Origin of the sequence: Streptomyces albireticuli, assembly GCF_021228125.1 — a bacterium.
GTDB classification, from domain to species: Bacteria; Actinomycetota; Actinomycetes; order Streptomycetales; family Streptomycetaceae; genus Streptomyces; species Streptomyces albireticuli.
The window spans coordinates 57,672-165,380 of record NZ_JAJQQS010000022.1 but is presented as its reverse complement, the minus strand read 5'-3'; the positions used below and the strand labels follow the sequence as shown (position 1 = coordinate 165,380).

At 73.1% G+C, this 107,709-nt stretch carries 87 protein-coding genes, 4 pseudogenes and 1 riboswitch; of the genes and pseudogenes, 28 read left to right on the top strand and 63 right to left on the bottom strand.

Features of this window, described 5'->3' with window-relative positions; genetic code table 11:
• On the bottom strand, positions 1-493 hold a 493-nt coding region (locus LUZ64_RS31750; RefSeq protein ID WP_232390459.1), incomplete at its 3' end, for an FAD/NAD(P)-binding protein.
• Between the two features lie 508 nt (positions 494-1,001).
• Between LUZ64_RS31750 and LUZ64_RS31745 the strand changes: the two genes are divergently transcribed.
• On the top strand, positions 1,002-1,787 hold the full coding sequence (locus LUZ64_RS31745) for a hypothetical protein (protein ID WP_095585040.1): 786 nt from the start codon (positions 1,002-1,004) through the stop codon (positions 1,785-1,787).
• Between the two features lie 107 nt (positions 1,788-1,894).
• Here LUZ64_RS31745 and LUZ64_RS31740 read toward each other — a convergent pair whose 3' ends face one another.
• On the bottom strand, positions 1,895-2,467 hold the full coding sequence (locus tag LUZ64_RS31740) for a flavodoxin family protein (RefSeq protein WP_095585041.1): 573 nt from the start codon (positions 2,465-2,467) through the stop codon (positions 1,895-1,897).
• A 657-nt stretch (positions 2,468-3,124) separates the two neighbouring features.
• On the opposite strand from LUZ64_RS31740, the gene LUZ64_RS31735 reads away from it, so the two are divergent.
• The 3 genes from LUZ64_RS31735 to LUZ64_RS31725 are packed head-to-tail and all read left to right on the top strand — an operon-like array spanning position 3,125 to position 6,212.
• Entirely contained in the window at positions 3,125-3,784 is a 660-nt protein-coding gene (locus tag LUZ64_RS31735) for an NADPH-dependent FMN reductase (RefSeq protein WP_170116963.1), read from the top strand.
• Entirely contained in the window at positions 3,781-4,533 is a 753-nt protein-coding gene (locus LUZ64_RS31730; protein ID WP_095585043.1) for a GTP cyclohydrolase II, read from the top strand. The genes LUZ64_RS31735 and LUZ64_RS31730 overlap by 4 nt, the downstream gene beginning before the upstream one ends.
• Positions 4,530-6,212, top strand: coding sequence for a WD40 repeat domain-containing protein (locus LUZ64_RS31725; RefSeq protein WP_095585044.1), 1,683 nt, complete (start codon positions 4,530-4,532; stop codon positions 6,210-6,212). Before LUZ64_RS31730 ends, LUZ64_RS31725 begins: the two co-directional genes overlap by 4 nt.
• Before the next feature lie 87 nt (positions 6,213-6,299).
• On the opposite strand, the gene LUZ64_RS31720 is transcribed toward LUZ64_RS31725, so the two are convergent.
• The 6 genes from LUZ64_RS31720 to LUZ64_RS31695 form a co-directional block, all read right to left on the bottom strand.
• The gene (locus tag LUZ64_RS31720) at positions 6,300-7,280 is read right to left on the bottom strand and encodes a formylglycine-generating enzyme family protein (protein ID WP_232390458.1); all 981 of its coding nucleotides are present in this window, start codon (positions 7,278-7,280) and stop codon (positions 6,300-6,302) included.
• Positions 7,281-7,335: 55 nt separating this feature from the next.
• Positions 7,336-8,625 (bottom strand): 3-phosphoshikimate 1-carboxyvinyltransferase, encoded by a 1,290-nt coding sequence (gene aroA / locus LUZ64_RS31715; protein WP_095585045.1) that lies wholly within the window; start codon positions 8,623-8,625, stop codon positions 7,336-7,338.
• Positions 8,626-9,079: 454 nt separating this feature from the next.
• Positions 9,080-9,565, bottom strand: coding sequence for a transketolase-like TK C-terminal-containing protein (locus LUZ64_RS31710; RefSeq protein ID WP_095579319.1), 486 nt, complete (start codon positions 9,563-9,565; stop codon positions 9,080-9,082).
• Positions 9,562-11,445 (bottom strand): anthranilate synthase family protein, encoded by a 1,884-nt coding sequence (locus LUZ64_RS31705; protein ID WP_095579320.1) that lies wholly within the window; start codon positions 11,443-11,445, stop codon positions 9,562-9,564. Before LUZ64_RS31705 ends, LUZ64_RS31710 begins: the two co-directional genes overlap by 4 nt.
• Positions 11,442-12,119: an isochorismatase family protein gene (locus tag LUZ64_RS31700; protein WP_095579321.1), complete on the bottom strand. Its 678-nt coding sequence runs from the start codon at positions 12,117-12,119 to the stop codon at positions 11,442-11,444. Before LUZ64_RS31700 ends, LUZ64_RS31705 begins: the two co-directional genes overlap by 4 nt.
• A gap of 83 nt (positions 12,120-12,202) precedes the next feature.
• Positions 12,203-13,375 (bottom strand): 3-deoxy-7-phosphoheptulonate synthase, encoded by a 1,173-nt coding sequence (locus LUZ64_RS31695; protein ID WP_095579322.1) that lies wholly within the window; start codon positions 13,373-13,375, stop codon positions 12,203-12,205.
• A gap of 330 nt (positions 13,376-13,705) precedes the next feature.
• On the opposite strand from LUZ64_RS31695, the gene LUZ64_RS31690 reads away from it, so the two are divergent.
• Complete coding sequence (locus LUZ64_RS31690; RefSeq protein ID WP_170116669.1) at positions 13,706-14,821, top strand: transaldolase family protein; 1,116 nt, start codon at positions 13,706-13,708, stop codon at positions 14,819-14,821.
• A gap of 133 nt (positions 14,822-14,954) precedes the next feature.
• Here the strand turns inward: LUZ64_RS31690 and pabB are convergent, their stop codons facing one another.
• Together pabB and LUZ64_RS31680 are read right to left on the bottom strand one after the other, a co-directional pair.
• Positions 14,955-17,057, bottom strand: coding sequence for an aminodeoxychorismate synthase component I (pabB, locus tag LUZ64_RS31685; RefSeq protein ID WP_095579324.1), 2,103 nt, complete (start codon positions 17,055-17,057; stop codon positions 14,955-14,957).
• A gap of 29 nt (positions 17,058-17,086) precedes the next feature.
• Positions 17,087-17,827: a methyltransferase domain-containing protein gene (locus LUZ64_RS31680; protein ID WP_170116670.1), complete on the bottom strand. Its 741-nt coding sequence runs from the start codon at positions 17,825-17,827 to the stop codon at positions 17,087-17,089.
• 283 nt (positions 17,828-18,110) lie between these two features.
• On the opposite strand from LUZ64_RS31680, the gene LUZ64_RS31675 reads away from it, so the two are divergent.
• Positions 18,111-20,114 carry a helix-turn-helix domain-containing protein gene (locus tag LUZ64_RS31675; RefSeq protein ID WP_308251449.1) on the top strand — a complete coding sequence of 668 codons (2,004 nt, stop codon included), beginning with the start codon at positions 18,111-18,113 and terminating at the stop codon, positions 20,112-20,114.
• Positions 20,115-20,260: 146 nt separating this feature from the next.
• On the opposite strand, the gene LUZ64_RS31670 is transcribed toward LUZ64_RS31675, so the two are convergent.
• A complete protein-coding gene (locus tag LUZ64_RS31670; protein ID WP_232390457.1) occupies positions 20,261-21,487 on the bottom strand; it encodes an IS701 family transposase in 1,227 nt (408 codons plus the stop codon).
• A 513-nt stretch (positions 21,488-22,000) separates the two neighbouring features.
• On the opposite strand from LUZ64_RS31670, the gene LUZ64_RS31665 reads away from it, so the two are divergent.
• Positions 22,001-22,669 (top strand): potassium channel family protein, encoded by a 669-nt coding sequence (locus LUZ64_RS31665; RefSeq protein WP_095579326.1) that lies wholly within the window; start codon positions 22,001-22,003, stop codon positions 22,667-22,669.
• Complete coding sequence (locus LUZ64_RS31660) at positions 22,666-23,343, top strand: potassium channel family protein (protein WP_095579327.1); 678 nt, start codon at positions 22,666-22,668, stop codon at positions 23,341-23,343. The genes LUZ64_RS31665 and LUZ64_RS31660 overlap by 4 nt, the downstream gene beginning before the upstream one ends.
• 91 nt (positions 23,344-23,434) lie before the next feature.
• Here the strand turns inward: LUZ64_RS31660 and LUZ64_RS31655 are convergent, their stop codons facing one another.
• The 4 genes from LUZ64_RS31655 to LUZ64_RS31640 form a co-directional block, all read right to left on the bottom strand.
• Entirely contained in the window at positions 23,435-24,247 is an 813-nt protein-coding gene (locus LUZ64_RS31655; RefSeq protein ID WP_095579328.1) for a DUF3159 domain-containing protein, read from the bottom strand.
• A 3-nt stretch (positions 24,248-24,250) separates the two neighbouring features.
• Positions 24,251-24,649: an OB-fold nucleic acid binding domain-containing protein gene (locus LUZ64_RS31650; RefSeq protein ID WP_095579329.1), complete on the bottom strand. Its 399-nt coding sequence runs from the start codon at positions 24,647-24,649 to the stop codon at positions 24,251-24,253.
• Between the two features lie 146 nt (positions 24,650-24,795).
• A complete protein-coding gene (locus LUZ64_RS31645; RefSeq protein WP_095579330.1) occupies positions 24,796-25,485 on the bottom strand; it encodes a response regulator in 690 nt (229 codons plus the stop codon).
• 88 nt (positions 25,486-25,573) lie between these two features.
• Positions 25,574-28,126: a DUF4118 domain-containing protein gene (locus LUZ64_RS31640; protein ID WP_095579331.1), complete on the bottom strand. Its 2,553-nt coding sequence runs from the start codon at positions 28,124-28,126 to the stop codon at positions 25,574-25,576.
• A 234-nt stretch (positions 28,127-28,360) separates the two neighbouring features.
• On the opposite strand from LUZ64_RS31640, the gene LUZ64_RS31635 reads away from it, so the two are divergent.
• Positions 28,361-28,906 carry a GNAT family N-acetyltransferase gene (locus tag LUZ64_RS31635; protein WP_372472055.1) on the top strand — a complete coding sequence of 182 codons (546 nt, stop codon included), beginning with the start codon at positions 28,361-28,363 and terminating at the stop codon, positions 28,904-28,906.
• A 21-nt stretch (positions 28,907-28,927) separates the two neighbouring features.
• Here LUZ64_RS31635 and LUZ64_RS31630 read toward each other — a convergent pair whose 3' ends face one another.
• The 9 genes from LUZ64_RS31630 to LUZ64_RS31590 form a co-directional block, all read right to left on the bottom strand.
• Complete coding sequence (locus tag LUZ64_RS31630) at positions 28,928-29,455, bottom strand: RICIN domain-containing protein (protein ID WP_170116671.1); 528 nt, start codon at positions 29,453-29,455, stop codon at positions 28,928-28,930.
• Between the two features lie 117 nt (positions 29,456-29,572).
• Entirely contained in the window at positions 29,573-31,426 is a 1,854-nt protein-coding gene (locus tag LUZ64_RS31625; protein WP_095579334.1) for an NAD-binding protein, read from the bottom strand.
• Between the two features lie 185 nt (positions 31,427-31,611).
• The gene (gene kdpC, locus LUZ64_RS31620) at positions 31,612-32,259 is read right to left on the bottom strand and encodes a potassium-transporting ATPase subunit KdpC (RefSeq protein WP_095579335.1); all 648 of its coding nucleotides are present in this window, start codon (positions 32,257-32,259) and stop codon (positions 31,612-31,614) included.
• Between the two features lie 7 nt (positions 32,260-32,266).
• Positions 32,267-34,381, bottom strand: a complete 2,115-nt coding sequence (gene kdpB / locus LUZ64_RS31615) for a potassium-transporting ATPase subunit KdpB (protein WP_095579336.1) — start codon at positions 34,379-34,381, stop codon at positions 32,267-32,269.
• Positions 34,378-36,069, bottom strand: coding sequence for a potassium-transporting ATPase subunit KdpA (gene kdpA / locus LUZ64_RS31610; RefSeq protein ID WP_095579337.1), 1,692 nt, complete (start codon positions 36,067-36,069; stop codon positions 34,378-34,380). Before kdpA ends, kdpB begins: the two co-directional genes overlap by 4 nt.
• A gap of 8 nt (positions 36,070-36,077) precedes the next feature.
• Positions 36,078-36,167, bottom strand: a complete 90-nt coding sequence (kdpF, locus tag LUZ64_RS31605) for a K(+)-transporting ATPase subunit F (RefSeq protein ID WP_087925864.1) — start codon at positions 36,165-36,167, stop codon at positions 36,078-36,080.
• A 302-nt stretch (positions 36,168-36,469) separates the two neighbouring features.
• Complete coding sequence (locus LUZ64_RS31600) at positions 36,470-37,246, bottom strand: DUF3710 domain-containing protein (RefSeq protein ID WP_095579338.1); 777 nt, start codon at positions 37,244-37,246, stop codon at positions 36,470-36,472.
• 1 nt (position 37,247) lies between these two features.
• Positions 37,248-37,760, bottom strand: coding sequence for a dUTP diphosphatase (dut, locus tag LUZ64_RS31595; RefSeq protein WP_095579339.1), 513 nt, complete (start codon positions 37,758-37,760; stop codon positions 37,248-37,250).
• Positions 37,757-38,341, bottom strand: a complete 585-nt coding sequence (locus LUZ64_RS31590) for a PaaI family thioesterase (RefSeq protein ID WP_095579340.1) — start codon at positions 38,339-38,341, stop codon at positions 37,757-37,759. The genes dut and LUZ64_RS31590 overlap by 4 nt, the downstream gene beginning before the upstream one ends.
• A 59-nt stretch (positions 38,342-38,400) precedes the next feature.
• Here LUZ64_RS31590 and LUZ64_RS31585 point away from each other — a divergent pair, with 59 nt between their 5' ends.
• Positions 38,401-38,844: a DUF3093 domain-containing protein gene (locus LUZ64_RS31585; RefSeq protein WP_095579341.1), complete on the top strand. Its 444-nt coding sequence runs from the start codon at positions 38,401-38,403 to the stop codon at positions 38,842-38,844.
• 19 nt (positions 38,845-38,863) lie between these two features.
• Here LUZ64_RS31585 and LUZ64_RS31580 read toward each other — a convergent pair whose 3' ends face one another.
• The 4 genes from LUZ64_RS31580 to LUZ64_RS31565 form a co-directional block, all read right to left on the bottom strand.
• A complete protein-coding gene (locus tag LUZ64_RS31580) occupies positions 38,864-39,652 on the bottom strand; it encodes a hypothetical protein (protein ID WP_095579342.1) in 789 nt (262 codons plus the stop codon).
• Between the two features lie 13 nt (positions 39,653-39,665).
• Positions 39,666-39,962 (bottom strand): DUF4193 domain-containing protein, encoded by a 297-nt coding sequence (locus LUZ64_RS31575; protein WP_087925870.1) that lies wholly within the window; start codon positions 39,960-39,962, stop codon positions 39,666-39,668.
• 398 nt (positions 39,963-40,360) lie between these two features.
• Positions 40,361-41,629, bottom strand: coding sequence for a sensor histidine kinase (locus tag LUZ64_RS31570; RefSeq protein ID WP_232390456.1), 1,269 nt, complete (start codon positions 41,627-41,629; stop codon positions 40,361-40,363).
• Positions 41,630-41,635: 6 nt separating this feature from the next.
• The gene (locus LUZ64_RS31565) at positions 41,636-42,289 is read right to left on the bottom strand and encodes a response regulator transcription factor (RefSeq protein WP_087925872.1); all 654 of its coding nucleotides are present in this window, start codon (positions 42,287-42,289) and stop codon (positions 41,636-41,638) included.
• Positions 42,290-42,609: 320 nt separating this feature from the next.
• Here LUZ64_RS31565 and LUZ64_RS31560 point away from each other — a divergent pair, with 320 nt between their 5' ends.
• Positions 42,610-42,777, top strand: a complete 168-nt coding sequence (locus LUZ64_RS31560) for a hypothetical protein (protein ID WP_170116915.1) — start codon at positions 42,610-42,612, stop codon at positions 42,775-42,777.
• 125 nt (positions 42,778-42,902) lie between these two features.
• On the opposite strand, the gene LUZ64_RS31555 is transcribed toward LUZ64_RS31560, so the two are convergent.
• Both LUZ64_RS31555 and LUZ64_RS31550 read right to left on the bottom strand, forming a co-directional pair.
• Complete coding sequence (locus tag LUZ64_RS31555; protein WP_095584216.1) at positions 42,903-43,700, bottom strand: inositol monophosphatase family protein; 798 nt, start codon at positions 43,698-43,700, stop codon at positions 42,903-42,905.
• A 15-nt stretch (positions 43,701-43,715) separates the two neighbouring features.
• Positions 43,716-44,879 carry a ferrochelatase gene (locus LUZ64_RS31550; RefSeq protein ID WP_232390455.1) on the bottom strand — a complete coding sequence of 388 codons (1,164 nt, stop codon included), beginning with the start codon at positions 44,877-44,879 and terminating at the stop codon, positions 43,716-43,718.
• A gap of 210 nt (positions 44,880-45,089) precedes the next feature.
• Here LUZ64_RS31550 and LUZ64_RS31545 point away from each other — a divergent pair, with 210 nt between their 5' ends.
• A complete protein-coding gene (locus LUZ64_RS31545) occupies positions 45,090-46,373 on the top strand; it encodes an MFS transporter (RefSeq protein WP_095580956.1) in 1,284 nt (427 codons plus the stop codon).
• Positions 46,321-47,652 (top strand): D-arabinono-1,4-lactone oxidase, encoded by a 1,332-nt coding sequence (locus LUZ64_RS31540; protein ID WP_232390454.1) that lies wholly within the window; start codon positions 46,321-46,323, stop codon positions 47,650-47,652. The genes LUZ64_RS31545 and LUZ64_RS31540 overlap by 53 nt, the downstream gene beginning before the upstream one ends.
• 282 nt (positions 47,653-47,934) lie before the next feature.
• Here the strand turns inward: LUZ64_RS31540 and LUZ64_RS31535 are convergent, their stop codons facing one another.
• On the bottom strand, positions 47,935-49,050 hold the full coding sequence (locus LUZ64_RS31535) for a hypothetical protein (RefSeq protein ID WP_095581234.1): 1,116 nt from the start codon (positions 49,048-49,050) through the stop codon (positions 47,935-47,937).
• Positions 49,051-49,396: 346 nt separating this feature from the next.
• On the opposite strand from LUZ64_RS31535, the gene sepH reads away from it, so the two are divergent.
• Positions 49,397-50,476: a septation protein SepH gene (gene sepH / locus LUZ64_RS31530; protein ID WP_095581233.1), complete on the top strand. Its 1,080-nt coding sequence runs from the start codon at positions 49,397-49,399 to the stop codon at positions 50,474-50,476.
• A gap of 450 nt (positions 50,477-50,926) precedes the next feature.
• On the opposite strand, the gene LUZ64_RS31525 is transcribed toward sepH, so the two are convergent.
• A complete protein-coding gene (locus LUZ64_RS31525; protein WP_095581232.1) occupies positions 50,927-51,772 on the bottom strand; it encodes a sulfurtransferase in 846 nt (281 codons plus the stop codon).
• Positions 51,773-52,038: 266 nt separating this feature from the next.
• On the opposite strand from LUZ64_RS31525, the gene LUZ64_RS31520 reads away from it, so the two are divergent.
• Positions 52,039-52,848: a VOC family protein gene (locus LUZ64_RS31520; protein WP_170116737.1), complete on the top strand. Its 810-nt coding sequence runs from the start codon at positions 52,039-52,041 to the stop codon at positions 52,846-52,848.
• Here the strand turns inward: LUZ64_RS31520 and LUZ64_RS31515 are convergent.
• The 4 genes from LUZ64_RS31515 to LUZ64_RS31500 form a co-directional block, all read right to left on the bottom strand.
• Positions 52,823-53,494 (bottom strand): thymidine kinase, encoded by a 672-nt coding sequence (locus tag LUZ64_RS31515; RefSeq protein WP_095581230.1) that lies wholly within the window; start codon positions 53,492-53,494, stop codon positions 52,823-52,825. The two genes, LUZ64_RS31520 and LUZ64_RS31515, sit on opposite strands and share 26 nt — an antisense overlap.
• A 63-nt stretch (positions 53,495-53,557) precedes the next feature.
• The gene (locus LUZ64_RS31510) at positions 53,558-54,772 is read right to left on the bottom strand and encodes an alkaline phosphatase family protein (RefSeq protein ID WP_232390453.1); all 1,215 of its coding nucleotides are present in this window, start codon (positions 54,770-54,772) and stop codon (positions 53,558-53,560) included.
• Complete coding sequence (locus LUZ64_RS31505) at positions 54,772-55,359, bottom strand: DUF5998 family protein (protein ID WP_095582241.1); 588 nt, start codon at positions 55,357-55,359, stop codon at positions 54,772-54,774. Before LUZ64_RS31505 ends, LUZ64_RS31510 begins: the two co-directional genes overlap by 1 nt.
• An 86-nt stretch (positions 55,360-55,445) precedes the next feature.
• Complete coding sequence (locus LUZ64_RS31500; protein WP_095582240.1) at positions 55,446-58,394, bottom strand: bifunctional acetate--CoA ligase family protein/GNAT family N-acetyltransferase; 2,949 nt, start codon at positions 58,392-58,394, stop codon at positions 55,446-55,448.
• Positions 58,395-58,515: 121 nt separating this feature from the next.
• Here LUZ64_RS31500 and LUZ64_RS31495 point away from each other — a divergent pair, with 121 nt between their 5' ends.
• Positions 58,516-58,797 carry an HPr family phosphocarrier protein gene (locus tag LUZ64_RS31495; RefSeq protein WP_095582239.1) on the top strand — a complete coding sequence of 94 codons (282 nt, stop codon included), beginning with the start codon at positions 58,516-58,518 and terminating at the stop codon, positions 58,795-58,797.
• Positions 58,798-58,952: 155 nt separating this feature from the next.
• On the opposite strand, the gene LUZ64_RS31490 is transcribed toward LUZ64_RS31495, so the two are convergent.
• From LUZ64_RS31490 to LUZ64_RS31475, 4 genes are all read right to left on the bottom strand, one after another.
• Entirely contained in the window at positions 58,953-59,768 is an 816-nt protein-coding gene (locus LUZ64_RS31490) for a GntR family transcriptional regulator (RefSeq protein WP_232390452.1), read from the bottom strand.
• A gap of 193 nt (positions 59,769-59,961) precedes the next feature.
• Complete coding sequence (locus LUZ64_RS31485; RefSeq protein ID WP_095582237.1) at positions 59,962-60,768, bottom strand: M23 family metallopeptidase; 807 nt, start codon at positions 60,766-60,768, stop codon at positions 59,962-59,964.
• Between the two features lie 13 nt (positions 60,769-60,781).
• Positions 60,782-60,937, bottom strand: a riboswitch (cyclic di-AMP (ydaO/yuaA leader).
• A gap of 195 nt (positions 60,938-61,132) precedes the next feature.
• Complete coding sequence (locus tag LUZ64_RS31480) at positions 61,133-62,521, bottom strand: M16 family metallopeptidase (RefSeq protein ID WP_232390451.1); 1,389 nt, start codon at positions 62,519-62,521, stop codon at positions 61,133-61,135.
• Positions 62,518-63,867 carry a M16 family metallopeptidase gene (locus LUZ64_RS31475; RefSeq protein ID WP_095582236.1) on the bottom strand — a complete coding sequence of 450 codons (1,350 nt, stop codon included), beginning with the start codon at positions 63,865-63,867 and terminating at the stop codon, positions 62,518-62,520. The genes LUZ64_RS31480 and LUZ64_RS31475 overlap by 4 nt, the downstream gene beginning before the upstream one ends.
• Positions 63,868-64,091: 224 nt before the next feature.
• Between LUZ64_RS31475 and LUZ64_RS31470 the strand changes: the two genes are divergently transcribed.
• Entirely contained in the window at positions 64,092-66,548 is a 2,457-nt protein-coding gene (locus tag LUZ64_RS31470) for a DNA gyrase/topoisomerase IV subunit A (protein WP_095582235.1), read from the top strand.
• 169 nt (positions 66,549-66,717) lie between these two features.
• On the opposite strand, the gene LUZ64_RS31465 is transcribed toward LUZ64_RS31470, so the two are convergent.
• Positions 66,718-67,821 carry a CobW family GTP-binding protein gene (locus tag LUZ64_RS31465; protein WP_095582234.1) on the bottom strand — a complete coding sequence of 368 codons (1,104 nt, stop codon included), beginning with the start codon at positions 67,819-67,821 and terminating at the stop codon, positions 66,718-66,720.
• 125 nt (positions 67,822-67,946) lie between these two features.
• Between LUZ64_RS31465 and LUZ64_RS31460 the strand changes: the two are divergent.
• Together LUZ64_RS31460 and LUZ64_RS31455 are read left to right on the top strand one after the other, a co-directional pair.
• Positions 67,947-68,092, top strand: a pseudogene (locus LUZ64_RS31460) (citrate synthase); the annotation flags it as partial.
• A gap of 165 nt (positions 68,093-68,257) precedes the next feature.
• Positions 68,258-69,175, top strand: coding sequence for a ferredoxin family protein (locus tag LUZ64_RS31455; RefSeq protein ID WP_095582233.1), 918 nt, complete (start codon positions 68,258-68,260; stop codon positions 69,173-69,175).
• A 15-nt stretch (positions 69,176-69,190) separates the two neighbouring features.
• Here the strand turns inward: LUZ64_RS31455 and LUZ64_RS31450 are convergent, their stop codons facing one another.
• The 3 genes from LUZ64_RS31450 to LUZ64_RS31440 form a co-directional block, all read right to left on the bottom strand.
• Positions 69,191-70,264, bottom strand: a complete 1,074-nt coding sequence (locus LUZ64_RS31450; RefSeq protein WP_095582232.1) for an ABC transporter substrate-binding protein — start codon at positions 70,262-70,264, stop codon at positions 69,191-69,193.
• Positions 70,265-70,348: 84 nt separating this feature from the next.
• Positions 70,349-71,218: an ABC transporter permease gene (locus LUZ64_RS31445; protein ID WP_095582231.1), complete on the bottom strand. Its 870-nt coding sequence runs from the start codon at positions 71,216-71,218 to the stop codon at positions 70,349-70,351.
• On the bottom strand, positions 71,208-72,065 hold the full coding sequence (locus LUZ64_RS31440; RefSeq protein ID WP_095582230.1) for an ABC transporter ATP-binding protein: 858 nt from the start codon (positions 72,063-72,065) through the stop codon (positions 71,208-71,210). Before LUZ64_RS31440 ends, LUZ64_RS31445 begins: the two co-directional genes overlap by 11 nt.
• 338 nt (positions 72,066-72,403) lie before the next feature.
• Between LUZ64_RS31440 and LUZ64_RS31435 the strand changes: the two genes are divergently transcribed.
• Positions 72,404-74,059, top strand: a complete 1,656-nt coding sequence (locus LUZ64_RS31435) for a sensor histidine kinase (protein ID WP_095582229.1) — start codon at positions 72,404-72,406, stop codon at positions 74,057-74,059.
• Complete coding sequence (locus LUZ64_RS31430) at positions 74,056-74,736, top strand: response regulator (protein WP_095582228.1); 681 nt, start codon at positions 74,056-74,058, stop codon at positions 74,734-74,736. The genes LUZ64_RS31435 and LUZ64_RS31430 overlap by 4 nt, the downstream gene beginning before the upstream one ends.
• A gap of 45 nt (positions 74,737-74,781) precedes the next feature.
• On the opposite strand, the gene LUZ64_RS31425 is transcribed toward LUZ64_RS31430, so the two are convergent.
• The gene (locus LUZ64_RS31425; RefSeq protein ID WP_095582227.1) at positions 74,782-76,902 is read right to left on the bottom strand and encodes a DNA gyrase/topoisomerase IV subunit B; all 2,121 of its coding nucleotides are present in this window, start codon (positions 76,900-76,902) and stop codon (positions 74,782-74,784) included.
• A 433-nt stretch (positions 76,903-77,335) separates the two neighbouring features.
• Between LUZ64_RS31425 and LUZ64_RS31420 the strand changes: the two genes are divergently transcribed.
• Entirely contained in the window at positions 77,336-77,566 is a 231-nt protein-coding gene (locus tag LUZ64_RS31420; protein ID WP_095582226.1) for a DUF7455 domain-containing protein, read from the top strand.
• A gap of 844 nt (positions 77,567-78,410) precedes the next feature.
• On the opposite strand, the pseudogene LUZ64_RS31415 reads toward LUZ64_RS31420, so the two are convergent.
• The 7 genes and pseudogenes from LUZ64_RS31415 to LUZ64_RS31385 form a co-directional block, all read right to left on the bottom strand.
• A pseudogene (locus LUZ64_RS31415) lies at positions 78,411-79,208 on the bottom strand (serine protease); the annotation flags it as partial.
• A gap of 144 nt (positions 79,209-79,352) precedes the next feature.
• A complete protein-coding gene (locus LUZ64_RS31410; RefSeq protein ID WP_199843827.1) occupies positions 79,353-80,900 on the bottom strand; it encodes an RNA polymerase sigma factor in 1,548 nt (515 codons plus the stop codon).
• Between the two features lie 466 nt (positions 80,901-81,366).
• Positions 81,367-82,305, bottom strand: coding sequence for a FadR/GntR family transcriptional regulator (locus LUZ64_RS31405; RefSeq protein ID WP_095582224.1), 939 nt, complete (start codon positions 82,303-82,305; stop codon positions 81,367-81,369).
• A 148-nt stretch (positions 82,306-82,453) separates the two neighbouring features.
• Complete coding sequence (locus tag LUZ64_RS31400) at positions 82,454-84,433, bottom strand: ABC transporter ATP-binding protein (RefSeq protein WP_095582223.1); 1,980 nt, start codon at positions 84,431-84,433, stop codon at positions 82,454-82,456.
• A gap of 323 nt (positions 84,434-84,756) precedes the next feature.
• Complete coding sequence (locus LUZ64_RS31395) at positions 84,757-85,518, bottom strand: NUDIX hydrolase (RefSeq protein ID WP_095582736.1); 762 nt, start codon at positions 85,516-85,518, stop codon at positions 84,757-84,759.
• 78 nt (positions 85,519-85,596) lie between these two features.
• Positions 85,597-87,561, bottom strand: a complete 1,965-nt coding sequence (locus LUZ64_RS31390; RefSeq protein ID WP_372478757.1) for a glycogen debranching N-terminal domain-containing protein — start codon at positions 87,559-87,561, stop codon at positions 85,597-85,599.
• Positions 87,562-87,791: 230 nt separating this feature from the next.
• Entirely contained in the window at positions 87,792-89,171 is a 1,380-nt protein-coding gene (locus LUZ64_RS31385) for a DUF4192 domain-containing protein (protein ID WP_232390449.1), read from the bottom strand.
• 192 nt (positions 89,172-89,363) lie between these two features.
• On the opposite strand from LUZ64_RS31385, the gene LUZ64_RS31380 reads away from it, so the two are divergent.
• Positions 89,364-91,529 (top strand): RecQ family ATP-dependent DNA helicase, encoded by a 2,166-nt coding sequence (locus LUZ64_RS31380; protein WP_095579904.1) that lies wholly within the window; start codon positions 89,364-89,366, stop codon positions 91,527-91,529.
• Positions 91,530-91,765: 236 nt separating this feature from the next.
• Positions 91,766-92,353 carry a hypothetical protein gene (locus tag LUZ64_RS31375; protein WP_095579902.1) on the top strand — a complete coding sequence of 196 codons (588 nt, stop codon included), beginning with the start codon at positions 91,766-91,768 and terminating at the stop codon, positions 92,351-92,353.
• Positions 92,354-92,438: 85 nt separating this feature from the next.
• Here LUZ64_RS31375 and LUZ64_RS31370 read toward each other — a convergent pair whose 3' ends face one another.
• The 5 genes and pseudogenes from LUZ64_RS31370 to LUZ64_RS38105 all read right to left on the bottom strand — a co-directional run.
• Entirely contained in the window at positions 92,439-93,038 is a 600-nt protein-coding gene (locus LUZ64_RS31370) for a hypothetical protein (RefSeq protein ID WP_095579900.1), read from the bottom strand.
• 59 nt (positions 93,039-93,097) lie between these two features.
• Positions 93,098-93,799 (bottom strand): ribonuclease HII, encoded by a 702-nt coding sequence (rnhB, locus tag LUZ64_RS31365; RefSeq protein WP_095579898.1) that lies wholly within the window; start codon positions 93,797-93,799, stop codon positions 93,098-93,100.
• Positions 93,800-93,865: 66 nt separating this feature from the next.
• Positions 93,866-94,759, bottom strand: coding sequence for an ADP-ribosylglycohydrolase family protein (locus LUZ64_RS31360; RefSeq protein WP_095579896.1), 894 nt, complete (start codon positions 94,757-94,759; stop codon positions 93,866-93,868).
• An 11-nt stretch (positions 94,760-94,770) separates the two neighbouring features.
• Positions 94,771-95,430: a histidine phosphatase family protein gene (locus LUZ64_RS31355; RefSeq protein WP_095579894.1), complete on the bottom strand. Its 660-nt coding sequence runs from the start codon at positions 95,428-95,430 to the stop codon at positions 94,771-94,773.
• Between the two features lie 39 nt (positions 95,431-95,469).
• A pseudogene (locus LUZ64_RS38105) lies at positions 95,470-96,706 on the bottom strand (ATP-binding cassette domain-containing protein); the annotation flags it as partial.
• Between the two features lie 8 nt (positions 96,707-96,714).
• Between LUZ64_RS38105 and LUZ64_RS37620 the strand changes: the two are divergent.
• Positions 96,715-97,139, top strand: a pseudogene (locus LUZ64_RS37620) (TetR/AcrR family transcriptional regulator); the annotation flags it as partial.
• Positions 97,140-97,284: 145 nt separating this feature from the next.
• On the opposite strand, the gene LUZ64_RS31340 reads toward LUZ64_RS37620, so the two are convergent.
• The 3 genes from LUZ64_RS31340 to LUZ64_RS31330 are packed head-to-tail and all read right to left on the bottom strand — an operon-like array spanning position 97,285 to position 99,374.
• Entirely contained in the window at positions 97,285-97,890 is a 606-nt protein-coding gene (locus tag LUZ64_RS31340; RefSeq protein ID WP_095579942.1) for a YdbC family protein, read from the bottom strand.
• Positions 97,891-97,923: 33 nt separating this feature from the next.
• The gene (locus LUZ64_RS31335; RefSeq protein WP_095579940.1) at positions 97,924-98,754 is read right to left on the bottom strand and encodes an arylamine N-acetyltransferase family protein; all 831 of its coding nucleotides are present in this window, start codon (positions 98,752-98,754) and stop codon (positions 97,924-97,926) included.
• Positions 98,751-99,374, bottom strand: coding sequence for a TetR/AcrR family transcriptional regulator (locus LUZ64_RS31330; RefSeq protein WP_095579938.1), 624 nt, complete (start codon positions 99,372-99,374; stop codon positions 98,751-98,753). Before LUZ64_RS31330 ends, LUZ64_RS31335 begins: the two co-directional genes overlap by 4 nt.
• Positions 99,375-99,480: 106 nt before the next feature.
• On the opposite strand from LUZ64_RS31330, the gene LUZ64_RS31325 reads away from it, so the two are divergent.
• Entirely contained in the window at positions 99,481-99,933 is a 453-nt protein-coding gene (locus LUZ64_RS31325) for a nuclear transport factor 2 family protein (protein WP_095579937.1), read from the top strand.
• Between the two features lie 77 nt (positions 99,934-100,010).
• Positions 100,011-100,544: a TerD family protein gene (locus LUZ64_RS31320; RefSeq protein WP_095579935.1), complete on the top strand. Its 534-nt coding sequence runs from the start codon at positions 100,011-100,013 to the stop codon at positions 100,542-100,544.
• 141 nt (positions 100,545-100,685) lie between these two features.
• Here LUZ64_RS31320 and LUZ64_RS31315 read toward each other — a convergent pair whose 3' ends face one another.
• Together LUZ64_RS31315 and nrdR are read right to left on the bottom strand one after the other, a co-directional pair.
• The gene (locus tag LUZ64_RS31315; protein ID WP_095579933.1) at positions 100,686-103,559 is read right to left on the bottom strand and encodes a vitamin B12-dependent ribonucleotide reductase; all 2,874 of its coding nucleotides are present in this window, start codon (positions 103,557-103,559) and stop codon (positions 100,686-100,688) included.
• Between the two features lie 117 nt (positions 103,560-103,676).
• Positions 103,677-104,192, bottom strand: a complete 516-nt coding sequence (gene nrdR, locus LUZ64_RS31310; protein WP_095579932.1) for a transcriptional regulator NrdR — start codon at positions 104,190-104,192, stop codon at positions 103,677-103,679.
• A 570-nt stretch (positions 104,193-104,762) separates the two neighbouring features.
• On the opposite strand from nrdR, the gene lexA reads away from it, so the two are divergent.
• Positions 104,763-105,548 (top strand): transcriptional repressor LexA, encoded by a 786-nt coding sequence (lexA, locus tag LUZ64_RS31305; RefSeq protein ID WP_095579930.1) that lies wholly within the window; start codon positions 104,763-104,765, stop codon positions 105,546-105,548.
• A 140-nt stretch (positions 105,549-105,688) separates the two neighbouring features.
• Here lexA and LUZ64_RS31300 read toward each other — a convergent pair whose 3' ends face one another.
• Positions 105,689-107,668 (bottom strand): ATP-dependent DNA helicase, encoded by a 1,980-nt coding sequence (locus LUZ64_RS31300; protein WP_095579928.1) that lies wholly within the window; start codon positions 107,666-107,668, stop codon positions 105,689-105,691.
• Positions 107,669-107,709: the final 41 nt, after the last annotated feature.

The window sequence follows — 107,709 nt, the reverse complement described above, 5'->3', positions numbered from 1 at the left end:
TCACCCCCTCGGTGTCGGCCATGGCGACGGCGCGGGAGCGGTGCACGAGCACCGTGACGTGTTCCGGGGCGCGGGCCACGACCTGGAGGAAGCTGTCGTGGAGGTAGCGGCCGTAGAACGCCCGGGTGGGATACGAGTCCGGGCCCAGCCGGCGGGCCTCGGCGAGGGTCTCCTCGTCCTGTCCGCGGGCTGCCCCGGATGCCAGGGCCCGCGCCCAGTCGTACAGGCTCGGGCCCGGCTCGACCGGGCCCTCGATCCGGGCGCTGTCGTCGGTGTAGACCGTGATCTGCGACGACACCGTGTTCATCAGCAGCTCACGCGACTGGTCACCGCGCCACACGGCCCCGGCGCCCGGGGCGGAGGGGTCGACGACGTGCACCGTCAGGGTGGAGTGCGTGGGCGCGGCCCGCTCGTTGGCGCACAGCCGCTCCAGGACCGACAGGCCACGCGGGCCGACACCGACGACGCAGACCTCGACATGGCTGTCACTCATGCGGGTGCTCCTCAGCTCGAAGGAACGGCGGCTCGGGAGTAACTGGCGCCGGGGAGGACGCGGCCCCCGGGTCGCCCCCCGCGCGAACCGTCCGGAAGGCGCCGCCGTCGGCGGCGGACCCGGCGTCCCCACGCGTTTCAATCTGGAGGGTTCCGTTTTCAGGGGTCAACGACTGCCGGGCGGGTCCGTCAGGTCCTCCCCGGCCCCGGACCCGGCCCCGGAGCAGCCCCTCCCGGCCCCTCCCCGGCCCCTCCTCCGCCCCGCCTTACCGACCTGACGCACCCACCGGAGCCGCCTTGTCCGCCGGGAACGCCGCCGCGCACGCTCTCCCCATGGACCGTGCCCGCCCGCGTGCCGGGGGCACCTCGCCGAAGGGCTCACCGAGGTCTTCGGGCGACGGACCCGGCACGGTGGGCGGGGCCGCCTCCCCCTCGGTCGCCCCGGCCCCCGCCCCCGCCCCGACGACCCTGATCGCCCCTACCGCCCTACCGGCGGGAGATGAGGAGTGATGACGACGCGAACGGCACCCTCCCGTCCGTGGACCGAGACCTGGGATCCGGAGGACGAGGACTTCTGGGAGCGCGGTGCGCGGCACATCGCGCGGCGCAATCTGTCGGTGGCCGTCCTCTGCGGACACCTCGCCCTCTGCGTGTGGGGCATGTGGTCGGCGCTGGTGCTGTTCCGGTCCCCCGGAACCGGCCCGGCACGCGTCCCGGCGCACGGCCTCGCGTACGGGCCGGGCGGGACGTTCCTGCTGGTGGCCTCGCCGGTGGCGGCCTGGGCGGCGCTACGGTGGGCCGGCTCGCGCGCGTCCGGCCGCGCGGACCGGCCGGACGGCCGGGAGCGGGTCGTGCTCGGCACGGCCGCGCTGCTGCCAGCCGCGCGGGGCACGTCCGTGGGGTTCGCGGGCGGCTTCACGGCGCTGTGCGTGTGCGGCGGCGCGGGGGCGGGCGCTCTGGACCGGCTGGTCCGTGGCGGGGACGGCCGTGCGGGAGGGCTCCCCCGGGGGCGCGCCCGCCGTTCCGCGGAGGACGGCCCGCGCGCCGTCAGGGGCGGCGGTCCCGGCGTGGCCGAGGCGCTCGGCGGCGTCGCCGTGCTGCTCGTCTTCGCCGCCTGCCACGCGGTCTCCGACGGTTCGGCGGCGCCGGCGCTCCGGGTACTCGCCGTAGTCCACGGGGTGTGCGCGGTGGCCGCTCGGGCGGTCGTACGGCGCCGGGGGCGGGTGGCGGCCGTCGCCCCGTACCGTCCTGGGGCGCCGCCTGCCGTGCCCGTCCGGATGTCGTCCCGAGGGTGACCCGGAAAGCGGGCGGCCCGCCCCACCGGGGCGGGCCGATCCGTACGCCCGATCCGTACGCCCGATCCGTACGCCCGATCCGTACGCCCGATCCGTACGCCCGCTCCTCAGCCGTACATCCGGCGCGCCGTCTCGGTCACGCGCCTGCCGAGCAGGTAGGCCGTCTCGGCGTCCGCCTTGGTGACGGCCTCCGGGCCCTCGTCGGCGTTCGCCTGGGCGCCGACGCCCAGGTGGAAGCCGAGCCGGTTGAGGTCGTGCTCGGAGCCCGTGGAGACGTTCCAGCCGGGCAGCAGGTCGGGGCTGACCCAGTGCATGGCGTGCTGGGCGGCGAAGACCGCCAGGTATTGCAGGGTGTTGAGCTTGTCGCCGCTCTTCGAGCCGGAGACGGTGAAGCCCGCGGCCAGTTTGTCGCGCCAGGAGCGGCGCGCCCAGCGCGCGGAGGTCGCCTCGGCGAAGGCGTGGAAGGCGGCGGAGGCGCCGCCCATGTAGGTGGGGGCGCCGAAGACGATGGCGTGCGCGGCGTCGAGCCGCGCCCACTGCTCCTCGGTGACGGCGTCGACGGCGACCAGCGCGCAGGCCGCGCCCGCGTCGGCGGCTCCGCGGGCCACCGCGCGGGCGAGCACGGCGTTGTGGCCGCGGCCGGAGTGATAGGCGACGGCCACCTCCGGGGTGCTGTTCATCGGTGCCTCCTCACGCGTGGGTCACGGTCGTGCGCGATCGCCGGGCCGCGCACCCGCGCCGCCGGATTTCCTCATCCTGTGCGGGACCGGTAATGCGGCCAATGCCGGCCGGGTCAGTACGTCAGAAATCCGGGCGGTACGTCAGGTCGAATTCCCCGGAATACCGTCGACCTGACAAAAGGTCACCTCGGGTCGGGAGTTCGCACGTTTCCGGAAGTACGCTCGGTCCACCGGATCTCCGAAACGTCGGGACATACGTATGCGGGCGATACCAGATCAGCGGGGTGCGCGCTCCGGCGTTCCGGGTTCCCTGGAACGCCGGTACACCGGTGCGCCGGTGAACGGGCGCGGGGTCCGGAGACGCCCGGCGCGCGGGCTGCCGCGGCCACCGTGCCGCCGCCGGGCCCGGGCCGGGATCCGGTGCGGACGTGCGCGGGCGTTCCGCGTCGCCGGACGGGTTCTCCCGGGTGCCGGGGGAGCGCCCCCGTAATGCCTTTCCGGATCCGGAAAGGAAAAGCGGGCGCGGCACCGGAGAGACACGACTCCGGTACCGGCGACGAGGATTCCGTTGCACAGGACATCCGTTGTCGGCGACGGGGATTCCGTTGCCGTCGTACCGGCCGCGCCGGGTCGGCGACCGGAAGAGCGGAGGCCGGAATGACCAGGGTGGTTCTGATCTCGGGAAGCCTGCGCCGCGGGTCCGTGAATTCGGCGGCGCTGCGCGCCGTGCGCCGCATAGTGGAGAGCGCCCCGGGCGCCCCGGAGGCGGTCTCGCTGCCCATCGGCAGGCTGCCGTTCTACGACGGGGACGTGGAGCGCGCCGGGGCGTCCCCGGCGGTACGGGCCGCGCGCGTCCTGGTCGCGGACGCCGACGCCCTCGTCGTCAGCACCCCTTCCTACAACGGCGCGGTGCCGGGGGTGCTCAAGAACGCGCTGGACTGGCTGTCCCGCCCGGACGGCGCGAGTCCGCTCACCGGCAGGGTCGTGGCCGTGCTGAGCGCCTCGCCGAGCGGCCGGGGGGCGATCGACGCCCAGCCCGCGCTGATGGACCTGCTCGACGCCTGTGAGGCGGTCGTCGTCGAGCACCCGCCCGTGGCCATCCGCCGGGCGGACCGCCGCCTGGACGAGGCGGGCGAGATGAGCGACCCGGAGGTGCTGGCCGCCCTGCGCGGGCTGGTCGACGCCACCTTCGAAGCGGTGGCGATCCTGGCGGACCAGAGGTGCTCGGCGTCCGCCCGGCGAGGCCGGCCCGCCCCGGCGCAGTTGCGACGCGCGGTCTCCGGCGCGGAGACCCGGACATCGGAGGTTGCCCTATGAAGTCCCCCCTCAATGGCCTCAATGAGATCAATGGCCTCACCGGCCTCACCCCTTCGCCCGCCCGCCAGGCACCGGCCCGCGGTGCGCCCGCGCCCCGGGCCCGTACCGCCGAGGGGGCCCGGATCCGCAACGAGGTCCGGATCCCGCTGCACCTCGGCGGCGGTCCGGCGCTGGACGCGACCGTGGCCACCTTCGACGGGCTGCCCGACGGCCTGGAACACCTGGCGGTCCGCTTCCCCGCCGCGCCCCCGCCGCGGGCTTCGCGGTCCGGCGCGGCCCCGCCCCTGGTGCGGCTGCACTCGGAGTGCATGACCGGGGACGTCTTCGGGTCGGCCCGGTGCGACTGCGGGCCGCAGCTGCACGAGGCGCTGCGGCAGGTCGCGACGGCCGGCGGCTGCCTGCTGTACCTGCGCCAGGAGGGCCGGGGCATCGGCCTGTACAACAAGCTGGACGCCTACCGGCTCCAGGACGGCGGCCTGGACACCTACGCCGCCAACCGGGCCCTCGGGCTCGCCGACGACCTGCGCGACTACACCGGCGCGGCGTGGATGCTGCGCGCGCTGGGCCACGAGGAGATCGATCTACTCACCAACAACCCGGACAAACCGGCCCAGTTGTCGGCTCATGGCATCAGGGTCCGCCGGGTGGTTCCCACGGGCGTCTTCGCCAACCGGCACAACCTCCGCTATCTGACGGCGAAGGTCACCCGCACCGCGCACACCATCGACCTGGAAGGTGCCTCACGATGATCCGCCACCACGGACCGATCAGCGGGATCGCCGCGTTCGGCGGCGCGCGCGTCGCCACGGCGGGCTACGACAACCAGCTGATCCTCTGGGACGCGGCCGCCCGGCTGCCCCTAGCCCGCGCCTCGCACGACCACCTGGCCAACCAGGTGACGTTCAGCCCGGACGGCCGGTACGTCCTCAGCTCCTCCAGCGACCACACGGCACGGCTGTGGTCCGTGCCGGACCTGAAGCTCACCGCGGTCTTCGCCGACCAGGCCGACGACGTGGAGATGTCGGTGTTCCACCCGACGCGGGACCTGGTCGCCACCGCCTCCCGGGACGCGCTGGTGCGGGTCTACGACTTCACGGGCGCCCTGCGCGCCCGGTTCGCCGGGCACGGCGCGGACGTCATCTCGGTGGAGTGGCTGGGCGACTCCGGCGAACTGCTGTCGTCCAGCGACGACGGCACCGTCAAGCGCTGGTCGCTGGCGACCGGCGGCCTGGTGTCGACCATCGACCTGGCGGGGGTGGAGACCGACACCATCGCGATCACCCGGGAGGGCGTGGTCTACGCCGGGAACGACGACGGCGAGATCATCCGCATCGACGGCGACGCCGTACGGAACTTCCCCGCGCACGCGGCGGGCGTCAAGAGGCTGGTGTACCACGCCGGTTCGGGCGCTCTGGTGAGCCTGAGCTACGACCGCACGGTGCGGATCTGGGACACCGCGGGCGAGCTTTCCCTGACGTCGGCCTCGGAGTTCCCGGCGGAGATCTGGGCGCGGTCGTGCGCCTTCCTGGACGAACGGACGCTGGTCTTCGCGACGTTCGGGTCGACGTACGCGACGTACGACATCGCGGGTGACGTCTGGGACCTGTCGGGCGTGGAGGGCACCGACTGTGTGAACGCGGTGACGACGGCCGGGGGCCGGCGGTACACCATCGGGGACGCCGGGGTGCTGAAGGCGGACGGTGCGCCGGTGGCCGAGGTGGGCAGCCTGTGCAACTTCCTGGTGGACGCCGGGGGGCTGCTGCTGACGGGCGGCCAGCTGGGCCGGGTCTTCGACGCCACCACGGGCGAGGTCCTCCACCAGCACCGCTCGCCGCTGAACTGCGCCGCCGCGTTCACCAGGGACGGGGTGCCGCACGTGGTGATCGGCGCCTACACCGGCGAGGGGCTGGTCTTCGCCGTCGGCCCGGACCGCGCGCTCACGCTCGTGACCACCCTGCCGCTGGCGGAGAACGCGGTGAAGGGCGTCGCCGTCTCGGAGGGCCGGATCTTCGCGGTCTGCGCGGGCGCCTCGGCCTCCTGGTTCGCGGTCGGCACGTTCGACCTGATCTCCCGGATCGACACCGCCCACGACAAGATCGCCAACGGTTGCGCGGCGCTGCCCGGCGGAGCGTTCGCGAGCGTCAGCCGGGACCTCAAGCTGCGCCTGTGGGACGCCTCCGGGCGGCCGTGGACCCTGGACACGCCGCACGACCACTCGGTGAAGTGCGTCGCCGCCTCGCCGGACGGCCGGTGGGTGGCCACCGGCTCGTACACGGGCCGGGTCGCGGTCTACGACACCCGCGCCCACACCTGGGCGCCCGCGGTCCGCCCGACCACCGCCGGGGTGTCGAGCCTGCACCACGACGCGGAGCACGGCCGCTTCCTGGCCGGGTCCTACGACGGCCGGGTGTACGAGATACCGCTCTGAGCGTCCGGGCCGGGACGCCGGAAGGGGCCGGAAGCCCGTCGGGCTTCCGGCCCCCTCGCGTGTACGGGCCGCGGTGGCGCGGTGCGCTCAGGGCCGTACGCCCGTCGCGACGCGCAGCCCCACCGGGTACAGCGGGCCGGGGAAGGCGCCGTGCCGGCGGCGGGTGCGGGTGAGATCGCCGAAGCGGGAGAAGCTGCCGCCGCGCGCCACGCGGTACTCCTCCCCCAGCGTCTGGACGAGGTGGTCGGCGACATAGGGGCCGCCCGGGTAGGGCACGTACGGGTCGGCCACGTACTCCTCGACGTTGCCGCCCATGTCGTAGGCGCCGCACGGTGCCCGGCCGGCCGGGAACGCGCCGACCGGCGTCGTCTGGTGCACCCCGGACTCACGGGTGTTGGCGGCCCCCGGGTCGAAGTCCTCGCCCCAGGGGAACTCCGAGCCGCTCGCGCCCTTGGCCGCGTGCTCCCACTCGGCCTCCGTGGGCAGCCGCCAGGGGTGGCCGGTGGTCTCGGTGAGCCAGTCCGCGAACGCGTCGGCGTCCTCCGGGCGCACGCCCGCGACGGGGTGGTTGCCGCGGTCGTAGGGGAAGGCGCCCAGGTACCAGGTGCTGGGGCGTTCGGCGCGGCCCGTGAAGTCGAGGAAGGTGCGGTACTCCCAGTTGGTCACCGGGTAGGTGCCGATCCAGAAGTCGGCCAGGCGGACGGTGCGCTGCGGCGTCTCCTTCTCGATCCAGGGCTTCTCCACGCCCACGTGCTCCCAGTCCCGCACGACCGGGTCGACCTCCTCCGTCCGGAGTCCGATCTCGACGGTGCCGCCGGCGACGAAGCTGGTGGCGGGGGTGCGGCCGATGCGCGGATCGCCGATGAGGGCGAGCACGCCGCCCGCGGCGAGCCGCTCGGCGACGGTCGCCTCCGGGTCCTCCACGATGGCGGCGAGCTGTCCGGGGTCGGCGCGGCGCAGCGCGGCGACGGCGTTCTCGCTGGGCCGCAGGGTGCGGGGGCACACCAGGGGCGCGTGCTCCTGGAAGTGCGGCGAATGTGCGAGGTCCTGGAGCCTCAGACCACTCATGTCCTCTCCTGGGTGAAGGGCGGTGTGCGGGTGAAGGGGAGGTGCGTACGGGCGTTCAACGGGGGCCGCCCGGCGGGAGCGTGTGCTCCGGGAAGAGCCGGTGCAGCTCGGCGTGGAAGCCGGGGAAGGTCTTGGCGACGCAGTGGGGGTCGTCGAGGGTGAGCGTGCCGGGCGCGGCCAGGCCGAGCACGGAGAAGGCCATGGCGATCCGGTGGTCGCGGCGGCAGGCGATACGGGCGGGCCGCGGGGTGCCGGGGTGGACGGTGAGCCGGTCGGGGCCCTCCTCGCAGGTGATGCCGCAGGCGCGGAGGTTCTCGGCGACGGCGGCGACCCGGTCGGACTCCTTGAGCCGAGCGTGGGCGACGCCGCGCACGGTGATCGGCGCGTCGGCGAGCGGGGCGATGGCCGCGAGCGTCATGAATGTGTCCGAGATGTCGCCCATGTCGATGTCGAAGCCGCCGCGCAGCGGTCCGGCCCCGGCGACCGTGGTGGCGCCGTCGCCCACCTCCACCCGGGCTCCGGCCCGGCGCAGTACCTCGACGAAGCGCAGGTCGCCCTGGACGCTGTGGGTGCCGAGGCCGGGCACGGTGACGGCGCGCCCGGTGACGGCGGCCGCGGCGAAGACGTAGGAGGCGGTGGAGGCGTCCGGTTCGACGACCAGGTCGGCGGGGGCGCAGCCGCCGGGCCGTACGGTGATCCGGCCGTGCGGGCCCTCGGTGACGTCGGCGCCGAAGTGCCGCATGAGGGCCAGGGTCATGTCGAGGTAGGGGCGGCTGACGAGGCGGGGGGCGTCGACGGTGAGCGGTGCGCGCATCAGGGGCGCGGCCATCAGCAGGCCGCTGAGGTACTGGCTGCTCAGGGAGGAGTCGAGGACGAGCCTGCCGCCGTCGAGGCCGGTGGCGTCGAGGTGCAGCGGCGGGCCGTCCTCCGGGGCGGGGCGGACGGAGGCACCGAGGCGTACGAGCGCGTCGGCGAGGGGACGCTGCGGCCGGGCGCGCAGCTGGGCGGAGCCGTCGAAGACGAACTCGCCGTGCCCGGTGGCGGCGAACGGCGGCAGGAAGCGGGCGGCGGTGCCCGCGTCGGCGCACCAGACGCGGGCGGGCCCGGTGGGGCCGCGGCCGGTGCCGGTGACCTCCCAGCAGCGGTCGCCGGGCGCGCCGCGCACGGTCACGCCGAGGGCGGTGAGGGCGGTGCGGAAGGCGACGGTGTCGTCGCTGACGAGGGGCGCCCACACCCCTGTGGTGCCACGGGCGACGGCGGCCAGCAGCAGGGCGCGGTTGGTGATGCTCTTGGAGCCGGGGATCCGCGCGGTCAGCGCGGTGGCGGACGGCTGCCAGGTCGTCATGACGTCTCCTGGTCGGGGAGGGTGGGGAGGGCAGGGAGGGTGGGCAGGAGCGGGGGCGGCGGCTTCGGCCGACCGGGTCGCGCGGGACGGCCCGGCATGACCGCCCGGACGGGGAACGCCGGGGCGGAGACGAGGCCGGAGACCCGCCGACGGCGGATCAGCGCGGCCGACGGGCCGTCGGCCGCCCTTCCGGCTCGCCGAGCTCCTGGCCCGGGACCGGGCCCTGCCGCGGCGCGGCGCAAGCGCGGTCGACGGGCCGTCGGCAGGACGAGGGGCGTCCCCGGTCACCGGCGGTTACCGTCCGGTCCGCGGGTCGGTCCCGCGGACGGCCGCCGAGACCCGGCGGATCAGCGCGACCCGGCGGATCAGCGCGGCCGACGAACCATCGGCGAACCGGTACCGGGACCGCGCCGGGACGCCTACCGCGGCCGGTCACCCGGCACCGCCCCCCCCGTCACCGGCGGCTCCCGCCCGGCCCGCGGGCGAGTCCCGCGCGGGCGGCCGCCGCGACCCGCTGGGCGGTCAGCCCGCCCTGCTCGTACAGAGCGCGGTACGAGGCGAAGGCCCCGGCGCCGTCCAGGCCGACGGTCTCGCGTGCCGGGCGGAGGAGCTGGTACCAGCCGAGTGCGGTGCCCGTGCCTACGGAGACGGTGGCGCGGGCACCGGGCGGCAGGACGGCCTCGCGGTAGCCGGGGTCCTGCTCGTGGAACCACCTGGCGCAGGGCATGGCCACCACACGGGTGGCGATGCCCTCGCGCTGGAGGATCCGGCGGGCGTCCAGGGCGACGGGCACCTCGGTCCCGCCCGCGACCAGCACGACGTCGGGGTCGCGGGTCCGGCCGGCCGCCTCGGCCTCGGCCAGGACGTAGCCGCCCCGGGCGACCCGGTCGGCGGCGGTGAGCGGCGGGGGCTCCGGCGGCCGTGTGACGGTGGGGCTCATGCGACGGGCACCTTTCCGACGAGGCCGGCGAGCAGGTTCCCCACGATGCGCGGCCCGTCCTGGGTGAGCACGGACTCGGCGTGGAACTGCACCGACGCGAAGTGGGGGCCGCGCAGGGCGTGCACCTCGCCGGTGGCGGGGTCGCGGCTGATCTCCACGGTGCCGGTGGTGCCGTACGGGACCGTGTCCGTGGTGCTGCGGGCGGTGAACGTGTTGTAGAAGCCGACGCGTTCGGGGCTGCCGAAGAGGTCGATCCCGCGCTGGACGCCCTGGTTCGGGACCTCGCGGCGGTGCAGCTCCAGGCCCAGGCGCAGGCTGAGGACCTGGTGGCTGAGGCAGACGGCGAGGAAGGGGCGGCCCTCGTCGAGGAGGGTGGCGATCGCCGCGTCCAGGTGGGCGATCTTGGGGTGGGTGGCGGCGCGGGGGTCGCCGGGGCCGGGGCCCATGACGATCAGGTCGTGCCCGTCGAAGGAGTGCGGCTCGTCGAAGCGCCGTACGGTCACCTCCAGTCCCAGTGACCGCAGTTGGTGGTCGATCATCGAGGTGAAGGTGTCCTCGGCGTCGACGACCAGGACGCGCCGGCCTTCGAGCACGGGCCGGGTGCGGGCGCGGGCGTCGGGTCCGGCGAGCCAGAAGTCGGCGATCGCGCTGTTGCGCTCCTCCAGTGCCGCGCGGACGCGGGGGTGGCGGCCGAAGCGGCCGCCACCGTCGTCCTTGAGCGCGGAGATCAGCCCGGCGGCCTTGGCCCGGGTCTCCAGGACCTCGGAGTCCGGGTCGGAGTGGCGTACGAGCGTGGCGCCGACCCCGATCCGCACCCGGCCGTCCCGGTCGATGTCCGCGGTGCGGATGAGGATCGCCGAGTCCAGTTCGCGGGTGCCCGCGCGGCCCTGGCCGATAAGGGCGACGAGGCCGCTGTAGTAGCCGCGGCCGAGGGGTTCGTAGCGGTCGATGACCCGGGCCGCGGACTCCAGGGGGCTGCCGGTGACGGTCGGCGCGAAAAGGGTCTCGCGGAGGATCTCCCGGGGGTCGCGGCCGGTGCGGCCCTCGATGAAGTACTCGGTGTGGGCCAGCCGGGCCATCTCCTTGAGGTACGGGCCGACGACCCGGCCGCCGCCGGCGCAGATCCGGGCCATCATCTTCAGTTCCTCGTCGACGACCATGTACAGCTCGTCGGCCTCCTTGCGGTCGGCGAGGAAGTCCATGACCTCCGGCAGGTTCGGCCCCGCCGCCGGGTAGCGGTAGGTGCCGCTGATCGGGTTCATCACGGCGACCCCGTCCCGGACGCTGATGTGCCGCTCCGGGGTGGCGCCCACGAAGGTGCGGTCACCGGTGTGGACGAGGAACGTCCAGTACGCGCCCGACTCGCGCTCCATGAGCCGCCGGAAGAACGTCAGGGCGTGCTCGGGCCCGTAGCCGGTGATCTCCGCGGTGAAGGACCGCTTGATGACGAAGTTGGCGCCCTCGCCGGTGCCGATCTCCTCCGCGATCACCCGGCGCACGATGTCCGCGTACGCCTCGTCCGGCACGTCGAAGGTCCCTCCGGAGAGGGGGATCCGGGTCTCCGGGATGCGGCCCAGCACCTCCGCCACCGGCAGGACGGCCTGGTCGGTGATGTTCACGGCGAGCAGCGGGGCGCCGTCGTCGGCGCACGCGTAGCCCCGTTCGGCGATCTGCCGGTACGGGACCACCACCAGCGCCTCGTGCCCCGCGCCGCCCGGCGCGGGCAGCCGGACGTCGGCCAGGGACGCCGGCGCCGACACCTCGCCCGCCAGGACGTCCATGGCCCCCGGCCCGGTGGCCTCCGGGCGGTGGACCAGCGCGTACGCCGGTACGTCACCGCCCAGGATCCGGCCGAGGAGGTCTCCCGTGCCCGTGCTCATGCCGTCGCTCCTTCCAGGTCGGCCGCCGTGGCCCCCGGGGCCGCGGCCAGGTCGGTCACCAGGTCCTCGGCCGTGGTGACCACCGCGCATCGCTCCGCCGCGTATGTGAGGGCCTGGTGGTGGTAGCGGGCGGAGAAGTCCGCCACCGCGTCGCCCACCAGGAACGTCTCGATGTCGTTGGTGAAGGCCTCCACGGCCGTCATCAGCACGCCCACGTGCGCGTAGACCCCGCACACCACCAGCTGGTCCCGGCCGGTCGCGCGCATCCGGGCCAGCAGCCCGGAGCGGAAGAAGGCGCTGTAGCGCCACTTGGTGAACACCCAGTCGCCCGTCCGCGGGGTCACCTCGTCCACGACCAGCCGGTCGGCGGGGTCCACCCGCATCCCCGGCCCCCAGAAGTCCTTCAGCAAGCCCCGCTGCTCCTCGCTCATCCCGCCCGGCTGCGCCGTGTACGCCACCGGCACGCCGGCCGCCGCGCAGCTCTCCCGGAGGAGGGCGGTGCGGCGCACCAGGTCGTCGCGGACGCCGCCGGGCAGGGGGGCCAGGAAGTAGCGCTGCATGTCGTGGAGGAGCAGGACCGCGCGGGCCGGGTCCACCGTCCAACGGGCGGTGTTCTCCGGCAGGTCGCCCGCCGTGGGCATCGGGTACGGCTCTATCGGGGGGATGCCAGCCATGGAAGTTCCTCTCCTTCGCTCTCGGTCGTCCGGTGGTCCCCGGGGCCCGGCGGCCGGGGGCGGCCGGCCGGGTCCCCCGCGCGTCAGCCCTGCCAGGCCGAGACGACCTCGATGGCCTGGGCGGGGTTGAGCCGGGGGTCGCAGAAGCTCGTGTACTTGTCGCCGACGTGCGCGAGCCCGGACTCGTCCCGTACGCACTCGGTGACGTCCTCGGGGGTGGTCTCCAGGTGCAGGCCACCGGCGACGCCGCCCGCGGTCCTGACCGAGCACTGGAAGCCGCGGACCTCGCGGACCACCGTGTCGAGCAGCCGGGTCTTGAGCCCGTCGGGCGCGGTGACGGTGTTGCCGTGCATGGGGTCGGTGAGCCAGATGACCGGGTGGCCCTCGGCGCGTACGGCCTCGACGAGCGCGGGGAGCCGCTCGGAGACGGCGTCGGCGCCCATGCGGGCGATCAGGGTGAGCCGGCCGTGCTCCCGCGCCGGGTCGAGGAGCTCGCACAGCGTGAGGAGTTCGGCGGGGTCCATGGTGGGGCCGACCTTGCAGGCGACCGGGTTGGCGACCTCGGCGAGGAGGGCGACGTGGGCGCCGTCGACCTGCCGGGTGCGCTCGCCGATCCACGGCCAGTGGGTGGAGGTGAGGAGGGCGCGTCCGGTCTCGTCGGCGCGGACCATGGGCAGTTCGTAGTCGAGGAGCAGGGCCTCGTGGCTCGTCCACACCGGCGGGCAGACGCCCGAGCGGCGGGCGGGGGCGAGCCAGCCGAGGTGGCTCATCGCCTCGCCCGCGGCGAGGTAGCCGGAGAGGAGGCGCTGCGGGTCCGGGCGGCGGCGCTCGGGATGCGGCTCGGGGCTGTTCACCATGTGGCCGCGGTAGACCGGCAGTTCGGCGCCGCCGACGACCTCGGTGGGGCGGGACCGGGGCTTGGCGAACTGGCCCGCCATCCGGCCCGCCCGCACCACGGGCTTGTGCGTGATCATCTTCATCACACCCGCGAGGACGTCGAGAAGGCCCGCTTTCCGGGCCACGTAGCCCGAGGTGCACTCCGCCGGGTCCTCCGCGCAGTCGCCCGCCTGCACCACCTGCGACTCGCCACGGGCGACCTGGGCGAGGTGGGCGCGCAGGGTCCGTACGTCGGCGGAGCGTACGAGCGCGGGGCGGGAGGATAGTTCGTCGCGGACTCGCCGGATCTGAGGGGCATCACTCCAATCGGGCTGCTGCAGCGCGGGCTTGAGACGGGTGGCGAGCAGAGCGTCGTTCACGGATGACTCCAAAAGCGTTTCGTTAATGGACCGCTCTCAAACAGGGGTGGAACCAAGGAGGTGGCAGGGTTCGGAACTCCCTTCGCTACGGGGTGCGGGGGTTCCCGATCGTCCGGCGGGGCCTCGCGTTCCGCCAATGGCGGCACGCTCACTTCGTCAGTTGAGCGGGACTCCATCAGATCGCTGTCAAGTCCGCGATCACGCCAATGTGACGGAGTAAGCGCGGACTGTTCGGCGGGGTCGCGTATCCGCTTTACTGTCGTGCCCTCCGCCCTATCCATTTCCGCGACCGGCCCGGAGAGGGGGCAACGCCTCATGGGAGAGCGCACGGTGATTTCAGACGGTGAGGTACTACGCGAACTGCTCGCGGAAGGCGTCTCACCGTGGCTCGACGGACTGTGCCGGTCACTGCTCGCCCCGGAAAGGCTCACGGCCCTCGTGCGGGAGGCCGGGGTGCGCGGGGCGACGTCGAATCCCCGGGCGCTGGCGGCCGACATGGCGCGGGGCACGGCCTACCGGCAGCAGCTGTCCCACCTGGCCTGCCGTTCGGTGCCGCTGGACACGTCCGTACAGGCGCTGTGCGCCTACGATCTGCGGTCCGCCTGCGACGAGTTGCGGCCGGTCTTCGACTCCACACGGGGCCGTGACGGGCATGTGTCGATGGACCTGGACCCCCACCTGGCGCACGACGCGCGGGCCACGGTGGTGGCCGCCGTGGCCCTGAACCGGGCGGCCTGCCGGCCGAACGCGCTGGTCAGGATCCCGGCGACGGACGAGGGCATCACGGCGGTCGGGGACTGTCTGGCGCGGGGCATCGGGGTGCACGTCACGGAGATCTTCTCGGTGCGCCGCTACGAGCAGGTCGTCGACGCCTACTTCGACGGGCTGGAGCGGGCCCTGGCCGCGGGCCGTGATCCGGCGGCGATCTCCTCACTGGCGTCGCTGCCCGTGGCCCGCCTCGACGCCGAGATCGACGCACGGCTGCGCGCGCTCGGCCCGGGGGCGGTGCCGGCCGCGCCGGGCACGGCCGCGGTGGCCGTCGCCCGGCTGGTGTACCGGCTGTACGAGGAGCGGCTCGGCAGTGAGCGCTGGCGGATCCTGGCGGCGGCGCATGCGCACCCGCAGCGCCTGATGTGGGAGGTGAGCACACCGGCCGACCCGGCGCCGGGCGTGCCGTACGTGGCGGGACTGGTCGCCTGGGGCACGGTCAGCGCGATGTCGGAGGCCACGCTGGAGGCGGTGGCCCGGGGGTGCCGGCTCCAGGGCGACACGCTCACGGGCCAGGCGGAGGCGGCCCGCGCCGTGGTGGCGGGGCTGGAGCGGCGCGGGGTGTCGCTGGAGGAGGTCGCGAAGAAGCTGGAGGCGGACGGCGTGGACCGGCTCGTCTCCTCCTGGCGGGCGCTGCGCGGCGCGGTCGAGGACCGGCTGCGCCGCCCGCGGGGGTGATCCGGTGCCCGGCCGGCCGCCGGCCCGGACGGGTCCCGGCCCGTCCGGGCGGGGTGCCCGTGGCGCCCGGAGCGGCGGTACGGGGCCGGGTGCGGGCCCGGCCCCGTACCCGGCCGCTCGTCCGGGCGCGCGCTCAGACCCGTACGGAGCCGTACCGCCGCTCGGGGAAGTCCGTGCCGGCCAGCGCGGTCATGGGCGCCGCCTTCACGGCCGTCTCCTCGTACTCCTCCTCGGGGTCGGAGAGGGCGATGATCGCGCCGCCGACGCCGTAGCGGACCCGCCCCGGTGTGATCACCGCGGTGCGGATGACCACGCTGAGGTCGGCGGCCCCGGTCAGGGAGAAGTAGCCGATGGCGCCGGAGTAGACGCCGCGCGGGCCGGCTTCCAGCCGGTCGATGACCCGCATGGTGCGGATCTTGGGCGCGCCGGTCATCGAGCCGGGCGGGAAGGCCGCGCGGACGCACTCGACGGTGCTCGCGTCCGGGCGCAGCCGGGCGCGGACGGTGCTGACCAGCTGGTGGGCCTTGGCGTAGCTCTCGACCTGGAAGATCTCCTTCGCCTCGACCGTGCCGACCCGCGCGCAGCGGCCGAGGTCGTTGCGGACGAGATCGACGATCATCAGGTTCTCGGCGCGGTCCTTCTCGCTGGTGCGGAGGTCGGCGGCGAGCGCGGCGTCCTCCTCGGGGGTGGCGCCGCGGGGGCGGGTGCCCTTGATGGGGCGGGATTCGGCGAGGCCCTCGCGGTCGACGCGGAGGAAGCGCTCGGGCGAGGTGCTGAGCACCGACAGGTCGCCGAAGCGGAGCAGGGCGCCGAAGGGCGCGGGGCTGGTGCGGCGCAGGAAGCGGTAGCCGCTCCAGGGGTCCACCCGGCCCGCCGCCTCCGCCATGTTGGTGAGGCAGACCTCGTAGGTCTCGCCGGCGGCGATCTCCCGCCGGCACTCGTCGATCAGGCCGAGGTAGGCGGTGCGGTCGTGGCGCAGACGCAGGGCGCCGAGGGGCGCGGGGGGCTCGGTGGGTCGGGGCGGCGCCCCGGCGAGCGCGGTGAGCCTGCGGGCGGTGGCGTCCATCCAGGAGCGGGCGGCGCGTTCGTCGCCGTCCTCGGCGAGGGCGAGCAGGTGGGTGGTGGCGGTGGTGTGGTCGAAGACGAGCGCCCGGTCGGCGAAGACCATGGTGGCGTCGGGTTCCTCGGCGAGGTGGGCGAGGTCGCCGCCGCACTCGGCCTTGAGTCCGTAGCCGAGGTAGCCCACCCAGCCCAGGGCGAAGCCGAAGGGCAGGTCGGGGGCGGCGGTGCGGGTGGCCCGCAGGTCGCGGTCGAGCCAGTCGAGGAAGGCGCCGGTGACGACCTCGGTGGTGTGCCGGGAGCGGACGGTGACGGTGCTGCTCTCGACGTCGGCGGAGGCGACGCGGGACAGCGGCCCGGAGGCGTCGCCCATGATCGAGAACCGGCCCTGGCCGTCGTCGCGGCGGCTGCTGTCGAGCCAGTAGCTGTGCGGGCCCCGGCGGAAGAGGTGGTCGTAGACGGTCTCGTCCTCCCACCGGGTGGGCAGGGCGGCGGCGAGGACCCGCAGCCGGCGGGGCGCCGGCGGGACGGCCGGTGGCGGCGGGGCCACCGCGGCGGGGATGACGGCCGGTGGCGCGAGGCGGCGCACGCCGCCTCGGCCGCGTTCCTCGGTCAGCCGGCGGAAGTTGCGCAGGAGCTGGTGCCCGTAGGCGCTGGTGACGGATTCCGGGTGGAACTGCACTCCCCACAAGGGGAGTTCACGGTGGCGCAGGCCCATGACGACGCCGTCGGCGGTCCAGGCGGTCTCCTCCAGCCCGGGTGGCAGGGCGTGGACGGCGAGGGAGTGGTAGCGCACGACCCGAAAGGGGGACGGCAGTCCCCGGAACAGGTCGGTTCCATGGTGCAGGACGGGCGAGACGCGTCCGTGGTAGGGCTCGGGGGCGCGCCCCACTTCGCCACCGAACACGCTTGCGATGCCCTGGTGGCCGAGGCAGACGCCGAGGGTCGGCAGCCCGCCGGTCGCGACGATCTCCCGGCAGATCCCGAAGTCCGCGGCCCGTTCCGGATTCCCCGGGCCGGGCGAGAGGACGACGTTGTCGAACGCGGTGAGGCGTTCCGTCCGCCAGGCCGGATCGTCATTGACGACGACCTCGGGTTCCCGGCCGTTGACCTCGGCGAGATAATGGAAAAGGTTATAGGTGAACGAGTCGTAATTGTCGACGAGCAAGGTGCGCACAAGCTTCCCCCCTCTTATCGGACGACCGCTTATCGGACGAACACCGCCGGACGGACCGGCACTTCCGCCGGTGTCACCTCTATCAGCAGGTGTTCGACCTCGTGCTCGCCCTCATGCCGCACGGCGCTCTTGAGCACCCGCAGCCGGCGGTTCTCCTCACCGGCGATACGCAGCAGGGCCGCGACGTCGCCCCGGGTGCTGAAGTGCAGCAACACCGAACCGCCGGGGGTCAGCCGGTCGGTCGCCTCGGCCAGGAAGCGCCGGTGCGCGGCATAGCCGGGATCCACATAGGCGATTTCGTGCAGGGTGCGCGGGCGGTAGTCCGCCGGGGCCAGCACGAAATTCGAGTGCCAGAATATGGTGTCGAAGCGTTCGTTCCCGTCGATTCCGTCGAACAGGTCGCTGCGCACACCGCGGACGCGGTCGAGCACCCCGTGCCGGGCCGCGTTCACCGAGGCGTTCAACGCGGCGGCGGGGTGGATGTCGGCGGCGACCACCCGGTCACAGCCGGCCAGCGCGCTCGTCACCGCGATGATTCCGGTACCGCAGCCCATCTCCAGCATCGATCCCGTACGCGGAACTCCCACCCATTCGTCGAGACCCAGGAACTCCAGGGCAATCCTCGTCGCCGGCGAGTAAATCGGAGCAAACACCTCCGGTAATAGCTCCCACTCACGCCCGCACATCGGGAAAGTCGACGGCCGGTCCTTCCTTGTCAGCGCCGCACGGCTACGCTCGAGCGAGAGCCTGTAGTCCCGCGTCTCCAGCATCCTGATCCCCCCGGAATCGGCGACAACTCCCGGCAAGGCGCCGGGTGTTCATCAACCTTCACCTATAAAGGGCGTTTACAGGAAGGTGATCCAGTAACACACCAGCGGCAGACGGCGGTGGTCCGGACACCATCGGTCCGACGCGACCCGGCTTGCGGCCCACGGATGCCTCGCATAGCTTGATCGGTCGTGGTTGACGCACCACTGCCGGGGTGCATAGCTTCCCGGCATACCGTGCCGTGGCTCATCCGTGCGGCAGCGCGCTGGACCCCGGGGGGGCATCGTGTCACATGGCAGGGCCGAGGACGGCATATTCGCCATGCTGGAGCTTTTGGCCGGCGAGGCCCCGGCACATGAATACGAGGCGCTGACCGAGGCCCGGCGACGCACCGGAGCCGGCCCCGACGAGCTGGCGAAACTCGAACGGGCCAAGCAACTCGGCCTCAGCATACGGACTTTGACGGAACGGCACCATCAGCGGGAAGCCGGCCTCTCCGCCCTCGTCGACACCGCGCGCGACCTCGCGACCCCGCACGACGTCGGCACCCTGCTCCAGGTGATCCTCCGGCGCGCCCGGCTGCTCCTCGCCGTGGACATGGCGTACATCGGCATGTACGAGGACGACCAGCGCCATTTCAGCGTCCGCGCCTCCGACGGGCACACCACGGCGCTCAACATCGGACTGCGGCTGCCGAGCGGCACGGGTCTCGGCCATGTCGTCATGACCAAGCCGTCGCCGTTCTGGAGCCCGGACTACCTCGCGGACGAGCGCATCCACCACAGCGGCGAGGTCGACCACGTCGTCCGGGCCGAGGGACTGCACGCCATCCTCGCGGTGCCGCTCAGCAGAGGGGCCCGGCCGTTCGGCACGCTCTACGTGGCGGAGCGGAAGGTCCGCCACTTCACCACCGACGAGATCGCCCTGCTGAGCTCGCTGGGCGACCTCGCCGGGGTGGCCATCGAGAAGGCCGAGCTGCTGGACCGCAGCACGGCCCTGGTCGGCGAGCTGGAGCGGTACGCCGGCCAGGTCGAGGCCGGGCTGCGCGGTGCCCAGGAGCTCGGCGACACCCAGCACCGGCTGATGCAGCTGGTCCTCGGCGACTGCGACCTGGACACGCTGGCCCGCGCGGCCGGCAAGGAGCTGGGCGCCGCCGTGCAGGTCTGCGCGGCCAACGGCACCATCCTCACCACCGCGGGCGACATGACCGGCGCCACCGGCCGGCCGGGAGCCCCGGACGGCCCCGCGGACCCCGCCGAGTCCGCGCTGGTGCTGGCCACCATGGACGCCCACGCCGCCCGCGAGCCCGTCGCCCTCCACGGCGGCGGCCTGTGGGCGGTGCCGATCTCCGCCGGCACCGGGAACCTCGGCACCCTGCTGCTGCGCCCCGACCGGCCGGACGCGGTGCAGGACGAGCGGCTGCTGCGCCTCGTCGCCCAGGTCGTGGCCGTCCAGCTGCTGGTGGAGAGCCGGCGCACGGCGATCGCCGAGGGGCAGGTGCGCGACGACTTCCTGGGCGATCTGCTGGCCAGCCCGCAGCGCCCGCCGCACCAGCTGGAGCAGCACGCCCGCCGGCTCGGCATCGACCTGAGCAAGCCGCACGTGCTGGTGGTGGCCCGGCCCGAGGGCGACGCGCGCGGCAAGATGGCGATCTGGGCGGCCTCGTACGCGCACCGGCTGAGCGGGCTCAAGAGCATGCACAACGGCTGCGCGGTGCTGCTGCTGCCCGGCACCGACGCGGGCGGCGCGGCCCGCGCGGTCTCCGCGGAGCTGTCGCCGCTGCTCGGCCACCCGGTGACGGTCGGCTCGGCGGGCCCGATGACGGGGACGGTCCCCGTCCACCACGGCTTCCAGGAGGCGCTGCGCTGCCTGGACGCCATGACCTCGCTCGGGGTCACCGGCCGCTCGGCCTCGGTGCGGGAACTGGGCTTCCTCGGAGTGCTGCTTTCGGACAACCATGACGTCGAGGGGTTCGTCGACTCGGCCATCGGCCCGGTCATCGACTACGACCAGCAGCGGTTCACGGATCTGACGCGCACGCTGGAGACGTACTTCGACGCGGGCGGCAGCCCGACGAACGCGGCCAAGAAGCTTCATGTGCACCCCAATACGGTGGCCCGTCGCCTGGAACGGATCAGCGAGCTGCTGGGCCCGGAGTGGCAGCAGCCCGACCGGGCGCTGGAGGTCCAGCTGGCGCTGCGGGTCTTCCGGGTCCGGCACAGCCTGCGCCGGCCGGACCGGGCCGCGGCCGAGGAGGGCGCGGGTCCGGCCGAGGGCCGGGAGACCTGAGACCGGAAGACCAGGGGACGCGGGACCCGGGACCGGCGCGCTCGTCCTCTCCGCCCTCCCGGCGGTCCCCTCGGGCGCCGGACGGGCCGGACGTCGGCCGGCTAGGGCCGGGGGGCGCGGCACCGGCGCGCGGGCGGACACGGCGGTCAGGAGACGTGCTCCAGCCGCAGGCCGGACTCGAAGCGGCCGGTCAGCGCGGCGACCGCGTGGGCCGCGGAGGCCAGCGTCACATGCCGGTGCCAGCCGCTGAACGAGCGGCCCGCGAAGTCCCGGATGCCGACCTCGTCGGCGATCTCGGTGAAGTCCCGGTCGACCCGGTCGATGAGCTTGCCCAGCCGGACGAGCGCCGCGGGCGGCACGTTCGGCATGTCCGTCACCCACAGTTCGGCGGGCCACTGCCGGCCGTTCTCGCCGACGCCCAGCAGGAGCAGGTCCCGGCGGCGCACGGGCTGCCCGGGGGCGGCGCGGTGCACGGGCAGGCCCACCCGTACGGCGGCGGTCAGCGCCGTGCGCACGGTCCGCGCCGGGCCGTGGTCGCGCCACATGACCGGGCGGCGCATATCGCGGGCGGCCCCCATGATCTGGTGCGCGGGCAGGGCCTCGGGGCTCCGGCCGGGCACGGCCGGGTCCGCCACCACCAGCCGCAGCGAGCTGCTGACCCGGGCCAGCACCGGCACCCCGCAGGCGCGCAGCCGCTGGAGGGCGGCCGGCGCGTCCGCCTCCCGGGCGTCCAGCACCAGCGGGCGCAGCGGCAGCCCCCAGTCCCGCATCATCCCGAGGTACGCCTCGACCGTGCACTCCCCCAGCGTCTCCGGCCGCACCGAGTCCGGGATCGACGCCTGGTTCCGGCGCGGCCCGTCCGCCAGCCAGGCGTCCGACAGGTGCAGCCGCCAGTTGACGGGTGTGGCGCGCTCGGCGGACGCGGCCCACACGCCCACCGCCTGCTGGGCGTTGAGCACCTGCCCGACGGCGGGGCAGAAGCGCCGGTCCACGCCGACGGAGTTGTCGCCGGCCTTCGGGATGACCATGGGACGGACCACCCATGCCTGTGGGGGCGAGACCCGGGTGAGGTGGTGCGCGAGGGCGCGGCGCACCGGCGCCCACTCCCAGGTGGAGCTGGAGATGAAGTGGTGCAGGCTCTGTTCGGCCGCCTGGCCGCCGGTCAGCGCCGCGATGTTGCGGATGGACTTGCGCCCCCGCGCGCCCAGTAAGCCGCGTACGTACGCCTCGCCGCGGCGCCGCTGGTCGCTGCGGGGCAGCGAGGCGAAGAGCGCGGCGCACAGCTCGGCGAGCACCATGTCCCGGGTCTCGGCGTAGGCCGGTACGGGCCGTACCCGCTGACCGGTCCGTGTGGAGAGAGCAACACCACTCATCGGAATCCCCCATCTCGGCTTCGTGGACGCGCTGCTGGGTGGCTCTTCCACGGTGCGTGCGGGCACCCCCTCGCGCACAGGTGCGCAGCGCACCCGCGTGCGGTCTCCCGTGGTGCTCCCACCACCACTCCGGCGCTCCGGGGCCCGGCCGGAGGGCCTCGCGGGGGCCCTCGGGTGTGCCCGCACCACCATGGGCGCCGCCCCGGGATCCGGCCGGGCCCGTACCGGCCCGGCGGGTACGGGCGCCGCCCGGCGGGTACGAGCCCGGTGCGGGGCCCCGGTGGGAGGGGGTACGGGGCCAGTCGGCGGACGGGGGTCTCAGCGTGGCGCTGCGCAGCGGATACGGTGGTCCTGTGCGCCGAAGCGGTTTCGTACCGCGGCAGGCGCATCGCGTCGTTACGCGAGCGGAAAGCTCTCGCGGGCCCGTGAGTGGAACCCGAGAACAACAAGGGAAGATGTGAGCAGGTTGTTGGTGCAGGTCAGCGCGGTCGTCCGGAGCACGGGGTAATCGACATGCACATCGTGATCATGGGCTGCGGGCGAGTGGGCTCGGCCCTGGCGCAGACCCTTGAGCAGCAGGGGCACACGGTCGCCGTGATCGACCAGGACCCGACGGCCTTCCGCCGCCTGGGCTCCGGGTTCGGCGGCCGCCGGGTGACCGGCGTCGGCTTCGACCAGGACACCCTGCGCGAGGCGGGCATCGAGGAGGCCGGCGCCTTCGCGGCGGTCAGCAGCGGCGACAACTCCAACATCATCGCGGCCCGGGTGGCCCGGGAGATGTTCGGCGTCGAGAACGTCGCGGCCCGTATCTACGACCCGCGGCGCGCCGAGGTCTACCAGCGGCTCGGCATCCCGACGGTGGCCACCGTCCGCTGGACGGCCGACCAGATGCTGCGGCGGCTGCTGCCGTCCGGCGCGGAGCCGCTGTGGCGCGATCCGAGCGGTGGTGTGCAGCTCGCGGAGGTGCCCGCCTCGGACGCCTGGGTGGGTCACAAGGTCAGCCGGCTCCAGGACGAGACCGGTGTGCGGGTGGCGTTCCTCACCCGGCTGGGCGAGGCGATGCTGCCGACGTCCATGACGGTGCTGCAGGAGGGCGACCTGGTGCACGTGATGATGCGCACCGACGAGGTCGAGAAGGTCGAGGCCGCGTTCGCGCAGGGGCCCGAGGAGGGACACCGATGAGGGTCGCTATTGCGGGCGCGGGCGCGGTGGGCCGTTCCATCGCGGGCGAGCTGCTGGAGAACGGGCACGAGGTCCTGCTCATCGACAAGGCCCCGACGGCCATCTCGGTGGAGCGGGTGCCGCTCGCGGAGTGGCTGCTGGCCGACGCGTGCGAGATCACCTCGCTGGACGAGGCGGCGCTCCAGCGCTGCAACGTGGTGATCGCCGCCACCGGTGACGACAAGGTCAACCTGGTGGTGTCGCTGCTCGCCAAGACGGAGTACGGCGTGCCCCGGGTCGTGGCCCGGGTGAACAACCCGAAGAACGAGTGGCTCTTCAACGAGTCCTGGGGTGTGGACGTGGCCGTGTCCACGCCGCGCCTGATGTCGGCGCTGGTCGAGGAGGCCGTGAGCGTCGGCGATCTGGTGCGTCTGATGCGCTTCAGCCAGGGCGACGCCAACCTGGTGGAGCTGACGCTGCCGCCGGAGTCCGCCCTGGCGGGCACCCGGGTCGGCGACGTGGACTGGCCGGACGACACCTCGCTGGTCACGATCATCCGTGGCAACCGGGTGCTGACCCCCAGCAAGGAGGACGCGCTGGAGGCCGGTGACGAGCTGCTCTTCGTCGCCGCCCCCGCGCGCGAGGAGCAGCTGGAGGACCTGCTGTCGGTCCGCCGTGAGGACGTCTCCGACTGAGGCTCCGTACCGGACGCGCGTAAGCCGGGAGGCCCGGGAACCCTTGAGGGTTCCCGGGCCTCCCGGCTTCGTGTGGCGCGGTGGCGTCCGGTCAGTGGCGCGGCGGCGCCGCGTGGTCGGCCGCCTCGCCCTGGGCCTCGCCCACGAGCAGCGGCTCGCCGGCCTTCTCCGTGCCCGCCTTTTCCGCCTCCGCCTTCTCGCGCTCGGCGGCCTCCGCCGCCTCCATCTCCGCGAAGACGTCGATGGGCGGCGGCGCCTTGGCCAGGAAGATCCAGGTCAGATAGACCGAGAGCAGCATCGGCGGGATGCCGAGGGCCACCTTGACCCAGCCCAGCTGGGTGACGTCGCCCCACCAGTAGAGCGGGAAGAGGATCGCCGACTTGGCGAGCAGGATCAGCCCCCAGGCCCAGCTGGCCTTGGTGTACGCGGCCTTGCGGCCGGGGTTGCGGGTGCGCCAGGAGAGGTTCTCCTTGAACACCGGGCCGAGGATCAGGCCGAGCAGCGGATAGCCGAAGAGCGAGGTGACGATGTACGCCACCGCCAGTCCGAGGCTGTAGAGCATGCCCGGCAGGTAGAAGTTCTTGGCGTCACCGGACATCATCGCGAAGACGGCGCCGAAGGCCACCCCGAAGACGCCGCTGAAGGCGTGCTTGAGGGTGTCCTTGCCCAGCAGCCGGGCGATGCCGAGCAGCAGGGAAAGGCCGAGCGCGGCGATGGCCGCGATGTGGATGTCGCGCTTGACGGTGTAGATCGCGACGAAGACGAGGCCGGGGACGGTCGTCTCGACCATGCCCCGCACCCCGCCGAACGCCTCGAACAGGGCGGCCTCCGTGGCCGATCGCGCATCGGCGCCACCGCCGGTGCCCTGCCCTCGCTGGTCGGTCGGCTTGTCGGGAGACGTCACCCGCTACTCCTGTCCGAGCGGTCGGAGTTCGTACTTGGGATTGAACAGCACTCTGCGGCCGCGGCTCATGGAGATCCGGCCGGAGGCGATCAGCTTACGGCCGGGTTCTATCCCGACGATGGAACGGCGCCCCAGCCACACCACGTCGAGCGCGGCCGAACCGTCGAACAGCTCGGCTTCCAGGGCGGGCACCCCGGCCCGGGGACGGAGCGTGACCGTCCGCAGCGTACCGGTGACCTTCACTATCTGACGGTCGTCGCAGTCACGTATCTTCGTGCAGCCCACGGCCTCGGCGTCCTGCTGAAGCTCGGCGGAGTGGAGGTCCTCCTGCGAGGTGGACAGCCGGTCGAGCATCCGGCGGAAACGGCCGGTCGGCTTCTCGGGACGGGGTACGGCGCTCATGCCTCCAGCGTACCGGTGGCCCCCCGGACGGGCGTACGCCCGGAGGGGCGCCGCTCACGCCTCGAACCGGTACCCCATCCCCGGCTCCGTAATGCCGCACCCCTCGGGGGCAACCCCCGAACCCCCGGCCGCACCCACGCCGCGCCTCACACCTCGAACCGGTATCCCATCCCCGGCTCAGTAATGAAGTGCTTCGGGTGCGAGGGGTCCTGCTCCAGCTTCCGCCGCAGCTGTGCCATGTACACCCGCAGGTAGTTCGTCTCCGTGCCGTAGGACGGCCCCCAGACCTCCTGGAGCAGCTGCTTCTGGCTGACGAGACGGCCCGTATTGCGGACCAGGACCTCCAGCAGGTGCCACTCGGTCGGCGTCAGGCGGACGTCCCGCCCCTCGCGGTTGACCTTCTTGGCCGCGAGGTCGACCGTGAAGACCTCGGTCTCGACGATCGCGTCGTCCCCGGCCGCGGCCGCCCCCGTAGGCTCGGCGCGCCGCACCGCCGCGCGGAGCCGGGCGAGCAGCTCGTCCATGCCGAAGGGCTTGGTCACGTAGTCGTCGGCGCCGGCGTCGAGCGCCTCGACCTTCTCGTCGGAGGTCTGGCGGGCCGAGAGGACCAGGATCGGCACCCGGGTCCAGCCGCGCAGGCCCTTGATCACCTCGACGCCGTCCATGTCGGGCAGGCCGAGGTCGAGGATGACCACGTCGGGGTGGCGGGCGGCGGCGAGCTGGAGGGCGGTGGCACCGTCGGGAGCCGCGTCGACCTCGTACTTCCGCGCCTTGAGGTTGATCACGAGAGCGCGGACGATCTGCGGCTCGTCATCCACCACGAGCACCCGGTTCATCGGTAACCACCTCTGCTGTTCGTCCGGGCCCATCCGCTGGGCCCGGTGTCCGGTTCTGTGGGTCTGTCCGTACGGTGCGGCGCCGGGGTCATGAGGTGGCCTGGGCGGGCAGGTCCGGGCGTACGGGCGGGCGGCCGGCGGCGACCCGCAGGGTGAGGACCATGGTCATCCCGCCGCCGGGGGTGTCCTCGGCGGCGAGCGTGCCGCCCATGGCCTCGGCGAAGCCGCGGGCGACGGCCAGGCCGAGGCCGACCCCGGCGCCGCGCGGGGCGTCGCCGTAGCGCTGGAAGGGCTCGAAGATGCGGTCCTTGGCGCTGTCGGGGACACCGGGGCCGCGGTCGGCGACGCGCACCTCCACGCGCTCGCCGAGGGCACTGGCGGCGACGAGGACGGGCCGGCCGTCAGGGTTGTACTTGACGGCGTTCTCGACGATGTTGGCGACGCTGCGCTCCAGCAGCCCGGGGTCGACGGCGACCATGGGCAGCGACTCCGGGATGTCCAGGGAGACGCTGCCCTCGGGGACGCCGCCGAGGGCCATCGGCACCACCTCGTCGAGGTCGATCTCGCGGATCAGCGGTGTGACCGTGCCGGTCTGGAGCCGGGACATGTCCAGGAGGTTGCCGACGAGGTGGTCGAGGCGGTCGGCGCCCTCCTCGATGCCGGCCAGCAGCTCGGCCTCGTCCTCCTCGGACCAGGCGACGTCGTCGGAGCGCAGCGAGGTCACCGCGGCCTTGATCGCGGCGAGCGGGGTGCGCAGGTCGTGGCTGACGGCGGCGAGCAGGGCCGTCCGGATGCGGTTGCCCTCGGCGAGCTGGCGGGCCTGCTCGGCCTCGCCGACCAGCCGCTGGCGGTCGAGGAAGACCGCGGCCTGGGCCGCGAAGGCGGCCAGCACCCGGCGGTCCTCGGCGGGCAGCACCCGGCCGGAGAGGGCGAGGGCCATGTTGTGCCCGACGGGCATGTCGACGTCGGCGTCCTCGGGCCGCAGCAGGGGCTTGCCCGTGCTGGTCACGACGCTGCCGGCGCAGGTCCAGGGGTCGACTTCGCTGGCCCGCTCCAGCAGGGCGACGGACTCCATGGCGAAGGTCTCGCGGACCCGCTCCAGCAGGGCGTCCAGGCTGGTGTCGCCGCGCAGGACGCTGCCCGCGAGGAAGGAGAGGATCTCCGACTCGGCGCGCAGCCGGGCCGCCTGGTGGGTGCGCCGGGCGGCGACGTCCACGACGGAGGCGACCGACACCGCTACCGCGAAGAAGATCACGATGGCGACGAAGTTCTTCGGGTCCTGGACGGTGATGCTGTGCGTGGGCGGGGTGAAGTAGTAGTTGAGCAGCAGCGAGCCGATGGCCGCGGAGGCCAGGGCGGGCAGCAGGCCGCCGAGGATCGCGGCGACGACGGTCAGGAAGAGGAAGAGCAGGACGTCGTTGGCGAGGCCGGGGCCGTTCTCCAGGGCGGTCAGCGCGAGCGTCAGCAGCGCGGGCGCGACCACGCCGATGATCCAGCCGGCCAGTATCCGGGGGCGGCCGAGCCGGGCGCCGCGCGCCACGGGCAGGCCGCGGCCCTTGGCGACCTCCTCGTGGGTGACGATGTGGACGTCGAGGTCGGGTCCGGAGTCGCGGGCGACGGTCTGGCCGACGCCGGGGCCGAAGATGTACTGCCAGGTCTTGCGGCGGCTGGAGCCGAGCACGATCTGGGTGGCGTTGACCCCACGGGCGAACTCCAGCAGCGAAGCGGGCACGTCGTCCCCGATCACATGGTGGAAGGTGCCGCCGAGGTCCTCGACCAGGGTGCGCTGGACGGCCAGCTCCTTCGGCGAGGCCGAGGTCAGCCCGTCGCTGCGGGCGATGTAGACGGCGAGGATCTCGCTGCCGGAGCCCTTGGCCGCCATCCGGGAGGCGCGGCGGATCAGGGTGCGGCCCTCGGGGCCGCCGGTGAGGCCGACGACGATGCGCTCGCGGGCCGACCAGATGGTGGAGACGCTGTGCTCGGTGCGGTACTGCCGCAGGTACTCGTCGACGCGGTCGGCGGTCCACAGCAGGGCCAGCTCGCGCAGCGCGGTGAGGTTGCCGGGGCGGAAGTAGTTGGAGAGGGCCGCGTCGACCTTGTCGGACTTGTAGATGTTGCCGTGCGCCATCCGGCGGCGGAGCGCTTGCGGCGACATGTCGACGAGCTCGATCTGGTCGGCCCGGCGCACGACCTCGTCGGGCACGGTCTCGCGCTGCCGGACACCGGTTATCGACTCGACGACGTCGCCCAGCGACTCCAGGTGCTGGATGTTGACGGTCGAGACGACGTCGATGCCGGCCTGGAGGAGTTCCTCGACGTCCTGCCAGCGCTTGGTGTTGCGGGAGCCCGGCACGTTGGTGTGCGCGAGCTCGTCCACCAGGGCGACGGCGGGGCGGCGGGCGAGCAGCGCGTCGACGTCCATCTCGGTGAAGACGGTCCCCCGGTAGCCGAGCTCGCGGCGGGGCACCTCCTCCAGGCCGTGCAGCATGACCTCGGTCCGGGGCCGGTTGTGGTGCTCCACGAAGCCCACGGCGACGTCGGTGCCGCGCTCCATGCGGCGGTGCGCCTCGGAGAGCATGGCGTAGGTCTTGCCGACACCCGGTGCCGCACCGAGGTAGATCCGAAGCTTGCCGCGTCCCATGGCCCCATTGTCTTTCACGAATCGTGACGGTGTTCGGGCCGGTTCTCCGTCCCGAGGTACGACATCGTCGCGCTCTGTTGACCATACGGCCAACGTTTTGGACATTTGGGGCGGGAGGTGGTGACGCCGCAGGTATTGACGCGGTTCTGACGCCCGGCACCCGTGACCCGGCGTGCCACGGGCCTGTACGGCGCGCGGATAACGGCGTGCTCGCGGGATCCGCCCTCTGGCAGCATGACGGCCATGACTGACGTACGCACGGCGCACACCTCGCAGCTCGGCGGGGAGGAGCTCGCCGCGGTCCGGGCCCTGCTGGACGAGGCGTTCGAGGGCGATTTCTCCGACGACGACTGGGACCACTCGGTGGGCGGGGTGCACGTCCTGGTCCGGGACGGCGACGAGCTGATCGGCCACGGCGCGGTGGTGCAGCGGCGGCTGCTGCACGGCGGGCGGGCGCTGCGCACCGGCTATGTGGAGGCCGTGGCGGTCCGCGCCGACCGTCGCCGCCGGGGCGTGGGCTCGGCCGTGATGGCGGAGCTGGAGCGGGTGCTGCGGCACGGGGCGTACGAGCTGGGGGCGCTCGGCGCGGCGGAGGACGCGGCGCCGCTGTACACCGGTCGCGGCTGGCGGCTGTGGCGCGGCCCGTCCTCGGTGCTGTCCCCCACGGGGATCCGGCGCACCGAGGAGGAGGACGGTTACCTCTACGTCCGGCCGCTGACCGCGAAGCTCGACCTGGACGGGGAACTGGTGTGCGACTGGCGGCCGGGGGACGTCTGGTGACACCCCCCGGCCCCGCGTCGGCTAGCGGACCTGGCGGCCGGCCGGGACCTCCGGCGCGCGCCACTGCTGGCCCGGGGCCGTCACGGCCTCCGCCCACTGCTGGGCACGGGCGCCCGGCCGGACGCTGGAGTTGTCGATCTCCAGGAACTTGCCGCTGTTCTTGTTGATGACGGGCGTGATGTCGTTCATGACGTCGAACCGCCAGAGCTGGGTGTCGACGCCGTTGACGCAGGTCCACTGCTGGGCCGGGGCGCCGTTGTCCTTACGGGAGTCGGCGATCTCCAGGCACTTGCCGGACAGGACGTTGACTATCCGGAAGTCGTTGCCGCTGACGCGCTCGATCTTCCACTGCGCCTTGGTGCCGATCTCGCAGTACCCCTGGATGGCGGGCGTGCCGTTCTGCCCGTCGGTGACCTGGAGGCACTGGTTGCTGTGGTGGTTGACGAGGTACTGGCGGGCCTGGGTGTCGGCGTGCCCCGCGGCCGGCGTCATCAGGACGAGCGCGGCACCCGCGGCGGCGATGCCGGCGACCTTGGCGGTGATCTTCATTTTTCCTCTGTTTCGCGAGATGTCATCAGGGATCACTGCGGCCGGGGGTACCGAAGTTGATCTTGATAATAGATCCCGGATCCCGCTTTGCCCACCGGAATCCGACATTTCGCTTCTTCAGCCCACATCCGAGCGGGTGCGCGGCACGGGACGCCGCCCCAGCAGGTCCGCGAAGCCCTGCCGGGTCGCCGTGACGATCAGCCGGTCCTCGGGGCGCAGGACGTAGGAGGGCGGCAGTTCCGGGACCAGCACCGGGTGCGGGCTCCCCGGCCCGCCCGGCCCGGCCGCCTCGGGGCGGTCCTCGACGAGGGCCACCACCCGCCACGCCCCGGGCGCGAAGGCCTCCGAGGCCCGGCGGCCTACGAGCCCGGGGTGCGCGCCGGCCGTGAGCTCGGCGATCAGGACGACCTTGCGCTCGACCGGGACGGCGCCCAGGACCTGACGGCCCACCATGGCCGCGGCGAAGGCCGGCGCCACCATGTAGCTGACGCTGCGGCTGCGGGTCAGGCCCTGGGGGTGGGAGTCGCGCAGGGTGCGGTAGACCGCCTTCGCGAACCCGTCCTCGTACAGCCGCATCACCACCCGGACGTCCGGCCGGACCGCGCGGGCGTACAGCACGGCCTCCAGATTGGTGACGTCGCTGCTGGTGAGCGCCATCAGCGTGCGGCACTGCCCGATCTTCGCGGCCTCCAGGACGCCCTCCTCGGTGACGTCGCCGATGACGGTGGGCACCCGCAGCGAGCGGGCCAGCGCCACGCCGCGGGCCTGCGGGTCGCGCTCCACGCAGACCACCGGGATGTCCAGTTCGCGCAGCCGGGCCAGCACCCGGGCCCCGATCTTGCCGAGGCCGAGCAGCACCACGTGGCCGGACAGACCGCGCGGCGGGCGGCGCAGCGCCGAGGCGGAGCGGAAGGTGCCGAGCCCCTCCAGGGCGGCGGCCACCAGCAGCGGGAGGAGCAGCAGTCCGGTCAGCCCGGAGAGCAGTTGGAGGATCTGGCGGCCCAGGCCCTCCCCTATGGCCGGGTCGTTGATGGCGAAGAGGTCGAGGAGCGAGAGGTAGGCCGCGCGCATCGGGTGCTCGCCGGTGACGAGCCAGGAGGCGACGGCCAGCCCGCCGACGGCACCGGTCAGCCAGACCAGGGCCCAGCGCAGCCGCCGGGAGAAGAAGGAGCCCAGCGGCAGGCTGCGGGCCGCGAGCCGGGACGGTGGCGGCCCGGAGTAGCGGATGGCCTCCAGGACGACCCGGTTGCGGCCGGTGGCCGCCGCGGCGGCGCGCTCGTCGGGGAGCATGACGGGGCCGTCCCCGTCGGTGCCCGGCGCGGACAGCAGGGCGAGGGTGCCCACTTCGGCACCGGGGCTCGCGCCGGGCGCGAGCGGCGGCCGCTCCACCGCCCGGAAGACCAGGCCGCGGGCCTCGACGACCTTGTTGTGACCGGAGACCGCGGTGGCCACCAGGGCCGGGGCCGCGGTGTCGGCGTCCGACAGGACGGTCGTGGTCGCCTCGCCACCGCCTCCCAGCGACGCCTGGTCGAGGAGTTCCTCCAGGTACTGGCCGAGCCGGCGGTTGTAGAGGCGGATGACGAGCCGCAGCCGGGGGTTGACGCGGCGGGCCCGGAGGGCGGCGTGGATGTTGGTCTCGTCGTCGTAGACGAGCGCGAGGGCCGTGGCGTCGGCGACGCCGGCCTCGGCGAACGCCTCGTCGTCGGGCTCGGCGGCCTCGACGATCCGTACCGGACCGTGGGCCGCGCCGTTCCGGCCACCCCCCGGGGACCCGCCGTTGGCCCCGGAAACCCGGCCGACGGCCCCGGTCATCCGCCCGAAGAGCGCCGCGGCCCGCCCGGCCGCCGCCCCGGCCCGCCGCGGCCGCCCGTCCCGCGCGGACGGCAGGACGAGGGTGACGCACTCGCCGTACACCCCGGAGAGCTCGGCGGCGAGCCGGTGCGCGAGCCCGTCGTCACCGCACACCACCATGTGCGGGGCGCTCGGCGCGACTTGAGGCTGCTGAGGAAGAGTGACCACCTCAACAGAGTGCCTTGTCCATCCGTTCGAATCCCGCAAACGCGCCGGGGCCGGGGCGTGTACGCCCCGGCCCCGCGCCGTCCTCACGGTTCCCGCGGGGGCGACTTCATGTCGCCGCCCCGCGGACCCCTGCCGTATCAGCCCTTGGCCAGCTCCCGGAGCGCGATGTTCAGTTTGAGGACGTTCACGCGCTCCTCGCCCATGAAGCCCAGGACACGGCCGTCCACGTGCTTGTCGACCAGCTTGCGCACCTCGGCCGCCGGGAGGTGGTTGGCCTTGGCGACGCGGTCGGCCTGGAGGCGGGCGTAGGCCGGGGAGATGTCCGGGTCGACGCCGGAGCCGGAGGCCGTGAGGGCGTCCACCGGGACCGAGGAGGGGCGTACGCCGTTGAACGCGGCGACGTCGGCGCGGCGCTGCTCGACGTTGCCCAGCAGGACCTTGCTGTCGGCGGCGAGGTTGGAGGCACCGGTCACCACCAGCGAGTACCGGGTGTTCTCGGTGTTGGCGCCGGCCGCCGACGGGCGCGGCTGGAAGTACTTCGGGTCGGGCAGCGGGTTGCCGTCCTTGTCCTTGGCGTCGAGGTTGTAGCTCTGGCCCAGGCGCTCGGAGCCCACGGACCTGCCGCCGGCCTTGAGTTCGGAGCCGTTGGCCTTGTCGTGGAAGGCCGCCTGGGCGATGCCCGTGACGACCAGCGGGTAGATCACGCCGCAGACCACCGTGAGGACCAGCAGGGCCCGCAGGCCCGCCACCACCAGCCGGGCCGTACCGCTTACGGAAGTGTTCATGGAGGGGTCACCCGATGCCAGGGATGAGGGAGATGAGCAGGTCGATGATCTTGATGCCGATGAACGGGGAGATCAGGCCGCCCAGTCCGTAGATCAAGAGGTTGCGCCGGAGCATGCTGTCCGCGCTCATCGGCCGGTAGCGCACGCCCTTGAGGGCGAGCGGGACCAGGGCCACGATGATCAGCGCGTTGAAGATGACCGCCGAGAGGATCGCCGACTCCGGCGACGCCAGGTTCATGATGTTGAGCTTGTCCAGGCCCGGGTAGGCCACCGCGAACATCGCCGGGATGATCGCGAAGTACTTCGCGACGTCATTGGCGATCGAGAAGGTGGTGAGCGCGCCCCGGGTGATCAGGAGCTGCTTGCCGATCTCGACGATCTCGATGAGCTTGGTCGGGTCGGAGTCCAGGTCCACCATGTTCCCGGCCTCCTTGGCGGCCGAGGTACCGGTGTTCATGGCCACGCCGACGTCGGCCTGGGCGAGCGCGGGGGCGTCGTTGGTGCCGTCGCCCGTCATCGCGACGAGCTTGCCGCCCGCCTGCTCGCGCTTGATCAGGGCCATCTTGTCCTCGGGGGTGGCCTCGGCGAGGAAGTCGTCGACACCGGCCTCCTCCGCGATGGCCTTGGCCGTCAGCGGGTTGTCACCCGTGATCATGACGGTCTTGATGCCCATGCGGCGCAGTTCCTCGAACCGCTCGCGCATGCCCTCCTTGACGACGTCCTTGAGGTGGATGACACCCAGGACGCGGGCGCCCTTCTCGTCCTCCCGGGCCACGAGCAGCGGGGTGCCGCCGGCCTGGGAGATCTGGTCGGTGAGGGCGCGGGCGTCGTCGGCGACGGTGCCGCCGCGCTCCTCGACCCAGGCGATGACCGAGCCGGTGGCGCCCTTGCGGACCTTCCGGCCGTCCACGTCGACGCCCGACATCCGGGTCTGCGCCGTGAAGGGCACCCACTCCGCGCCCACGAGCTCGCTCTGGTGGCGCTCGTCCAGGCCGTACTTGCCCGTAGCCAGGACGACGATGGAGCGGCCCTCGGGGGTCTCGTCGGCGAGCGAGGAGAGCTGGGCGGCGTCGGCGACCTCGGCGGCCGTGACGCCCTTGACGGGCACGAACTCCGAGGCCTGGCGGTTGCCGTAGGTGATGGTGCCGGTCTTGTCGAGCAGCAGCGTCGAGACGTCGCCCGCGGCCTCCACCGCGCGCCCGGACATCGCCAGGACGTTGCGCTGGACAAGCCGGTCCATGCCCGCGATGCCGATCGCGGACAGCAGCGCGCCGATGGTCGTGGGGATGAGGCAGACCAGCAGGGCCGCCAGCACGATCATCGTCTGCTCGGCGCCCGCGTAGATCGCGAAGGGCTGGAGGGTGACGACGGCCAGCAGGAAGACGATGGTCAGCGAGGCGAGCAGGATGTTGAGCGCGATCTCGTTGGGCGTCTTCTGCCGGGCCGCGCCCTCGACCAGGTTGATCATCCGGTCGATGAAGGTCTCACCGGGCTTGGTGGTGATCTTGATGACGATGCGGTCGGAGAGGACCTTGGTGCCGCCGGTGACCGCCGAGCGGTCACCGCCCGACTCCCGGATCACCGGAGCCGACTCGCCCGTGATCGCCGACTCGTCCACCGACGCGACGCCCTCGACGACATCGCCGTCACCGGGGATGATGTCGCCGGCCTCGCAGACGACCAGGTCGCCCACGCGCAGCTCGGTGCCCGGCACCGACTCCTCGCCCCGGCCGTCCTCGGTCAGACGACGCGCGACGGTGTCGGTCTTGGCCTTGCGCAGCGTGTCGGCCTGGGCCTTGCCCCGGCCCTCGGCCACCGCCTCCGCCAGGTTGGCGAAGAGGACCGTCAGCCACAGCCAGACCGTGATCGCCCAGCCGAACCACGAGCCCGGGTCCTTCAGCGCCAGCCCGGTGGTCACCACCGAACCGATCAGCACCACGAACATCACCGGGGACTTCACCATCACCCGGGGATCGAGCTTGCGGAACGCGTCCGGCAGCGACTTCAGCAGCTGCGCGGGGTCGAAAAGGCCACCGGAGACGCGCCCGTGCTCCTCGGAGCCGTGCGGAGGTGTCTCCTCCGGTCCTTCCTTGGCGGTACGGACAGGGGTGGTCGTGCTCATGAGAGTCCCTCCGCCATCGGGCCAAGGGCCAGGGCCGGGAAGTAGGTCAAGCCGGTGATGATGAGGATCGCGCCGACGAGCAGGCCCGCGAAGAGCGGCTTCTCGGTGCGCAGGGTGCCCGCGGTCTCGGGCACCGGCTTCTGCTCGGCGAGCGAACCCGCCAGCGCCAGGACGAACACCATCGGGACGAACCGGCCGAGCAGCATGGCGAGGCCGATCGTGGTGTTGTACCACTGGGTGTTGGCGTTGAGGCCGCCGAACGCGGAGCCGTTGTTGTTGGCGCCGGAGGTGAAGGCGTAGAGGACCTCGGAGAAGCCGTGGGCGCCGCTGCCGTTCACCGAGTTCTCGGCGCTGTTGAGGATGGAGTCCGGCGGGGTCGCCAGGGCCATCGACAGGGCCGTGAAGCCGAGCACCAGGGTCGGGGTGACGAGGATGTAGCAGGCGGCGAGCTTGATCTCGCGGGTGCCGATCTTCTTGCCGAGGTACTCGGGCGTCCGGCCGACCATCAGGCCCGCGATGAAGACCGCGATCACGGCCATCACGAGCATGCCGTACAGGCCGGAGCCGACACCGCCGGGCGCGATCTCGCCGAGCATCATGCCGAGCAGCGTGATGCCGCCGCCGAGGCCGGTGAGGGAGGAGTGGAAGCCGTCCACCGCGCCGGTGGAGGTGAGGGTGGTCGACGTCGCGAAGATCGCGGTGCCACCGATGCCGAAGCGCTGCTCCTTGCCCTCCATCGCACCGCCCGCCGCCTGGAGCGCGGGGCCGTGGTGCGCGAACTCCGTCCACATCATCAGGGCGGTGAAGCCGAGCCAGATCAGGCCCATGGTCGCGAGGATCGCGTAGCCCTGCTTGACGTTGCCCACCAGCTTGCCGAAGGTCCGGGTCAGCGCGAAGGGGATGACCAGGATCAGGAAGATCTCGAACAGGTTGGTGAAAGCGTTCGGGTTCTCGAAGGGGTGCGCGGAGTTGGCGTTGAAGTAGCCGCCACCGTTGGTGCCCAGCTCCTTGATGACCTCCTGCGAGGCGACGGCGCCGCCGTTCACCTGCTGGGTGCCGCCGGTGAGCTGACCGATCTCGTGGATGCCGGCGAAGTTCTGGATCGCGCCGCACGCGACGAGCACCAGCGCGCCGATCACCGAGATCGGGAGCAGGATGCGGACGGTGCCGCGCACCAGGTCGGCCCAGAAGTTTCCGAGGTCACCGGTGCGGGAGCGGGCGAAGCCCCGGACGAGCGCGACGGCCACGGCCATGCCGACGGCGGCCGAGACGAAGTTCTGCACGGCGAGGCCGAGCGTCTGGACGGCGTGGCCCATGGCCTGCTCGCCCGAGTACGACTGCCAGTTGGTGTTGGCGACGAACGAGGCCGCGGTGTTGAACGCCTGGTCCGGGCTGATCGCGGTGAAGCCCAGCGACAGCGACTCGGGCAGCACCCCCTGGATCCGCTGGAGCAGGTAGAGGAAGAGGACACCGGCGACCGAGAAGGCGAGGATGCCACGCAGATAGGCGGGCCAGCGCATCTCGGCGTCGGGGTCGGCGCCGATCGAGCGGTATATCCACTTCTCGACGCGCAGGTGCTTCTCGGAGCTGTACACGCGGGCCATGTGGTCACCGAGCGGGCGGTACACCAGGGCCAGCGCCGCGACGAGGGCGGTGAGCTGGAGAACTCCGGAAAGGACGGGGCTCATATCGGCGGTCAGAACCTCTCCGGGAAAACGAGGGCGAGGATCAGGTAGCCCAGCAGGGCGACGGCCACGACCAGGCCGACGACGTTCTCGGCGGTCACAGCTTCGTCACCCCCTTGGCGACGAGAGCCACCAACGCGAATACCGCGATCGTGGTGACGACGAAGGCCACGTCGGCCATCGTGTGCTCCTAGAGAGGTCGGGCAGTAACGGACCTCCACAGCAAACCGCTCTTATCAACGTACGAACGCCCCGTTGACGCCTCCCTTACGGCCATTAGCGCGCCCTTGACGGAATCCATACGGACACGTCCCGGACCTGCGAAAACGCCGCTGGGCCGGGACCCCTGATCGGGGTCCCGGCCCAGCGGAACGGCGTAATCCAGCCGTTTGACGAGCGCTTTCTAGCGAATCTCGGAGATCTCCGGACCGCGCTCCAGACGCTCCACGCCACCGGCGAAGCGGGAGCCCTCGGAGTCGTCCTGCTGGAGGCCCTCGGCCACCATCTGGGCGTCGTCCGGCAGCTTCAGCACGATCGGGTCGCGCGGCGCCATCGGGGAGTCGCCGCGCACGACGACGGTGTCCTTGAAGATCTGCTCCAGCAGGCCGGCGGTCTGCGGCTGCACCGCGCCCTGGCCGGAGATCACCCCGCGCAGGAACCAGCGCGGGCCGTCGCAGCCGACGAAGCGGACGAGCTGCACGCCCTGCGTGCCGTCCGGCAGCGCCACCGGGACCTGCGCCCGCAGCTCCCAGCCGAGCGGGCCCTGCGTCTCGTCGACGACACCGCCCTGCTGGGTGATGCCCGAGGCGATCTCCTCGCGCACCTCGTGCCAGATGCCCTCGCGCTTGGGGGCGGCGAACGCCTGGAGCTGCACGGCGCTGTCGCGCAGCACGACCGTCGCGGCGACGATCGCGTCGCCGGCGACCTCGACCCGCAGCTCCATGCCCTCGACACCGGGCACGAACAGTCCACCGAGGTCGACCCGGCCCTCGCCGGCCTCCCGCACCTCGGAGAGGTCCCACGGCCCGTCGGGGCGCGGTTCCGGCTCCAGCCGGACCCGGGCGGCCGCGGTGTCCGTCACGGACTCGTCGGCGAGGGTGTCCTCTGCCGACTCATCGGAGGTCACGTCGTCGATGTGATCGACGGCGTCCTCGCTGCGCTTGCGGCGACGACCGAACACGTCACTGTCCTTCCCGGTCGCTGGCGACCGAAGCGAATCCATTCCCCACGGCAGCGTGGCCACCGGTGGACCCGAAGCCCCCTTCGGCCCGTGCCGAGCCCGGAAGCTCCGCCACCTCGTGGAAGCGGACCTTCTCGACCTGCTGGACGACCAGTTGGGCGATGCGGTCGAACCTCTCGAACCGGACGGTCTCCCGCGGGTCCAGGTTGACCACGATCACCTTGATCTCTCCACGGTACCCGGCATCGATGGTCCCCGGGGCATTCACCATGGACACCCCGCACCTGGCGGCGAGACCCGAACGCGGGTGCACGAACGCCGCGTACCCGTCGGGCAGCGCGATGGAGATCCCGGTGGGCAGCACCATGCGCTCCCCCGGGGGCAGCTCGGCGGCCTCGGTGGTCACCAGGTCGCAGCCGGCGTCGCCGGGGTGCCCGTAGGCCGGGATCGGGACCTCGGGGTCCACCCGGCGGATCAGCACGTCGACGGGTGCGCCGCTGGGCGCATGACTCATGGATTCACCTCAAAAGCTCGCGCGACCTTCACCTGGTCGGGGTCGGCCAGGGCGGCCTGGATCTCGGCGGGACGGCCGTTCTCGATGAAGTGGTCGATCTTGACCTCGATGAACACCGCCGACGCGCGCACCGCGACGGGGCCCTCGGGACCGCCGATCCGGCCGGTGGCCGTGGCGTAGATCTTACGGCCGTGCACCGCGTGGACGGCCGCGTCCAGGTGCAGCACGGTGCCCACCGGTACGGGCTGGACGTAGTCCGTCTCCAGCCGGCCGGTCACCGCGATCACCCGCAGCAGCCAGCCCAGCGAGCCCAGCGTCTCGTCCAGCGCGGTGGCCAGCACCCCGCCGTGCGCGAGGCCGGGGGCGCCCTGGTGCGCCTCCTTGACGCGGAACTCGGCGGTGACGCTCACGCCCTCGCCCGCGCGGGCCTCCAGGTGCAGGCCGTGCGGGACGCCTCCGCCGCATCCGAAGCAGTGTTCGTAGTGCGCCCCGATGGCCTCACCGGGCGCGGGCGCGTCGGGGTGCCGCACGGGCGGCTCGGCACCGTCCGGGGGCGTCAGCGCTGTCGTTCTTCCACTCACAGGGGCTGACCTTACCCGCGAGGGCCGGGCCCGGTCCCGTCCGTGTCAAGCTTGGGCCCATGCAGGGATACGAAGAACGCCTCACCGCGCCCCGTTCCTGGTGGTTCATCGCGGTTCTCATCGGTATCGCCACGGGACTGATCATGCTTCCGCTGGGTCCCGTGCCGATGGTCGGCGGGCTCGTCGGCGGCGGCGCGCTGGCCGCGGTGGCCGTGAGCGCCTACGGGTCGGTGCGGATCCGCGTGGTGGGCGGCGCGCTGCTGGCGGGCGACGCGCGGATCCCCGTCGAGGCGCTGGGGCGGGCGGAGACCCTGGACGCGGAGGAGGCCCGCGCCTGGCGCACGCACAAGGCCGACCCCCGTGCGTTCATGCTGCTGCGCGGCTATGTGCCCACCGCAGTGCGGATCGAGATCACCGATCCGGCCGACCCGACGCCCTACGTCTATCTCTCCACACGCTCTCCCGAGCGTCTGACGGCCGCTCTCGCGGCCGTGAAGGCCTGAGCGAGGCCCCGGGGGAGCCTCAGGGCTTCCCGGGCGGCAGAGCGTCCCAGGACACCTGCTTGCGGCGCAGGTCCTTGCGCACCTTCTCGGCGAGCTTCCTGGTGTCCCTGCGGTTCATCACCGCGCCGACGGCGGCCCCGACCATGAACGGCGCGAGGCTCGGCAGATTGCGGACCGTGCGCTTGAGGATCTGCTGGCGCAGTTCGCGCTTCAGCTGGCCGCCCAGGGCGGCGTTGACGGAGGTGGGGGCGGTGACGTCGATGCCCCGCTCGTCGGCCCAGGCGGCGAGGTAGGCCGTGGCCCGCTGCCGGGCGCTGCCGGGGGCCCGCACGCCGTAGACCTCGTGCAGCTCGGCGATGAGCTTGAACTCCACGGCGGCCACGCCGATGATCTCGGCGGCCAGCTCGGCCGGCATGGCGGGCGGGACCGGCATCATCGCGGCGGCGCCCACACCGGCGCCGACGGTGGACGTGCCGTTCGCGGCGCCGGTCACCAGTTTGTCCGCGAGCTCCTCCGGGCCGAGGCCGGGAAACTGCTCGCGCAGGGTCGCGAGGTCGCGCACCGGGATGCGCGGGGCGGTCGCGATGATCCGGTCGACGACGGCGGTCAGACCGGCCCGCGCCCCCCGGCCGCCCATTCTGGCGCCGTGGCCGACCGCCGCGGCGAGCGAGGCCGTGCGGCCCCGCTCGACGCCGGTGCCGGCCACGGCCCCGGCAGTGTCGTCCTGCCGCGCGGCGTCACCGGTCGGCCCGCTGGTCAGCTCGGGCCGGCGGGAACGCCGCTTCCGGAACGGGGTCGAGCCTGCCATGGCAGACCCGGTCCTAGTCGCAGTCGCGGCAGATCGGCTGGCCGTTCTTCTCGCGGGCCAGCTGGCTGCGGTGGTGCACGAGGAAGCAGCTCATGCACGTGAACTCGTCGGCCTGCCGGGGCAGGACCCGGACGGACAGCTCCTCGTTGGAGAGGTCCGCGCCGGGCAGCTCCAGGCCCTCCGCGGCCTCGAAGTCGTCGACGTCGACCGTCGACGCCGACTTGTCGTTCCGCCGTGCCTTCAGTTCCTCGATGCTGTCCTCGTTGACGTCATCGTCGGTCTTGCGTGGGGTGTCGTAGTCCGTTGCCATGTCGCTCTCCCCCTCTGGGTGTCTGCGGTGTCTCCAGCGCACGTAACGCGTGAGAGGCCGGACTTGTGCCCGACCTGAGGCGGAGATTTTGCCTCACATCAAGGTCTGTTACTCAATCGACACCCAACCGCACACCTGAAGAGGTGATGGGGTTGGGTGGCGAACCGGACCGTACACGGTCCGAAAGCCGCATGCGGATACGCCATCCCGTGTACTTCCCGTGATCAGGACCAACGGAAACCCCCATTTTCCCGGCGTTCCGCCGGTCCCGCCGATCACGGAGAGTGGATGGCCTGAAGTTTGCGCATGTGAGCGATCACACACGCCTACAGCAAGGGTCGGACCGTGAAAATTCCGCCCAAAGCGAACCCGCAGCCGCCCCATTCTCGCAGAATCTGTCAGGTGGGCAGCACCACTCTCATGATCAATCCGCCTCCCTCACGTGATTCGGCCGTGATCCGGCCGCCGTGGGCGCGTGCCACGGACCGCACGATCGACAGCCCGAGACCCACCCCCTTGTCGCTCCCCGTGCGCTCCGTGCGCAGCCGGCGGAACGGCTCGAAGATGTTGTCCAGCTCGTACGCCGGGACGACCGGCCCGGTGTTCTCGACCACCAGCAGCGCGTGGCCCGGCATGGCCTGGGTGGTGACCTCCACCCAGCCGTCGTCCGTGTTGTAGCGCACGGCGTTCTGCACCAGGTTCAGCGCGATGCGCTCCAGGAGCACGCCGTTGCCCTGGACGACCGCGGGCTCCTGGGTGCCCCGCAGCTCCACGCCCTTGCCCTGCGCCTCCGCGCGGGCCTGGTCCAGCGCCCTGGTGGCCACCTCGGCGAGGTCCACGGGCTTGCGGTCCACGATCTCGTTGTCGCTGCGGGCGAGCAGCAGCAGGCCCTCCACGAGCTGCTCGCTGCGCTCGTTGGTGGCCAGCAGTGTCTTGCCGAGCTGCTGGAGCTCGATCGGGGCGCCGGGGTCGGAGAGGTGCACCTCCAGCAGCGTGCGGTTGATCGCCAGCGGGGTCCGCAGCTCGTGCGAGGCGTTGGCCACGAACCGCTGCTGCGCGGTGAAGGCCCGCTCCAGCCGGTCGAGCATCTCGTCGAAGGTGTCCGAGAGCTCCTTCAACTCGTCCTCCGGCCCACCCAGTTCGATCCGCCGGGAGAGGTCCGTGGCGGCGACCCTGCGGGCGGTCCGCGTCATCTTGCCCAGGGGCGAGAGGACCCGGCCGGCCATGGCGTAGCCGAAGGCGAAGGCGATCACGGCGAGGCCGAGCAGGGCGAGCAGGGAGCGCTTGAGGAGGCTGTCGAGGGCCATGGCGCGCTGGTGCTGCATGCAGGCACTGAGGATCTCGTTGGCCTCGGCCGGAGTGCTCGCGCCGGGAAGGCGCGGGCAGGAACTGCCGGTCACCTCGACGCGACTGCCGTTGACCAGCCTGATCAGCGGTTCACTGCCGACGTTCAGGGCCTGGGCGGCCAGTAGATAGATGATCGTCAGCAGCAGAACCCCGGCCATCAGGAACATCCCGCCGTACAGCAGCGTGAGGCGTATCCGGATGGTCGGGCGCAGCCAGGGGAAGGGCCGTACGACCGGCTGGCGGGGGTCCCAGCTGGGCTTGGGCGGCGTGGGCCGGGAGCCGGCCGGCGGGGCCGGGGCGGCGGGGGGTGTGGAGGGCACGGCTGATCAGATCCGGTATCCCGAGCCGGGCACGGTCACGATGACCGGGGGCTCGCCGAGCTTGCGGCGCAGGGTCATGACGGTGACCCGGACGACGTTGGTGAACGGGTCGGTGTTCTCGTCCCAGGCCTTCTCCAGCAGCTGCTCGGCCGAGACGACCGCGCCCTCGCTGCGCATGAGGACCTCCAGGACCGCGAACTCCTTCGGCGCGAGCTGGACCTCGCGGCCCTCGCGGAAGACCTCGCGGCGGTTGGGGTCGAGCTTGATCCCGGCCCGCTCCAGGACCGGGGGCAGGGCCACGGTCGTACGGCGGCCGAGGGCCCGGACGCGGGCGGTCAGCTCGCTGAAGGCGAAGGGCTTGGGGAGGTAGTCGTCGGCACCGATCTCCAGGCCCTCCACCCGGTCGCTGACGTCGCCGGAGGCGGTCAGCATCAGCACGCGGGTGGGCATGCCGAGCTCGACGACCTTGCGGCAGACGTCGTCGCCGTGGACGACGGGCAGGTCGCGGTCGAGCACGATGACGTCGTAGTCGTTGACGGCGATGCGCTCCAGAGCCGCGGCCCCGTCGTACACGACGTCGACGGCCATGGCCTCCCGGCGCAGTCCGGTGGCGACGGCATCTGCGAGCAGCTGCTCGTCCTCGACGACGAGTACGCGCACGGCGTTCTTCCTTCCCTTTGAGCCCTGTGGGCACGTGACGACCCGGGTCCCCCGGGTATATCCATCCTGCCTGCAACGCCGGTAAACCGGCCGTAAGGGGCTCCTGGCAGCCAGTGAGCACCCGGTTCCGGCGGGATTCCGGATTGGCGTGTGACGGCAGGTTTCCGCGCGGAGCACGGTGGGGAAGACGTCTGCACACCCGCGATCACACCGGCCCTGGCGGCTGCACGCCGTGTTACCCCCGCTTCCGGGGCGGTCGTGATCGTTTCGCCGTCGGCACACCCCCGTGCCATCGACCCACGACGAGGGGGCGCAGCACCATGGACGCGTTCACCGCTGGCATTCTGCAGCGCATAGAGACCACCCGGTCCGACCTGGACCAGGCCCGTAGGTCGGGCGACGATTTCCTCGCCGAGGTGGAGCAGGCCGCACTGGACGACCTTCACCGCCTGGCCGCCGAACACGGCGTCCGGGTCACGGCCGCTTAGGCCGTAAGGGGCCGATCCCACGCAGCGGAGCGCCCTCGTGCCGGTCGGCACGGGGGCGCTCTGTGGTGTCCGTGTGCCGTCTGTGCGGCCGCCTCGGGGCCTGCCGGGCCGGTTGGGCCCCGCCGTCAGCCTCGCCAGGCCCCGAGCTCCTCCAGGCGGGCCTGGAGCGGTTCGAAGAGGCCGGGCGGTGCGGCGACGGTGAGCTCGCCCGAGGCCGGGTCGCCGGGGCGGCCGCCGGTCAGGGCGCCCGCCTCCTGGGCGATCAGGGCGCCGGCCGCGTAGTCCCAGGGGTTGAGGCCCCGCTCGTAGTAGCCGTCGAGCCGGCCGCAGGCCACGTCGCAGAGGTCGATGGCGGCCGAGCCGCCGCGGCGGATGTCGCGGACCTCGGGCAGGAGCGCGCGCAGCACCTCGGCCTGGGCGGCGCGGCGCTCGGTGAGGTAGCCGAAGCCGGTGCCGATCAGGGCCTGGCCGAAGGCGGGGGCGGGGCGGACCCGCAGCGGGCGGTCACCGGCGAAGGCCCCCTCGCCCCGGACGGCGCGGTACGTCTCGCCGCGTACGGGGGCGGCGACCACGCCTACGGCCGTCTCGCCGTCGATCTCGGCGGCGATGGAGACGGCCCAGGAGGGCAGCCCGTACAGATAGTTGACCGTGCCGTCGATCGGATCGACGACCCAGCGCACCCCGCTGGTGCCGGCGGTGCTGGCGCCCTCCTCGCCCAGCACCCCGTCGGCGGGGCGGCGCTCGGCCAGGAAGTCGGTGATCAGCTTCTCGGCGGCGAGGTCCATCTCGGTGACGACGTCGATGGGGCTGGTCTTGGTGGCGGCCACGCCCAGGTCGTCCGGGCGGCCGTCGCGCAGCAGCGCGCCCGCGCGGGCGGCCGCCTCCAGGGCGACGGAGAGCAGTTCGGCCTTCAGGGGGTTCATGGGTGCGGGGGCTCCTCAGGCGTACGGGCTGTCGGCGCCGGCGGCGGCCGGGCGGGGGGCCCGGGCGGGGCAGCAGCCGACGGGGCAGAGGTCGTGGGAGGGGCCGAGGGCGCCGAGGGCGCAGCGCTCGGGCCGCTCGCCGCGCTCGGTGGCGGCGCGCTCCAGGACGAGCTCGCGGACGGCGGCGGCGAAGCGCGGGTCGGCTCCGACGGTGGCGGCGCGGGCGACGGGCAGGCCCAGCTCGGCGGCCTTGGCGGTGGCCTCGGTGTCGAGGTCGTACTTGACCTCCATGTGGTCCGAGACGAAGCCGATGGGGACCATGACGACGGCGGGCACGCCCTCGCCGTGCAGGTTCTCCAGGTGCTCGCAGATGTCGGGTTCCAGCCAGGGGATGTGCGGGGCGCCGCTGCGCGACTGGTAGACGAGCCGCCAGGGGTGCTCGGTGCCGGTCCGCTCGCGGACCGCCTCGGCGATCGTCCGGGCGACGTCGAGGTGCTCGGCGACGTAGGCGCCGCCGTCGCCGTGGCCCTCGGCGGGCCCGGAGGTGTCCGCGGCGGCGGTGGGGATGGAGTGCGTGGTGAAGGCCAGGTGCGCGCCGGCCCGTACGTCCTCGGGCAGCCCGGCGAGCGCGGCGAGCGTCGCCTCGGCCATGGGCCGGACGAAGCCGGGGTGGTTGAAGTAGTGCCGCAGCTTGTCGACGCGCGGCGGGGTCAGGCCCTCGGCCTCCAGGGCGGCGAGGGCGTCCGCGAGGTTCTCGCGGTACTGGCGGCAGCCGGAGTAGGAGGCGTAGGCGCTGGTGGCCAGGGTCAGGACGCGGCGGTGTCCGGCGGCCGTCATCTCGCGCAGGGTGTCGGTCAGGTACGGCGCCCAGTTGCGGTTGCCCCAGTGCACGGGCAGGTCCAGGCCCTGTTCGGCGAAGTCCTTGCGCAGGGCGTCGAGCAGTTCGCGGTTCTGGTCGTTGATCGGGCTGACGCCGCCGAAGAGGAAGTAGTGCCGCCCGACCTCCTTGAGCCGCTCGCGGGGGATGCCGCGCCCCCGGGTGACGTTCTCCAGGAACGGGACGACGTCGTCCGGGCCCTCGGGGCCGCCGAAGGAGAGCAGCAACAGGGCGTCGTACGGCGCGGCTGCCGACGGGGGTGCCTGCTGGTCTGCTGGCTGGTCTGCTGACTGGTCCGACATGCGTCCGATCCTGCCACCCTGCCCTGACCGGCAGGAAATGGCCGTGCGCCGCACACACGCTCGCCCGTAAGCTGTATAAGCCCTTTACATCCCTTACGGACGTCCCGTAGCCGCACCGCCCCGCCCGGGCCCCGTGCCATGCCGCGCTGCCTCGGCGAACCCGCCCCGTCCGCCCTGTCCGTGCCCCTCCCGAGCCTCCTGGCGGTGCCCTTGCCCAGCTCCTACCGCGACATATTCGCCGTCCCCGGCGCCACGGCCTTCTCCGCCGCCGGGCTCCTCGGCCGGATGCCGCTCTCGATGCTGGGCATCGGCATCGTCACGATGATCTCCCAGCTCACCGGCCGGTACGGACTGGCCGGCGCGCTCTCCGCGGCGCTGGCGGTCTCGGCCGCCGTCGTCGGCCCGCAGATATCCCGGCTCGTCGACCGGCACGGACAGCGCCGGGTGCTGCGCCCGGCGATGCTGGTCGCCGTGGTCGCCGTGGCGGGTCTGGTGCTCAGCGCCCAGCAGCGCTGGCCGGACTGGACGCTCTTCGTCTTCGCCGCCTGCGCGGGCACCACGCCGAGCGTCGGGTCGATGGTGCGGGCCCGCTGGGCCGCGGTCTACGGCGGCACCCGCGAGCTGCACACGGCCTACGCGTTCGAGTCCGTGGTCGACGAGGTGTGCTTCATCTTCGGGCCGATCCTCTCGATCGGCCTGTCCACCGCCTGGTTCCCGGAGGCCGGGCCCCTGCTGGCCGCCGCCTTCCTCGCGGCCGGCGTCTGGTGGCTGACCGCCCAGCGCGGCACCGAGCCCGCCCCGCACCCCCGCGGCCAGCACACGGGTGGCTCCGCGCTGCGCTCGCGCGGCCTCCAGGTGCTGGTCGCGACGTTCGTCGCGATGGGCGCGATCTTCGGGACGGTCGACGTGGTGACGGTCGCCTTCGCCGAGGACGAGGGCCACAAGGCGATGGCGAGCCTGGTGCTCGCCGTGTACGCGCTGGGCTCCTGCCTGGCCGGGGCGGTCTTCGGACTGCTGCATCTCAAGAGCGACATGGCCCGCCGCTGGCTCCTGGGCGTGTGTGCGATGGCCGTGAGTATGATCCCCCTCCAACTGGTCGGGAGCCTGCCGTTCCTGGCCGTGGCGCTCTTTGTCGCGGGGCTGTCCATCGCGCCGACCATGGTGACGACGATGGCCCTCGTCGAACAGCACGTACCGCGCGCGCAGCTGACCGAGGGCATGACCTGGACGAGCACCGGGCTCGCGGTCGGCGTGGCGCTGGGGTCGTCGGCCGCCGGCTGGGTGGTCGACGCCGCCGGTGCCGAGGCGGGGTACGCGGTGGCCGGGGTGGCGGGGGCGCTCGCGGCGGCGGTCGCGTTCCTGGGATACCGCCGGCTCCGGGAGCCGGCGCCGCAGCGGCCCGGCCCGTCCGTGCCGCAGGCAAGGGGAGGGGCTGGGGCACATGACGGAGACGACGACCGCGACGGCGACCTGGACAAGGGGCGCGTGGCGTAACTGGGCGGGGAACGTCACCGCCCGCCCCGCGCGGACCGTGGCACCGGCGAGCACGGCGGAACTGGCGGCGGCGGTGGCGCGGGCCGCGGCGGACGGCCTGCGGGTCAAGGCCGTCGGCGCGGGCCACTCCTTCACCGCGGCGGCCGCCACCGACGGCCTGCTGATCCGCCCCGACCGCCTCACCGGCGTCCGGGCCGTCGACCGGCGCGCCGGGACGGTGACGGTGGCCGCCGGCACCACCCTGCGGCGGCTCAACACGGAGCTGGCCGCGCGGGGCCTGTCGCTGGCCAACATGGGCGACATCATGGAGCAGACCGTCTCCGGGGCGGTCAGCACCGGCACCCACGGCACGGGCCGCGACTCGGCCTCGCTCTCGGCCCAGGTCAGCGCCCTGGTGCTGGTGACGGCCGACGGCACCGCGCTCCCCTGCTCGGCGCACGAGAACCCCGAGGTCTTCGCGGCGGCCCGGCTGGGGCTGGGCGCGCTGGGCGTGATCAGCGAGCTCACCTTCGCGGTGGAGCCCTCGTTCCTGCTCAGGGCCTGTGAGGAGCCGATGGGGCTGGACCGGGTGACGGCCGAGTTCGATCAGCTCGTCGCCGAGAACGAGCACTTCGAGTTCTTCTGGTTCCCCCACACGCGCAGCTGTGTCACCAAGCGCAACAACCGCAGCGCGGGCCCCGCGTCTCCTCCTGGCCGGGTCAGCGCCTGGGTCGAGGACGAGCTGGTCTCCAACGGGCTCTTCCAGGCCGTCTGCACGGCCGGCCGCGCCGTGCCCTCCGCCGTGCCGGGCCTGGCCCGGGTCGCGGGCCGCGCCCTGTCCGCCCGTACCTACACCGACGACGCCTACAAGGTCTTCACCAGCCCGCGCCGCGTCCGCTTCGTGGAGATGGAGTACGCCCTGCCGCGCGAGGCCGCGATGGCGGCGCTGGCCGAGCTCAGGGCGATGATCGAACGCTCGCGGCTGCGGATCGGCTTCCCCGTGGAGATACGGACCGCGCCGGCCGACGACATCCCGCTGTCCACGGGCTACGGCCGGGAGACGGCCTACATCGCGGTGCACATGTACCGGGGGGCGCCTTACCGCGCGTACTTCGGCGCGGCGGAGCGGATCATGACGGCGCACGGCGGGCGGCCGCACTGGGGGAAGCTGCACGGCCGCGACGCGGAGTATCTGGCGGGGGTGTATCCGCGGTTCGGGGAGTTCGTGGCGCTGCGGGATCGGCTGGATGCCGGGCGGGTGTTCGCGAACGCGTATCTGGGGCGGGTGCTGGGCGGGTGAGCGCGGCGGGTGGGGCGGGAGTTCTTCCCCTACCCGCCCCTTCCCGCTGTATCCGACGAGCGGCTCCGCCGCGTGGCGGGGGCAAGCCCCCGGACCCCCGTTCCGCTCTCCGCGCGGTGTCCTCAAGCGCCGGACGGGCTGGAAGCGATCGCCCTGACCCGGCGGGAGGAGCCTGGACCGACGGGGCCCCGGACCGGCCCCCGCCCGGCGCTCGCCGACCGGGGGCCGGGCTCAGGGCCGAGCCGGATTCGGGGGCGGCCCGGGTTCGGGGGCGGGTGCCCGCTACGAGGCGACGCCCTGCTTGGGCGGGGTGGCCGCGCCCGCCGCCGCGTTCTGCTCCGGCGGCTTCGGTGTCGTCCGGCCACCGCCCGCGGCGCCGCCGGTCGTCGTCCCGCCGTCGGTCTTGCCGCCGTCGGAACCCCCCTTGCCGCTGTCCGGCGACTGCCCGCCCCCGGAGGGGTCCGGCTTCGGGGACTGCGAGGAGCCGCCCGTGGACGGGTCCACCGGGTCGGGGGACGTGGACGGGTCGGGCGACCGCTTGCCCGGGTCGCCGCCCGGCTCGGACGTGCCGGGGTCGGGGGTGCCGCCGCCGTCGGAGTCCTTGCCGCTCTCCTGGCCACCACCGCGCTCCGAGCCCCGCTCGGGGTCCTTCTCCGGCGCGGGGTCCTGCTTCTTGCCGGAGTTCCCACCCGTGAGTATCTGGCCGACGGAGGTGCCCTTGCCGCCGTCGGCGGCTCCGCCACCGACCAGTTCGACGACGGTCACCGTGCCCATGGCCAGGGCGAAGATCGCGGCCGCGGCGAGCAGCGGGCGCTTGTAGCCGCGCAGTCGCGTGCCGTGTGTGGTGCCCGACGTGTACTCGTCATCGAACGGGGCAGCCGTGCCGTCATGACCATCGGAGTGCGGATCAGCGTGCGGGCCGGAATGCGCGCCCGCGTGTGCGCCGTTTCGCTCCGGCGGGTGGTTCACACCGGGCAACAGCTGTGTCGCGTCCACGGCGGACCGCGGAGCGGCCGGGTCGACGCCGGGGAGCAGTCGTGTCGCGTCCGCGTCACCCATCCGGCCGAGTGGCCGGGTGTGATCCCGTCCGGGGCCGCCACGCCCGACCGCGCGGCTCGCGTCCCGGACCGGGACCTGGCGCATCTTCGGCCGTGCGGCCTGCGTCGTCGCCTCTCTGAGCTGCTCGCCCGTGCGTTTGAACAAGTGCTGGAAGATCGTGCCGCCCGACGTGGCCACGACACTGACGACGCCGGCGCCGATGACGGTGCCGTACACCCCGAGCTTGCCCGCGAGGAGCGCGGCGATCACCGCCGCCAGGGCGCTGCCGGCGACCTGCGCGACGCTCAGTTCCAGACGCTTGTTCTTCTGTTTTGCCTCGCTTTCGCCTTTGCCGTCCATCTCCTGCCTCTGTTAGCTCTTAGGTCCCTCTTGCAGCTAGAAGAGACATTCGAGCGTAACGAACAGTTCCGATTCGGGCGATTGTGTGAACCTCGACACCCGGACAACAGCCGTCCGTGTCGGAGGCTCCGGACCAACTCCCTTCTCCCGCGTGAACTTCGATGGCGCGCCGATCCACCCCCCGTGGCCCGAATGGAGTACTGTGGCGAGCCCTGGCCCGGTGTCCCGTCCGGCTGCCCGGACCCAACGGGAGGGATCCAGGCGGCTCTCGCCCCGTCAACTCGGCAATGTTGTGGCAGGCTGCACCCGGGCAGGCCACACTCGACTAGCGGAAGCAGCGACGCAGGTGACGTCGGCAGGCACCACCCGGGAGGTCCCCATGCCCGAACTGCGTGTCGTGGCCGTCTCCAACGACGGCACACGGCTGGTGCTCAAGGCTGCGGACAGCACGGAGTACACCCTTCCCATCGACGAACGGTTGCGAGCGGCCGTACGTAACGACCGTGCTCGCCTGGGCCAGATCGAGATCGAGGTGGAGAGCCATCTCCGCCCCCGTGACATCCAGGCACGTATACGCGCAGGCGCCTCCGCCGAGGAGGTCGCCCAGCTCGCCGGTATCCCCGTGGAGCGCGTCCGCAGGTTCGAGGGCCCGGTGCTCGCCGAGCGCGCGTTCATGGCCGAGCGCGCCCGCAAGACGCCCGTGAGACGCCCCGGCGAGAACACCGGTCCCCCGCTCGGCGAGTCCGTGGCGGAGCGGCTGGTGCTGCGCGGCGCCGAGAAGGACAGCGCGCAGTGGGACTCCTGGCGGCGCGACGACGGCACCTGGGAGGTCCTGCTCGTCTACCGGGCGGCAGGCGAGCCCCGGGCCGCGAGCTGGAGCTTCGACCCGCCGAGGCGGATCGTTCAGGCGATGGACGACGAGGCGCGGGCGCTCATCGGCGAGACCGACGACACGCCCGAGCCGAGCTTCCCCTTCGTGCCGCGCATCGCCCGGCTGCCCCGGGACAGGCCGCTGGACCGTAGCCAGGACCGGACTGCCGACAGGCAGTCCGGCGGCGCCGACGGCGCCTCCGACGCCGCGACGGCGGAGGCGCCCAAGGAGCGGGATTCGCTGACGAGCCTGCTGGAGGCCGTGCCCAGCTTCCGCGGCGACATGGTCGTGCCCGAGCCGCCCTCGGTGGCGCCGGTGGTGGCCGAGGAGCCGGACGAGGAGGCGGAGGCCGTCGAGCCGCCGGCCCCGGCGGCCAGCGCGGGCGCGGCGTACGCCGATGTGCTGATGCCACGGTCCGTGGCCGGCCACCGCGACCGGCTGACCGGCACCACGGACCGCCAGGCGGAGGCGGACGGCGTCCGGCCGGGCCGCCGGGCGGCGGTGCCCAGCTGGGACGAGATCGTCTTCGGCACGCGCCGGAAAAAACAGGAGTGACGAAAAGACGACAAGAGAAGTAACCATCCGTCACGCGGCCGGGCCCGTGGGCCCGGTTGACCGTGGCTGATGCGCTCACGGCCGGCCGCCCTGTCGGCAGCCCCTTCGCCGGAGGCGCCCGGTCGGCCCGCATCCGCTCGTCGGCGGGCCCATCGGGCGGCACTCCCCCGGCGGCCGACAGGCGACCCGGATCGCGGTCCGGCGGACGTCTCCCGGCGCCGACGACGGCGGGGCGACCACGGCAGACCGTGGCGTGGCCCGCGCCGACGGCCCCCGTCCAGCCCCCCCTGGTGGCACCGGACCCAGGTGGCACCGGACCCATCGGCTCGGCTGGCGGCCGCCCCCGGCACCACCGGCGGCCGAGCGGCCGCCGCCCGCCGCGCACGGCCCGGACGCCGACAGCCGCCGTCCCCGGTCCCGGCGGTACCGGAGCGCGTCTCCCGGGAGCCGTCAGCCCGGCAGGTCCCCCGTGGCGACCGGGCGGGACGGGCCGGCCGACCACTCGCTCCAGGAGCCCACGTAGAGGGCCGCCGAGGTGCCCGCCACCGCCAGGGCCAGCACCTCGTGCGCCCCGGAGACGCCCGAGCCGCAGTAGACGCCCACCTCCGGGCCCGGCTCCCCCGTCGCCCCGAGTTCCGCGAACCGCGCCGCGAGCTCCTTCGCGGGCCGGAAGCGGCCGTCCGCACCGACGTTCCCGGTGGTCGGCGCCGAGACCGCGCCGGGGATGTGCCCGCCGACCCGGTCGATCGGCTCGACCTCGCCGCGGTACCGCTCACCCGCCCGCGCGTCCAGCAGCAGCCCCCGCCGGGCCAGCGCCGCCGCGCCGTCCGCGTCGAGCAGCGGCAGCGCCCCCGGCTCCGGGGTGAAGTCGCCCTCCTCCGCCGCCGGGACCTCCGTGGTCAGAGGCCCGCCCCGCGCGGTCCACTCCGCCAGGCCGCCGTCGAGGACCCGTACGTCCCCGTGCCCGGCCCAGCGCAGCAGCCACCAGGCGCGGGCGGCGGCCCAGCCCTGGCCGCCGTCGTAGACGACGACCGGCCGGTCCGCGCGAACACCGGCCCGCCGCATGGCGGCCCCGAACTCCTCGCCGTCCGGCAGCGGATGCCTGCCCTTGCCCTCCCCTGCCGGGCCGGCGAGCTCCGTGTCGAGGTCGACGTAGACCGCGCCGGGCACGTGCCCGGCCTCGTACGCCGGGCGGCCGGGCGGGCCGCCGAGCTGCCAGCGGACGTCCAGCAGGGTGGGCGGCCGGTCGCCCGTCGCCACGTTCATGAGTTCGACTGCGGTGATGAGAGGGGTCATGCACCCCATCCTGGCGTACCGGGCATTGGGCCGAACGGTCCTCTGGCCAGACCGCACACAGTCGATCGATACTGGACCGCCATGACATCGGAGCGGGACCGAAAGGCGAATCCGGGCATTCTCCTGCGGGAACCCGTGAAACCCGGCGCGGCCGGGGGGCGCGCCACGGCCGGTGGTGCAAACATCTCCACGTGCCCCGTCCCGTACCACCCGCGCGCCGCGTGCCGGTGCGGGACGCGCGGCCACCCCGATGGTCCGAGGAGAGAATGACGATGACCGAGGTTTGGGGGTCTCCCCAGAGCAGTACCGGGGAGGCTCGGCACACCCCTGGCACCCCGTGCTGGACGAGTCTGCTGGCGCACGACCTGGAATCGATCAAGGACTTCTACAGCGGCCTGTTCGGCTGGGCCTACTACAGCCCGGGCCCCCGCCAGCTGGGCCCGTACGTCCGTGCCACCCTCGACGGCCGGGACGTCGCGGGGCTCGGTGAGCTGACACCCGGCCGCCGGCTGCCGACCGCCTGGACCACCTATCTCGCCAGCGACGACGCCGACGAGGCGGCGGAGTGGATCCGCTGCTGCGGCGGCACGGTCGGGGTCGGGCCGCTGGCCGCGGAGGACGCGGGGCGGCTGGTGATCGCCTCCGACCCGGCCGGGGCGCCGTTCGGTGTGTGGCAGGGGCAGCGGATGGCCGGGGCCCAGCTGAGCGGGGTACCGGGCACACCGGTCTGGCACGAGCTGATGACCCGGCGGACGGACACGGTCGTGAAGTTCTACCAGTCGCTCTTCGGCTATCAGACCAAGCGGGCCGAGGCGCCGGACACCGACCGCCTCGCCCTGCACCTGGACGGCCGGCCGGTCGCCGCGGTGCGCGGCGTCGGGGCCGAGCTGCCCCGGGAGCGGGGCCCGCACTGGATGACGTACTTCGAGGTGGCGGACGCCGGGGTCGCGGCCGCGCGGGTGGCCGGGCTGGGCGGCAGGGTGCTGCGGCCCCCGCACCAGGGGCCGGACGGTGACGAGACCACCGTCGCGGACCCGGAGGGGGCGGTCCTCACGCTCCGGCGGACGGCTCGCTGACGGGGTCCACGGGCAGCACGTCGGGCGACAGGGCAGCGGCGCGGGCCGCCGCCGCGGTCAGCCTGCGCCGGTGGTGACGGCGGCACAGCACCTCGTAACCCACCACGGTCTCCGGCTGGTTGACGTCGCCGACGACGACCTGCGCGCCCTCGACGACCATCTGCCCGCCGACCGTACGGGCGTTGTGCGTGGCCCGCGCGCCGCACCAGCACAGCGCCTCGACCTGGAGCACCTCTATCCGGTCGGCCAGCTCGACGAGGCGCTGGGAGCCGGGGAAGAGCTTGGTGCGGAAGTCGGTGGTGATGCCGAAGGCGAAGACGTCGAGTTCGAGGTCGTCGACGACGCGGGCCAGCTGGTCGATCTGCTCCGGGGTGAGGAACTGCGCCTCGTCGGCGATGACGTAGTCCGCGCGGCCGCCGGCGGAGAGGTGGGCGACGATGTGCGCGTAGAAGTCGAACCCCTCGCCGGCCTCGACGGAGTCGGTGACCAGGCCGAGCCGGGAGGAGAGCTTCCCCTCGCCCGCGCGGTCGTTGCGGGTGAAGATCATCCCTTGCAGGCCGCGGGCGGAACGATTGTGTTCGATCTGCAGAGCGAGGGTGCTCTTTCCGCAGTCCATGGTTCCGGAGAAGAACACCAGCTCGGGCATGGGGAAGCCAATGCCTTTCATCAGTCGTCGTGTGGGGGGGCGGGGTGAGGCGGTGACGGAGGCTCAGGACCGGACTTCGAGGAGCGGCACCAGCTGCTCCACGGGGGTCATCGAGCCGTGCAGCCCGACCATCGCGGACTCGTTGGGCTCGGTCTCGGTGGCGACGATCGCGATGTCGTCGCGGGCCGCGGCCACCACGTCGCCGATCCGGCCGTGCACCCGGTCGTCCACGCCGTCACCGGGCCGGCCGAACCAGCCCGCCTCGATCGCCTCGTCGCGCCCGGCCACCCACATCTGCTCGCCGAGCACCTCGCGCCAGCAGGCCAGGACATCGGCGGCGGCGCCGGGCACGGCGTAGACATGGCGGGCGCGGGCCTCGCCGCCGAGAAGGGCGACGCCGGCGCGCAGCTCCCAGTCCTCGTCGAAGTCGATGCGCGACTCGGGGTCGAACGGGATGTCGATCATGCCGTGGTCGGCGGTGACGTAGAGCACCGAACGGGGCGGCAGCTGCTCGGCGAGGCGCTGGGCCAGCCGGTCGACGTACATCAGCTGGCCGCGCCAGTCGTCGGAGTCGACGCCGAAGCGGTGGCCCTTGCCGTCGAGGTCGCTGTAGTAGGTGTAGACGAGGGAGCGGTCGGCGGCGCCGAGCCGGTCGGCGGCGAGGTCCATGCGGTCCTCGCCGGAGAGCCGGCCGTGGAAGGTGCCGCCGCTGAGGGCGATCTTCGTCAGCGGGGTGTGCTGGAAGTCGGGCGCGGAGACCTGGCAGGTGTGCACGCCGGCGGCGTCCGCGAGCTGGAAGACGGTGGGGTACGGCTGCCAGACGTGCGGGTCGGTCCACGGGCGCCAGCGCAGCTGGTTCATCAGCGCGCCGGTCGCCGGGTCGGCGACGGTGTAGCCGGGCAGGCCGTGGGCGCCGGGCGGCAGTCCGGTGCCGACGGAGGCGAGCGAGGTCGCGGTGGTGGAGGGGAAGCCCGCGGTCATCGGCTCGCCGGTGCCGTTCATGGAGCTCGCCATCAGCGAGTGCAGGAACGGTGCCTCGGCCGGGTGGGCGCGCAGCAGCTCCCAGCCCATGCCGTCGACCAGGAAGACGCAGACGCGGTCGGCGGGGGTCAGCTCCAGGCCGGTGGAGAGGCCGGGGACGCCCATGCCGGAGGCGACGGCGGGCAGCAGGTCGGCGAGCGAGCCGGTGCCGTAGCGCGGGAGGGGGGCGGAGCGGGGGTCGAGCGGGGCGGGCTCGGACCAGGAGGACGGGCCGCCCGAGGTCAGCGGGTAGGACATCAGCGGCCGGTCGCCGCGGTCGCCTCGGAGAGCGCCTGGGCGAAGGCGAGGGCCTGCCGGACGGTGTCCGGGCCGTCGCCCGCCTCGCTGACCCGCAGGCTCAGGTCGTCCGCGGTGGCGGAGCCGGTGTAGCCGTGGTCGGCGTCGCAATTGGGGTCGCCGCAGGCGGCGGGCTCCAGGTCGATCCGGGAGACCGCGCCCCAGCCGATGGTGAGGACGACCTCGCGGGGCAGGGTGCCCGGGGTGTACGCCTCGGGGTTGGCGACGACGCGGCTGAGCACCACCGAGGAGATCCGGTCGAGCTTCACGGACTCGGTGGAGGTCGTGGCGTACGGGGACGGGGAGGTGCCGTCGGCCGCCTGCTCGTCGGTGTGGCTGACGATGAAGCGGTTGCCCGTGAGGACGAGGACCGTCACATGACGGCGCACCTCGTTGGCGTCGAACGTCGTCTCCTGGTGCACGAGGTACGACACGACCGGCTCCCCGCCCACGGCGGCCTCCACCGCCTCGGCCACGAGGGCCGGGTAGTAGCCGCTGCGCTCGATCGCCGCGCGCAGCCCTTGGGTCGTCGTACCGGTCTTCGCCATACGCCCATCCTACGGGGCGTACGGGGTCCGTCCGTGCGTGCCCGCACGGACGGACGGCGGAGCCCGGGGGCCCCACGGGCCCCGTGTCAGTAGGCCGGGAGGCTGCGCGGGCCGAGGTCGGTGCGGGCCGGGGGCGGGGCGAGGCGGATGACGGCGCCGAGCACATGGACTCCCCGGGGCGCGACGATCACGGGCTCCAGGTCGGCCCCGACGACCTCGGGGTGGTCGTCGACCAGGCGGGAGACGCGCAGCAGCAGCTCTTCCAGGGCCCGGGTGTCCACGGGGGTGCTGCCGCGCCAGCCGAAGAGGAGCGGCGCGGTGCGGACCGAGCGGATCTGCTCCGCGGCGTCCCGGTCGGTGACGGGCACGAGGCGGTGCGCGGTGTCACCGAGCAGCAGGGAGGGAGCCCCGGCCAGGCCGAAGGAGAGCACGGCGCCCGCGGCGGGGTCGATGGCGGCGCGGACGACGGTGTCGACGCCGCGCGGGGCCATCGACTGGACGACGAAGCGGGTCTCCTCGGGCTTGCCGAGGAGCTCGGTCAACTCGGCGTAGGACCGGCGCAGTTCCGTCTCACCGCCCAGGTCGAGCCGGACGCCGCCGAGGTCGGCGCGGTGGCGCAAGTGCGGCGCGGTGGGCTTGAAAGCGACGGGGAAGCCTAGCCTCCGGGCGGCGCGCACGGCGGTGTCGGGGTCGGGCGCGGGCAGCGCGGGCAGCACGGCGATGCCGTACCGGGCGAGCAGCCGCTGGGTGTCGGCGGCGGAGAGGGTGACGGCACGGGGATCCGCGGGCTCCGTGGGCGAGGCGCCGGGCACGGCTCCGTGGGCGGCGAGCAGGACGTCGATGTCGGCGGCGGCGCCCGCCTCGTCGATGTCGTCGTATTCGGGCACCCTGCCCGGCTCGGCGGCCAGCCGCCGCCAGCGTGCGTACCGCACGGCTTCGGCCAGGGCGCGTACGGCCCGCTCGGCGGCGGGGTAGGCGGGGATCCGGACGGCGGGGGCCGGGCGCTGCCTGCCGTCACCCCTTGCGCCACCGTCGCCCCTTGCACCACCTTCGCCGCTCACAGCGCCGACGCCTCTTACGCCGCCGACGCTGCTTGTGTCACCGCCACCGTTTACGTCACTGTCGCCGCTTGCGCCACCGTCGCCGCTCAGGCCGCCGGGGTCCGCGGGTGCCGCCTCCGGGACCGGTGCGGCGAGGGCCTCGGCGAGGCCCGGGATCTCCAGGTGGACCACCGTCACCGGCTTCGCCACCGGGGACGCGGCGACCGCGGCGCGCAGCGCCGTGGCGAGATCCGCCGCCGAGGCCTCGCCGACCCAGGGGATGGCGGTGATGACGACGGCGTCGCACTCGTCGTCCGCCAGGGCCAGGGCCAGGGCGGCCCGGAAGTCCTCCGGCTCGGCGGCGGTCGACAGGTCGTACGGCGGCTGGGGGCGCAGGCCGTCGGTCAGGCAGGCGTCGTAGGTGAGGAGGGCGAGGGACTCGGAATTGCCGAGGATGGCGACGCGGGGGCCGGCCGGCAGCGGCTGGGAGGCGAGCAGCAGCCCGGTGTCGGCCAGCTCGGTGACGGTGTCGACGCGGATGACGCCGGCCTGCCGCAGCAGGTCGGAGACGGTGGCGTCGGGGATGCGGGTGGTGGGGACGGCGTGGCCGGTGGGCGCGGCGCCGCCGTGCCGGGCGCCCTTGACGACTACGACCGGCTTGCGGGCCGCCGTGCGCCGGGCGAGCCGGGCGAACTTGCGGGGGTTGCCGATGGACTCCAGGTACATGACGACGACGTCGGTGTCCGGGTCGTCGTGCCAGTACTGGAGGAAGTCGTTGCCGGAGACGTCGGCGCGGTTGCCCGCGGAGACGAAGGTGGAGACGCCGACGAGCCCGGCGGCGCGGCGGTGCAGCCCGGACAGCAGGGCGATGCCGATGGCGCCGGACTGGCTGAAGAGGCCGAGCCGGCCGGCGGCGGGCAGCTCGGGCGAGAGCGAGGCGTTGAGCCGGACTCCCGGGGCGGTGTTGATCAGGCCGAACGCGTTGGGTCCGATGAGGCGCATGCCGTAGGAGCGGGCCTGGCGGACCAGCTCGCGCTGCCGGTCGCGGCCGTCGGCGCCGCTCTCGGCGTAGCCGGCGGAGAGGACGACGAGCCCCTGGACGCCGTGCTCGCCGCACTCGGCGACGACGGAGGGCACCTGCTCGGCGGGGACGGCGACGACGGCGAGGTCGACCGGGCCGGGGATGCCGAGGACGGAGCGGTGGGCCGGCACGCCCTCGGGGTCGAGGACGGCGCCGTCCTCGGGGAAGGCGCGGTTGACCGCGTACAGGCTGCCGGTGAACCCGCCCTCGCGCAGATTGCGCAGCACGGCCCGGCCCATCCCGCCGGGCTCGCGGCCGGTGCCGACGACGGCGACCGAGCCGGGGGCGATCAGGCGGTGGACGGAGCGGGCCTCGGCGCGCTGCTCGCGGGCGCGCTGCACGGCGAGGGAGCGGTCGGTGGGCTCCAGATCCAGCTCCAGGCGGACGACGCCGTCCTCGAAGCTGCGCTTCTGGGTGTAGCCGGCGTCCGTGAACACCTTGATCATCTTGGTGTTGGCGGGCAGCACCTCGGCGGCGAAGCGCCGGATGGAGCGCTCGCGGGCGACGGCCGCGATGTGCTCCAGCAGGGCGGAGGCGACGCCGCGGCCCTGGTGGGCGTCCTGGACGAGGAAGGCGACCTCCGCCTCGTCGGCCGGGCCGGAGGAGGGCAGGCCGCGGGGGTCGATCCGGTCGTAGCGGACGGTGGCGATGAACTCGCCGCCGACGGTCGCGGCGAGCCCGACCCGGTCGACGTAGTCGTGATGGGTGAAGCGGTGCACGTCCCGGTCGGAGAGGCGGGGGTAGGGGGCGAAGAAGCGGTAGTACTTCGACTCGTCCGAGACCTGTTCGTAGAAGCTGACCAGCCGCCCGGCGTCGTCGGCCGTGATGGGGCGGAGGTGCGCGGTACCGCCGTCGCGCAGCACCACGTCGGCTTCCCAGTGGGCCGGATACACCTGCTCGGACGGCGTCTGCATGGGGCCAGGGTAAGGCCGGGCGCCGACAACCCCACTAGGGCCGTCCGGGGTGTACCGGGAGCACCGTCACCCCTGTGCAACACTGGTCTAGACAACTCCTTACGACTTGAAGGGCAACACCATGGCTGAGCGCCGCGTCAACGTCGGCTGGACCGAGGGCCTCCACGCCCGCCCGGCGTCGATCTTCGTCCGTGCGGCGACCGCCGCCGGCGTCCCGATGACGATCGCCAAGGCCGACGGCAACCCCGTCAACGCCGCCTCCATGCTGGCCGTGCTGGGCCTGGGCGCCCAGGGTGGCGAGGAGATCGTGCTCGCGTCCGACGCCGAGGGTGCCGAGGCCGCCCTGGACCGCCTGGCGAAGCTGGTCGCCGAGGGTCTCGAGGAGCTCCCGGAGACCGTCTGATTCACGGGAATCGCGCGCGGCGGGGCCGCGGCGGCCGACTGAGGCCGCCGCGGCCCCGCTGTCGTTCCCGCGGCCGTCGTTCCGGTCCGGTTTTCCCGGTGCGCGCCGCCGAAGGAATTCCGGCGTTCCGGCCGGGCGGAAATAGCAGCCAATTGTTAAGAACGTGCGCTCGCCGTGTGCACGGAATGTTTCGGAGTTTGCCCGGAGGTTTCCACGGCGGTTTGTCCCGGAGGCTGTCCGGGAGGTTGCTTCCGGTGCTCACGGCCCGTTCGCTCCGGTGGCCGCTCCGGGCCCCGGACGCGCTGCGGCGGGGGCGCGCTCCGCAGCCGGTAGGCGCCGGGCGCGCGGTCGGCACGGGCCGTGGCGAGCGCCCGCGCCCGCTCGGCGTCCCCGCGCGCGACGGCGTCGACCAGGGCCGCGCAGGTGTCCCAGGCCGCCACCGGCCGGGCCGGCGGCTCCGGCACGTACACCCAGGAGATCTTGAGCCGGAGCTGGGTGAGCAGGGCGGCGAGGCTGGGGCTGCCGGACGCCTGGGCGAGCGTCTCGTCGAACCAGTCGTCCAGGGGGCGCAGCTCGCCCGTACGGCCGCCGCGGGCCCGCTCCTGGCCGAGCCTGACCAGGCCCCGCAGCACCTTCAGGTGCGCCTCCGTGCGACGCTGGGCGGCCCGCGCGGCGCCCAGCGGCTCCAGCAGCGCCCGGACCTCGATGAGGTCGGCCGCCTCCTGCTCGGTGGGCTCGGCGACACAGGCGCCCGCGTGCCTGCGGGTGGTCACGAACCCTTCGGAGGCGAGGGTGCGCAGCGCCTCGCGCACGGGCACCCGGGAGACGCCGTACCGCCGGGCGAGGACCTCCTCGGTGAGCCGGCCGCCGGGCGGGAAGACGCCCGTGACGATGTCGTCGCGGATCGCCGTGCAGACCGCGTGCGCCGAAATACGACCGCCGTTCGGTGCCGCTTTACCATCGCCGTTCACGTACGGCCCCGCATGGGTGAACCTCCGCATTGACCCCCGCGAAACGCGGCCGATTGACGCCTGGTCAACGACTCTATTGCAGCGGCCCGCGATTTCCGATGGTGCCGAGGATTTCATCGATATGTTTTGGCCAACACGAAGGCCCCGGCCGGGGGCCGGGGCCTTCGTGGAACGACGCGGTACGCGCTGCGGGTCAGATGCCGACGCCGTGCGAACGCAGGTACTCCACCGGGTCGATGTCGGAGCCGTAGGAGGGGCCGGTGCGGGCCTCGAAGTGCAGGTGCGGGCCGGTGACGTTGCCGGTGGCGCCGGAGATGCCGATCTCCTGACCCGCGGTCACCGTCTGGCCGGCGCTGACGCCGATGGACGACAGGTGGCCGTACTGGGTGTAGGTGCCGTCGTTGTGCTTGATGACGACGTTGTTGCCGTAGGCGCCGCCGTAGCCGGCCTCGACGACGGTGCCCGCGCCGACGGAGCGGACCGACGTGCCGGACTCGGCGTGGAAGTCGACACCGGTGTGGCTGCCGGACGACCACAGGCCGCTGGAGGCCTTGTAGGAGGTCGAGACGTACGAGCCCTCGATCGGCGACACGTAGGCGTTGAGCTTCTTGCGCTCTTCCTCGCGGGCGATGCGCTCCTGCTCCTTGCGCTCGGCCTCGGCCTTGCGGGCGGCCTCGTCCGCGACCTTCTTGGTCTCGGCGGCCTGCTTCTTGGCCTCGGCCTCGGCCTGGAGGCGGGCGCTGGTCTCCTCGGCGGAGCTGCGCTGGACCTCGGCCTGCTCGCCCACGCGGGTGGCGGTGTCCTCGCCGATGACGATGGCCTGGGTGAGGCCGGTGTCCTCGACACGCGGGGCGTCGTCGGTGGTGGCGGCGAGCGCGGGGGCGGCGAAGCCGGCGACGACGCCGGTGGCCGTCAGGGTGGCTATGCCCGCGATGTTCGCGCCGGTGCGCACGGCGCGGCTCGGACGACGGTGCTTCCCGGTGGCACGAGTGAACGCCATAGGTGCGGCTATTCCTTTCCTTCCCTCTCGCCTACCGGGTTAGCTGACGGGTTCGGAGCAGGAAGGTCTCCTACGGCTCCCTCCGGAAAGGGACCCGATTCACCCCAGGGACATGTGGGTCCCCGGCTCCCCTGGCTCGCGCCGTACGGGGACTCGGCGATGGTTGCCCGGGGCCGCGGATGCGACTCACATCTGACGGACAACCGCCCTGACGCTAAACGGCGCCCGATTCGAACGGCAAACAGAACTCACGTTTTGTGGCGTACGCCACAGGCCGGACGTGCAACCACTCCACTAAATCGGACATAAGGGAGGCGCGTGGGTCTCGCCGACCTCACGCGCCTCCCCACCTCCTGACGAAACGTCAGCCGGTGACGACCGTCACCTCGCCGATGCCCAGGGCCTTCACGGGCTCCTCGATCTGCGCGGCGTCACCCACGAGGACCGTCACGAGCCGGTCGACCGGGAAGGCGTTGACCACGGCGGCGGTGGCCTCCACCGTGCCCGTCGCCGCGAGGCGTTCGTAGAGCCGGGCCTGGAAGTCATCCGGGAGCTGCTGCTCGACCTGGTCGGCCAGCGTGCCCGCGACGGCCGCCGCCGTCTCGTACTTCAGCGGTGCGACGCCCACGAGGTTCTGCACCGCCACATCGCGCTCGGCGTCCGTCAGACCCTCGGCCGCGAGGGTGCGCAGCACGGTCCACAGGTCGTCGAGGGCCGGGCCGGTGGAGGCGGTGTCCACCGAGCCGCTGATGGCGAGCATGGCCGCGCCCGTGCCGTCCGTCGTGGAGCGCAGCACCTGGCCGAACGCCCGGACGCCGTAGGTGTAGCCCTTCTCCTCGCGCAGGACGCGGTCCAGGCGGGAGGTGAGGGTGCCGCCGAGGCAGTAGGTGCCGAGCACCTGGGCGGGCCAGACGCGGTCGTGCCGGTCGGCGCCGATCCGGCCGATGAGCAGCTGGGTCTGGACGGCGCCCGGCCGGTCCACGATGACCACACGGCCGGTGTCGTCGGCGGTGATGGGCGGGGCCTGCCGGGGAGCCGCCGGGGAGCCCGTCCAGGCGCCGAGGGTGTCCGCGAGCGCGGCGTCCAGATCGAGGCCGGTGAAGTCGCCGACGACCACGGCGGTGGTGGTGACGGGGCGGACGTGCGCCTCGTAGAAGGCGCGCACGGACGCGGCGTCGATGCGCTCGACGCTCTCCTCGGTGCCCTGGCGGGGGCGGGACATCCGCGAGCCGGCCGGGAAGAGCTGCGCCGAGAGGGCCATGGCCGCCCGGCGGGCGGGGTTGGCCAGCTCGTGCGGGATCTCGTCCAGGCGGTTGCGGACGAGGCGCTCGACCTCGCCGTCCGGGAAGGCGGGGGCGCGCAGCGCGTCGGCGAGCAGGCCGAGGGCCTTGACCAGCCGGGAGGCCGGGACCTCGAGGGAGATCCGGACGCCCGGGTGGTCGGCGTGCGCGTCGAGGGTGGCGCCGCAGCGCTCCAGCTCGGCGGCGAACTCCTCGGCCGTCAGCTTGTCGGTGCCCTCGGAGAGGGCCCGCGCCATGATGGTGGAGACGCCGTCGAGGCCGGCCGGCTCGGCCTCCAGGGGCGCGTCGAGGTTGATCTCGACGGCGACGACCTGCTGGCCGGGGCGGTGGCAGCGCAGCACCGTCAGGCCGTTGGGCAGCTGACCGCGCTCGGGGGCCGGGAAGGCCCACGGGGTGGCCGCGCCGGGCTGCGGCTGCGGGTGGAAGGTCATGGTGGCCGCGGCGTCGCTCACTGGGCCGTCTCCGTCTCTTCAGCGGTCACATCGGCCTCGGCGGCCTCGGGGGCGGTCGGTTCGTACACCAGCACGGCGCGGTTGTCGGGGTGCAGCCGGGCCTTGGCGACCGCCCGCACCTCCTCCGGCGTGATGTCCAGCACGCGCTCCACGGCCGTCAGGGCGAGCTGGGGGGCGCCGAAGAGCACGGCGAAGCGGCACAGTTCGTCGGCACGGCCGCTGACGGTGGCGAGCCGGTCCAGCCACTCGCGCTCCAGCTGGGCCTGGGCGCGCTCCATCTCCTCCGGGGTCGGGCCCTCGGCGGCGAAGCGGGCCAGCTCGTCGTCGACGGCGGCCTCGATGTCCGGGACCTCCACGCCGCCCGACGCCTTGACGTCCAGCCAGCCGAGCGAGGGGGCGCCCACGAGCCGGAGCAGCCCGAAGCCGGCGGCGACGGCGCTGCGGTCGTGGCGGACGAGGCGGTTGTGCAGCCGGGAGGACTCGCCGCCGCCGAGGACGGTCAGCGCCAGATCGGCGGCGTCGGCCTCACGGGTGCCGTCGTGCGGCAGCCGGTAGGCGGCCATCAGGGCGCGCGAGGGCACCTCCTCGCGCACCACCTCGCGCAGCTCCTTCCCCATCACGTCGGGGAGGGAGCCGTCGCGCGGGGGCTGCTTGCCGTCGTGCGCGGGGATGGAGCCGAAGTACTTCTCGACCCAGGCGAGCGTCTGCTCGGTGTCGATGTCGCCGACGACCGACAGCACGGCGTTGCCCGGCGCGTAGTACGTCCGGAAGAAGGCGCGCGCGTCCTCCAGGGAGGCGGCGTCCAGGTCGGCCATGGAGCCGATCGGCGTGTGGTGGTACGGGTGGCCGTCGGGGTAGGCCATGGCCGTCAGCTTCTCGAAGGCCGTGCCGTAGGGCACGTTGTCGTACCGCTGGCGGCGCTCGTTCTTGACGACGTCCCGCTGGTTCTCCATCGACTCGTCGTCGAGGGCGGTGAGCAGCGAGCCCATGCGGTCCGCCTCCAGCCAGAGGGCGAGCTCCAGCTGGTGGGCGGGCATGGTCTCGAAGTAGTTGGTGCGCTCGAAGCTGGTGGTGCCGTTGAGCGAGCCGCCGGCGCCCTGCACCAGCTCGAAATGGCCGTTGCCCTTGACCTGGGCGGAGCCCTGGAACATAAGGTGCTCGAAGAGGTGGGCCAGCCCGGTGCGCCCCTTGACCTCGTGGCGCGAGCCGACGTCGTACCAGAGGCAGACGGCGGCGACGGGGGTCAGATGGTCTTCTGAGAGCACCACCCGCAGGCCGTTGGCCAGCCGGTGCTCGGTCGCTGTCAGGCCGCCGGAACCGGCCTGTTGCGTGGCCGTGTGACCCATGGGCATGTACGTCCCTTCGATCGCTTGAAAATCTCGCGATGGTCCGCGATGACTCGCGTGATGAACAGTCCTGTCACTGTATGCAAGCGCGCTGACATCTGGCGAAGTTCCCGGGGCGGTCCGCTCTTACGGACGGGTCGCGGTCGGCGTTGTCGGTGGGGCGGGCCACAATGGTCGGCGTCAGAACCCTGCCTCGGCAATCGATCGAAGGAGCCGCAGCCGCGATGGCCCGCCGCAGCACGAAGACCCCGCCGCCGGAGAACTTCGAGGAGCGCATCCTCGACATCGACGTCGTCGACGAGATGCAGGGTTCCTTCCTCGAGTACGCCTATTCGGTCATCTACTCCCGGGCCCTGCCGGACGCCCGGGACGGACTGAAGCCCGTCCACCGCCGCATCCTCTTCCAGATGAACGAGATGGGCCTGCGCCCCGACCGTTCGTACGTGAAGTGCGCCCGGGTCGTCGGCGAGGTGATGGGCAAGCTGCACCCGCACGGCGACGCCTCCATCTACGACGCCCTGGTGCGCATGGCCCAGCCGTTCTCGATGCGGGTGCCGCTGGTCGACGGCCACGGCAACTTCGGCTCGCTCGGCAACGACGACCCGCCGGCGGCCATGCGCTACACCGAGGCCCGGATGGCCTCGGCCACGTCGCTGATGACCGAGTCGATCGACGAGGACACCGTCGACTTCGCGCCGAACTACGACGGCAGCGAGCAGGAGCCCGTAGCCCTCCCCGCCGCGTATCCGAACCTGCTGGTCAACGGCGCGTCCGGGATCGCGGTCGGCATGGCGACGAACATGCCGCCGCACAACCTCGGCGAGGTCATCGCCGCCGCCCGGCACCTCATCAAGCACCCGGGCGCCGACCTCGACACGCTGATGCGGTTCATCCCCGGCCCGGACCTGCCCACCGGCGGCCGGATCGTGGGTCTCGGCGGCGTCCGGGACGCCTACGAGACCGGCCGCGGCACCTTCAAGATCCGCGCCACGGTCGCCGTGGAGAACGTCACGGCCCGCCGCAAGGGCCTGGTCGTGACCGAGCTGCCCTTCACGGTCGGCCCCGAGAAGGTCATCTCCAAGATCAAGGACCTGGTCGGCTCGAAGAAGCTCCAGGGCATCGCCGACGTCAAGGACCTCACGGACCGCTCGCACGGCCTGCGGCTGGTCATCGAGATCAAGAACGGCTTCAACCCCGAGGCCGTCCTGGAGCAGCTCTACAAGCTGACGCCGATGGAGGAGTCCTTCGGCATCAACAACGTCGCCCTGGTCGACGGCCAGCCGCTGACGCTGGGCCTCAAGGAGCTGCTGGAGGTCTACGTCGACCACCGCTTCGAGGTGGTCCGCCGCCGGAGCGAGTTCCGGCGCGGCAAGCGGCGCGACCGGCTGCACCTCGTCGAGGGTCTGCTGGTGGCCCTCATCGACATCGACGAGGTCATCAGAATCATTCGATCGAGTGACAACGCCGCGGAGGCCAAGGAGGCCCTGATCGCGCGTTTCTCCCTCTCCGAGGTGCAGACGCAGTACATCCTCGACACCCCGCTGCGCCGTCTGACGAAGTTCGACCGCGTCGAGCTGGAGTCGGAGCGCGACCGGCTGACGGCCGAGATCCAGGAGCTGACCCGGATCCTGGAGTCCGACGCCGAGCTCCGCAAGCTGGTCTCCGGGGAACTGGCGGACGTGGCGAAGAAGTTCGGCACCGACCGGCGCACGGTGCTGCTGGAGTCGGCGGGCGCCCCCACGTCGGCCGTGCCGCTCCAGGTCGCGGACGACCCGTGCCGGGTGCTGCTGTCCTCCACCGGCCTGCTGGCCCGTACGGCCTCGGGCGAGCCCTTCGCGCCCGGCTCCGGGGAGGCCAAGCGCGTCAAGCACGACGTGATCGCCTCGGCGGTGCCGGCGACGGCGCTGGGCGAGGTGGGCGTGGTGACCTCGGCCGGGCGACTGCTGCGGCTGCGGGTGATCGACCTGCCGCAGCTGCCGGAGACGGCGGCCGCGCCCAACCTCTCGGGCGGTGCCCAGATCACGGAGTTCCTGTCGCTGGACGACGGCGAGCACGTGGTCTGCCTCACCACCCTGGACGAGTCCTCACCGGGCCTCGCGATCGGCACGGAGCAGGGCGTCGTCAAGCGCGTGGTCCCCGACTATCCGGCGAACAAGGACGAGTTGGAGGTCATCTCCCTCAAGGACGGCGACCGTATCGTCGGCGCGGTCGAGCTGCGCACCGGTGAGGAGGACCTCGTCTTCATCACCGACGACGCCCAGCTGCTGCGCTATCCGGCCGGCCAGGTGCGGCCGCAGGGCCGTCCGGCGGGCGGCATGGCGGGCATCAAGCTCACCGCCGGCGCCAAGGTGATCTCCTTCACGGCGGTCGACCCGGCGGCGGACGCCGCGGTCCTCACGGTCGCGGGCGCGGCCGGCACGCTGCTGGGCGCCTCGGAGACGACGGCGAAGCTGACGCCGTTCGACCAGTACCCGCGCAAGGGCCGGGCGACGGGCGGCGTGCGCTGCCAGCGCTTCCTGAAGGGCGAGGACTGCCTGGTCCTGGCCTGGGCGGGCGCGGCCCCGGCACGGGCCGCGAGTGCGAACGGCACCCCGGTCGAACTTCCGGAGCCGGACCCGCGCCGCGACGGCTCGGGCACGCCGCTGGCGAAGGCCGTGGCGGCGGTGGCGGGGCCGGTGTAGGAAGCCGGGTGACAGCGGTGGGGCCGGGGCGGCGTACGCCCGGGCCCCACGCGCCCGACGCCGCGGGTCGGCGGGTCGGCGGGTCGGCGGGCCGGCGGGTCGGCGGCTCGGCGGCTCGGCGGCTCGGCGGCTGAGCGTCACCCACCGGCCGTCGGCCCCGGGGGCGCGGTCACGCCTGCGCGTACCGCAGGACGCCCCACATCGTGTGCTCCTCCGCGTCCTCCGCGGCCAGGTGCCGGCACGCCTCGAGCCCGGCCCGCAGGGCGTCCGGGTCGATCCCGGTGCCGATCAGCACCAGCTGGGTCGGCTCCTCCTCGCCGCGCGCCGCGGGTGTGACGTAGAAGCGGAGGAAATCGCCGACGGCGTGCACCTCGTACCGCTTCCGCCGGTGTCCCGCCGCGCCGAAGCGGACGTACCCCTTGATGCGGTAGAGGCCGTCGGGGCGGTTGTCGAGGAAATCCATGAGCCGACGCGGGTCCATCGGCTCGTCGGCCGTGAAGGAGACGCTGTCGTAGGCGGTGTGCAGATGGCCGCCGTGGCAGTGACCCTCGGCGCAGCCGTCACCGGAGCAGCCGTCGCCGTGGCCGTGCTCGCGCGCGTCCTCGCGCTCCCGCTCGTCGCGGACGAGGTCCTCGAAGGACAGCTGCCGTATCGCCTCCGTGTCCTCCTCGCGCGGCTTGCGGTCGAAGAGCAGCTCGGGGTCGACCCGCCCGTAGGACGCCTCGACGACAGGGGTGCCGGGCCGGCCGATCCGGCCGAGCTCCTCGCGCAGGGCCGTGCGCGCGTCCTCCGGCACCCGGTCCGCCTTGTTGAGGACGACGAGGTCGGCGAGGGCCAGGTGCCGGTCGATCTCGGGGTGCCGGGCGCGGGTGCGGGCGAACTCGGCGGCGTCCACGACCTCGACCAGCCCGCCGTAGACGATGCTGGTGTTGTCGCTTGCCAGGATCATGCGGATGAGCTCCTGAGGCTCGGCGAGCCCGCTGGCCTCGATCACGATGACGTCGATCCGGGCGGCCGGGCGGGCGAGCCGGTCGAGGAACCCGTCCAGCTCGCTGGTGTCGACGGCGCAGCACAGGCAGCCGTTGCCCAGCGACACCATGGAGTCGACCTGCCCGGCGACGCTCATGGCGTCGATCTCGATGCTGCCGAAGTCGTTGACGACCACCCCGATCCGGCTGCCACCGCTTCTGCCCAGCAGGTGGTTGAGCAGGGTGGTCTTGCCGGAGCCCAGGAAGCCCGCGAGCACGATGACCGGGATCTGTCGCTTCGCCAACGGGGGCGCCTCCCTCACATGTCGGACGCAGCGGGAACCGGCTGCGGCGGGGCGGACCGGGACGGCGGCCCGCCGGGCGGATGATCTTGGAGCCCTCCGCCCGTTCCAGGATATTGGCGCTCCGGCCCCGGCGGACGGGCGAGCCGGCCTTCGCCGTGACGCGGACGGCCCCCGGGTCGCCCGCGCGCTGGAGGAGCACGCCGAACGGCCACTGCGGCTCCGGCCCGCCGGACGGCGCGGCGGCCCGAAACCGCCCCGGCCGGCGCCGTGAAGGCAACGTCCGCCCGGCGGTCACGGAGGGGTTCCCGAAAGGCCCTTCTCGCGCCCGGGGAGGGCTCCCCCCGGGCCATGGGAAGGCTCTTCCACCCCGCCCGCCACACCTGTTCGCCTCAATCCGCACACACAATCCCCGGCAGGGTAGGTTAGGCTAACCTACGTGAGTACGTGCGCGACTGCCTCTCGCCGCCTTGCCGAGCCGTTGTCCGGTACCGCGGCCACCGCCCGGACATGGCTGCTGATCGAGCAGCCCGGCCCGTGGGGCGCCGACGCCCTCACCACCAGCCACCTCGACCCCGCCGTCGGCCGCGCCCTGGCCGCGGCCACCGAGGGGACCGGCGTACGGGTCGCGCTGATCCGGCGCCCCGGCCGGCACGCCGACTGCCACGGGCCCACGACGCAGCGGGTGTTCGCCGCCCACACCGCGCCGGGCCGCTCCTGGATCCGTACCGCCGCCCTCGCCGACCCGGCGTCCCTGACCTCGCTGGACTTCGCCGCGCTCGGCGCGGGCGAGCACGGCGGCCTGTGGGAGCCGCACACCGGCGCGCCGCTGGTCTTCGTCTGCACCAACGGCAAGCGCGACCGCTGCTGCGCCCTGCTGGGCCGCCCGCTGGCCGCCGAGCTCGCCGCGACCGGCTCCATCGACACCTGGGAGATCACCCACATCGGTGGTCACCGCTTCTCCCCCACCCTCTTCGTCCTGCCGTACGGCTACGCCTACGGACGGGTCACCGCGCACGAGGTCAAGGACATCGTGGAGGCGGCCCGCGACGGCCGGATCGCCACCGGGAACTGCCGCGGCCGTTCGGCCTGGGAGCGCCCCGCGCAGGCCGCCGAGCTGGCGGTGCGCGAGCTCACCGGCGAGGAGGGCGCGGGCGCCCTGGACGTCGTACGGGCCGAGGGACCCGCGCCGCACTGGTCCGTGACCGTCACCCACGCCGACGGCCGCGCCTGGCGGGTCGCGGTGGAGCAGGGCGCCGCCGAGCCGCCCCGGCCCGAGAGCTGCGGGCGGGTGCCCGGCAGCCCGGCCCGGATGGACGTCGCGTCCGTCACCCCGCTGGTGTCCGTCCCCCGCTGACCGGCGGCACCCTCGTCAGCCCGCCTTCCCGACGAACTCCGTGGTGTAGGTCTTCTCCAGGTCCACCTTCGCGTTCTTGAGGTTGGGGTTGAAGGACTTGAGGACCTCGTGGACGGTCCTCGGCCCGTCGGCGGGCATCACGCCGTCCGGGGTGAACATCGGCAGCGTGTTCCGCACCGCCTCGACGTACTGCGCCTTGCCGCCCTTCGCGTAGTCCTCCGGCATCTTGGCGGCGATCTCCTCCGGGCTGTGCGTGGACATCCACTTCAAGGTCTTCACGAAGGCGTTGGCGAGCTTCTGCACCGTCTCCTTGTGGCTGTTCACCCAGCCGGTGTTCATATAGAGGCTCGACGCGGGGTAGAGGCCGCCGAGCGCCGCGCGGGAGCCCTCGGGGGTGCGCATGTCGACGAGCACCTTGCCCGCGTCCTTGGCGAGGATCTGCGCGACGGTCGGGTCGGTCGTCATGCCCGCGTCGATGGAGCCCTGCTGGAGCGCGGCGAGGAAGGTCTGTCCGGCCCCGACGGCCACGGGCGTGATGTCGCTCACCTTCACCCCGTTCTTGACCGCCAGGTACTTCGTCAGGAAGTCGGTGGAGGAGCCGAGTCCGGTGACGCCGAGCTTCTTGCCCTTGAAGTCCTTGGGCGAGGTGAGCGTCGCGGCCGCCTTCTTGGAGACGATCTCCACCTCGCCCGGCGTCCGGGCCAGCTGGACGACCGACTCCACGTCCTTGCCCTTCACCTGGAGGTCGAGCGTGTGGTCGTAGAAGCCGACGACGCCCTGGACCTCTCCCGAGACGAGCGCGGTGGTGGCCTGCACCCCGGCGGGCTCGCTGAGCAGCCTGACCGCCACCCCTTCCTCCTGGAAGTAGCCGAGCCGCTGGGTGAGCACGGCCGGCATGTAGATGACCTTGTCGAGGCCACCGACCATGATCTTGACGGTGTCCCCCTGGGCCGCCTCGGCGGCCTTCTCCGCGGTGTGCGTGTTCGAGGACTCGTCGGCGCAGCCGGCGAGGCTGCCCGCGAGGAGGAGGCAGAGGGATCCGGAGACGGCCGCCGCGCGGACGGGGGCGCGCTTGCTGAAGGTGGGCATCAGATGTTCCCTACGGTCGGGACGTACGCCGGAACGCACGGCCGGGTGTGACGGACGGGGCGTGGGGGGCGTGGCGGGGCGGCCTCAGTCGCCTGAACCCGGATCGGCGGGCTTCCAGCGGAAGAGCCTCTTCTCCGCGAACGTCAGCAGCCCCTCCGCGAGCAGGGCGACGACGGCGAGGATGACCATCGCGGCGTAGACGCCCGCCGAGTTGAACGAACCCTGGGAGGTGGAGACGAGGAGCCCGATGCCATGGATCGCGCCGATGTACTCGCCGACGATCGCGCCGATCAGCGCGAAGCCGAAGCTCACGTGCAGGCTGGTGAAGATCCAGGACGTCGCGGACGGGATGACGACCTGAAGGGTCACCCGGCGGTTGCTCGCGCCCAGGATGCGGGCGTTGGCCACCAGGTTGCGGTCGACCTCACGAGCCCCCTGGAAGGCGTTGAAGAACACCGGGAAGAAGACCAGGACGACCGCGGACGCGACCTTGGAGGCCGGGCCCAGCCCGAACCAGATCAGGAAGATCGGCGCGAGCACGATCCGCGGCACCGCGTTGAGCACCTTGATGTACGGGCCGAAGACGTCGGCGAGGAAGCGGACCCGGCCGAGCGCGATGCCGAGCACCACACCGGCCGCGACGCCGACGACCCAGCCGAGCAGGGCCTCGTAGAGCGTGTACCAGATCTGCTCACCGAGCGAGCCCTGCGCGGTGCCGTGCAGCGTCCACTGGACGATCTGGTCCCAGATCGCCGACGGCATCGAGAAGTTGAACGAGTCGATCACGTCGTTCCGGGACAGCGCCTCCCACGCGGCGAGCACCACGACGAGCAGCAGCACCCGGGCCCCGTACACGAGGAGCCTGCGCCGGCGGGCGGCTTGCGCGCGGGCCACCGTACGGCCGGTGCGGAGGGCGAGGGGAGCGCCGACGGACTCCACGGACTCAAGCGACACGGGAAGCTCCCCTCTCACGGGTGATGCGGACCTCTTCGCCGAGGGACGACCAGATCTCGCGGTAGGTCTCCACGAACTCCGGCTCCAAGCGGACGGCCTCGACCTTGCGCGGCCGGGGCAGCCGTACGGGGAAGACCTCTTTGACGGTCGCCGGGCCGGCGGTCATCACCACGACCTTGTCGGCGAGCGCGATCGCCTCCTCCAGGTCGTGGGTGACGAAGACGACGGAGGCCGCCGCCCCGTCGGCGCGGCTGGCGCTCCAGAGCTCCAGGAGCTCGTCCGACATCAGTGCCCGCGTCTGTACGTCGAGCGCCGAGAAGGGCTCGTCCATCAGCAGGATCGCGGGGTCGCACACGAAGGTCTGGGCGAGCGCGACGCGCTTGCGCTGGCCGCCGGAGAGCTGGTGCGGATAGCGATCGGCGAAGGACGCGAGGCCGACCCGGCCTAGCCAGTCGCGGGCCCGGTCGCGGGCCTCGGCCTTCGGCACGCCGCGGAAGCGCGGGCCGGCCATGACGTTGGACAGCACGGTGCGCCAGGGGAAGACGGCGTCCTGCTGGAAGACGAAGCCGACTTCCGGCCGGATTCCGGTCACGGGTTCGCCGCCGACCAGCACCTCGCCCTCGGTCGGCTCCTCCAGGCCGCTGACCAGGGTGAGCGTGGTGGACTTGCCGCACCCGGTCGGCCCCACGACCGCCACGAACTCGCCTCGCCCCACGGTGAGATCGAGGTCCCGTACGGCAGTGTGCGCGGCCCCCGAGGGGGTCCGGAACACCTTGCTCGCGCCCCGCAGCTCGATCGCCGGGATCTGCCCGCCCGGCGGGGGGCCGCCGGGCCTGTCGCCGTTCATTTCCGCATGCCTCCTTCGCACGGCCGCGTCGCCGGATCCCGCTGGCCCGGGGCCCGTTCGGCCGGTGCTGGAGGTTAGGTGCGGCGCGCGACGACGGCACAGGCTTGTGGGCGCTGTGCGGCTTCCGCGCACGAACCCTGTTCTGCTCCTTTTGCTCCCGGTAGAACCTCGCGGTAGCGCAACGAATGCGCCACGGGACTGGGCTGAGCGGCAGCGTCCGGATACGTTCTGTTGACGCCGCAGAAACGGAACGCCGCCGAAACGGAATTGACCCATCCGGTCCAGGTGGCCGACGGACCGGTCCCGCGCGGGCGGGAGACGACACGAAAGGGACACAGATGCGCCCCCGGTGGCCCCGCCGCGTCTTCGCCCAGGTCCTGCTAGTCCATCTGCTGATCATCACCGGGGTCGCCGGGCTCGCCGCCGGGCTCTTCCTCGCCCCTCTCGGCGCCCAGCTCGACGAACAGGCCGAGCGCCGCGCGCTGTCCATCGCCCAGGCCACCGCCGCCCAGCCGGACCTCGCCCACGACCTGCTGGCCGGCCGGCCCGCCCCGGACGGCCCGGTGCAGGCCGGCGCCGAGCGCATCCGGCTGGCCACGGGCGCCAGTTACGTCGTGATCGTCGACACCCGGGGCATCCGCTACTCCCACACCACCCCCTCCCGGATCGGCGGCCGCGTGAGCTCCGACCCCGGGCCGGCCCTGAGCGGCCGCGAGTGGACCGGCATAGGCCGCGGCACCCTCGGCCGCTCCGCGCGCGGCAAGGTGCCGCTGCGCGACGACGAGGGGGCCGTCGTCGGGGCCGTCTCCGTCGGCATCGCCTACGACAACGTGCACGCCCTGCTGGTCCGCGCCGTGCCGGGCATCCTGCTGTACGCGGGCGCCGCCCTCGCGGCCGGCGCGCTGGCCGCGGTCGCCGTGTCCCGGCGGCTGCGCAAGCGCACCCACGGCATCGAACTCACCGAGATATCGGCGCTCCTGAACGAGCGTGAAGCCATGCTCCACGGCATCCGCGAGGGCGTGGTGGCGCTGGACCGGCGCGGCCGCGTACGCCTGGTCAACGACGAGGCGCAGCGGCTGCTCGGCCTCGGCCCGGACGCCATCGGGCAGCCGCTCGACACCGTCCTGCCGCCCGGCCGGACCACCGATGTGCTGGCCGGCCGGGTGACCGGGACGGACCTCCTCACCGTGCGGGACGGCCGGGTGCTCGTCGCCAACCGGATGGACACCGCCGACGGCGGCACCGTGGCGACCCTGCGCGACCGTACGGAGCTGGAGCAGCTGCGCAGGGAGCTGGACGGCACCCGGGGGCTGACCGACGCGCTGCGCGCCCAGGACCACGAGCACGCCAACCGGCTGCACACCCTCCTGGGCCTGCTGGAGCTCGGCCTGTACGAGGAGGCCGCCGAGTTCGTCGCGGAGGTGACGGGCGCGCACCGGGCCACGGCCGAACAGGTCACCGAGCGCGTCCGGGACCCCGTGGTCAGCGCGCTGCTGGTGGGCAAGAGCGCCGTGGCCGCGGAGCGCGGCGTGGCGCTGCGGGTGAGCCCGGACAGCCGGCTGCCCGACCGGGTGGTGGACGCGCGGGACGTGGTGACGGTGCTCGGCAACCTCGTGGACAACGCGCTGGACGCGGCCGCGGCGGGGCCGCGCGGGGAGTCCTGGCCGGAGCCCGGGGCCGGGCCCCGTGACGAGCCCCGCGACGAGCCCTGGGTCGAGGTCGAGCTGCGCGCCGCCGGGTCCGCCGTGGTCCTCCGGGTCTCGGACAACGGTCCGGGCATACCGGAGGCCGCCAGGGAGCTGGTGTTCACGGACGGCTGGTCCACCAAGGAGTCCTCCCCGCACCGCCGCCGGGGCCTCGGCCTCGCGCTCGTACGACGGCTGGCCGAGCGCTACGGCGGAACGGCGCGGTCGGCTGAACGGGAAGGCGGCGGCGCGGTGTTCACCGTGGAGCTGCCGGAAGCACTGAACCACCTCGAAGGGGTGAAACGATGATCGAGGTCCTGGTCGTGGACGACGACTTCCGCGTCGCCGAGATCAACGCCGCTTACGTCGCACGGGTCCCCGGCTTCCACGTCGGCGCCAAGGCCCACAACGCGGCACAGGCCATGGCCGTGCTGGAGCGCGGCGGCATCGACCTGGTCCTGCTGGACCACTTCCTGCCGGACGAGACCGGGCTGTCCCTGGTCCGCCGGATACGCCAGCGGGGGCACCTCACCGACGTCATCATGGTGACGGCCTCGCGCGACATCGCGACCGTACAGGCGGCGATGTGCTACGGCGCGCTCCAGTACCTCGTGAAGCCGTTCACCTTCCCCGGGCTGCGGGTGAAGCTGGAGGCGTACGCGCAGCTGCGGCGGACCCTCGACGACGCGGAGGAGGCGGGCCAGGACCAGGTCGACCGGATCTTCGGCACGCTGCGGACGGCGGCCACCAGCGCGCCGCTGCCCAAGGGGCACTCCGCGCCGACGGCCGAGCTGATCCGCCGGGTGCTCTCGGACGCGGCGCGGCCCCTGTCGGCCCACGAGGTCGCGGCCCGCTCCGGGCTCAGCCGTTCGACGGCGCAGCGCTACCTCAAACGGCTGGAGGAGTCCGGCCGGCTCCGTCTCACCCTCAAATACGGCGAGACGGGCCGCCCGGAGCACCGCTACGCCTGGGCGGTGGCCGGCTGACGCCCGCAGGCCGCCGCGCCCCGCCCGGGACCTCCGAAGGGACCGTCAGGCGTCGATGCGCGAGCGGTCCAGGGTCGCCGCCGAGTTGGTGATGAACTCCTTACGGGGGGCCACCTCATTGCCCATCAGCAGGTCGAAGGCGCGCTCGGCCGCCTCCAGATCGCTGATGTTGATGCGGCGCAGGGTGCGGTGGCGGGGGTCCATCGTGGTCTCCGCGAGCTGGTCGGCGTCCATCTCACCGAGGCCCTTGTAGCGCTGGATGCCGTCCTTGTACGGGATGTTCTTGCGCTCCAGCTCCAGCAGCGTCTGCCGCAGCTCGCTGTCGGAGTAGGTGTAGATGTACTTGTCCTGACCCTTCTTCGGGCGCGTGAGCTCCACCCGGTGCAGCGGCGGCACCGCGGAGAAGACCCGGCCCTCCTCCACCATGGGGCGCATATAGCGCTGGAAGAGCGTCAGCAGCAGACAGCGGATGTGCGCGCCGTCCACATCGGCGTCGGCGAGGAAGATGACCTTGCCGTAGCGCGCGGCGTCGATGTCGAAGGTCCGGCCGGACCCGGCTCCTATGACCTGGATGATCGCGCCGCACTCGGCGTTCTTCAGCATGTCGGAGACCGACGACTTCTGGACGTTCAGGATCTTGCCGCGGATCGGCAGCAGCGCCTGGAACTCGGAGTTCCGCGCCAGCTTCGCGGTGCCGAGCGCGGAGTCGCCCTCGACGATGAACAGCTCGCTGCGCTCGACGTCGTCGCTGCGGCAGTCGGCGAGCTTGGCCGGGAGCGAGGACGACTCCAGGGCCGTCTTGCGGCGCTGGGCCTCCTTGTGCTGCCGGGCGGCGATGCGCGTACGGGCCGCCGCGACGACCTTCTCCATGACGGCGCGGGCCTGCTGCTTGGCGTCGCGCTTGGTGGAGGTCAGGAACACCTTGAGCTCCTTGGCGACCACGTTCGCCACGATCCGGGTGGCGGCGGAGGTGCCCAGGACCTCCTTGGTCTGCCCCTCGAACTGCGGCTCGGCCAGCCGGACCGTCACGACGGCCGTGAGGCCCTCCATGGCGTCGTCCTTGACCACGTCGTCCTCGGCGACCCGGAGCAGCTTCGAGGAGCGGAGCACCTCGTTGACGGTCTTGGTGATGGACCGCTCGAATCCGGACACGTGCGTGCCGCCCTTGGGGGTGGCGATGATGTTGACGAAGGACTTCACGCTGGTGTCGTAGCCGGTGCCCCAGCGCAGGGCGATGTCCACGCCCAGCTCGCGGGTGACCTCGGTGGGCGTCATGTGGCCGCGGTCGTCGAGGACCGGCACGGTCTCCTTGAAGGTGCCCTGTCCCGTCAGCCGCAGCACATCGCAGACGGCCTTGTCCTGCGCGAGGTACTCGCAGAACTCGCTGATGCCGCCGTCGTAGCGGAACGTCTCCTCGGTGGCGCCCTCGCCGTCGAGGCCGCGCTCGTCCCGGACGACGATCGTCAGGCCGGGCACCAGGAACGCCGTCTGCCGGGCGCGCCCGTAGAGCGTCTCCAGGGAGAGCTTGGCGTCCTTGAGGAAGATCTGGCGGTCCGCCCAGTAGCGCACCCGGGTGCCGGTGCGGGTCTTGGGGACCTTCTTGCCCTTGAGGAGGCCGTTGCCCGGGTCGAAGGGGGCGTCCGGACCGGACTCGGTGAAGATGCCGGGGACACCGCGGCGGAAGCTGATGGCGTGGGTCCGGCTGTTCCGGTCGACCTCGACGTCCAGCCGGGCGGAGAGGGCGTTGACGACGGAGGCGCCGACGCCGTGGAGACCGCCGGAGGCGGCGTACGAGCCGCCGCCGAACTTTCCGCCCGCGTGCAGCTTGGTCATGACGACCTCGACGCCGGACAGCCCGGTCTTGGGCTCGACGTCCACGGGGATGCCGCGGCCGTTGTCCCGCACCTCCACGGAGCCGTCGTCGTGGAGGATCACGTCGATCCGGTCGCAGAAGCCGCCCAGGGCCTCGTCCACGGAATTGTCGATGATCTCCCAGAGGCAGTGCATCAGACCGCGGCTGTCGGTCGAGCCGATGTACATGCCGGGGCGCTTGCGGACGGCCTCGAGGCCCTCGAGGACGAGCAGGTGCCGCGCGGTGTAGTTGGATCCGTCCCGGTCTGCCCCGGTCAGCAACGCAGTGGACGGCACGGACATCTCGGCGGTCACGCGGTTCGCTCCTCGCTGAATTTCTTTTTGGCCCGGGTCGGGCGCAGTGATGGCTCGGTCGCCGTTCAGAGGGTACCGAGGCCAGGTAGAGCCTTTGCGCAGCCACCCGTGGGAACGCCCATGCTAGTCCAGAGTCGATCAACTGTTCGATGACTCGATGGGGTGACGTGCACATCACGTTCCCTTGGAGGCATGAACCATTTAGGCTCCGGGCACGTCCTGAACAACAACCCGGCAAGCCGGCCGGGTGGACGAAAGCTCCCCAGCGATGTGAAACCGTAAGCCCACGCAATACGGCTCATTCGCCGCCAAACCGTCAAGATCCGGCCTGCTCCGAAGGAAGTTTCGAGGAAAAGCCGCGAGCGGGAACGTTTTCGGCCTGGTTGGATGTTGACCCTGGTACGACAGCTCGTCGAGCTAGAGAAGAGGCGACGTGACTACTGTTCTGACCCCCGCGAGCCCGCTGACGGCCGCTGACCGCTGCGACCGGTGCGGCGCTCAGGCTTACCTGCGCGTCGTTCTCATGAGCGGCGGCGAACTGCTCTTCTGCGCCCACCACGGGCGTAAGTTCGAGCCAGAACTCAAGAAGATCGCCGCGGAAATACAGGACGAGACGGAGCGGCTCACCGCCCCTCCGGCGTCCGCGTCCGACGAGGACCGCTGAGTCCGCAGTGGAACGCTGACACATCGCATCCGACGACGAGCGAGGTCCGGCCATCCAGGGCCGGACAGCCGCGGGCGGCCACCCCCACCGGGGAGGCCGCCCGCTCTCGTGCGCGCACCCATCCGGCACCCTGCCCGCTTCCGCCCGCCGACGGGCACCACGTCGCGCGCGGCCCGCATCGCACTCCCCGTGGGACGCCCCGCCGCGCCGCCACGGCCTCCGCCCGCCGGCGACAGCGCATCGCCCGCCTCGCACCGGCCTCGCGCCCGCCGCAGGACGTCCCACGCCTTCCGGCCGCCGGCCGCGCCCCGGCGAGTCCCCGGGCCGCCTCGTCTGCGGCGCGGCGCCGTAACGGCCGCCCGCCGCCCACACCCCCGAGAGGCCCCGGGCCGTGTGGCCGCCACCTCGCCGCCGCGACGCCCTGTCCGCCTCGCCCGCGGGGTCGGGGCCGTGGCAGCCGCCCGCAGGCCGCGTACCGGCACGGCTCCGGGCCGCACGGCCGCTTCCCGGCCACCGACGCACCCGGTCCGTCGCCCTCGCACGGCCCGCGCGGCCCTCAGGACGCCGTCACAGGCCCTCACTGCCGCCACCACGGCCCCCGTGGGTGCGATCCGGCACTCCATTGCCCCGCCGCCCCGCGAGGCGGCGAGACGGGCCGCTGGGCTCTCGCCGACGCCGGGCGGGTGGCGTGCGAGCGGGTCACGGGCCGGGCCGGGCGGACCGCCTGCGGCGCCGGTCCGCGATCACGCCGCCGCGCGGCGGGCGCGCCGGGCGCCCCGACGCGGCCGGACTCCGCCTCCGCGGGCGATATCGGCGCGGCGGCCTTCACCGTGTCGACGCTGTGCGCCTTCACTTGGGCGATGGCCGCCGAGATCCGCGTGTACACCCCCGGGTGTCCGGGCTGGGCACAGCCGCTCCCCCACGACACCAGCCCCACCAGCCGCCCCCGCGCCACCAGCGGCCCGCCGCTGTCACCCTGGCAGGCGTCCCTGCCGCCCGCCGGCAGCCCCGCGCAGAGCATCGTCGCCCGCCGGTAGACGCCCTCCGCGCTCCCCGGGTACGCCCGCTCGCACTGCGCGTCGTCCATGACGACCAGCCCCGCCGCCCGCAGGGTCTCGGAGTACGTGCCGTTGCCGAACATGTCGCCCCAGCCGTAGACCGCGGTCGGCGTGCCCGTGCGGTAGACGGCGTCGCCCGCCTGCGCCAGCGCGATCGCGCTGTCGTGCGGCAGCGGGTCCTTCAGGGTGAGCACGGCGAGGTCGCCCTCGTTGGTCTCGGTGTCGAAGTTCGGGTTGACCCAGGTGGCGCGCAGTTCCAGCTCGGTCCCGGACACCCCCCTCAGATCGTCCCGCCCGTAGATCACCCGGAGGTCCTTCGCCTCGGCCACGTCCGTCCCGAGGACCTCGCGGCTGAGGCAGTGCGCCGCCGTGAGCACGGTCCGCTGGCCCACCAGGGCGCCACCGCAGAACTGCCCCGAGCGGGCGGCACCGAACCGCTGGCGGCTGGCCAGGGCCACCGCCCAGGGCGCCTCCGCGGCCCGGACGGACTGCCCTCCGACGACCGCCAGATCCGCCTGCGCGGGGACCGGCGTCGCCAGCAGCAGCGCGACCGCGCCGGCCAACGGGTAGCTCAGCGAACGCATGCACTCTCCTGACCGTATGAAGTCCCCTGCACACCCAGGGTCACCCCGTCCGCCGATCATCGCATCCCGAAGCCCGAAGGCCCGGCACCTCGGAAGAGGTGCCGGGCCTTCGGGGACTCCGGGAACGGGCGGCCGCCCCGGTTTCTAGTCGAGGTAGTCGCGAAGGACCTGCGAACGGGACGGGTGGCGCAGCTTGGACATGGTCTTCGACTCGATCTGACGGATGCGCTCACGCGTCACGCCGTAGACCTTGCCGATCTCGTCCAGCGTCTTCGGCTGGCCGTCGGTGAGGCCGAAGCGCATGGAGACCACGCCCGCCTCGCGCTCGCTGAGCGTGTCCAGGACGGAGTGCAGCTGCTCCTGGAGGAGCGTGAAGCTGACCGCGTCGGCCGGCACGACCGCCTCGGAGTCCTCGATGAGGTCACCGAACTCGCTGTCGCCGTCCTCACCCAGGGGGGTGTGGAGGGAGATCGGCTCACGGCCGTACTTCTGGACCTCGATGACCTTCTCGGGGGTCATGTCGAGCTCCTTGGCCAGCTCCTCCGGGGTGGGCTCGCGGCCCAGGTCCTGGAGCATCTGGCGCTGGACACGCGCGAGCTTGTTGATGACCTCGACCATGTGCACCGGGATACGGATGGTGCGGGCCTGGTCGGCCATCGCGCGCGTGATGGCCTGGCGGATCCACCAGGTCGCATACGTGGAGAACTTGTAGCCCTTGGTGTAGTCGAACTTCTCGACCGCGCGGATCAGACCCAGGTTGCCCTCCTGGATGAGGTCCAGGAAGAGCATGCCGCGGCCGGTGTAGCGCTTGGCCAGGGAGACCACCAGACGGAGGTTGGCCTCCAGGAGGTGGTTCTTGGCGCGGCGCCCGTCCTCGGCGATGATCTCCAGCTCGCGCTTGAGCTTCGGGGCGAGCTTGTCGCTGTTCGCCAGCTTGTCCTCGGCGAACAGACCCGCCTCGATGCGCTTGGCGAGCTCGACCTCCTGCTCGGCGTTGAGGAGCGGGACCTTACCGATCTGCTTGAGGTAGTCCTTGACCGGGTCGGCCGTGGCACCGGCCACCGCGACCTGCTGCGCGGGGGCGTCGTCCTCGTCGTCGTCGGAGAGGACGAAGCCCTTGTTCTCGCCGGTCTCGTCCTCCTCCTCGCCGGCCTTGCCGGGGGTGGGGGTCTCCTCGACGAGCTCGTCGTCGAGCAGCTCGTCGGCGTCCTTCTTGGAGGCGGTCTTCTTGGCCGCCGTCTTCTTCGCGGTGGCCTTCTTGGCCACCGTCTTCTTGGCCACCGCCTTCTTGGCGGCGGTCTTCTTCGCGGGCGACGCGGTCTCGTCGCCCTCGGCGTCGCCGTACGCGCCGACGGACGCGCCGGACGTGGCCTGCCGGGACGTGACCGTCTTGGAGGCGACGGTCTTGGTCGCGGTGCGCTTCGCCGGGCTCTTCGCTGCGACGCTCTTACGGGTGCGCTTGGGCGCCTCGGCGGCACTGACCATCAGCGTCACACCCTCCTCGTCGAGGACCTGGTTGAGGCTGCGCAGAACATTCTTCCACTGGGTTGGCGGAATCTGGTCAGCCTCGAAGGCCCGACGCACGTCGTCGCCGGCGATCTGCCCCTCGGCCTTTCCCTGCTCGATGAGCGCCATCAGAGACTCGGATTCGGCGATCTCCGGCGGGAGCGTACGGGATGTGCTGGCCGACACGAACAACCTCTCGGAACGATGGAAACGGCTTCCGGCCCCGGTCCGCTCTGAACGACGGACCGGTTCCGACGACCGCCGGCAAAGGATGAACCGACGGCGCGCGGGTGGTGAGTACGGACGGACACAGCACCTCGAACGAGGCCGGTATTCCCTCCGCCGCTGCCACCTCTTTAGTCATCGCACTGCCTCAAAGAGCGTTACGCCCAATCCTCGTGGCCCGAGTCACACCACATAACGGAGTGAAAGGCCATACAAGAGGACATAGCATCCCGCCGCTCTTCCGCTGCGGCCCCGGTCCGAGCTCCGGGGGCGGCCGGCGGCGCCCGTCCCGCGACGGATCGGGCGCGTGGGATCGGGCGCGTGGCCGGGGTGCCGTCCGACGCGGCCGCGCGCCCGATCCGCTTCCGCGGTCCCGCGCGCGGCCCGGCCGTACGACCCGGCCCGTACCGTCCCGCCTCTCCCGCGGTCAGTGTTCGCGCGGCGCGGGCACCACGCGCTCGACGTCGGGGTGGGCGGTGAGCAGCTGGCGCATGGCGGCCTCCGCCCCCGCGGCGTCGCCCGCGCCCACGGCGTCGACGATCCGGAGGTGGTGGCCGACGCCGGCCTCGGTGGGGCGGTCGCAGCCGCCGGCCTGCGCGCCCGAGACGTGCAGCGCGGAGGAGACGATGCCGGAGAGGTGCTCGAGCATGCGGTTGCCCGCGACCTGGAGGAGCAGGGAGTGGAACTCGGCGTCGGCGCGCGAGAACGTGAGCGAGTCGCCCTGGGCCAGCGCGTGGCCCATGATCTCGGCCATGTCGGCGAGGCGCTGCTGGACGTCCTCGCGGCCGTGCCCGGCGGCGAGGCGGGCGGCGAGCGGCTCGATGGTCCAGCGGAGCTCGCAGAGCTCGCGGCGCTGGTCCTCGCGCTGGGGGCCGAAGGCCCGCCACTCGATGATGTCCGGGTCGAGGAGGTTCCAGTCGGCGACGGGGCGGACGCGGGTGCCTACGTTGGGGCGGGCGCTGACCAGGCCCTTGGCCTCCAGGACGCGCAGGGATTCGCGGACGACGGTGCGGGAGACCTCGAAGCGCTGCCCGATCTCCTCCGGGACGAGGGGGCGGTCGGCCCCCAGGTCGCCGGAGACGATCATCTGGCCCAGCTGCTGCACGAGCTGCCCGTGCAGCCCTCGGCCCCGGCTGCCGGCCGCACGGCGGCCGGCCCGGCTCAGCTCCGCCTCACTGTCCCAGGCGGGTGGGGTCCCACGGTCGGCCCCGGGGGCCTCCCCGTAGGAGTATCGGTCCAGCTCGCCCGAGCCTGTGAGGCCGGAATCGGAGGGGCGAGCCGCGGTCATCATGGTGTGCGCAAGGGTACTCACGCCTCCTTTGTCGGCGACACCTCCAGCTCCCTTGAGGTCTTTGGTGAAAAGCACACGAAAGGGTGATCGCCCATTACCTCATAATTGACGCCTAACTGTGCGGAAACGGGCGCAGTTACCGGGTGCTTTGAATGCGGAGCGTGACATTCGAGGCGCCGGGCTCACGGGGAGTTCACGGGCGTGAGCGGGCGGGCGCGCGCCCTCACCGCGGGCGACCGCGGAACACGGTGAGCACGTACGCGCCGAGGAGCGCGGTGAGCGAGAGCGCGAGCCCCCACCCGACGGGCTGGGAGACCAGCCGCAGGGCCGCCGAGACCCCCTGGTCCATGCCGGAGGGCCACTGCACGACGGCCGCCGAACGCAGTCGCTCCGGGAGCCCGACCAGCGACCGGGCGGCGGGCTCGGCCAGCAGACCGCCCAGCACCGGGACCACCAGGGTGGGCACCGCCAGCACCGCCACCAGCCCGAGCGCCGTGGACCGGAACAGCCCGGCGGCGAGCAGGCCCGCCCAGGCGCAGCCCAGGGTGAGCCCCGCCCAGCCGGCGAGCGCGACGATCAGCTCGCCGGAGGGGCCGACGGTGACGTCGCCGAAGAGCAGCCCCACGGCGGCGGCGTCGAGGGTGACGGAGGCGAGCGCGAGCAGCAGGGCCGCGGCGGCCGTGACGGCGAGCTTGGCACCGAGCAGGCCGAGGCGGCGGGGGACGGTGCCCTGGTCGGGGGCGAGCGCGGGGTACCGGAACTCCTGGCCGAAGGAGAGCGCGCCGAGGAACCCGGCGCCGAAGGCGGCCGGCGGCAGCGGCAGCAGGGTGGGCCAGCCGGTGAACAGTCGGGGCTCAGGCGACCCGGTGCGGGCGAGGAGCACGGAGGCGAGGACCGAGACGAGGAGCGCGGCGGCGGCCACCACCCAGGCGGTCCGCACCCCCGTGGCGCGGCGGAGCTCGTAGCGCAGCGGCCAGGCGGGATCGGCCGCCGGGAGCCGGGGCTGGACGCGGGACGGCAGGGCGGAGCGGGCGGCCGACCCCGCCTGGCCGCTGCGGGCGGGTCGACCGGGCCGGGCAGGCCGGGCGGAGCGGCCGCGGACGTCCGCGGGGCCGGGGGCCGCTCCGGGATCTCCGGAGGCTCGGAGTGTTCCGGGCGGCGTTCCCGGCGTTCCCAGCGTTCCCAGCGTTCCCGGCGTCGCGGGTGACGCCTCGGCGAGGGGGAAGGCGGTGCCGGCGAGGCCCGCGGGACCGGCGGCGGGCTGCCTGCCGTCGGCGCGCGGCAGGGGGGCCACGGGGCCGGTGTCCCCGACCTCCTCGGCCAGCCGGTGGACGAGGATCCCGTGCCGGTAGGCGGTCTCACCGACGGCGGCGCAACTGCTGTTGTAGACCGAGAGCCGGCCACCGCCTTCGTTGACGACCTCCATCGGCGGACCGGCGTCGGCGACACCCGTGGCCTCGCCGGCAGCGCCCGCGTCGGCCTCGGCGTCGAGGACGTGGGCGAGCCGGTCGGCGAGCGGGGTGCGCACGACGACGCGGGGGCGCAGCCGGGTGCGGGCGAAATCGTCGACCGCCTGATCGGCCACGAGGCGTCCGTGGTCGATGGTGACGACCTGGTCGGCGATGCGGGCGGCCTCCATGGGGTCGTGCGAGGTGACGAGGACGGCGCCGCCCTGGGTCGCGTAGCCGCGCAGCAGCCCGTGGAGCCAGGCGGTCTCGCGGGGGGAGAGCTCATGGGCGGGCTCGTCGAGGACGAGGGTGTGGGGATCGCCCAGGAGGGCGGCGGCGAGGCCGAGACGGCGGTCCATGCCGAGGGAGAACGTGCCGAGGCGCTGGTCGGCGAGACCGCTGAGGCCGACGACCTCCAGGACCTCGTCGGCACGGGCCACGGGCACGCCCGCGACCGCGCTGAGCATGCGCAGGTGTCCCCGGGCGCTGCGGGAAGGGTGCCCGGGGACGTCGCCCAGCAGCACCCCGATCTCACGCGTGGGGTGCGGGACGCGGTCGAGGGTCCGGCCTCGGAAGAGCGCGACGCCACGGCCGGGGTCGAGGCGCAGGATCAGGCGCAGCGCGCTGGTCTTCCCCGCGCCCCGTTCCCCCAGCAGGACGGTGACCTTCCCGGGGCGCGCCTCGAAGGTGAGGTCGTCCACGGCGAGCGGCTGGTTGCGGCGGGGAGCGCTGGTCAGTCCGATGGCCTGGAGCATGGCTTCTCCCGCAGGGCGTGAGACGGCTCGGCGGCGCCAGGGCGCACGCGAGCGTGAGGACGTACGGCAGCACGGTAACCCGGTATGTCCTATTTGTTACGCAATGCACGCGCCTCGTGTGTTGCCGTGTCCGCACCCTCACACCCGGAGCACGGAGACAGGCCCACCGGGCTCGCCGACCTGCCTCCACCCCACCAGGAAAGGAACAGGCGGGCAGGCGGGCAGGCGGGCAGGCGGGCAGGCGGGCAGGCGGGCAGGCGGGCAGGGGGCAGGGGGCAGGGGGCAGGGGGCAGGAAAAGGAAAGGCGCCAGCCCGGCGGGCCGCTACGCCTCCGGGCGCAGCATCGGCGGATTGAGCAGCGTGGCCCCGCCGGCCCGGAAGAGCTGGGCCGGTCGCCCGCCCTGACGCGTCGTCGTCCCTCCCGTCGGCACCAGGAAGCCCGGTGTACCGGTCACCTTGCGGTGGAAGTTGCGCGGATCCAGCGCGACGCCCCACACCGCCTCGTACACCCGGCGCAGCTCTCCCACGGTGAATTCCTGGGGACAGAAGGCGGTGGCGAGCGAGGAGTACTCGATCTTGGAACGGGCGCGCTCGACGCCGTCCGCGAGGATCCGCGCGTGGTCGAAGGCGAGCGGAGCCGCCAGCTCGTCCTCGCGGGCGTACCCGACCTCCTGGTCCAGCAGATCCTCGACGGGCGCCCAGCGCGCGCTCCGCGCGTCACCGCCCGCGCGCGGTGCGGGCAGGTCCGGCGCCAGCGCGAGATGCGCCACGCTGACCACCCGCATCCGGGGGTCGCGCTTGGGATCGCCGTAGGTGGCGAGCTGTTCGAGGTGGGCGGCGTTGGGCAGCAGCGGCCCGGCGGGGTCATGGGCGTGCAGCCCGGTCTCCTCGGCGAGCTCCCGCGCGGCCGCCGTCGAAAGGTCCTCGTCGCCCCGTACGAACCCGCCCGGGAGCGCCCAGCGACCCTGATAGGGAGGCTCGCCACGGCGGACGGCGAGCGCGCACAGCGCGTGGCGGCGCACGGTGAGCACGACCAGGTCGACAGTGACAGCGAAGGGCGGAAAGGCCGACGGGTCGTAGGGCATGACGCGATCATAGTCGTCTGCCTGACGATAAACAGGGTCTTGGGGACGCCCCTGAAGCGTCTCGTCGAAGAGTCCCACTCACACCCCCAGCTGCAGGCCATCGGCCGCTTCCTCGACCATCCCGAGCCCGAGTCGGCTGATCCGCACCGCGAACGGCTGCTCGGCCACGCGCAGACCGGTGAATCGCAGCGCGCCGAGCGGTGCCGTGCGCAGCGGGCGGACGGCCACACTGCCCGCCGGTACATCGGGCCGCACCCCCGCGAGCGTGGTCAGCAGCTGCACCGCGCCCGCGGCGGCGACCGCGGCCGGCCGGCAGGCCGCCGGGTGCGGCAGCGGGGCGCTGCCGGTCGCGCGCTGCTCGCCCGCGTACATCTCCGGCAGCCGGTGGCCGAAGGACTCGGCGGCGTCGATGACGCCGCGCAGCAGCCCGCCCGCCTCCTTCTCGTAACCGGCGACGGCCAGGCCCGCCACGGCCACGGCCGTCTCGTGGACCCGCACGGCCCCGCTGCGGTGCCCGAACGGATTGTGCCCGGGCTCCTTCGCGCCGAGGCTGCGCAGCCCCCAGCCGGAGTCGAGGGCGGGCCCGCCGAGCAGCCGGGCCAATTGCTCGGTCCGCACCTTGTCGAGCAGCCCGGGAGCGTGGTCGCCCGCTCCGAGCAGGCCGGTGTCGAGGAGGTGCGCGGCGGCGGAGCCGAGGTGCGGTATCAGGCGCCCGTCGGGCGTCCGGGCGGCGGCGGGGCGGCCGCCCCCGGGATCCTCGATCCAGAACTCCTCACGGAAGCGGCTCCGCAGACCGGCGGCCCAGCCCCGCCAGCGCTCCGCCCCGGGCCGCCCGTGGGCTTCCAGGAGGTCCGCCCCGAGCAGCGCCGCCCGGTGGGCGTGCGCCTGCACCTCGCAGCGGTACGGCCCGGTGGGCAGCGGATCGGCGAGACAGCCGCCCGCCGCCGTGCCGCCCGCCGCGACCGCCGACCACAGCCACTCCAGGCACCGCTCGGCGGCGGGCAGCAGCGCCAGCGTCTCCCGCTCGGGCAACCCCCACCGCCTGGCCTCCGCGAGGACGACCGGGAAGAGCAGCGTCGCCTCGATGCCCGTGCACCCGGGCGGCAGATGGGCCCCCGCGTGGCGCAGCGCGCCGGGGAAGCTCCCCCGGTCCGGCCCGGTGCCCGCGATCTGCGTACGGGCCAGGGTCCGCAGGGTCCCGGCGGCGACCCGCACGCCCAGCGGCAGCGTCATCCGGGCCGCCCAGAGGGCCTCGGCCGGGGCCAGTCCGCAGCGCCAGGGAACCCCGGCCGCCAGGTGCACGTCGCCCGGCTGCGCGGGGTCGCGCAGCAGCAGCGCCCGCAGGTCGTCGAGCGCCGTCGCGAAGAGGGCGGCCGCGCGGGGGTCGTCCCCGTCGGCCTCCGCGTCGCCCCAGGGCAGGGTGGCGCCCCGGCCGTGGGAGGCGGCGGTCTCGGGCGGGCGTACCCTGCCCGGCTGCTCCAGCCCCGCGCGGAGCTCGATGGCCCGGGTGCCGCCGGGGGGCAGGTCGATCTCCCAGCACAGCAGGCCGGCGGAGGCCAGGGTGTCGCCGGGCGCGGGCTCGGCCGTGACCACGGCCTGTGCGCCGGGCGCCGTCCACCGCAGTCCGGAGGCGTGCACGGCGGCGGGCACCTCCGGGCCGGGCACGCCCGCCGCGACCGCGCCCAGCTCGGCCAGGTCGGTGCCCAGGGACACCTCCACCCGGAGCCGCAGCGGGCGCCCGGCGGTGCTGCGCAGGACCACCCGCTCCACGCCCTCGGCGGAGCGGAGCCGTTCGACCGTGACGGCCGGATCCGGGCCGGAGTCCGCGGCGGTCCGCACGGTGCCCACGAAGCGGGCCCGGTCGGCGGCGAGCATCCGGCCTTGCACGGGCAGCGGCGGCTCGCCGCCGACCCGCACCAGACAGCGCGCGAGGATCCGCCGCCCACCGCGGTAGAAGCCGTCGAGGCCCTGGCCGGTCATCTGTCCGTGCTCGCCGGAGATGGCCAGGGCGGGCAGCGCGACACAGATCAGGGCCGTGTGCACGGGCTGTGGTCCGGGCGGCCGCGCGCCGCCCGTCCGCTGCTGCGGCGCCGGGGGCCGGTGGGCCGGCCTGCCTTGGGGGGCGATGCCTTGCACGTGTCTGCACTCCCCTGCGGGTGTCTTGGCCCAGGACGACGGGCAACGCTTACGGGCCACCCGGATGAACGGCACCGGGCCGGTCGAAGTCACGGTGACGCACGGCACGTCGCGGGCCCCGGCCGCGCCGAGGGGCATCACTGGGATCCCTCCTGCCTGTCACGCACCTCGCGCGCCACGCTCCTGCGCCGCACACGCGGGCGCCCGGCGGGTCCGGTCGGACCCCCCGGACCGGTGCCGGCGACGGGCCCGCCCGGTCGGCCGCCGCGCCGCGCGGCACGTCGCGGCCGCTCCTCCTCCGCCGTCGGGGCCGCCGCCTCCACCCGGGTCGCGGCGGTCTCGGCGCGCACGGCGGTCCGCAAGGCCCGGTCGGCCTGTTCCCGGCGCAGGCAGTTGCGCAGCGGCTCCGGGTCCAGGCCCTCGTTGCACGCGCGGTGCAGGAGCTGGGCGAACAGATACCGGGGGTCGAGGCCCAGCGCGCGGCTGAGCGCGACGCGGGCCTCGGGGTGGTCGCCGATGGACCAGGCGACCCAGCCCGCGAGGGTCACGGGAGCGGTCGCGTGCTCGGTGTACGGCGGCACGCAGCGCCGGGCGACGGCCCGCCACACCCGCAGCACCGCCGGGGCCTGCGGGCCCTCCATCCATTCGGCGGCGCGGTCGCGCGTCGTACGGTCCTGGAGCCCGATGATCACCGCCGCGGCCTCCTCGGCGGTGAGGAGGGTGTCGTCGCGGGCGTCGGACTCGGCCCGTCCGGGCACCGGCGGCGCCTCGTCGAAGCGGCGGACCAGCCGGCCGGTGAGCTCCAGCGTCTCCTGCCGCACGCCCTCGCAGTCCGCGTCGCGGAGGATGCGTGGCACCAGGGCGAAGGCCGCCGCGTCGAGCGCCCGCTCCTGCTCGTCGGCGCAGTCGCCCGTGAGGGACGCGAACCGGGCTTCCATCTGGCGCAGCGATCCCCGCACCTCGATTCCCGCGTAGGTGGCGGCGGCCGCCATGACGGAGGTGCCGGGGAGGGCCAGGGGTGTGCCGTCGGGCGGGCAGCAGCGGGGGTCGGGGCAGCAGTAGGACCAGAAGCGGCCGTCGGAGATGCAGAGTGCCTCGTGGACCGGCATCTCGAGGCGCCCGCACGCGAGGCGCAGGGTCTGGGCGAGTGGCTGGAGCCGCTCCATCACCTCGCGCGCGGTCTCGCCGGGGGCCGGGTCCTGGCAGAAGAAGAGGACGACTCCGTCGGGGCGGGCGCCACGCTTGCTGCTGCCGGTCAGCAGCGTCTCGGCGAGCAGGGCGCAGACGTCGGGCCATTCCTCGCTGACGGGCGGGATGCCGAGCCTGAGCCGGCCCCCGAAGCGGCCGCGCTCACCGTGCAGCGCGACCATCACGACGCTGTCGTCGGGCCGGAAGCCCAGGAGGTACGGGAGCGCGTCGGCCAGCTCGGCCGGGCTGCACAGCGTGACCTGCTGTTCCGCGTGCGGGCCGGAGGCGGTGGGGGTGGACGGGCGGGACGAGTCGTTGTGCTGAGTCATGGCGAGAGAGTCGCGTGGATCCGGCACGGCCCACCAGCCCTGTGGATAACTCCGGAATGATGGTCCTACGAATCCCTGTGGACAACGGTCCCTCGCGCCGCGCCGCCCTCCCGTCGCACCGCGCTCTCCGGGTTTTCCACAGGAGAACGGCCTCGTTCGCGCGATGTCAGTGGTCTCGTGTTGCATGGGGGCATGACCAACGAAGATCTGCGCCACTCGGCCGACACCGTCCTGGCCCGCCTCGTCGGAGACCCCACGGGCACGGCGAGACTGCGCGAGGATCAGTGGCTCGCGATCGAGGCGCTGGTCGCCCATCACCGCCGCGCGCTGGTCGTCCAGCGGACGGGCTGGGGCAAGTCCGCCGTGTACTTCGTGGCGACGGCGCTGCTGCGCGAGCGTGGCAGCGGTCCCACGGTGATCGTCTCGCCCCTGCTGGCGCTGATGCGCAACCAGGTGGAGGCCGCCGCGCGGGCCGGTATCCGCGCGCGCACGATCAACTCCGCCAACACCGAGGAGTGGGACACCGTCCAGGCGGAAGTGGCCGCGGGCGAGGTCGATGTGCTCCTGGTCAGCCCGGAGCGGCTCAACAACCCCGACTTCCGCGATCATGTGCTGCCCAAGCTCGCGGCCGCCACCGGCCTCCTGGTCGTCGACGAGGCGCACTGCATCTCCGACTGGGGTCACGACTTCCGGCCCGACTACCGCCGGCTGCGGACGATGCTGGCCGAGCTGTCGCCCGGCGTCCCGGTCCTCGCCACGACGGCCACCGCCAACGCCCGGGTCACCGCCGACGTCGCCGAGCAGCTGGGCACGGGCGAAGGGGCCGAGGAGGCACTCGTGCTGCGGGGCCCGCTGGACCGGGAGAGCCTCAGCCTGAGCGTGCTGAACCTTCCGGACGCCGCCCACCGGCTGGCCTGGCTCGCCGACCGGCTCGGTGATCTGCCGGGTTCCGGCATCATCTACACCCTGACGGTGGCCGCGGCGGAGGAGGTCACGGCGTTCCTGCGGCGGCGCGGCCACACGGTCGCCTCGTACACCGGCAAGACGGAGAACGCCGACCGGCAGCAGGCGGAGGAGGACCTCCTCGCCAACCGCGTCAAGGCGCTCGTCGCCACCTCCGCGCTGGGCATGGGCTTCGACAAGCCGGATCTGGGCTTCGTGGTCCATCTGGGTTCGCCCTCCTCCCCCATCGCCTACTACCAGCAGGTCGGACGCGCCGGGCGTGGTGTGGAGCACGCCGAGGTGCTCCTCCTGCCGGGCCGCGAGGACGAGGCGATCTGGAAGTACTTCGCCTCCCTCGCCTTCCCCCCGGAGGAGCAGGTCCGCCGCACGCTGGACGTCCTGGCCGCGGCGGGCCGGCCCGTCTCCCTGCCCGCCCTGGAGCCGCAGGTCGAGCTGCGGCGCTCCCGCCTGGAGACCATGCTCAAGGTCCTCGACGTGGACGGCGCGGTGCACCGCGTCCGTGGTGGCTGGACGGCGACCGGCCGCCCGTGGGCCTACGACGGCGAGCGCTACGCCTGGGTCGCCCGGCAGCGCGCGGCGGAACAGCAGGCCATGCGCGAGTACGCCGCCACCACGGAATGCCGTATGGAGTTCCTGCGGCGCCAGCTCGACGACGAACAGGCCGCCCCCTGCGGCCGCTGCGACAACTGCGCCGGTTCCCGGTTCACCGCCGAGGTGTCCTCCGTGGCGCTCGACGCGTCCCGGGGAGAGCTGGGGCGGCCGGGCGTCGAGGTCGAGCCGCGCCGGATGTGGCCGACGGGGATGGCCGCGGTCGGCGTCGATCTGAAGGGCCGCATCCCGGCGGGCGAGCAGGCCGCTCCCGGCCGGGCCCTCGGCAGGCTCTCCGACATCGGCTGGGGCAACCGGCTGCGGCCGCTCCTGGCCCCGCAGGCACCGGACTGCGTCATCCCCGACGACGTGGCCGACGCGGTCGTCACCGTCCTCGCCGACTGGGCCCGGGGGCCGGGCGGTTGGGCGACGGGCGCTCCCGACGCCCTCGCCCGGCCGGTGGGCGTGGTCACCGTCGCCTCCCGGACCCGGCCGCGGCTGATCGGGTCGCTGGGCGAGCGCATCGCCACGATCGGGCGTATGCCCCTGCTCGGCACGGTGTCCTATCGGGACACGGAGACGGACACCCGGCTGCCGCGTACCAACAGCGCGCAGCGGCTGCGGGCGTTGGACGGCGCGCTGACCGTGCCGGCGCCGCTCGCCGCGGCCCTGGCCGAGGCCGGTGGGCCCGTCCTGCTGGTGGATGACCTCTCCGACACCGGCTGGACGCTCGCGGTGGCCGCCCGGCTGCTGCGGCGCGCCGGTGCGCGGGAGGTGCTCCCGCTGGTGCTGGCGGTGCAGGGCTAGGAACGCGGGGCCGACGGGGCGGAAGGGCACGTCCGGGAAGGTGCAGGGCGGTACGGAGCAGGCCCTCGTGAGTGGCGCCAATTGATCGTTGCCGCCTGCCGGTGCGGCCGGGAGAATTGGAGCGGCTCCCCGCCCCGTCCGACCTTACCGCTCGCGGGTTCGCCGGGACTGCCCTCGCGCGTTCCCCCGGCCCGGCGCCCGTCCCCGCCCGTGGGCCGGCAGACGAAGGGAGGCACATGACCTTCGGCTTCGCTCCGCCACCGCCCGCCGACTCCGGCCCCCGCATCGGCCGGCTGCTCGAACCGGCCGAGTGGGCCGCCGCCGGGATCCCTTTGCTGCGGAACCCCCGCGAAGTGATCACCGGTCTGCACTCCCGGCACCGGCCGGCGCCGTCGACGGCCGTCGTCGCCGTCCTCGACCACGAGGAACGGGTGACCGCGAGCGCGTCCTTCGCCCGGCGGCCCACGGTGCCGGACGGCTGGGAGCTCCGCAACGCGCTCCTCACCCAGCTGCGTCTGGTGATCCCCCACGACCTGCGCCGCCGCACCCCGGTACGGAGGGCCGTGCTGCTCTACTGCCGGACCGGCGAGGCCCACTGGACGGAGGAGGACGGGGCGTGGATGTGGGGGCTGCGGGACGCCTGCACCCTGCACGGGTTGCGCTGCGGCGCGTACATCACACTGACCACGAGCGGCTGGCGGATCCTCGGCGAGGGGCGCAGCGGGCGCCGGCCCCGCTCGCCCGGTCCGGTCCCGCACCGGGCGGCGCGGCTGACCTCCGGTGGCGGGGCGCCCGAGGCGCACCGTCACACGGCGGCTCGCTGACGTCCCGCGTCCCGGCTGCCTCCGGACACGCGAACGGCGGCCGCCCTCCCCGCGAGGGGTGGACGGCCGCCGGACGGGCTCGGGCTCAGACGCCCGCCGGAAGAAGGGCGTTGACCCGCTGCGGGTCGCCGCAGACGACCAGCAGCGCACCGGCGCGGGACACCGCGGCGGTCACCGCTTCGTCGCCACCGCCGTTGACGGCGAGGATCACGACGGGACGGGGCTTCACGCGCGTGGCGTCGGCCGCCGCGTAGAAGACGTCGTCGCCGGCGTCGTGCTGCGCCCAGTAGGACGCCTCGCCGAACGACAGCTCGTGCGCGGCCCACGGGTGCGGGTCGCCGGTGGTGAGCACCAGGATCTCGCCGGGCTCACGGCCGGTGTCGAGCAGCAGGTCGACGGCCTCGTCGGCGGCGTCCAGCGCACCCTGCGCGGGCGCGGGGATCAGCTGGACCTGAGGTCCGGCGGCGGGAGCCGGGGTGGCCGGGGCCGTCGCCGTGGCGCGCGGAGCGCGCGGCGACGGGATCGGGCCACGGTCGGATCCGGCGCCGACGGGCCGCGTCGGGACCGGTCGGGGGCCGGGGCCAGGAACGGGACGGGGGGTCTGCGCGCTGCGGCCGGGGTTCGGAACGGCGCGGGGACCCGGGACACTCTCGTGAATCTGAGGCTCCTCGGGGATGAGAGGCATGAGTTGATATTTATCAAACACCGGTGCGGGTCGCATCGGCGGGTGGCGGTTCGGGCCACTCAGAAGTCAAAGCCGAGCTGGCCACCGGCCTCCAGAGCGAGTGCTTCGGGGGCGCTACGGGCCCGCTTGAGGTGCTGCCACCTGGGCAGCGCGTCCAGATAGGACCAGGACAGTCGGTGGTGCGGGGTGGGGCCCAGCGCCTCCAGGGCCGTGCGGTGCACCGGCGAGGGATATCCGGCGTTGTCGCAGAAGCCGAATTCGGCGAACTCCATGCCCAGTTCGGCCATCATGGCGTCGCGCCGCACCTTGGCGATCACGGAGGCGGCGGCGACCACCACGCAGGACTGGTCGCCCTTGATGACCGTACGGACCTTCCACGGATCCCCGAGGTAATCGTGCTTACCGTCGAGGATCACGGCGTCGGGCCGTACGGGCAGTGCCTCCAGCGCTCGTGTCGCGGCCAGCCGCAGCGCCGCCGTCATACCCAGCTCGTCGATCTCCTGTGGGGAGGAGTGGCCGAGGGCGTGGGCCGTGACCCAGCCCTCCAGCACGTCGGCGAGCGCGGTCCGCCGCTTCGGGGTCAGGAGCTTGGAGTCGGTCAGCCCCTCCGGGGGGCGGCGCAGGCCGGTGACAGCCGCGCACACGGTGACCGGCCCGGCCCAGGCCCCTCGGCCGACCTCGTCGACTCCGGCGACGATCTTGGCTCCGGTCGTGGCGCGCAGGGAGCGCTCGACACTGTGGGTAGGCGGTTCGTACGGCATGGCGCCAGCAAGCGTACGCCCCCGTCGCCGACCCGAGTAGCCCCGCCCCCTCCCCTTTTCCCCGGGTCAGTCCGCGAGGGTGGGCAGCCAGGCCGGCAGGGGCTCGGTGCGCTCCAGCCAGGCCGCGGGCGGAGCCCCTCGTTCCGCCGCGGCGACCACGCCGCCGGCGATGGCCGACGTGGTGTCCACGTCACCGCCCGCCTGCGCCGTCGTCCAGAACGCGGTCTCGTAGGAGCCGAGGTTGCGGGCCGCCGCCCACAGCGCGAACGGCACGGTGTCGTGCGCGCTCGTACGGCGACCGCAGCCGAGGACGGCGGCGACGGTGTTGGCGTCGGCGTAGTCGAGCATGTCCCGCGCCCGCCGCAGACCGGCCTGCACGGCGCTGCGCGGCACGAGCGCGATCACCCCGTCCAGCAGCGCCTCGGGGCCGGTGGAGCCGCCCGGGTCGGCCGCGATGGCCGACGCCGCGGCCACGGCCATCGCCCCGGCCACCGCCTCCCGGTGCTGATGGGTGGTGTAGGCCGAGATCTCGGCCTGGTGCGTCGCCTGCTCCGGGTCGTCGGCGTACCAGGCACCGAGGGGAGCGATGCGCATGGCCGCGCCGTTGCCCCAGGATCCCTGGCCGTTGAAGAGGGCCGCGGCCAGCTCGCGCCAGTCGCCGCCCTCCCGGACCAGGCGCAGCATCCGGTTGACCGCCGGCCCGTATCCGCGGTCGAAGTCGTGGTGATCGGCGAAGGAGCGCGCGAGGGCGTCCTGGTCGATACGGCCGTGCTCGACGAGGACGGCCAGCACGGAGCAGGCCATCTCGGTGTCGTCGGTCCACTGCCAGAGGGCGGGCGGCAGCTCACGGCGCTTGAGGGAGGGGTAGTTGACGGGGACGAAGAACTGGGACCCGAGGGCGTCGCCCAGGGCCAGCCCGCGTAGGCTCGCCAGGGCTCGATGGAATCGGTCAGCGGTCATCGCAGCGAACTCTAACCGGTGAAGCCGTACGGTTCAGGGGTGCACCAGCGCTCGAACGGCCGGTCCAGGTGGTACCGGCCGTCGGTGCCGAGGACCAGGGCGCGTGTCTCGCCGTTCCCGGGGTTCGAGAGGCATTCGAACTCCGCGACGGTCCAGTGCAGCCAGCGCATGCAGAAGAGCCGCATGGTCAGGCCGTGGGTGACCAGCAGGACGTTCGGCGGGTGGCCGGGGTCGTCGAAGCTGCGCCACAGGCTCTCCAGGAAGGCCCCGACCCGGTCGTAGACGTCGGCGCCGGACTCTCCCTGGGCGAAGCGGTAGAAGAAGTGGCCGTAGGCGTCCCGGTATGCCTTCTGCTTGCGCACCTCGGCGGGATCCTGCCAGTTGCCCCAGTCCTGCTCGCGCAGGCGGGGTTCCTCCCGGACCCTGACCCGGCTCGGGTCGAGTCCCAGGGCGTGGAATGTCTGGTGCGTGCGGCGGTAGGGGGAGACATAGGCGGAGACCTGTTCGTCGCCGAAGAGGTCTCGCAGCTGGACGCCGGCTTCCTGGGCCTGCTTGCGGCCCGTCTCGGTGAGGCTCAGGGCGTGATCGGGTTCCCGTTCGTAGACGGTGTCGTCCACGTTGCCCACGGACTCTCCATGCCGGATGAGGACGATGCGTCGGGGCCGTGACATGCCGCCACCCTAGATCGAGCGTCGGCTCTCCGCCTCGCCTCACGCCAGGACCGGTGTACGGCCGGCCCGTATCTCGTAGTGGCGGCCGGTGAAACGGCTGCGCAGCCTCCGGTCGTGGGAGACCACCACCAGGGCCCCGGTCCACTCTTCCAGCGCCTCTTCCAGCTGCTCCACCAGGCCGAGGACGAGGTGGTTGGCCGGCTCGTCGAGGAGCAGCAGATCGGCGGGGCGCGCGAGGAGGCGGGCCAGCCCCAGGCGGCGGCGCTGCCCGGCGGAGAGCGCGCCGACGGGCACATGGAGGTCGCGCTCGCGGAACAGGCCGTACGAGAGCAGGAGCGCCCGGTGCTCCTCGCCGTCTCCCGGCAGCCCGCGCCCGAAGGCGGCGAGCAGCCGCTCGGAGGGGCGGTCCGCCGGTATCTCCTGGGCCAGGTATCCGATGCTTGCCCGCCTGCGGACGGTGCCGGTGTCGGGCGCGGCCACCCCGGCCAGCAGGCGCATGAGGATGGATTCGCCGGCGCCGTTGGCGCCGTGGACCAGAAGGCGCTCGCCCGCGCCGATCCGCAGGGAGTCCACCGTGAGCCGCTCCCCGACCCGGACTCCGTCGAGCTCGACGAGCGTCCCCTCCGTGGCTCCCGCCGAGGGTCGCGCGGTGAACCTCAGCGGGTCCGGCGGGCACGGCACCGGCTGCTCCTGGAGCCTGCGCAGCCGCTCCCGGGCGTTGCCGCACCCGGCTGGAGACCGAGGACTGCACCCGGCCGCGGTCCCGGTCGTACGCCATCTTGTCGCCGTCCTTCATGGCCCGGCCCGGAGCGACCCGCTGGGCGGTCGTGGCGGCGGTCTCGGTGAGGGCCGCCGTTTCGGCCGTCCACTCCGCGTACTCCTGCTCCCAGCGGCGGCGGGCCGCCGCGCGCTCCGCGACGAATCCGGCGTAGCCGTCGCCGTAGCGGACGAGGGACCTGCGGTCGGCGTCGACCTCGACCACCGCGGTCGCCACGCGTTCCAGGAAGACCCGGTCGTGGGAGATCGCGACGACGGTGCCGGGATGGCCGCGCAGGGTGTCCTCGAGCCAGGCGAGGGCGTCGCCGTCCAGGTGGTTGGTCGGCTCGTCCAGGAGCATGACCTCGGGGGCCGCCGCGACGAGGCAGGCCAGCCCGAGCCGGGCCTGTTCGCCGCCGGACAGGCTGCCGAGCGGTCGCTCGCGCCCGATGTGGGCGAGGCCCAGGGCATGGAGGGCCTTGTCGACGCGGGCATCGGCCTCGTAGCCGCCGCGGGGCTCGGAGTTGCATTTGCCTCCCCGAGCCCGCCCCGGAACCCCGTCCACCCCCGAACCCGTCCGGCCCCGGCGCCCCCTCCACCCAGGCGCCCGGCACCGTCCGCCCCGGCGGTCGCACCGCCCGCACCCGCGCGGCCGTCCGCGACGCCGTCCTCGCGGGGCTGGTCGAGCACGGCTATCCAGGGCTCACGGTCGAGACGTCGCCGACCACTCCGGCGTCCACAAGACGACCCTCTACCGGCGTTGGGGAGGGGTCGAGGGCCTGGTGGCGGACGCGCTCGTCCTCGCCGGCGAGGACAGCTGGACGCCGCCCGACACCGGCAGCCTCCAGGGCGACCTGCACGCCCTGGCCCAGGAGATCGTCGACACGTTCGGCGACCCCACGGGCGCGGCGGCCCCCGCCGCCTTCATCGCCGCGGCGTTTCATCACCCGCGAACCCCTCGACGCGGCCGCGGCCGGTCAAGCGGCGGACGCCGCCCGCGCCGGTGTCTACACGTCACCCGTCTGAACCGGCCGCGGATTCCCGTCGCCGACGGCCACCGGAAGTCGCCGGAAACAGTCCGTCAAGAGCGGTCGGCGGTCATACCGTCCAAGAGGGCTCTATCGACACGATGTCGCCCCCGATGGCCGCCACATCCGTCTCGGTCTGGGCCCGCAGGGCCAGCCGCTCCACTCGCTCGGTCCGGTATTTGCCGTGCTCGGCCTCGGAGTTCCACATGGAAAGCACCAGGAACTCCGGGCCCGGCGCCTGGCCGAACAGACCGCGCAGCATGCCCGGGGATCCGGCCATCGCCGGATTCCAGACCTTTTCCTGCATGAGCGTGAAGTGCTCCACCCGGTCCTCCCGGACCCGGCAGTGGGCGACGCGCACCACGTCCGCGTCCGAGAACTGGGGGCGGAAACCCACCTTCACATCGAAGCGGTGCTCGAAGAGCCGCACTTGGATGTCCCTGTACGTACCCGACTGCGCGGCCGCCAGCCTGTCGTGCGAGCGCGCCATAAAGGAGTCGTAGAACGCCCGGCTCTCCCAGAAGCCGAAGAGGTGCGCCACATGCGGACGACTTCGGCTCCAGCCTCCCCCCTGGCCCCGGAACCCGGGCTCGCCGAGCAACCCCGCCCATTTCCGCTGCCCCCGCTCGAAACCACGGCGGTCCGTCACGGTGCAGCGAATCCACTTGACCAGCACCGCGCCATCGTACGGCGCCGGAGGGGGCGCACATCACGTACCGGAGGAGTACGCCCCCAGAAGCCTCTCGGAGTCCGCCTCACTGAGCTCGATACGGAACTCCCTCGCCAGCAGTTCCACCAACTCATCCGCCGGGATCTCCCGTTGCTCCTGCGAACCATCAGCGCGTGCGGTGGAGAACACCGAGCCCACCAGGTTCCACCGCGCCTCGGCGGTGGTCTGCTGCACCACGACACGGGAGACGAAAGGCGAGTGCGGGTGCGTGGAGATGTAATGGTTCATCACCGCGTAGTCGACCGGGAAGCGCTCCTCCGGGCCGATGGCGTAGAGGTCGAACCAGCCGTCCGGGTGGAGCGAGCGCAGTACGCGCGTACCGTCGGGCCGAGGGCCCGAGGCAAACGTCCAGCCCCCCTGCCGCACCGGCACGCCGTCGTGGAAGGCCAGCGGCTCCAGCAGCCCCTCGCCGCCGAAGCCGACGTCGCACAGCCATTCGCCACCGTCGGCGGCCACCTTCAACGCCATGTGCGTGACGGGACGCAGCTTGTCGCCGCCCATACGGATCCGCGCGCCGAGCCCGGTGAAGGAGAATCCGATGCGCTCCAGGGCCGCCGCGAGCAGGAGGTTCTGCTCGTAGCAGTAACCGCCCCTGGCCTGCGCCACCATCTTGTCCTGGAGTGCCTTGACCTCCAGTCGGACCGGCCGGTCCAGCAGGATTTCCAGGTTCTCGAAGGGGAAGGCCGCCACATGGCCGCGGTGGACCGCCCGCAGCGTCGCGAGATCAGCCCTGACCGGTCCTTCCAGACCGATGCGCGCCAGATAGGCACCCAGGTCCAGTTCCTTGCCGCCCCACATGGACTCACTCATCCCGTCGCACGATTCCGCTTTCCTCGCGATCGCTCGCGCCCCTCAGTATTCCCGCCCGTGACGCCGGCGGCCGCGAGGACCACGGCGGCCGCGCTCCTGGCACGTCCGGCCGCACCGGGCGCACCCGTGACGGCGGCCGTGGTGATCGCCCCGTCGACGATGACGGCCAGCTGGTCGGCCAGCGCCTCCGGGTCCGCGGCCCCGGCGTCGCGGACGAGACCGAGGAGGTAGCCGCGCACCTCGGCCTTGTGGTCCCGCACCGCGTCGGCCACCGCCGCCGAGCCCGCCCCCATCTCGCCGAAGGCGTTGAGGAAGGCGCAGCCCCTGAAGTCCGGCTCGCCGAACCACTCTTCGAGCCAGTCGAACACCGCGAGCGGCCGGTCCGCGGCCGATTGCTCCGCGGCGACACGAGTGGCCAGGGCACCCCGCCAGCGCCGGTCCCGTCGCCGCAGGTATGCCTCGACCAGCTCCTCCTTCGACGCGAAGCACTGGTAGAGACGCTTGAGGGAGACCCCCGACGCGGCCCGGATCCGGTCCATGCCGACCGCCTGGACCCCGTGCCCGTAGAACAGGACCTCGGCCGCGTCGAGCAGACGGCCCTCGGCCTCGATGTCTTCCATGCCACACCCCACTAGCGGAGAGAACGTTCGTTCTCTACGATACTCGACATCGAGAGAACGAGCGTTCTCCCGCTTCGAGAGCACCCCGCGACAAGAGAGGCATGCCATGACACAGCGCCCGCTCCTCCCCCCGTTCGACGAGGAGACCGCCCGCGCGAAGGTACGGGCCGCCGAGGACGCCTGGAACAGCCGCGACCCCGACCGCGTCGCCCTCGCGTACACGGAGGACTGCGTCTGGCGGAACCGGGACGAATTCATCGTGGGACGTGAGGAGATCCGCGCCTTTCTCCGCCGCAAGTGGGAGAAGGAGCTGAACTACCGCCTCCGCAAGGAGCTGTGGTCCTGGACCGACAACCGCATCTCCGTGCGCTTCCGCTACGAGTGGCAGGATGCGGACGGCCGGCAGTGGCGCAGTTACGGGAACGAACAATGGGAGTTCGACGCCGACGGTCTGATGCGCCGCCGCGAGGCCAGCATCAACGACCTCCGGGTCGACGCGCCCGACGGGGAGAGCCGTCGCGAACACAGGGACGACATGTGGACGCCCATGGCACCATGAGTCAACCAACGCCACATTCCTGGCAGTTGCCGACATCATGCCGCCGAGCATGAAGCTCCGAGGAAGGGGGAGGCCCCGTGAGCGGTCTCAACAAAGGGCTCGGAAAGGTCGAGGTGGCACTCAAGTGGGACCCCAGCCCCTCCGGCGAACCGGACCACGACCTCGACATCATCGCCGCGACCTATCCCGCGCACGACCCGTACGGCACACCCTCGTACCTGGTGCACTTCGACAGCCGTTCTCCGGACGGCACGATCACCCTCAACAGGGACAGCCGCACCGGTCAGGGCTTCGGCTTCGACGAAGTCATGACCCTGGAACTCGACCGGCTGGCGACCACGTACGTCCGTGTCGTCGTCGGCGTCGCCGTCCAGCAGCAGGACGGCCGTAAGCCCTTCGGTGCCGTGCCGAACACGGCCGTCCGGGTGCTGGAGGGACGGTCCGAGCTCGTGGCCCACGACTTCTCCGGCGTATCCACCAGCACGGCCGCGACCGTCGCGGAGTTCACCCGGGACGACTCCGGAGCCTGGCGGTTCCACCCGAGCGCGCACGCCTTCGTCACCGACCCGGCGACCTTCGCCGCGCGCATGGGCAGCATCCGGACGGTGTGACGCGCCGGGCGGCGAGCGCGCCTCACGAGGGGACGGAAAAGAGCCTCGCGCATACCGAAGGAGGCGGAGCCGGCAACCGGCTCCGCCTCCTCGCGTTCACCTCACGCCCGGGCGGGATTCACCCCCGCCCGGGGCCGGGGATCAGCTGCAACCGCTGGTCGAGCCGCAGCCCTCGCACAGGTAGCAGCTGCCCGCGCGGCGCATCTTGGTGCCGCAGGAGAAGCAGAGCGGGGCGTCGGCGTTCAGACCGAGCTGCATCTCCACCAGCTCGGTGGAGTTGTGGGCCTGCTTCGGGGCCGGGACGGCGGCCACGGGCTGGGCCGGGGCCTCCGCCTTCGGCGCGGCCAGCTGGCGCGGGGCCGACTGGGCCAGGCCCTCGACGTCGACCTCCTCGTCGGACGGCTCGTACGAACCGGTGTCCAGGTGACGCTGGCGCTCCTCGGCGGAGTGGATGCCCAGCGCGGAGCGGGTCTCGAACGGCAGGAAGTCCAGCGCCAGGCGGCGGAAGATGTAGTCGACGATCGACTGCGCCATCCGCACGTCCGGGTCGTCCGTCATGCCGGCCGGCTCGAAGCGCATGTTGGTGAACTTCGAGACGTAGGTCTCCAGCGGCACGCCGTACTGGAGGCCGACCGAGACGGCGATGGAGAAGGCGTCCATCATGCCCGCGAGGGTCGAGCCCTGCTTGGACATCTTGAGGAAGACCTCACCGAGACCGTCGTCCGGGTAGGAGTTCGCGGTCATGTAGCCCTCGGCGCCACCGACCGTGAAGGAGGTGGTGATCCCCGGGCGGCCCTTGGGGAGGCGCTTGCGGACCGGACGGTATTCGACGACCTTCTCCGGGACGGGGGCGACGGCCGCGGGGGCGGCCTTCTCCTCCTTCTTCTTCGCGGAGAGCGGCTGGCCGACCTTGCAGTTGTCGCGGTAGATCGCGAGCGCCTTCAGACCGAGCTTCCAGCCCTCGTAGTAGACCTCCTCGACCTCCTCGACGGTGGCCGACTCGGGAAGGTTCACGGTCTTGGAGATCGCACCGGACAGGAACGGCTGCGCGGCCGCCATCATGCGCACATGGCCCATGGCGGAGATCGCGCGCTCGCCCATGGCGCAGTCGAAGACCTCGTAGTGCTCGGCCTTCAGACCCGGGGCGTCGATGACATTGCCGTGCTCGGCGATGTGGGCGACGATCGCCTCGACCTGCTCCGGCTGGTAGCCGAGGCGCTTGAGGGCCTTGGGGACCGTGTTGTTCACGATCTGCATCGAGCCGCCGCCGACCAGCTTCTTGAACTTGACCAGGGCCAGGTCCGGCTCGACACCCGTGGTGTCGCAGTCCATCATCAGGCCGATGGTGCCGGTGGGGGCGAGCACCGACGCCTGGGCGTTGCGGAAGCCGTTCTTCTCACCCAGGCGGACGACGTCCTGCCACGCCTCGGTGGCCGCGGCCCACACCGGGGTGTCCAGGTCGTCCATGCGCGGAGCGGTGCCGTTGGCGTCCGCGTGCTGCTTCATGACGCGCTTGTGGGCGTCGGCGTTGCGGGCGTAGCCGTCGTACGGACCGACGACGGCGGCCAGCTCGGCGGAGCGCTTGTAGGAGGTGCCGGTCATCAGGGAGGTGATGGCACCGGCGAGCGCGCGGCCGCCCTCGCTGTCGTAGGCGTGGCCGGTGGCCATCAGCAGGGCGCCGAGGTTGGCGTAGCCGATGCCCAGCTGGCGGAAGGCGCGGGTGGTCTCACCGATCTTCTCGGTCGGGAAGTCGGCGAAGCAGATGGAGATGTCCATCGCCGTGATGACCAGCTCGACGACCTTGGCGAAGCGCACCGCGTCGAACGACTGGTTGCCCTTGTCGTCGTCGCGCAGGAACTTCATGAGGTTGAGGGAGGCGAGGTTGCACGAGGAGTTGTCCAGGTGCATGTACTCGCTGCACGGGTTGGACGCGGTGATCCGGCCCGACTCCGGCGAGGTGTGCCAGTGGTTGATCGTGTCGTCGTACTGGATGCCCGGGTCGGCGCAGGCCCAGGCGGCCTCGGCCATCTTGCGGAAGAGGCCCTTGGCGTCGATCTCCTCGATGACCTCACCGGTCATCCGGCCGCGCAGGCCGAACTTCGAACCGGTCTCGACGGCCTTCATGAACTCGTCGTTGACGCGGACGGAGTTGTTGGCGTTCTGGTACTGGACGGACGTGATGTCGTCGCCGCCCAGGTCCATGTCGAAGCCGGCGTCGCGCAGGGCGCGGACCTTCTCCTCCTCCTTCACCTTGGTCTCGATGAAGGCCTCGACGTCGGGGTGGTCGACGTCGAGGACGACCATCTTGGCCGCGCGGCGGGTGGCACCGCCCGACTTGATCGTTCCTGCGGAGGCGTCGGCGCCGCGCATGAAGGAGACCGGACCGGAGGCGTTGCCGCCGGAGGAGAGCAGCTCCTTGGAGGAGCGGATGCGGGAGAGGTTCAGGCCGGCGCCGGAGCCGCCCTTGAAGATCATCCCCTCTTCCTTGTACCAGTCGAGGATGGACTCCATGGAGTCGTCGACGGAGAGGATGAAGCAGGCGGAGACCTGCTGCGGCTGCTTGGTGCCGACGTTGAACCACACCGGCGAGTTGAAGCTGAAGACCTGGTGGAGCAGGGCGTAGGTCAGCTCGTGCTCGAAGATCTCGGCGTCCGCCGGGGACGCGAAGTACCCGTGCTCCTCACCGGCCTTGCGATAAGTGAGGACCACGCGGTCGATGAGCTGGCGCAGGCTGGACTCGCGCTCGGGGGAGCCGGTGGCACCACGGAAGTACTTGCTGGTGACGATGTTGACCGCGTTCACCGACCAGAAGTCGGGGAACTCGACGCCACGCTGCTCGAAGTTGATCGAGCCGTCGCGCCAGTTGGTCATGACGACGTCACGACGCTCCCAGACCACCTCGTCGTACGGATGCACGCCGGGAGTCGTGTGGATGCGCTCGATGCGCAGGCCCTTGGCGCCCTTGGTCCCCTTGGAGCGGGAACCTCGTGCCGGGCCGCTCGTCGTCTCGGTCATGCCGCCTCCCTCTACGGGCAAAACGCCCTAATGCGCCTAATTCTTCCGTGGCGCGGATGTCTGTCTTTCACCCGGGGCGCGAGGCGCGCCGGGCAGGTCTCTGTATGTGTCGCCGCGCTATTCGGCGGCCGTGGCGGGTGCGGGGACCCCGGGGTCCCCGTCGCGCTCGCCGGCGGTGGTGGTGACGGGCCGCTGCTCGCGGAGCTCCGCGACGGCCGCCTCGAAGTCCTCGAGCGAGTCGAAGGCCTGGTACACGGACGCGAACCGCAGATAGGCGACGAGGTCGAGGTCCCGGAGGGGGCCGAGTATGGCGAGGCCGACGTCGTGCGTCGAGAGCTCTGCGCTACCCGTGGCGCGCACCGCCTCCTCCACCCGCTGACCCAGCTTCGCCAGGGCGTCCTCCGTGACGGGGCGGCCCTGGCACGCCTTGCGCACGCCGGAGATGACCTTGGTGCGGCTGAAGGGCTCGGTGACCCCGCTGCGCTTGATCACCATCAGTGACGCTGTCTCTACCGTCGTGAACCGGCGGGAGCAGTCGGGGCACTGGCGGCGCCTGCGGATCGAGCAACCGTCATCGGTGGTCCGGCTGTCGACCACTCGGCTGTCGGGGTGCCTGCAGAAGGGGCAGTGCATGGCTCTCCACCCTCCTCACCCTCATAAGACTGTGCACGATCTCCGGCTTCACCGGGCCCCTCGTTCGGGCCCTTGCGAAGCAGCTCCCAGCATAGGCGATGACCGCGACCGGAGATGACCAGCCGAGGCTCTTCGACCACAACCGGTGGGTAGCCGACGCCCATCAAACCACTAGATCTGGTGCCGGGGGGTCAAGCGCGCCGGACGCGTGTCGAACACCACGGACGGATTCCGACCCTACGGGAGACGCCCCGGAAAGGGCCCGGTGGGGGCATCCGTGACACGCTGATGACACACTGGAAGAGGCAGCGGAACGGCATTTCCGGGACGCCGCACCACCGCCCGCGGCCCGTGCGGCCACCCGCTCGTCGGGGCCCGCGGGGCCGGCACGGCCGTCCGGACTTCGCACCGAAGGGTACCGTAATAGCCCGAATTGATCTTCGGCCGTACACCCTCTCGCCTGATCGCGTCAGCCAATCTTCGATATTTCACTCGAACGTGTGTTTGGCGCAACCTTTCGAAAGCAACTACCGTTGTCCAGCTAGGGAGAACATTTCGAGAGGGGCCGACGTGACCACCACCGCAGACAGCGCCACCATCACCGCCCAGGACCGCTCCCAGAACCGACTCGACCAGGCACACCCGATGAATGACGCAGCCATGACCGCCGAGGGGCAGAAGCCCGCTCGCGCCCTTCCCGGACGACCTCCAGGAATCCGGGCGGACAGCTCGGGACTCACCGACCGGCAGCGGCGGGTCATCGAAGTGATCAGGGACTCCGTCCAGCGCCGGGGATACCCACCGTCGATGCGCGAGATCGGCCAGGCGGTGGGGCTGTCGAGCACCTCCTCCGTGGCCCATCAGCTCATGGCGCTGGAGCGCAAGGGGTTCCTCCGCCGCGACCCGCACCGCCCCCGGGCGTACGAGGTGCGCGGCTCCGATCAGCCCAGCACCCAGCCGACCGACACCACCGGCAAGCCCGCCGCCTCGTACGTCCCGCTGGTCGGCCGGATCGCCGCCGGTGGTCCGATCCTGGCCGAGGAGTCCGTCGAGGACGTCTTCCCCCTCCCCCGGCAGCTCGTCGGCGACGGTGAGCTGTTCGTCCTGAAGGTGGTCGGCGACTCCATGATCGAAGCCGCCATCTGTGACGGTGACTGGGTGACGGTGCGCCGCCAGCCCGTAGCGGAGAACGGCGATATCGTGGCCGCGATGCTCGACGGCGAGGCCACGGTCAAGCGTTTCAAGCGCGAGGACGGCCATGTGTGGCTGCTCCCGCACAACGCCGCCTACCAGCCCATCCCCGGCGACGAGGCCACCATCCTCGGCAAGGTGGTGGCGGTGCTGCGCCGCGTCTGAAGGAGCGTCGTAAGACCGGGCCCCGGAACCACTGCGCCGGTTCCGGGGCCCTGCTGTACCCCGCCGGGCGCGGTGGACACGCGCCCGGCATCCCGATCCGTACGTGCGGCCCCGGCGCGCCGGGGCCGCACGCCGCTCCGCTACTTCTCCTCGGCCTTGGCCGCCGCGTCGATCGCGGCCAGCGAGCGGCGCACCTGATTACGGTCCGTGGTGTACCAGAAGTCCGGCATCGACGCCCGCAGGAAGCTGCCGTAGCGGGCGGTGGCCAGCCGGGGGTCGAGCACCGCCACGACGCCCCGGTCCCCCGAGGCCCTTACGAGCCGGCCCGCGCCCTGGGCCATCAGCAGCGCCGCGTGGGTCGCGGCGACGGACATGAAGCCGTTGCCGCCGGCCTCCTCCACGGCCTTCTGGCGGGCGCTCATCAGCGGATCGTCGGGACGCGGGAAGGGCACCCGGTCCATCACGACGAGCTGGCAGCTCGGCCCCGGCACGTCCACCCCCTGCCACAGCGACAGGGTGCCGAACAGACAGGTGCGGGCGTCGGCGGCGAAATTCCGGATGAGCTCGCCGAGGGTCTCCTCGCCCTGGAGCAGGATCGGCGTGTCGAGCCGCCCGCGCAGTGCCTCCGCGGCCGCCTGGGCGGCGCGCATCGAGGAGAACAGCCCCAGCGTGCGACCGCCGGCGGCCTCCACCAGCTCGGCCAGCTCGTCGAGCATGTCCGTGCGGCTGCCCTCCCGGCCGGGCTGGGAGAGGTGCCGGGCCACGTAGAGGATCCCCTGCTTGGGGTAGTCGAAGGGCGATCCGACGTCGACGCCCTTCCACTGCGGGACGTCCGCGCCGCCGGTGCCCTCCGGCGCGAGGCCCAGGGAGGCACCCACGCCGTTGAAGTCGCCGCCGAGCTTCAGCGTGGCGGAGGTCAGGACCACGGAGCGCTCGGCGAAGAGCTTCTCCCTCAGCAGGCCCGACACCGTGAGCGGGGCGACGCGCAGGTACGCGCCGAAGCGGTCGTGGCGCTCGTACCAGACGACGTCGTACTCGGAGCCCTCGACGATGCGCTCGGCGACGGTGTGGATGCTCTCCACGGCGGCGAGGGCCTGCTTACGGACGGCGTCCTCGTCCTGGACGGACTTGTCGCGGGTGTTGCCGATGCAGGTGATCACCGTACGAGCGGCGTCGCGCAACGCCGCCAGGGCGTACTCGAGATCCTCCGGAAGCTCCTCCAGGCGGCCCGGCAGCGCCAGCTCCATCAGCCGCTCGAAGCCCTCGGCGGCCGTCTGGAGGCCGTCCGCCGCCTTCTCGTCGACCAGCTTGGCCGCGCGGCGCACCGCCCGGTTGACCTGGCCCGGGGTGAGCTCGCCGGTGGCGACGCCGGTGACCCGGGAGACCAGCTCATGGGCCTCGTCGACGATCAGCACCTCATGGCTGGGGAGCACCGGGGCGCCCTCGATCGCGTCGATGGCGAGGAGGGCGTGGTTGGTGACCACGACATCGGCGAGCTTGGCGCGCTCGCGCGCCGCCTCGGCGAAGCACTCCGCGCCGTACGCGCACTTGGACGCGCCCAGGCACTCGCGGGAGGTCACGGAGACCTGGGACCAGGCCTTGTCGGAGACCCCGGGGGTGAGGTCGTCACGATCACCGGTCTCGGTCTCGTCCGACCAGTCGCGCAGACGCAGCAGGTCCTTGCCCAGCTTGCTGGTCGGCGCCGCGGCCTCGAAGGGGTCGAAGAGGCCCTCTTCCTCCTCCTGCGGCACTCCCTCGTGGAGCCGGTGCAGGCACAGGTAGTTCGACCGGCCCTTGAGCATGGCGTACTGCGGACGGCGGCGCAGCAGCGGCTGGAGGGCGTCGACCGTGCGCGGAAGGTCGCGCTCGACGAGCTGGCGCTGGAGCGCGAGCGTGGCGGTCGCGACGACCACGCGCTCGCCGTGGGCCAGGGCGGGCACCAGATAGCCGAGGGACTTGCCGGTGCCGGTGCCGGCCTGCACCAGCAGGTGGTCACCGCCGTCGACGGCTTCGGCGACGGCTTCGGCCATGGTGACCTGGCCGGGCCGCTCGGTGCCGCCGACGGCGGTGACGGCGGCGTGGAGCAGGTCGGCGAGGGAGGGCGAGGAGGAGGGAGTCATAGCTCTTCCACCCTAAGGGGCGGCACTGACATCACCGACGC

Coding starts and splice junctions, on each gene's coding strand:
- LUZ64_RS31640 (WP_095579331.1), bottom strand. CDS start 28,126: ATGGGACGCGGCAAGCTTCGGATCTACCTCGGTGCGGCACCGGGTGTC.
- LUZ64_RS31300 (WP_095579928.1), bottom strand. CDS start 107,668: ATGACTCCCTCCTCCTCGCCCTCCCTCGCCGACCTGCTCCACGCCGCC.
- LUZ64_RS31520 (WP_170116737.1), top strand. CDS start 52,039: ATGACGATGACCGAGGTTTGGGGGTCTCCCCAGAGCAGTACCGGGGAG.
- LUZ64_RS31380 (WP_095579904.1), top strand. CDS start 89,364: ATGACCAACGAAGATCTGCGCCACTCGGCCGACACCGTCCTGGCCCGC.
- LUZ64_RS31385 (WP_232390449.1), bottom strand. CDS start 89,171: ATGACTCAGCACAACGACTCGTCCCGCCCGTCCACCCCCACCGCCTCC.
- dut (WP_095579339.1), bottom strand. CDS start 37,760: ATGAGTCATGCGCCCAGCGGCGCACCCGTCGACGTGCTGATCCGCCGG.
- LUZ64_RS31580 (WP_095579342.1), bottom strand. CDS start 39,652: ATGGCAGGCTCGACCCCGTTCCGGAAGCGGCGTTCCCGCCGGCCCGAG.
- LUZ64_RS31495 (WP_095582239.1), top strand. CDS start 58,516: ATGGCTGAGCGCCGCGTCAACGTCGGCTGGACCGAGGGCCTCCACGCC.
- LUZ64_RS31735 (WP_170116963.1), top strand. CDS start 3,125: ATGACCAGGGTGGTTCTGATCTCGGGAAGCCTGCGCCGCGGGTCCGTG.
- LUZ64_RS31440 (WP_095582230.1), bottom strand. CDS start 72,065: ATGAACGGCGACAGGCCCGGCGGCCCCCCGCCGGGCGGGCAGATCCCG.
- LUZ64_RS31635 (WP_372472055.1), top strand. CDS start 28,361: ATGACGGCCATGACTGACGTACGCACGGCGCACACCTCGCAGCTCGGC.
- LUZ64_RS31475 (WP_095582236.1), bottom strand. CDS start 63,867: ATGGGTCACACGGCCACGCAACAGGCCGGTTCCGGCGGCCTGACAGCG.
- LUZ64_RS31315 (WP_095579933.1), bottom strand. CDS start 103,559: ATGACCGAGACGACGAGCGGCCCGGCACGAGGTTCCCGCTCCAAGGGG.
- kdpC (WP_095579335.1), bottom strand. CDS start 32,259: ATGAACACTTCCGTAAGCGGTACGGCCCGGCTGGTGGTGGCGGGCCTG.
- LUZ64_RS31665 (WP_095579326.1), top strand. CDS start 22,001: ATGCACATCGTGATCATGGGCTGCGGGCGAGTGGGCTCGGCCCTGGCG.
- LUZ64_RS31630 (WP_170116671.1), bottom strand. CDS start 29,455: ATGAAGATCACCGCCAAGGTCGCCGGCATCGCCGCCGCGGGTGCCGCG.
- kdpB (WP_095579336.1), bottom strand. CDS start 34,381: ATGAGCACGACCACCCCTGTCCGTACCGCCAAGGAAGGACCGGAGGAG.
- LUZ64_RS31450 (WP_095582232.1), bottom strand. CDS start 70,264: ATGCCCACCTTCAGCAAGCGCGCCCCCGTCCGCGCGGCGGCCGTCTCC.
- LUZ64_RS31550 (WP_232390455.1), bottom strand. CDS start 44,879: ATGTCGGACCAGTCAGCAGACCAGCCAGCAGACCAGCAGGCACCCCCG.
- LUZ64_RS31645 (WP_095579330.1), bottom strand. CDS start 25,485: ATGAACCGGGTGCTCGTGGTGGATGACGAGCCGCAGATCGTCCGCGCT.
- LUZ64_RS31650 (WP_095579329.1), bottom strand. CDS start 24,649: ATGAGCGCCGTACCCCGTCCCGAGAAGCCGACCGGCCGTTTCCGCCGG.
- LUZ64_RS31575 (WP_087925870.1), bottom strand. CDS start 39,962: ATGGCAACGGACTACGACACCCCACGCAAGACCGACGATGACGTCAAC.
- LUZ64_RS31705 (WP_095579320.1), bottom strand. CDS start 11,445: ATGAGCACGGGCACGGGAGACCTCCTCGGCCGGATCCTGGGCGGTGAC.
- LUZ64_RS31515 (WP_095581230.1), bottom strand. CDS start 53,494: ATGCCCGAGCTGGTGTTCTTCTCCGGAACCATGGACTGCGGAAAGAGC.
- LUZ64_RS31395 (WP_095582736.1), bottom strand. CDS start 85,518: ATGCCCTACGACCCGTCGGCCTTTCCGCCCTTCGCTGTCACTGTCGAC.
- LUZ64_RS31730 (WP_095585043.1), top strand. CDS start 3,781: ATGAAGTCCCCCCTCAATGGCCTCAATGAGATCAATGGCCTCACCGGC.
- LUZ64_RS31540 (WP_232390454.1), top strand. CDS start 46,321: ATGACGGAGACGACGACCGCGACGGCGACCTGGACAAGGGGCGCGTGG.
- LUZ64_RS31510 (WP_232390453.1), bottom strand. CDS start 54,772: ATGTCCTACCCGCTGACCTCGGGCGGCCCGTCCTCCTGGTCCGAGCCC.
- LUZ64_RS31700 (WP_095579321.1), bottom strand. CDS start 12,119: ATGGCTGGCATCCCCCCGATAGAGCCGTACCCGATGCCCACGGCGGGC.
- LUZ64_RS31500 (WP_095582240.1), bottom strand. CDS start 58,394: ATGCAGACGCCGTCCGAGCAGGTGTATCCGGCCCACTGGGAAGCCGAC.
- LUZ64_RS31330 (WP_095579938.1), bottom strand. CDS start 99,374: ATGGAAGACATCGAGGCCGAGGGCCGTCTGCTCGACGCGGCCGAGGTC.
- LUZ64_RS31505 (WP_095582241.1), bottom strand. CDS start 55,359: ATGGCGAAGACCGGTACGACGACCCAAGGGCTGCGCGCGGCGATCGAG.
- LUZ64_RS31470 (WP_095582235.1), top strand. CDS start 64,092: ATGGCCCGCCGCAGCACGAAGACCCCGCCGCCGGAGAACTTCGAGGAG.
- LUZ64_RS31325 (WP_095579937.1), top strand. CDS start 99,481: ATGACACAGCGCCCGCTCCTCCCCCCGTTCGACGAGGAGACCGCCCGC.
- LUZ64_RS31710 (WP_095579319.1), bottom strand. CDS start 9,565: ATGAGCCCCACCGTCACACGGCCGCCGGAGCCCCCGCCGCTCACCGCC.
- aroA (WP_095585045.1), bottom strand. CDS start 8,625: ATGACGACCTGGCAGCCGTCCGCCACCGCGCTGACCGCGCGGATCCCC.
- LUZ64_RS31660 (WP_095579327.1), top strand. CDS start 22,666: ATGAGGGTCGCTATTGCGGGCGCGGGCGCGGTGGGCCGTTCCATCGCG.
- LUZ64_RS31435 (WP_095582229.1), top strand. CDS start 72,404: ATGCGCCCCCGGTGGCCCCGCCGCGTCTTCGCCCAGGTCCTGCTAGTC.
- LUZ64_RS31725 (WP_095585044.1), top strand. CDS start 4,530: ATGATCCGCCACCACGGACCGATCAGCGGGATCGCCGCGTTCGGCGGC.
- LUZ64_RS31400 (WP_095582223.1), bottom strand. CDS start 84,433: ATGCTCCAGGCCATCGGACTGACCAGCGCTCCCCGCCGCAACCAGCCG.
- LUZ64_RS31720 (WP_232390458.1), bottom strand. CDS start 7,280: ATGAGTGGTCTGAGGCTCCAGGACCTCGCACATTCGCCGCACTTCCAG.
- kdpA (WP_095579337.1), bottom strand. CDS start 36,069: ATGAGCCCCGTCCTTTCCGGAGTTCTCCAGCTCACCGCCCTCGTCGCG.
- LUZ64_RS31585 (WP_095579341.1), top strand. CDS start 38,401: ATGCAGGGATACGAAGAACGCCTCACCGCGCCCCGTTCCTGGTGGTTC.
- LUZ64_RS31740 (WP_095585041.1), bottom strand. CDS start 2,467: ATGAACAGCACCCCGGAGGTGGCCGTCGCCTATCACTCCGGCCGCGGC.
- LUZ64_RS31335 (WP_095579940.1), bottom strand. CDS start 98,754: ATGAGTGAGTCCATGTGGGGCGGCAAGGAACTGGACCTGGGTGCCTAT.
- LUZ64_RS31485 (WP_095582237.1), bottom strand. CDS start 60,768: ATGGCGTTCACTCGTGCCACCGGGAAGCACCGTCGTCCGAGCCGCGCC.
- LUZ64_RS31375 (WP_095579902.1), top strand. CDS start 91,766: ATGACCTTCGGCTTCGCTCCGCCACCGCCCGCCGACTCCGGCCCCCGC.
- LUZ64_RS31360 (WP_095579896.1), bottom strand. CDS start 94,759: ATGACCGCTGACCGATTCCATCGAGCCCTGGCGAGCCTACGCGGGCTG.
- LUZ64_RS31555 (WP_095584216.1), bottom strand. CDS start 43,700: ATGAACCCCCTGAAGGCCGAACTGCTCTCCGTCGCCCTGGAGGCGGCC.
- rnhB (WP_095579898.1), bottom strand. CDS start 93,799: ATGCCGTACGAACCGCCTACCCACAGTGTCGAGCGCTCCCTGCGCGCC.
- LUZ64_RS31430 (WP_095582228.1), top strand. CDS start 74,056: ATGATCGAGGTCCTGGTCGTGGACGACGACTTCCGCGTCGCCGAGATC.
- LUZ64_RS31355 (WP_095579894.1), bottom strand. CDS start 95,430: ATGTCACGGCCCCGACGCATCGTCCTCATCCGGCATGGAGAGTCCGTG.
- LUZ64_RS31680 (WP_170116670.1), bottom strand. CDS start 17,827: ATGCTGGAGACGCGGGACTACAGGCTCTCGCTCGAGCGTAGCCGTGCG.
- LUZ64_RS31745 (WP_095585040.1), top strand. CDS start 1,002: ATGACGACGCGAACGGCACCCTCCCGTCCGTGGACCGAGACCTGGGAT.
- LUZ64_RS31560 (WP_170116915.1), top strand. CDS start 42,610: ATGGACGCGTTCACCGCTGGCATTCTGCAGCGCATAGAGACCACCCGG.
- LUZ64_RS31670 (WP_232390457.1), bottom strand. CDS start 21,487: ATGAGTGGTGTTGCTCTCTCCACACGGACCGGTCAGCGGGTACGGCCC.
- LUZ64_RS31370 (WP_095579900.1), bottom strand. CDS start 93,038: ATGCCTCTCATCCCCGAGGAGCCTCAGATTCACGAGAGTGTCCCGGGT.
- nrdR (WP_095579932.1), bottom strand. CDS start 104,192: ATGCACTGCCCCTTCTGCAGGCACCCCGACAGCCGAGTGGTCGACAGC.
- LUZ64_RS31625 (WP_095579334.1), bottom strand. CDS start 31,426: ATGGTGGTGTGCGGTGACGACGGGCTCGCGCACCGGCTCGCCGCCGAG.
- LUZ64_RS31525 (WP_095581232.1), bottom strand. CDS start 51,772: ATGACCCCTCTCATCACCGCAGTCGAACTCATGAACGTGGCGACGGGC.
- LUZ64_RS31535 (WP_095581234.1), bottom strand. CDS start 49,050: ATGGACGGCAAAGGCGAAAGCGAGGCAAAACAGAAGAACAAGCGTCTG.